Genomic DNA, 109,966 nt, shown 5'->3' with positions numbered 1-109,966 from the left:
CGTGACCCCAAGCATGTTGCCGACCATGGCCGTAATGCGCAGCGGAATCATGCGCTTGAAATAGGCGGCGCCGACGACCGCCGAGGCTTCCGCCCAGGCGAGCGCGGCGAGCGCCACGGCGCCGACGGTCTTTCCAGTCTCGGAAGTGATCCAGGTCGTCGCGGCGTCTATCAGGTCGGACATTGTCGCTCCTTGACGTTTCGGTCCGCGCTTAGCTGTTGCAGGCGGATTCGACAAGCGCAAGAAAAGCCGGTTCCGCTGGACTTTCCCGCTCGCCTGCGCACATTTCCGGCCATGCGACAGAGCACGAGAATTCTTCGGATCGAAACCGGCGGGCGGGGCTTCTACGAATTCACTGCGGCCCTTGCGGATTTCGTGCGCGGCCAGCGGATGAGCGAGGGGCTGCTCACCGTCTTCTGCCGGCACACCTCGGCCTCGCTCCTCATTCAGGAGAACGCCGACCCCTCCGTCTTGCAGGATCTGGAAGCTGTCTTCGCGCGGCTCGCGCCAGAGGGGGCGGGTTACGCCCATGATACCGAAGGCCCCGACGACATGCCGGCGCATATCCGGGCCGCGCTGACGCAGGTTCAACTTTCTATTCCCATCATTGGCGGGTCGCTGGCCTTGGGGACATGGCAGGGGGTCTATCTCTTCGAACACCGCCGCCGGCCGCACCGGCGGGAGATCGCACTGCATGTGATGGGGGAGTGAGGCCCCCTCCCTGTCCCTCCCCCGCTTTCGCGGGAGAGGGAACGCTCGCGAGCCGCATTCGCGATGAGGGCGACAATCTGCCCCCTCTCCCGCATAGCGGGGGAGGGTTGGGAAGGGGGCCTAACCCCGCCGCCTAAACGGATACATGAACTGCGCCCCGTACCCCTCCGGAACCTTCTCCGGCACGCCATAGGCATTCGGCCAGCGCGACGGCGGGAAGTGATAGGTGCCGAAGAGCCGGTCGAGCCAGGGGAAATGGATCGCGAAATTCACGTCGATCGCTTCCTCCTCCAGCCCGTGATGCCAGTGGTGAAAGCGCGGCGTCACGAGGAACTGGCCGAGCAGGTTGAAATCGCCCTTCAGATTGGCGTGCACCAGCGACGAATAGACATAGACGAGCCCGATATAGGTCTGCATCGCCGCGGGCGAGAAGCCGAGCGTCAGCAAGGGCAGGGCGGTCACGCCGCGCAGCAGGGCGATTTCGATGAAATGCATCCGCGCGCCGGCGAGCCAGTCCATCGACGGCGCCGAGTGATGCACCGCATGGAAGCCCCAGAGGAACGGAATGCGGTGGAACGCGCGGTGAAACCAGTATTGGACAAGGTCAGTGAGGAACATCGCCTCGATGAGTTGCAGCGCGAAGGGCTGCGCTCCGACCGCGGCGCGGAACTGGGCGAGCGCGCCGGTCGACGCGTTCACGACCTGCGAGGGCGCCAGCGCAAGGAAGGTCAATAGCTGCACCATCATCGAGCTGACGAGGAAGTAAAAAAGGTCCTCGCGCCATTCGACCCGAAACAGACGTTGTTCGCGCCGATGCGGGAAGAGCCGTTCCAGCGGCGCAAACATCAGTCCCGTCGCCATGAGATTCACGGCGAAGAAATCGACGCCGAAAAAGACGCCCATGCGCGCGGGCGATGGATCGAAGCTCGCAAGGAGGCTCGCCGCCAAAGCGACGACGAGGGCCGAGAAACCGATGGCCTTGCGCGGCCGCAGCATCAGGGAAAGTAGAGCGAGAGCGTAGCCGATGACCAGCAGGAGCTGAACCACGACGTTGAAGACGAGATTACCTTCCGTCGCAGCGAGTTCCGGCGTCGAGAACAACCCCGGCCATCGCGTCGCCACGACGAAGCAGAGCGCCACGCCGGAAAAGAGCAGGCCGAAAAAGCCAGCGAACCACCCCGTGCCAAATCCACGCGTCTCGATCGGCGCCTCGAGATCGCGCGTGAGATTTTTCATGAAGCTGCGCGCCATCGTCTGTCCCCTGGTTTGCTGCGCTTATCCTGGCTAGCTGAACTGCAAATGCCGGCGAGCCGCCGTGCGCGGCCGCACGCAACCAGCGCGGGCGCCTCATTCTGGCACGCCAGCAGCGCCGGCGCTGCAACAGTTCGGCAAGCCTAATGGGCTGATAATCACAATCACGAAATTGTCGCAGTCGGGAGCCGCCTCGGCCCCGCAAATGTCAGCGTGGGATCCAGGCAGGCTTATGCGTCGTCAGTCGAAAGCGCGTTCGGTTTTTGGAGTCAGGGCCCCTTGGGTCCTCAGCGTGATGGCTCCGTGGGCGCTCGGCGTCGGGGTTCTCGTCTCCTTCACCGCGAGCGCGGGGCAGGATGCGACCGGCGACTGGAACGTCTCGCCGCTCACCGCCCGCGCCCGCGCGACGGCGGCTCCCGCCACGTTGCAGCTCGCGTCCTTCGGCGAGATCGCCACCGGCGAGCTCGGCCTTTCCGGCCAGAGCCGGGCGCTGGTGCAAAGCGCGCGGCTGATGGTCGGCGCGCCTGACGATCTGCGCTCCATTCCCGACGAGCGCGAGCCGCATGTCGAACTGAAGCCCGACGTGAAGCACTTCCCGGAAGTGGACCGCACGCATAAGGGCGATCCCATCGTCGCGATGCGGCCGAGCTTCGAGACCCGCGTCATCAATCCGTCCGTCCTTGGCCTCGCAGAGCCCACGCGCCTGACCTTCCGAATTGACGGCAGGAGCGCGTCGCGCACGAGCGTAGCGCTCGCGCCGCGTGGCTCCGTGCCGGGCGACGAGGCCATTTATGAGGCGGAAGAGGCGCGCGCCGAGGCTTTGACGACGACGCAGACGCAGAAGGCGAAAGCCGTCGCCTCGCCGTCGCAAAGCGCGTCGAGCGCCACGACGCGGGCGAACGAGCCGTCGCGCGAACCGACCTATCAGGCGCTGGAAGAACGCGCGCTGCACGGCGCGACGCCGCAAGTGTCGCGCGCCATCGCGCTCGGCTCCTCGACGCCGGCGCAGCCCGACGCGATCCCGATTGAAGTCTCGTCTTTCCCGCGCGCGACGCTCGCCCTCGGCGCGCCCGACAAGAGCGCCCCGCGGCCCGATTACGCCGCGCTCATCGATCGCGACAATATGGATCGCGAGCGGCGTTGCCTCGCGGAGGCGGTCTATTTCGAATCGCGCAGCGAGCCGGAGGCGGGGCAGGCGGCGGTCGCGCAGGTCGTGCTCAATCGCGTGCAGAGCGGACTTTATCCGACGTCGATCTGCGGGGTCGTCTATCAGAACCGCAGCCACTACAAGGCCTGCCAGTTCTCCTTCGCCTGCGAGGGCAAGTCGCTCCGCATCACGGAGCAGGAGTCATGGGCGACGGCGGTGCGTATCGCAAACGAGGTGATGGACGGCCGCACCTATCTCACGGAAGTCGGCCGGTCGACCCACTATCACGCGACCTACGTCAAACCGCGCTGGGCCCGCGCGCTGACGCGCATGGACATGATCGGGCGGCACATTTTCTACCGGCTCAAGCCTGGTCAGACTTGATGTGGAAACGCGCGGCCCTGCGGCGCCGGCCGCCGCCCGTGCGCGCGTAGATTTCAATCCAAAGCCAGATGGCGAGGGCGACCCAGGCGGCTGCGAAGGGATGCGCCGCGGCCATTTGCGTCAAAGCGTGCATGTCGAATTCTCACGCGCTGAAGTTGCAGGCCTAGCTTTGGTCGCGCCCGGTTAAGGAGCGCGTTAAAGCAAAAGGTAAATTTCCAAAAAAATCCTCTACGTTGACGGCGTGGTTAAGGTGAGGCTAACCGATCATCCGCGCCGGCACGAGGCCCCGAACCGAATTGCCGAGATAAAAGTCGGGCGTGAGATCAGCAAAAGCTAATACCCTTTCTTTGGCGCGACCTTGGTGCAACAGCGCCGCACGCAGCGTTCCGGCCAGCAATCCGCAGGAAAGCGGCGGCGTCAGCAGGGTTCCTTCCGCTGGAACGAAGAGATTGCAGCGCGCGCTTTCGCAAAGCTCGCCACGCTCGTTAAGAAACAATACTTCATCTGCGCCTTGCCGCTGCACGGCGCGCGCGAGTTCGTCCTCATAGAGGGCGCGCCGGGTTGTCTTGTGACGCAGCAGGGGATCGGACGAGTTGAATCGACGCTCCGCGAGCGCGACGCGCCAGACGGTTTCGGGCGGAACGGGGTCGATCGGCGTCTTCGTCACGTCAATTGCGCCGTCGCGGGAGAGAACGAGGCGAACGCGCAGCCGCTCGGCGGGAGAGGGGGAAGCGTTCGCGATAGATTGTGAAACAGCGCCTTCGAGCGCCGCCTTCACCTTCCCGGCGTCATGACGAAAACCCAGCGCCGCGCTCGACGCGGCGAGGCGGGCGAGATGCTCGGGGAGCAGGGCGTAGCCCTCCTCCCGGGTCCAGAGCAGGGTCTCGATCAGCCCGAAGTCTTCGTCCCGGTCAGGAAGCGCGCTTTGATCAGACATTCCTCGTACTCTTGAGCGGCGCGCGAATCGGCGACGACGGCCGAGCCGACATTGCAGACGAGTTCGTTGTCGGGGAAGAGCGTCAGCGTGCGGATCGCGACGTTGAAGCGGATGTCGCCGTCAGGCGCGATGAGGCCGAGAGAGCCGCAATAAACGCCGCGCGCCGCGCATTCGAGATCGCGGATGATCTCCATGGCGCGGATCTTCGGGGCGCCCGTCACGGAGCCGCAGGGGAAGAGGCCGGTAAAAAGATCCGCGAGCGTCACGTCGTCCCGCAGCCGCGCCTCGATCCCCGAGGTCATCTGGTGCAGCGTCGGATAGGTCTGGATCGTGAAAAGGTCCGTGACCTTCACCGAGCCGACTTCCGCGAGCCGCGAGAGATCGTTGCGCAGCAGATCGACGATCATGAGATTCTCGGCGCGCGACTTCTCGTCCTCGACGAGATATTGCGCCCGGGCCATGTCCTCGGTCGGCATCACGCCCCGCTGCGCCGTTCCCTTCATCGGCCGCGCGCGAATGTGCCGACCATGCGCCTCGAAAAACACCTCCGGCGAGAGCGAGACGACCGTCTCCTCGCCAAGCGCCACGACGCCGCCATAGGCCACGGGCTGGCGCTTGCGCAGGCCCCGATAGAGAGCGAGCGGGTCGCCGTCGTAGCGGCCATACAGCGGGAAGGTCAGATTGATCTGATAGACGTCGCCCGCGAAGATATAGTCGATACAGGCCCGGAAACGCTCGGCGTATTCGGCTTCCGACCAGGCCGGGGTCAGCGGAATATAGGGCGCGGCGGCCTCCGCCGGGGGAAGGTTCCAGGGCTTGGGCGCCTGGAAGGCGCCGAAAAGCAATAGCGGCGTACGCGCGCGCGGCGTCGTCTGGGCCCAGAATTTCGGCTCGAGCGCATAGCCGAGTTCGTAGCTGGCGTAGCCGGCGAGGTAGAGCCCGCGCTTTGTCGCCGCCTCCATGCGGGCGAAGGCGTCCCGGGCCTCGCTTGGCTCGCGCGCGACGATGATCTCTTCCGGCTCGTCGAAGAGCAACGCCCGGCCGCCCTCGCGTCCGTCCTCGAACACGACATAAGGCCGCGCCGGCGCGTCTGGCCGCGTCGGGGCGAGAGGGCTGGCGTCAGCTTTGGACATGTCTCGGGAGGCTCGTTTCACGGATCCTGTTACATAAGACCAAGGCGCTCGGTTGAATAGCGATCTTGCATGTTCGGCGCCCGCGCCTGTAACGATTCGTTCATATGGGCGGGGCGAGGCTGGGCCGTCAACAGCGGGCGAAGGAAGGCCATTTGGAGCTTGGGCTTCGTCCAACCAACGAAAAAGCCCGGCCGTTCGGGCCGGGCTTCTTGATTTGAGACGATGAGTCCCGATTAGTACTTCGCGACGACCGGAGCCGGAGCGCCCCAGTTGAAGTGATAGTTCAGGCCCGCGCGGACAATGTTGCCGTCATAGCGATGCGACGTCTGGGCGGCGTAGCCGACGAATGGCACGCCCGCGCCATTGAGCTGAACCGCCGCCGAGTTTGTACTGACAGTGCCGAGATCGTAATACAGATACTCGACCTTGGCGGACCAGTTCGGCATGAACATCCATTCGACGCCGCCGCCTGCCGTCCAGCCTACCCGCGTATCGGAAAAGGCCGCGCCGCCGAAGAAAGGCACGAGCGTGAAGGCCACCGGGTCGCGCGTCGAGACATAGGCCGAGTTGAGACTCACACCGCCATAAGCGAGACCGCCCGTGCCGTAGATCAGCAAGGTCGGCATAGCGAGCCAGCCAAGGCGGCCGCGCACCGTGCCGAGATAGTCGAGGTTGCTGCGGACCTGCCCGAAGGTGAAGTAGGAACGCGTGCCGTCGCCCGCGGCGCCGAACGTATTCGACGAATTCGAGCTTCCGGCGATGCCCTGGATGTCGGCCTCAATGCCAACAACGAAGCTGTTGTAGAACTGGTAGTTGTAGCCGATCTGGCCGCCGCCGATGAAGCCGCTGGCGTTCGTGTTGCCAACCGAGTTGGCGGACAGCCCCGCCAGGAATGCGGACGGTTCGGACCCTCCCAGCGCCGGATTGGCGAAGAAGGGAGCGGCGGCGGTCGTGATCGCCGTGCTGTTGGCCCAGGTGCCACCAGCGTTCAGACCGACATAGAAGCCGGTCCACATCGGGGGCGGCGGGGGCGGCGGGGGAAGGACCGGCGGGCCCTTGCGCGAGGGAAGGTCGGCCGCGAGGGCGGCACCAGCGGACACCGCAAGCGCGGCGACCGAAAGAGCGAGTTTCTTCATTGGATAGCCCCTGATTTGAGCTGCGAAAAGTGATCAACAAATCACCCTCTGCGAAGAAACCGCAGTTGGAGTTGCATAGTCAACGCGAACGGGCATGAACAAAGCCGTTTCAAAACCAACTGTGACCTGGCGGCCACAGCTCTGTTAACTTGGGATGTTTCCGGGCCGGCCGGCGCCACGCAAGATGAAAAAGAGCGGGGTCGCCTCGAGGCTCAAAATTCGGCGTTTCCCTCAACCCGCTTTGTTTCCGGCCGCGCCGCGCGCTAATAAGGCGAATGTCCGCTTCTCTATCCACTCAGCAACCCCTGCGCATTCTCTTCATCGGCGACGTGCTCGGCCGCTCCGGCCGGGCGGCGGTGACCCGCTACGTCCCGCGCCTGCGCGAGAAATGGGCGCTCGATTTCATCGTCTGCAACGGCGAGAATTCCGCGGGGGGCTTCGGCATCACGGAGGCCATTTGCGAGGAGATGGTCAACGCGGGCGTCGATTGCGTGACTCTCGGAAATCACGCCTTCGACCAGCGCGAGACGCTCGTCTTCATCGAGCGACAGCCGCGCCTCCTGCGGCCGATCAACTATCCGCCCGGCACGCCGGGCAGGGGAGCCAATCTCTTCACCGCGGCGCGGGGCCAGCAGGTGCTGGTCGTCAATCCGATGGGCCGGGTCTTCATGGACGCGATCGACGATCCCTTCGCGGCGATGGAGAAGGAACTTGGCGCCTGTCCGCTGGGCGTCGCCTGCGACGCCGTCGTCGTCGACATGCATGCGGAAACCTCCAGCGAAAAGATGGCTATGGGCCATTTCGTCGACGGCCGCGCCTCGCTTGTCGTCGGCACGCACACCCATGTCCCCACCGCCGATGCACAGATCCTGCCCGGCGGCACGGCCTATCTCACCGACGCCGGGATGACCGGCGATTACGATTCCGTCATCGGCATGGAAAAGGAAGAGCCCCTGCGCCGCTTCATCCGCAAGACGCCGGGCTCTCGCTACGAGCCGGCCAATGGCGAGGCAACTTTGTGCGGCGTGGCGGTGGAGGTCGGCGGCGACGGGCTCGCGAGCATGATCGCGCCCGTGCGGCTCGGCGGGCGGCTGCGGCAGGAATGGCCGCAGGAATGGGGCGCGCCGTAACGCGCCCTCGCTTTCATCAGCGCAGAAGCACGTAGCCCCGGCGCTCCAGGCAGCGGTCGATGACCAGACGGTAGTCGGAAGCCGCCATCTCCGCCGTGGCCGCGCCCTGGGCGCCCTGCGCGGCGCCCGAAGCGCCCACCATATTGCCGGCGACGTCCGCCGCGCTGCCGCCCGCCCAAAGGCCGTTGGCCGCGCCGAGGCCGGGCACTGGCATGTAACGCGCGACGCTGCCCGCCGCGGCCAGGGCCGCCCCGGCCGCCGCCTGCTGGGCTCCCGCCTGCGCCTGAGCGGCGCCTGCGCGCGCGGCGCTTTCCTGCGGGGCCGCGCGATTCTGGCAGAAGGCGAGATCCTTGGCGTATTTCTTTTCCTTGAAGCCCCTGGCGTCGCGATCGACGAGCGGCTCGTAGATCGAGCCCTGCGCATCCTGCGCCCGGACGGGAGCGGCCGCGGCCAGCAAGAAGGCGAGCGCCAGAACTAAATGTAACGCTTTATCTTTTGAAACCATGTTTTCAGCCCCATGATCGGCCCGGAGCCGGGCCAGAACGGCCTAGCTTGTAAATCTTTTGTTAACGTCCCGGAAGCGCGAGGTTTGTCGCTTCGCCGTTGCGGCGGTTCGCCGGCCGCGTGCGGGCGCCTACACTTCGCGTGCAAGGTCGATTAAATATCGCAGATCAAGCCAAGCTACGGCGCGAGCGGAGCCAGCCAAAATGAAGTGGGAAGATCTACAAACGTCCGAAAACGTCGAGGACCGCCGCGGCGAAGAAGGCGGCGGCATGTTCGGCGGCGGTCCCAGCATGGGCGGCGGCGGCATCGGCCTCGGCACAATGGTGATTCTGGGCATCATCGGCTACGCGCTCGGCATCAATCCCGCTTTGCTTATCGGCGGCGCGGAAATGCTCGGCAAGATGCGCGGCGGCGGACAGGTGGTGCGCGAGGACCGGCCGCGCGAGACCACGCAGCCGACCGATCAGATGGGCCAGTTCGTGGCGAAGGTGCTCGGCTCCAACGAGGAGGTCTGGTCGGCGATTCTGCCGCAGCAGGAAGGCATCCAGTTCAAGGCGCCGCGCCTTGTCCTGTTCGACGGCGCGACTCAATCCCGCTGCGGCGCGGCGCAATCGGCGATGGGGCCGTTCTACTGCCCGCTCGATCAGCGCATCTATCTCGACACGTCCTTCTTCCGCGACATGAAGCAGCGCTTCGGCGGCGGCGGCGATTTCGCCTACGCCTATGTGATTTCGCACGAGATGGGACATCACATCGAGAACCTGCTCGGCATCCTGCCCAAGGTGCAGCGCGCGCAGGCCCGCGCCGGCAGCCGCGCCGAGGCGAACAATCTGTCGGTCCGCGTCGAGCTGATGGCCGACTGCCTCGCCGGCGTTTGGGCCAATAACGGTAACGCCCGCAGCCGCTTCCTCGAAGAAGGCGACATCGAGAAGGCCGTCGCCTCCGCGCAGGCCATCGGCGACGATCGTCTGCAAAAAGCGCAGCGCGGCTATGTCGTACCCGACAGCTTCACGCACGGGTCTTCGGCGCAGCGTACGGAATGGCTGCTGCGCGGCCTGAAGAGCGGCCGCATCGACGACTGCAATACCTTCAATCGGTGATTGACGGCCGTCATTACGAGCGTAGCGAAGCGATCCAGAGCGTCATACGACTCTGGATTGCTTCGTCGCTGCGCTCCTTGCCGTGACGGCTTCCCACCGTATCGAAATCAGAACGTCCGGCGCGCGCTGCTCTTCAACTCTGCGCAGCGCAGGCGCTTCGCCAGCTTCTTCAGATCGCCGCTTTGCGCCGCGCGTAGCGCGTTCTTGCGCGCGATGAGCCCGACCGGCTCGGCCAAATTCGGCGCGAGTCGCGTCACGAGGCTCGACGGCGCCGCGCGCAGGACGAATGCGCGTTCGGCTGCGCCATAGGCGAAGGCGTCGTCCACTTCCTCGATAAAGCCGCGCTCGATGGCGTTCCCGGCGAGCAGCAGCAAGGCCGTCTCCTGGCGCGCAATGTCGAGCGCCTGCGTCAGGCCCTCTTCCTTGCGCATCGCCTCGACGAGCATGCAGCCGGCTTCGTCGGCGATTCTCTCCAGGCCGCTCCCCGGCGCGCCGACGAGCACGGCGTCGGCCACGAGGCCCTGAACGCAGGCCTCGACCAGCGAGGCGAGGCTGCGCGTGATCGCGTCCCGGCGCAGCGGCCGGGCCGGGGCGTCGTAAGCGAGGAGAATGGCTGTCAGCATGTGACGATGCATAGCCGAAACGAATGCGCGACGGAATGCGGCGCCGAATAAACGCGCTTCTGCGCCAATCATAGGCGCCGCCCATTGCGCCAGCCGTCGCCTTCGGCCACCATCGCGCCCATGCCGCTCAGTCCTTTCCCGCTCGAAGTCCTCACCACCGACCAGATGGCCCGCGCCGATCGCATGACGATCGAGAGCGGCGTGCCCGGCATGGAGCTGATGGAAAACGCCGCCGTCGCCCTCGCCCGCGTCGTCAGCCGCATTCTGCAGCGCACGAGCGGGCGTCGCGTGCTCGTCCTTTGCGGACCGGGAAACAATGGCGGCGACGGTTATGTGGCCGCGCGGCTGCTCAGGGCCCAGCGCTACAAGGTTCGCGTCGCCTCGCTCACCCCGCCCGATCAGCTTCGCGGGGACGCGGCGCGCGCGGCGGCGGGCTGGACTGGGACGCTGATTTCCGCGCATGACTGCGACTTCCACGGCGTCGATCTCGTCATAGACGCGCTGTTCGGCACGGGCCTCGCGCGCGATCTCGATCCGGCCGCGCAGGCGCTGGTCAATCGCCTCAATCAATGGCGGCGCGAAACCAAGCAGAGCGTCGTCAGCGTCGATATTCCAAGCGGCGTCGACGGAACCACCGGCGCAATTCGCGGCGCTGCGGTCGAGGCGGACGAAACCGTCACCTTCTTTCGCGTGAAGACGGGCCATCTCCTGCTGCCCGGCCGCACGCGCTGCGGCAAGCTCACCTGCGCCCATATCGGCATCCGGCCGACGACGCTCGAGTCGATGGAGGTGAAGACCTTCGTCAATGCGCCGGAGCTGTGGCTCCCCGCGCTGCCGCGCCCCAAGGTCGAGGGCCACAAATATACGCGAGGTCATGCGCTCGTCGTTTCGGGCGAGGCCTCTTTCACCGGCGCTGCGCGGCTCTCCGCGGCCGCCGCCCTGCGCGCGGGGGCGGGGCTCGTGACGCTTGCGAGCCCCAGAGACGCGCTGCCGGTGAACGCCAGCGCGCTCACTTCCGTCATGGTGCGTCCCGCCGACGGGGCCGAGGGACTCGCCGTCGTGCTCGCCGACGAGCGCAAGAACGCCGTCGCGATCGGTCCCGGCCTCGGCGTTTCGGAACAAAGCTGCCGGCAGGTGGAGGTCGCGCTGACGCCGCAGGCCTATCGCCGCGCCGCCGTGCTCGACGCCGACGCCCTGACGAGTTTCGAGAGCGACCCCTTCCGGCTATGGCGCGCGACGCGCGCGGCGCCCGGGCCGGTGGTGATGACGCCGCACGCTGGAGAATTCGCCCGACTTTTCGCCGAATGCGATGGCGACCGCGCCTTGCGCTCGAAGCTCGACAAGGCCCGCGACGCCGCGCGGGTGAGCGGCGCCGTGGTTCTTTACAAGGGGCCGGACACGGTCGTCGCGGCGCCAGACGGCCGCGCGTCCATTGTGACATGGGCCAGCCCCTGGCTTGCGACCGCCGGGTCGGGCGACGTCCTGACCGGCATCGTCGCCGGCCTCCTCGCGCAGAGGATGGACGGATTTCTCGCCGCTTCCTGCGCCGCCTGGATGCATGCGCGGGCGGCGGAGCTGTTCGGCCCCGGACTGATCGCCGACGACGTTATTGCAACGCTGCCGCAGGTCTGGCGAGAGCTTTGCAGCAGCTGAAAAAACATTTCTGCTTTATGTCCATTTTTTTCCGCGCAATGTCGGATTCTTTGCAATCTGTCACGGTGGCGCCACGAACTTTGCTCCAAATGGATATTTGTGAGGGCCGGAAGGCCAGATAGCTTGTGACCGCTTGAGCTTTTTAGGGTAAGACGAGCGTCGCAGCGAAACACTCCAGAAACATTTTTTCGCTGCCCGCGTTCGAGCCCACGGGAACGCCCCCGCGGAAGCCAGGATGGATTTTGTCTGCGCCGCCCCTCGGTCGGGCAGTCGAATTCGCGCCGCGTTCCCCGACGGAAAGCTCGGAAAGTCCAATTCAAACAGGCGAGATGCTAAATGGACGTCGCTGAACTGAAGATTTCCGCACCGGCGCGGCCCGTGCCGCGGCCACCGTCGCAATCACCGTCGCAGCCCGACACCATCCGCGGCCGCTTCAAACTCTTCATGACTCTGTGGGACAGCCGGTTCGAAGATCTGAAGCCGGCGACATGGGTCCAGACGACCTATCGTGATTTCAGCGCCGGCCTGATCGTCGCGCTGACCGCCATCCCGATGGCCATGGGCTTCTCCATGGCGATGGGCCTGCGCCCTGAGCAGGGCATCATCGCCGGCGCGCTGGCCTGCGTGGTCGGCCGCACCTTCGGCGGCTCGAAGTACCAGGTCTACGGCCCGACCGCGGCCTTCATCCCGGTGATCGCCGGCCTTGTGAAGAAATATGGCGAAGCGGGCGGCGGCACCTTCTCGGAGGCGCACGGCTTCCTGGTGCTCGTTTCCATCATAGCCGGCGTGGTTCTGATGGGCATGGGCCTTTTCGGATTGGGCAAATACGCCAAGCTGGTGCCGAATTCGATCGTCGTCGGCTTCACCGCCGGCATCGCCGTCGCCATCGCCGCGTCCAACATCGAATCCGTGCTGGGTATCCGCGACTTCAGCGAACTCATCGGCGAAAACGCCAACTTCCTGGGCGGCCTGGGGGCGACTGTCTCCACCTTCGTCGACAACCTCCACAAGATCAACCTTTGGGCGGTCGTGCTCGGGCTAATGACTTTCGCCCTGACGAAGATCCTCCTGCGCATCTCGATCTTCATCCCCGCTCCCGCGCTCGCCATCGCCGCCTGCACGGCTCTGGCGGCGACGGTTTTGTCCGATAAGGGCATCGTCGTGGTGCGAGACATCTACGGCACGATCCCGAACAACTTCTTCGTGTTCACGCCGCCCGTCCTGCCGGCGATGAGCGGCGGGGTGCTGTTCGACATCTTCTACTATGTTCTCGCGATCGTCTTCGTGTCGGGCGTCGAGAGCCTTCTGTGCTCGTCGATGGCCGACCGTATGGCTGACAATCGCGGCACGCCCTTCAATCCCGACAAGGAGTTCTGGGGCCAGGGCCTGGTGCAGGTCATCACGCCGATGGTCAATGGCTTCCCCTGCACCGGCGCGCTGGCGCGCACCGCGACCAGCATCAAGGCGGGCGCCATCACGCCGCTCGCCGGCTATTTCAAGGGCTTCCTGAAGCTGTCGCTCGCCTATTTCATCGCCGACTATCTCGAAATGGTCCCGATGGCCTGCATTGGCGGCATCCTGCTCTGGGTCGCCTCCAACATGATCAAGGTCTCGGAGATCAAGGAAGTCCTGAACCATAATCGCTTCCATGCCGGCCTCATGGTCTTCACGGCGGTGATGGTTCCGATGACGGACTTTCTGACGGGCGTCCTGTCGGCGCTGGTCCTCTATTTCGTCGCGCGTCGCTTCCTAGATAAGCCCGTGGAGGCTCGCAAGCCGGTCCTCGCCGGCGCCGGTACGGCGACGCAAGGCGCCGAAATCTATCGGCCGGGCGTGTTCAACAATGTCGCCATTCCTCTGGCGCTCTCCGACGAGGACCAGGACCTTCTGAGCTATGCGGCTTACCTCGCCGATATCGGCGTGATCCGCGATCTGCACTTCGTGCATATTTCGCACGGGCGTCCGACTCCCGAGGTCACGCGCGCCATGGCCGAGAGGGTCGAGCCCTGGTTCCCCAAGGCGAATCGCAACCGCAAAGTCACCTTCGAGGCCGTGGACGACGGCAGCCGCCTCGACGCGCTGGTGCGCTTCACGCTGGCGAGGCATGCGGATCTGATCCTGCTGGGACATCGCAAGACTCGTTCGGGCCAGCGCTCGCTCGCGACGCGCCTCGCCTTGATCACGCATTGCTCGGTATGGATGGCCCCCGAGGGCGCCCGCTCGACGATCTCGAAAGTGTTGTCGCCCATCGACTTCTCTGATCGGTCGGCTGACGCCATCGCGCAGGCGGTCGCCGTCGCCCGCGCTGCGCGCGTTCCGCGCGTGACGGCGCTCCACGTCTATTTCGATCCGAACGTCCTGCGCTACGAAGAGCATGACGCCCTGGTTCGCGGCGAGGAGGAAAGCGTCTTCCGCAAGTTCATCGGCAAGGTCGACACGGATGGCGTCGCCGTCACGCCGAAATATGTCGAGAGCAGCCACGCGGCCGATGCGGTGCTGCGGCAGGCGGAAGAGGAGGGCGCCGATCTCATCGTGCTCGCCACCCGTGGACGCAGCAAGGCGGCCACCATCCTGCTCGGCAGCGTGGCGTCGGAGGTCATTCGCCGCTCTCCCATCCCCGTGCTGGCGGTCAAACACTATGGCGACCGGATGACGATCAAGGACGTCCTGCTCTCGGGCCAGTTCTGGCGGGCGCCCGAAATGCAGTCGAACTGAGTTCCGCTCGCAGGCGCGCCGCGAGGGATGCACCCCCTCGCGGCGCGATTGAGACCCCCCGCCGGGCCCGGCGAAGACGCGGCCTCACCGCCGCCGAGCGCCGGGCCCGGAAATCGTTTCTTCCGCCTCGGGCTTAGGGCGAAGCATCCCTTCGTCGACGGGCGTCGCCGGCCCCTGGCGCGTCATCCGCGGCGGGGAAGAAACTTTTCTCTCTGGCTGCTATGATCCCGCCCAAAATCGGGACGGTGAACGCGCCAATGACCAATCAGCGGGCTCAAATGAAAAGCTACGAAAAGCTCCTCCTCGAGAATAAAGCCTGGGCAGAAGAGAAAAAGCGGCTGGAGCCCGAATATTTCGAAAGCCTCGCCCGGGGCCAGCAGCCCGAATTCCTCTGGATCGGTTGCGCCGACAGCCGCGTCCCGGCGGACATCATCGTCAACGCCGAGCCTGGCTTGATCTTTGCGCACCGCAATATCGCCAATCAGGTGATCGCGACGGACTTCAACTGTCTCAGCGTCGTGCAATATGCCGTGCAAGTGCTGAAGGTGAAGCACATCATCGTCTGTGGTCATTACAACTGTGGTGGCGTGAAGGCCGCACTGTCGAATCAGCGTTCCGATTTCACGCTGCTCAACAAATGGCTGCTACATGTGAAGGACGTCTACCGTCTTCATCGCGAGGAGCTCGACGGCGTCAATTCCTTCGACGAAAAGGCGAATCGGCTCGTGGAGCTCAATGTGATCGAGCAGGTCAACCATCTCTCCTACACCTCGATCGTGCAAACGGCTTGGAAGAACGAGCAGCGGCCGATGGTGCATGGCTGGGTTTATGCGCTGGACGACGGCCTGCTGAAGCAACTCATCACCCTGGGGCCGGACAGCAAGATCGATCCTGTCTATCAACTGGTCGACCCCGCTTGACGAGAGAACGAAACGGACCGACTGAACAGGAGACTTCAGCCGTGCTGCGCAAGCATCTCGATTATTACATACGCCATCTCGATCACGACGTCCCCGCTGGCGTGGTCGTGTTCCTCGTGGCCCTGCCGCTCAGCCTCGGCATCGCCCACGCCTCCGGCGCGCCGCCTCTTTCGGGCATCATCGCCGGGATCGTCGCGGGCCTTGTCGTGTCGATCGTCAGCGGCTCGCAGCTCAGCGTCTCCGGCCCCGCTGCGAGCCTGACGATCATCGCGGGCGCGGTGGACAGGTTCGGGTTTGACGGCGTGCTGCTCGCCGTCACGCTCTCCGGCCTCATCCAGATCGGGCTGGGTTTTGTTCGCGCGGGCGTGATCGCCGCCTACTTCCCCTCGGCGGTCATCAAGGGCATGCTGGCGGCGATCGGCCTCCTGCTCATCATGAAACAACTGCCGCATGCGGTCGGCTACGACGCCGACGCGGACAGCGATCTCTCTTTCCTCGAAGACGACAGCAACACGAAGTTCAGCTTTCTGAGCTCTGCGTTCCAGTCGATCTCGCCCGGCGCCACCGTCGTCGCGCTTGCGTCGCTCGCAATCCTGCTTTTCTGGGAGACCCAGCGAATCCGCGAGCATCGCATCCTTTCGCTCGTGCCAGGTCCGCTCGTCGCGGTGGTTTTCGGCATTCTCTTCAACATTGTCGCCCAGTCCGTGCTCCCCTGGTTCGCCATCGCGCCGCAGCATCTGGTGGCGCTGCCGGAAATTGCGGGTCCCACGCAGTTTTTCGCTGAAATACACCGCCCGGATTTCAGCCTGCTGAGCGACTTCCATCTTTATGTGACGGCGGTGACGATCGCGCTCGTGGGCAGTCTGGAGACGCTGCTGAGCATCGAGGCGGTCGACAAGCTCGACCCTCTCAAGCGAACGGCGCCGACCAATCAGGAACTGAAGGCGCAGGGGCTCGGCAATTTCATCAGCGGCATGATCGGCGGTCTGCCCATCGCGGCGGCGATTGTCCGCAGTTCGGCCAATATCAACGCCGGCGCACATACCAAGGTCGCGAGCCTCGTGCATGGCGCGCTGCTCGTTCTGTCGGTGATGTTCCTGTCTACGATGCTCAACATGATCCCGCTGGCCTGCCTCGCGGCCGTGCTGCTCGTCACCGGCTACAAGCTCGCCCATCCGAAGCTCGTCATGGAGCAATATGAAAGAGGTTTCGCTCAGTTTGCGCCATTCGCCATCACCATCGCGGCCATTCTTCTGACCGATCTACTACGCGGAATGGCGATCGGCATGGCTGGCGGACTCTTCTTCGTCCTGCGCGGCAATTATCATTCAGCTTTCACGCTGACGCGCGACGGCAAGAACTATCTCCTGCGGATGCAGAAGGACGTTTCGTTCCTGCACAAGGCGCCGCTTCGCGACATTCTGGGAAGCGTTGAGGAGGGCAGTTTCCTCGTCATCGACGGCACGCGTGCGAGCTTCATGGACCAGGACATCATGGAGACGCTCGAGGACTTCATCAAAGCCGCGAGCGACAACAACATCCATGTCGAGTTGAAAAATGTGAAGGGCAGGGCGCCTGCGAACGGGAATCTCGTGCCCGCCTGATGCGAGTCGCGGCGGCGAGGCTTCCTTGCCGCCGCTTTTCATGCGTGTTAGCGTCAAGCTGTTGGCTTTCAACGAAATTTTTTTGGGAGCGTGGCCATGCGTGTCTCTCCTTTTCCGATCAAGGCAGGCGCCTTCGTCTCCTTTTTTCTTGCTGGAGCGAATGCCGCCTTTGCGCTTTGCGCGACCAGTCCCATGAGCGGCGATTGGGTCTCCGTCAACGGCGCGACGCGCGGCTTGACGCGGGCGGAAGTTGACGTTGGCTGCTGCGATCAGGTCCAGAACGGCCGTCCCGTCTGCTCGCCCCCGGACAGCGTGCGGCTCTTCGGCAAATGCCATCCAACCGACTGCGACTGGGGCGTGCGAACCGGCGCCTTTCAGACCGCCGACGGACTGCGGCTCACCTATCGCCAGAGCTTCGCGACGCGCACGGTTCGCATCAACTCTTTGGCGAACGGCAATCTGAGAGTGCGCGTCTTCACCGACTTCGCCGATCCTCGCCGCGCCGACTTCAATATGACGGAGATCATGCGGCCGGAGTGAGCGTCAAGACGGCGCGAAGCCTTCGAAGACGATCTGATCCGCCCATTGTCTCGCGGCAGCTTCTTGCGCCGCGCCCCGCACGGTCCAGACCGTGACGGGGATGCGCAGGCCCTCCCGTGCGAGGAAGGGAATGGCGTGCGGCAAATCGGCGACGCTCCACGATAGAAAATCGGGCCGCGTCGTCGGATAGTGCAGGAAATGCGTCATCTCGCTGCGCTGCGCGGGCGACAGCATCGACCAATAGGGATCGTCGTAGGTCGCTTCGCCCACCATGCCGAGCGGGAGATGCGCCACGCCAAGCGCCTGCGCCTCCGCGCGCAAATAGGCGATGGGCGCGGGATCGAAGCTCTCGATGACGACGGGGCCGTTATAGCGCGCGAGCGTTTCGGCCACGCGCCGCGCCGGCTTCAGGTCGCCGTCGAAACTGCTCTTGAGCTCCACGACCAGCGGCGTTCTTCCGTCGATGGCGGCGAGAAAGGCGTCGAATGTCGGGATGGTCTCGCCCGCGCCTTTCAGCCTGGTCGCAGCGAGCGTCGCGGCGTCGAAATCCGCCACCCTTCCTTGAATATGCGTCAATCTTTCGAGCGTCTCATCATGGAAAACGACGAGGTCGCCGTCGCGCGTCGCCTGCACGTCGCACTCGATGGCGTAACCCGCGGCGATGGCGGCATGGGCGGCGCCGATCGAGTTTTCGACGACGCCGCGCGAGACGTCATGCAGGCCGCGATGCGCGATCGGCCGCGCCGTCAGCCAATCGAGACTGCGCTCGTTCAATCGATAATCTCGAATATGCCCTCGACCTCCACGGCGGCGTCCAGCGGAAGCTGCGCGACGCCGACGGCGAAGCGCGCATGCTTGCCGTTCTCGCCGAGCACGGCGGCGAAGAGATCGGAGGCTCCGTTCACCACCTGCGGCACTGGTCCGAAATCGGGCGCGCAGTTCACATAGCCGCCGATGCGAACGGCTTTGAGCCTTGCAAGATCGCCGACTGCGGCGTTCGCCTGCGCCAGCACGTTCAGCGCCGCCTGGCGCGCCGCCGCCTGTCCATCCTCGAGCGACACGCCCGCGCCGAGCTTGCCCTTATGCGCCGCGTCGACGCCGCCGGGGCCGACCGGAAGCTGGCCGGAGACGAAAAGCAAATTGCCTGTCCGAACATAAGGCACGTAATTCGCGACCGGGGCGGCCGCCTGCGGCAGAGCGAGTCCAAGGGCCGCAAGCCGCGCCGCCGGCGTCTCATTCGTCGAATTGGACATATATTTTCCCTCTTGGGGCATTCCCGTGGCCTTGGCGCGGACTGCGCAGAAAACATTTGCCCCAGTGCGGAGCTGACCCTAATTTCAGCCCTCCCGCGACGCAATGGCGGCGCAGCTCCTTCCAGGTGATTCCGTCTCATGACTTTTACGCGCGCGCTCTTCGCCGTCGCTTTCGTCGCGAGCCTTCCGCTGACCCAGGCCAGGGCGGAGGCGCCGCCGCTGGCTTCCCACCGCGCCGTTTATGAACTCACGCTGGACAAGGCCACGGGCTCGAAGGCCCCGGCGCAGGCGCGGGGCCGCATCGTCTTCGACTTTTCCGCCTCCTGCGATGGCTATGTCCAGAATTTCCGCCAGATCACGGAGCTTCAGCCCGCCGAGGGCGCGACGAAGCTCTCGGACATGCTGTCCGCGACATTCGAAGCGCTGGACGCTTCGAATTATCGCTTCAAGGTCGAGACGAAGGTCGATAACGCCTCCGCCGAGGCTGTCGACGGTAAGGCGCAAAAGGCCAAGGACGGGCGCCTTGCGGTGGATCTGTCGCGCCCCAAGCGCACGCATCTCGACATTGACGGACCAGCGCTTTTTCCGAGCGAGCATCTTCGCCACATCGTCGAGGCCGCGCGCAAGGAGGAGGCCCTTCTGGAGGCCCGCGTCTATGACGGCACGGGCGAGGGCGACAAGGTTTTCGATACGCTGACGGTCATCGGCAAGGCGATCGAGACGCCTGCGACCGAGAAGGCTGCGCAGGCCGACGCGCTCAAGGGCGTGAAGCGCTGGCGGGTCGCCGTCTCCTATTTCGAGCCGGGCAAGCGCGACGGTCAGCCGATCTACATTCTGTCTTTCGACCTTTACGAAAACGGCGTCTCACGCGCGCTCAAGCTCGATTACGGCGATTTCGTCCTCAAGGGCGACATGAAGGAACTCACAATCCAGCCCGCCGCGTCCTGCAAGAAATAACTCCTTAATGTCGACGCGTGGATCGTTGCGCCTTCGGGGCGGCTCGCATGTAGCCTGCCCTTCCTTCGAGCGCATCGGCCAGAGGCAATGCGCTCCAGCTATCCGGGCGCCAGATGACGACGATCGGCTCTTATCTTTCGGTCGCGAACGACCTCGCCAGATGGCGCGCCATCGCCGCAAAGGCGCCCGACGTCTCGGCGGAGACAGCCTATTTTCGGGCGAAAATCTCGCAGGCGACGTCGGTCGACGCTCTCCTGAAGGACAGGCGCCTCTTCAACTACGCCATGAAAGCCTTCGGGCTGGGAGACAAGAGCTACGCGCTCGGGCTGATGCGCAAGGTCCTGGAACAGGGCGTCGACAATCCCAATGCGCTGGCGAATACGCTGCGCAATCCCAATATCCTCGCATTCGCCAGGGCCTTCGACTATGCGGGCAAGGGCGTGGCTGCCGTCTCGGCGAGCCTCGCGGAAACCGTCACGGGCAAATTTGTCGAGCAGGCCATGCAGGCGGCGCAGGGCAGGCAGAATCCGGGCGTCGAACTCGCGCTCTATTTTCGCGAACATGCGCCGCAACTCACCAGCATTTACGGCGTGCTCGCCGATAAGAAGCTGCTGGAGGTCGTTCAGACCGCACTCGACATTTCGCCAAAAACCTCGGCGCAACCCGTCGATACGCAAGCGCGCTTGTTGAAGGCCAAGCTGGATATCGACGGCTTCAAGGACGAAAAGAAGCTCTCCTCGTTCATCGCGCGTTTTTCGGCGATGTACGACATGCAGAACAACGGCGCGACGCCCGCCGCCGTCACGAACGCCAATGCCATTCTCTACGGCGCATCCCTCATCGGCTCGGATGGCCCGGTCGGCGTCGATCTGTCCTTGATCCTGCGACGGCAGGCGGCTCTACGGGGTTTTTAGAGACATCTCCTGACGAAATCGCGCAGGCGCGCGCGCAAGGATGCGTCTCGCCAGAAGATGACGCCGTGAATGGCCAGCGTCTGCGCTTCGAACGGCGCGCGGGCGGGCGCTTCGAGCACGCCCTTGTTCGCCGGCAGGCGCATCAGGTCGTCTTCGTTTTCCGGCATCGCGATTTCGACTTCGCCGTCCGCTGGAAGGTCGCCCACGACATAATGCAGCAGCATGAGATTGCGCACAATGTCCTGCATCTGCGAGCGCGGCGTCTTGCGCACTGAGCGGTCCGCCGCGCGGATGCTGTAGACGCCGCTCGCATCGGTCGATTGCAGCATCAGGGCGACCAGCGAGCCTTCGCCGGGCCAGAAGCTCGTTCCCCCGCGTGCGATCTCGAGAAACGGCCCGTCGAAGACGCGTGACGAGAGATCGCGCAGAACACAGGGGCCGAGGACGAAGGTTTGCGTCGCATCGACATAATCGAAACGCGGCGCCTGCTCCTGTCTTGGCTCAGGCGCGGGGACGCGAGCGTGAAGCTGGGTGAGCAGGGCGCGCGTCACGCGGCCCGCCGCCTCGGTGGAAAGATGGTTTTCATCCTGAAAGTGCGACGCCGCGAGACCTTCTGGAAAGATGTCGCGCAGCCACAGGCCCGCGACGCCTCGACGACGCGCGGCCGTCTCGTAGAGCTTCTTGATGCGCTCAATGGCTCTTTGCTGCTTGCGGCCGTCGCGAGGGCGCGGCTCGAGATTGAGGTAGAGGAGGCCGACACCCTTGCGCGCGCAGAAATCCGTCACCGCTTCGAGCGCGTCGGCGATAAGCGCGGGCCGCAAAACGCCGGCTTCGAGCAGCAGAATGTCATTGAGGCAGTATTCGAAGACGATGAGATCGGGCAGAGGCGCTGTTTCACGCTCCAGCTTCATCAGCGCCATCAGCCCGTAAAGCGACCCCACCGCGCCGAGAAACCGGTTGTCGACGCGATGCCCCGCCGCCAATTCAGCGAACTGCGCGGCCCAACCATCCCGCACGCCGGCGTTGGAGCCTCCCAGCAGGAGAATATGCAAGCCGGAAACCTCCGAGTCCAAGCAGTCAGGCGGCAATCTCTATCAGCAAGAAGTCAGCGATTGGTTTCGCTTCTGGCGGCGCCGGCGTTCACGCCAAAATAGAAACCGCTCCAACCCGTCGCGGGCGTCTTTTCGGGCGCCTCTATCGGTGCGATCGCCTTGCCGGGGAGCAGGGGATTTGCTGTCTTTTTCGGTGTTCTTGCAGCGGGCGCAAGGGGCCGGCTCGCTGCTTGCGTCACGAGCGGGCCGAAAGCCAGAGCGGCGACAGCGAGGCGAATGAGCGAAATGCTTCCCATGTGCAACCGTAAATCCATGATCGGACGCTTCTAGCCGAAGCGGTAGCTCGATGCGGTCACGCCGCCGAACAGGCCCGCGTCATGATAGACGCGCGTCGCCGGCGCGTCCTCGGCGGCGCCAAGGGCGACGAAGAGCGGCGCGAGATGGTCTTCTCTAGGATGACAGAGGCGCGCATATGGCGCCGCCTCCCAGCCGATCACCTTCTCCCGGCGTCGCTCCGGCGCGTCCGCCATGGCTTCCGCCAGCCATTGGTCGAAGGCCTCGGAGGGCTCCCGCGCGGCCGGACCGAAGCGCTGCAGATTGTGGTAGCTGAGCCCGGACCCGACGATGAGGATCCCCTCGTCGCGTAGGGGCGCGAGCGCTCGGCCTGCGGCCATATGGGTGGCGGGATCATAGCCCGACTGAAGCGAGAGCTGGAAGACGGGGACATCGGCCGCCGGATAGATGACGAACAGCGGCGCGAAGGCGCCGTGATCGAAGCCGCGGGTCTCGTCGAGGCGCGTCGGGAGGCCGGCCTCGCGGATCAGCGCCGCCGCGCGGGCGGCGAGTTCCGGCGCGCCGGGGGCGGGGTAGACGATCTCGTAGGTCTCCGGCGGAAAGCCGAAATAGTCATAGACCATGGGCGGGCGCGGGGCCGACATTGCGGCGAATGACGCGTCTTCCCAATGGCCGGAGACCACCAGCACGGCTCGCGGCGTTTCGCCGATCTCGTCCGGCATGCGCGCGAGCGACGCTTCGAGATTGACGAAGCGGCGACGCCAGTCGGGGAGCCAGGGCCAGGGCCCGCCGCCATGGGAGATGAAGTAGGTCGGCAGACGCAAGCGCTTCCCTTTGATTTTCGGCTTACGTCTTTCCTATCACGATGCGCCGTAAGTTTCCGCTCTCTGCGCGCGCCCGCCGATCAGGCTCGCAAGCAGCACGGAGAGAACCCCGGTCATGAAGATGCCGTCGAACGTGCCGGCCCCGCCGATGGAGAGCACCGGCGTGCCGAGGCCCCGCAATTTGTCGAAATTCATGAGGTCGGCGCCGATGAGCACGCCCAAACTCCCGCCCGCATAGGCGAGGGGGGCGAGGTTTCGCCACGAAATGACGGCGGCGATGATTGTCGCCGCAAGCGGACCGACGAAAATCGGCACGGCGATGCCGATGCCGCGCACGGGCTCGGCGAAGGCGTAGGTGATCGCGGCGACGCAGGCGGCCGCGATCAGGCCGCGCAGCCAGAGGGCGTTTCTCGACAGAAGGAAGAAAGAAAGCAGCGTCGGGATCACGGCGCCGCCGACATTCACGGCGAGGACAACCTCGGGCTGCGACAATTGCGGAACGACATAGGGAATGCCGAAATAGACGATCTCGCGTTCGCTGACGAAGGGCTCGCTCCCGAGCGTCGCAATCGGAATATTCACATAGCTGCCGAGCAGCGACGCGATGAGCAGGAAAACTGCGGTCTGCGAGCTGACGCCAAGCTGCGTATAGGCGTATTGCAGAATGCGAAGCTGGATGAGAAGCACCAGAAGCGCGAGGGCGCCAGCGAGCAGAAAAAAGATCGGCGGAGCCACCGGCAGATATTGCGCGTCGCCCAGGTGCATCCTGCTCTCCTCTCCGGCCTTCGGCTGGAAGATGGAGCGGCCGACGCGACTTTCCACGAGGCGGGCTCGGGCGGTTGGCTGGAAACAACTTTAATTCCGCGAGGGGAAGATTCCCTGCAGAGCGATGCACGAGACGAGGACGGCGCCTGTCGTCAGGGTCGTCTTGGCTTTCAGGTTCGGCAACGCGAAGGTTGTCTGGCCGTTGCCGCCATAGGTCGTGCCCAGCAGCGCAAAAAGCGCGGTGTTCTGACTGATCGGCATCAGCTGGCCGTCCGTCGCCGCCCAGCCCCGCGGGCAGAAATTATAAGGGAAGGTCGCGATTTGTCCGAGAAAGGGCTCGCTCTGCCCCAGCGCGAGCGGCGCCGGGAAGCTGGCGGCGCCGGAGAGGACAAGGAAGACCGTCAGATATTTGCGCATGATTTTCGCATTCCTTGTCGCGCGCTAGAAGCGCGATGGAAAGACGCCTTGCAGCGAGACGCATTGGATAAGCGTCGCGCCGGTCGTGAGCGTCACGGCGGTTTTGGCGTTTGGCAGCGCAAATGTCGTGACGCCGTCGCCGCCATATTGCGTGCCGAGAAGATTGAAGAGCGCGTCGTTTTGCGCGATCGGCAGGAGTTGCCCATTGGCTTCCGCCCAACCCAGCGGGCAGAAATTAAAGGCGAAGGTCGCGACGTCGCCCAAGAACAACTGTGCTTGCGCCCCGGTCGTCGTCTGCGCCAGGACGCCGCCGGAAACAGCGAGCGCGATCAGAGATTTCCGCGTGGTCTGCTTCATATCCCAACTCAGTTGTTTCAGGTCACGGCGTCGAGGATGAGGACGATCGGAAGCGAGCAATTCGGAAAACCGATTGTGAAGCTGACCGTCAGTTGCTTCGCCGTCGCGTTGTAGGACTCGGCATAATTGCTGAATGCGGGATTCTTGATCGTGTCATTGACATTGGGGAGTTGCTTGAAGCGGATGTTGCCGGAGGTCGCGGTTGAAAAATTCAGAACCGCCTGGCCGCTGACGTCATAGGCGACATTCAGCGTGGCGGTTTTGACGATGACTTCCGGGAGAGAGACCACCGCTTTCGTTCCGGCGGCGGGCGCCGAGGCGAAATTGCGCTGGAACGTCGCGAAGCCGCGGTCGGCGTAGCAGGATGCGCCCAAGGAGCGCTGAGCTTGCCCGCCGATGAGCTGGTTCGGCAGCGTCTGCGCGGCCGCGCCTGCGGGAAGCGCACAGACGGCAAGGCCCGCGAAGGCGGCCAGAACGCAATGTTTGAGCATAGCAATTTTTCCAAAATGCCGAGACCCGACTGAACGCCCGCGCGCCTTTCCGGTCAAGTAGCCGCCCGCGCCAACAACCGGTCGATGCGATGCAATTGCGAATGATGCAATAGAAGAACATTGTTCGACGCCGCGAGCGCTTCGGCGGCGGGCGTGTAGCCGACAGTCGTCACCACGACGCCGCGCTGCGCGTCGACATGCGCGATGCCGGCGACGATCTCCTGAACGGCGCGGTTGCCGACGGGCTTTGAATACATCTTGCACTGGACGACGATGCGCAGGCCGCGCTTCTCGGCCACGATGTCGACGCCCTGGTCGCCGCTCGCGGGCGTGACGTTCGCGCGCCACTTCGCCTGGCGAAGCAGGGCCGCGCAATAATGCTCGAACTCCTCCGGGCTCATGTCGTCCCGAAATTGCGGCTCCGCGATCTGCTCATAGACGAGCACGGCGAGATGGAGAACGCCGAAGAACGCCAGGCCCATGAAGAAGAGGCCCGCCATGCGCGGCCAGAAGAACCCGGCGAGGGCGGTGAAGGCGAAAATCGCGACGACCCAGCCTGCGACGCCGCGATTGCTCTGTTGCGTCATTGTTTGAAAGACGACAGTTTCGACTCAGCGCCAGTTTGCGAAGGAGAAGGGCTCGATGCCCTCATTCTCCATCTCGATGGCGAAGGCGACGCCACGCGCGACGAGCTTGTTACGGCTGCTGACGCCGGCGACGCAAGCGGCTGAATCCAGCGCGATCTCGGCGAGGGGCGAGCCGACGACCACGGCCTGCTCCTTGCGGGCGAGCCCCCTGACGCGGCCGGCTGCGGCGGTCACGACGGCGGCTTCGCCGACGAAGCCTAAAGTTGCGCCCGCCTCGACTACTGCGCCGATCGACAAATCCGTCCGGAAAAGGCCAGCGGCGGGAGCGCAGGCGAGCGTATGGTCGGCCGCGATCGGCCGCGCCCGGCTGGCGGACGGTTTTTCGTGGGGGCCAAGGATGGCGCCGGGATCGTGCCCTTCCGTGTCGACCGCGAGGTCGCAATCCACGCCGGGCGTGAAACCCCGGCCCAGACCAATGCTCAGCTCGACGAGGTCGCGCAGCGCGGTCGGCTCCGGCTCCTTGTCCTCCCTGGCGATGACGATCACATGCCAGGGCCAGCGGTCGATCGCTTCGTCCAGGCTGCCGCGCAGGAGCGGGATGAAATCGCGCGTCTGAAACGCCAGCATGAACTCGGCGTTGACGTCGGCGCGCCGGGCTTCGATCCCGTCGAGCAGGGCGTAGCCGTCATACCAGGCGTCCGCGAAGCACATGCGCCGGCGCAGCATGAGCGGCGCCGTGGAGCGGTAGAGCGCCACGGCGTAGCCCTCGGCAAACAGCGCCCGCGCCGCCGCCGAGGCTTCCTCGCCAATCCCGCAAACCAGCACGCTCAGCTCTTCGGACATCGCCAACCCTTTTTGGCGCGATTAAGCCCCCGGGGCGCGAGGAAAGCAAGAATCGGGCGACCACGTTCCGCAAATCGAATTGCAAACGCCGAATGGACGTATTAACAGCGGCGACGAGGCCTTCTGACCTAAAAGTGTACAATTGTGCAAAGATTGAATTTTTTCATCGTCGGCGCTCAGAAGGCTGGGACGACGGCGCTCAGCGTCTATTTGCGGCGGGCGCCGCAGGTCCAGATCCCTGCTTTGAAGGAAATCCATTTCTTCAACGACGACGCGCGGGACTGGGACAATCCTGATTACAATGACTTGACGCGCCATTTTTCCTGGGCGCCCGACGCCCCTCCAATCCGGGGCGAGGCGACGCCGGCCTATATTTACTGGCCAAACGCGCTTGAGCGGCTCCGGCGATATAACGCCGACGCCAAGCTCATCGTTTGCCTGAGGCACCCCGCCTTTCGCGCATATTCCCACTGGCGGATGGAGACGAAGCGGGGTGACGAGTCTCTGCCCTTCGAAATCGCAATTTCGGAGATCGGGCGGCGCCGCCTGAATGAGACGGGTAATCGCGCGCATCTCCACTATTCCTATGTCGAGAGGGGCTTCTATGGCCGGCAGATCGCCAGGCTGCTCGAGCTCTTTCCGCGCGAGCGCCTGCTGTTTCTCGAAACCGACGAGATGTGGAGCGAGCCCGACCGCGTGATGCGGCGGGTCCACGATTTCCTTGGGCTCGCGCCTCCGGACCCTGTCGAGAAGGAATATATCGTCCCGGTTGAGACGCGGGATGTCGGCCCCATGTCGGACGCGACGCGCGACGCCCTCACCGATCTTTACAGGGAGGACATCCTTCAGGCGGCGCAACTGACGGGGCTCCCCCTGGAACGCTGGCTGTCTCCGGCCTATGTCGAGACGACGCCCAGGCCTTTCGGCGTCGAGCCCGGGGCGTTCCCGGTCGAGATGGATCCCTTGGCCGAGGAACGCGCATTCGAGGCGCTCGACAAAACGCTGGTTGCAGCCGCGGAGCGGGCTGAAAAGCAAGAAGAATGGGTGAAGGCGGCGTTCTTCGCGTCTGACCTGCGCAAATATTTTCCCGACCTCGAGACAGGCTACCGCGTCGGCGCCGCAAGCGCCCGGAACCTCGGGCGTTGGGACGAAGCGATCGCGATTTTGGACGAGGGCGAGCAGCGTTTTCCCGACCAGGCCTGGGTGAGCGTCGAGCGCGCGCGTCTTGCCCGTTCGCGGGGCGATCTCGCCGAAGCGGATCGGCTCGCGGGCGCGTTGCGCGCGTATTATCCAGACCTTGCGGCGGGTTACGAGATTGGCGCGGCGACGGTCCGGGAATTGGGGCGGATCGAGGAGGCGATCTCCATTTTGGGCGTGGCGAGCGACCGATTTCCCGGCGCGCCCTGGTTGAAGACGCAGCTTGCCTGGACTGCAAGGGCGCAAGGCGCTCTCGATGCAGCGATTTCCTACGCGGAGGAAGTCCGCGCCGAATTCCCGGATGATTCGGACGGTTATTACAGCGTGGCGGTCTTCCTGCGCGCGCAAAACCGGCTTTGCGAAGCGCTCGATATTTTGCGCGAGGCCGCTTCGCGCTTTCCCGCCAAAACCTGGTTTGCCGAAGAGGCGACGCGACTGGCTGCGTTGATCGACAACCGTGAAGCGACCGCGCGTCTCGCCGGGCGTCTCGCCGACGCGAGCGGGCGGCTGATCGAACATGCCCGGCGGCCGCTCTTTGGCCCGAAGGTCGTCGTCGTTCTTGGCATGCACCGGGCCGGCACCTCGCTTTGCGCCAAGGTGGCGGAGGGACTGGGCGTGGGTCTCGGCGGGCCGCTCTTCGCGGCGGATTTCGCCAACAGCGATGGCTATCGCGAGCACAAGGCGATTGTCGCCTGCCATGAAGAATTGCTCGCCCTGAGCGGCGTCCAATGGGACGCGGTGCGCTTCTCGGGGATCGACGAGGCCTTTTTCAGGCGCCCCGATGTCCGCGCGGTCCGTGAGCGGCTGACGCGGATCGTGAGCGACGAACTGGCGGCGAACGGCGACGCCTGGGCTTTCAAGGATCCGCGCACAGCCCGTTTCATTCCCTTGTGGCGCGAGATTTTCGACGAAGTGGGCGTCGCGCCGGTCTGGCTGTTGTCCGTCCGCGACCCCGGCGCCGTGGCGGCGTCGCTCGCCAAGCGCGACGGCCTGCCGCGGACCATGGGCGAAATGCTTTGGCTTGAGCATTATCTCGAAGTGTTGCGGCTTCTCGGCCCGCAACTCGACGCCGTTCTGCATTACGAGCGCTGGTTTTCGCCGGCGGGCGAGGGCCAACTCGCCAGACTTGCAGCTCTGGTGGACGCGCCCGCCGCGGCCCTGGAGACGGCGCGCGGCGCGATCCACGCGAAGCTGCGGCATCAGGCGCCGGGGGAGACGCGCGGACTCGATCTCGCCCAGCAGGTGCACGCTTGGTTGGCGCCGGCAAATCCAGACCTGCGCCTATTGCAGCGGGAGGCCGAAATCCTTTGGAAGGACATCGGTAAAATCAAGACTTCCCTCTCGTAAGCTTCTGGGACGCAGCGCAGTCCGCCTCCGACCGCCCTCCGTCCCGCAGCCTCAGAGTTTGGAAAGCGTCGCGCGAACCCGGTACCGCTGGTTCGGCCGCAAGCCGAACTGCGCTGCTCGTGGGGCGGCGCCATCGCTTCACGCCGCCAGCCGGATGATGGCGCCAAGACGCCGGCGTGGGTTTCGCACCGCCGGCGGCTCAGTCGACCAGGCTGGGCTCCACCGGGGCCGGAGGTTCGTTCGCCGGCTCTTTGCGACCCTTCCGCGCTTCGTCGATTTGCTGCAGCACAACGAAGAACGCCGGCACGAGAACCACGGCGAGAAGCGTCGAGGACAACATGCCGGTCAGCACGCTGATGCCGAGCGAGCGGCGCGCATTCGCCCCGGCGCCGGTCGCGATCGCCAATGGCACGACGCCGAGGATGAAGGCGAAGGACGTCATCAGAATGGGGCGGAAGCGGATGCGCGCCGCGTCGATCGCTGCCTCCATGATCGGTTTCCCGCCGAAGATGCGATGTTCGCGCGCGACTTCGACAATGAGAATGCCGTTCTTCGCGGAGAGGGCGATCAGCAGCATGAGGCCGATCTGCACATAGAGATTGTTGTCGACGCCGAGCGCCGTCAGCGTGAGCATCGGCCCGATGAGCGCGAGGGGCACGGCGGCGATGACCGCGAGCGGGAGAATCCAGCTCTCATATTGGCCCGCCAGCACGAGATAGACGAGCAGGACCGAGAGCGCGAAGCCCCAATAGAGCAGATCGCCCGTGATCTTCTCCTGGTAAGAGATGGCGCTCCACTCGAAGGCGATGTCCTTCGGCAGGAGCTTTCGCGCGAGCGCCTCCATCTCCGTCATCGCCTGACCGGAGCTGTATCCGCTCATGGGCGAGCCGACGATCGTGGCGGATGGATAAAGATTGTAGAGCGTGATCAAGGGCGGCGCGCTCGTCTCCGACAGGCGCGCAAGCGTGCCGAGCGGCACCATATTGCCGTCCTGACTGCGGACATACATGCCGAGGAGATCGTCGGGCTGGAGGCGATAGCGCGAGTCGGCCTGCACATAGACCTGAAGCGGCAGGCCATATTTCACGAACTGATTGACGTAGCTCGAGCCCACATAGGAGGTCAGCGTCGAGAAGACGTCGCCAACCGAGACGCGGAGCGTTTCCGCCTGCACGCGGTCGACGGTCATTTCGACATGGGGCGCGGATTCGCGGAACGTGGTCAGCACGCGCTGCACGACGGGGCTCTCCTTTGCCGCGCCGACGACGCCGTTGGCCCCTTCGGCGAGCCTCGGATAGCTGAAGCTGCCGCCGAGCAGTTCGAGCTGCATCTGGAAGCCGCCGGCGTTGCCGATGCCCTGAATGGGCGGCGGCACGAGCATGAAGGCGCGTTCCGGCAATTGCTCCATTTTCTTCTGGAGGCCCATGACGAGCGAGACGAGATCCTCGCCCTTATGCTTCTCGCGCTCCTCCCAGGCGTCGAACATCACGTAGTTCACGCCGGCGTTGGCGAGCGTCGCGCTATTGTCGAGAACCGAGATGCCTGCGATCGTGATCACGTGTTTGACGCCCGGCGTGGCGAGCGCGATCTTGCCGGCCTCCTGAAGGGCGTTGATCGTGCGCCCGAGCGCGGCGCCCTCGGGCAGCTGCACCGCCGTCATGGCGTAGCCCTGATCCTCATTGGGGATGAAGGCGGTCGGCAGCCGAGCGACGCCGACAAGGCCGATGATCGAGATGGCGAGGCCCACGAGCACGACGGTCTTGCTGCGCGCGACGAGGCGGGTGACAAGCCGCGTATAGGCGCGCTCGAGCGGATCGTAGATGGCGTTGAAGGTGCGATAAACGGCGTTGCGTTCTTCCGGCGGCACGGCGGGACGCAGCCAGAGGGCGCATTGCGTCGGCTTCAGCGTCGCGGCGTTGAGGGCGCTGATGAGCGCCGTCGCCGCGATCACGACGGCGAATTGCGCCAGCATCCTGCCGGTCAGACCCGGAAGGAACGCCGCAGGCAGGAACACGGCCATCAAGACGAGCGTGATGCCGATGATGGGCCCCATGAGCTCCGACATGGCCTTGATGGCCGCGTCGTGGCTGGACATGCCTTTCTCGATGTCGGCCGAGACCGCTTCCGTGATGACGATGGCGTCGTCGACGACGATGCCGATGGCGAGAACGATGCCGAAGAGCGTCGAGAGATTGACCGTGTAGCCGAGGCCATACATGGCCGCGAAGGCGCCGATGATCGTGATCGGCACGGTCGTCGCGGGCACGAGCGTCGCCCGAAAATTCTGCAGGAAGAAGAGAATGACGACGAGGACGAGGAAGCCCGCTTCGTAAAGCGTGTGATAGACCTCGTCGATCGACGCCTTCACGAAGATGGTCGTGTTATAGGGAATGTCGTAGACGAGGTCGGATGGAAAGCGCTTGGCGAGCTCGTCCATCTTGGCGCCGACTTCCTTGCCGACCTGAAGCGAATTGGCGTCCGGCGTCTGGTAGATGGCGATCAACGCCGCCGGCTTGCCGTCGACAAAGGTCTGCTGGGAATAGTTCTGCGAGCCGAGCTCGATGCGTCCGATATCCTTCACGCGGACGAGCCGGCCGCCCTGAGCCGTCTGCGCCTTGACGATGATGTTGGCGAACTCGCCCGGATCGTCGAGCCTCGACTGGATGTCGATCGTATATTGGAAGTCCTGCGACGCCGGCGCCGGCGGCATGCCGGTCTGTCCCGCGGCGACGATCTGACTCTGTTGCTGGATGGCCTTGACGACGTCGGACGGCTGCAATCCGAAGGAATGGAGCTTCTCCGGATCCATCCAGATACGCATGGCGTATTTGCCGGAGCCGAACACATTGACGTTTCCGACGCCGGGAAGGCGCGCAAGCTCGTTGACGAGATTGATCGTCGCGTAATTGCTCAAATACAGCGCGTCATGCGTGCCCTGGGGCGAGGTCAGCGTCACGATCTGCAAAATCGCGGTCGATTTCTTGTTGACCGTGACGCCCTGCGCCTGAACGGCCGCGGGCAGCGAGGCGAGCGCATTGGAGACGCGGTTCTGCACCAGCACCTGCGCCGTATCGGGATTCATGCCGATCTTGAAGGTGACCGTCAGCGAATAGGTGCCGTCGGAGGCGCTCGTCGACTGCATATAGAGCATGCCATCGACGCCATTGACCTGCAGCTCGATCGGCAGGGCGACCGTGTCGATCACCGTCTGCGGGCTCGCGCCGGGATAGCGCGCCGTCACCTGCACGGTCGGCGGCACGATGTTCGGGTATTGCGAAATCGGCAGAGCAAACAGCGCGACGGCGCCGAGGACGACGAGAAGAATCGCGATGACGTTGGCGAGGACCGGACGCTCGATGAAGAATTTCGACATCATGGGCGGTCGCCCTCGTCGGACGGCGTCGCGGGCGTCAGGCGCGGCGAAATCTTCGTTCCCGGCGTCGCGCGCCACAGATCCGCGACGACGACGCGGTCCTCCGGGCTCAGGCCGGAAAGAATGACCCGCATGTCGCCTTGCAGATCGCCCATGTCGACATAGCGCTTCTCGAGCAGGTCGTCCTTATTGGCGACGGTGACGTAACGCCCGCCCTGATCGGTCTGAATGGCGCGATTGGGGACGAGCAGCGCGTTGGGGATCACCTTGCCGGCGGGGAGGCGAATGCGGACGAAGTAGCCGGGAAGCAGCCGGTGATTGGGATTCTCCAGCAGGCCGCGCACCAGCATCGTGCCCGTCTTCGGGTCGATCGCGGGGGCGACATACTGAATGTGGCCGTGGAACGGATAATCCTGCCCCGCCTCGAGCCCCACATCGATCGGAACGTCATGGAGTTCCGTGAGCGTGAGCCGGTGGTCGCCGAGCGCCTTTCTCACGCGCTGGACTTCCTGCTCGCTCAGATTGGCGACGACGTAAATCGGATCGAGCTGGATAATCTCGGCCAGAGTCGTTGGCTGGCCCGCGCCGCCCACGGTGTTGCCGGGATCGATCTGATGCTTGCCCATCTGGCCGTCGAAGGGGGCGCGCACCTGGGTATAATCGACATTGAGGCGCGCGATCTCGACCTGAGCTTTTGCGGAGGCGACCTCCGCTTCCGCCTTCTTGGCCTGGAAATTCCAGTTGTCGACGACGACCTGAGCGGCGGCGCCCTTGCGGCGCAGCCCGGTATATCTCTCCACCTCGATGCGCGCATAAGCGAGCGCCGCCTGCTGGGCGCGAAGCTGGGCTTCGGCCTGGACGAGTTGCGACTTGTATTGATCCTGCTGGACCGTGAACAGCAAATCGCCCTTCTTGACGATCTGGCCGTCCTGGAAATGGATTTTTTCGAGATAGCCTTCGACGCGCGCGATCAGATTCACCGTATTGGTCGAGGCGGCGTTGCCGGTGAGCTCGATATATTCGGTGACTTTCTGTCGGATGGGCGACGCAACGGGAATCGAAAGGGCGCCGGCCTCCGCGACCTGCGTCGGGGCTTTTTGAGCCCCCGGCGAATTTTCGCCTGCAATCGCGGCGGGCTTTTCGGCCTTGCCGCCGAAAAGCTTCCCCCAGAAGGATTCGGCGAGCCCTGCTTGCGGAAACGCGATGAGGGCCGCTACGAGCGCGCCTGGCAGGAGTTTCGGCGAGAAGAATTCCTTCCACATGTCACGACGCCTTTTTGCTCATGAGCGGGCCGCGCTCCTTCGCCTCACCATTCGGGTAGCCTGATGCTCGAATCAACGTCCTGCGCGGATGGCAGTACAGGCGTCTCCGGGCCGGGTTGGGCCGCCTCGGGCAGAAGATTTCCCCAATTCGTGCGGTTGCGCATTTCCTGCACGGTCGCTGCGTTGACGAAGGGCTTGCCTTCGCGAAGCTGCCAGCCGCCGCCCAGCGCGCGGTAGAGGGAGACGAGACCGGTCGAGATATTGCCGGTCGCCACGGCGAGATTGTTCTGCGCCTGGAGGAGATTCTGCTCAGCCGTGAGGACGGTGGTGAAGTCGCGCGTGCCCTGCTGGTATTCGAGCGTCGCAATCTCCAGCGCGCCTTCCGCCTCTTTTACGCTCTTGCGCAGATAGGCGGCTTCGGACGACGACAGGAGAAATGTCGCGACGCCGTTCTCGACTTCCTGCTGGGCCTTCAGAACCTGATTTTGATAATCGATCAGATATTGCTGCAGCGTCGCGTCTTCGAGACGCACATGGTTCGTGATCTGCCCGTAATTCAGCAAATTCCACTTGAAGGACGGGCCGATCGAAAACATGCGCCCGACCGGATGAAACATCTGAGCGAGGTTGTGGCTGCCGACATTGCTCGCCTGGCCCCCGAAGACGCCTGTGATGCTGATGGCGGGATAGAGTTCCGCCTGCGCCACGCCGATCAGCGCGCTTTGCGAGGCCGCGCGCAGTTCCGCCACTCGAATGTCCGGCCGCCGCCGCAGGAGGTCGGCGGGGATGCCCACAGCCGCGCGCGGCGGCGCGAGGGGAATTTTCCCCGTCCCGCGCGCGAGCAGGAAGCCGAGCGGTTCGGGCGCCATGCCGAGCAGCACGCGCAGCGCGTTGTAGCCGTGCTGGAGCTGGATGCCGAGCCGTGGAATCGTCGCCTCTGTCGAGGCCAGGACGTTTTGCGCCTGATGGACGTCGAGCAGCGTGGACGCGCCGCCTTCGAAGCGCGCTCGCGCGATTCGCACGGATTCGCGCTGCCGCGCCACGTTCTCGCGCGCGATGACGATCTGACGCTCGAGCGTGCGGATGCCGATATAGGTGTTGGCGACGTCGGCGAGCAACGTGACGAGCACATCGTCGTAGAGCGCGATCGAGCCGAGATAGGCGGCGTCGGCCGATTCGATTCCGCGCCGGAATTTGCCCCAGAGATCGATCTCCCACGAGGATTGCACGAGCCATCGATCCGCCCAGAAATTCCCCAGGCTCGCCGAATTGCCGCCCTGCGACGCCGGCGTCGCATTGCTCGCGCGGTCGTAATTCACCGCTGCCGAAGCTGTCTGCGCCTGCGGATAGAACTCGCCGATGACGACGCCGAGCTCGGCGCGCGCCTGCAGCACCTTCGTGCCGGCGCTCAGCAAGGTAAGGTTTTGAGAATAAGCGGTTTCGATCAGGCGGTTCAGAACCGGATCACGAAAGACGCGCCACCAATCCGCGGGCGACTCCGAAGGCTTCAGGCTCTTGCTTCGCCACTCGAGCCACTTGTCGGCCACGGGCGCTTCGGGCGCCACGAAATCCGGACCGGTCATGCATCCGCTGAGAGCCGCTCCCATCGCGCCAAGTAAAACGTCGCGCCGGGTGCATCGCGCAAATAATCCTGGAGGCATTGGGGGTCCAATTTCGACGGGCCGGCAAAATCAATGCTTAACCGAGGCTTAACGGCCAAACTCAAGCGTCGCAACCCGAATTGGACAATTGTCACAGCTTTAATCGTTGCGATCCGGCCTCGCCAACTGCACCGCCGCGAAGAGAAAAGCGGTCGTGAGCCCAAATAGGATCACGCCATTCATCGCCTCCATCGCGCCGAGCAATTGCCAGCGCTTGTCGAGAAAAAGCGGCGCATGGCCGAAAGCCGTTATCGAGCTGAGAGAGTAGAGAACGGCGTCGCGGGGGTCCGGCAGAGCCTTCACGAAAACGAAAAGAACCGCCCAGATGAGCGCCTCGAAGGCGTGCAGCGCAATGGCGATAAGGGCGACAAGAGTGATCGACGCGATTCGATAGGCGGCATGACGTTCTCTTGTCTTCAGGCTGCGAGCGAGCATTCTTTCAACGAAAACAAAAACGCAGATATGGAGTGTGATCGTCAGCACGATGACTGGCAGGCCCCAAAGCCAATCGCCGCCCCAATACATGTCGCCTCCGCCGCTGCGCGCCTCGCATTGCGAGCGCTCATCAGATGAGTCGGAGGGTAATCGAATGCTCGCGGCGAGCAATGGGCCTAAGCTGAGGCGGTGATTTGTGGTGGTAGGCCGGGAGGGACTCGAACCCCCAACCAGACCGTTATGAGCGGTCGGCTCTAACCATTGAGCTACCGGCCCCTGTCGCCTCGGGGACGCTATGTCCTATACAGCAAACTTTCCGGCGGGCAATATCGCGGCGCAAGGGGTGTGGCGATGACGGAGGCGGAGGCGCGCTCGGCCATTGTGGCCGGGGCTCTGGAGCTGGAGCGGCTCGGGCTCAATCACGGCTCGGCGGGGAATCTCTCGCTTCGGCTCGGCGAGTCGGCGCTCGTCACGCCGAGCGGCGTTCCGGCCCGCGAACTCGCGCCCGAGATGATCGCGCGGATGCGGATCGACGAAAAGAGCGGCGCGTTCGAGGGGCCCCTCCCGCCGTCGAGCGAATGGCGGTTTCATCTCGACGTTTATCGCGCGCGGCTCGACGTCAACGCGGTCGCGCATATGCATTCCACCTACGCCACGACGCTCGCCTGTCTGCGCCGGGAGATTCCCGCCGTGCATTACATGATCGCGGCCTTTGGCGGTCCGACCGTGCCCTGCGTCGGCTACGCCTCTTATGGCACGCCGGAACTGTCAGCGCTCGTCGTCGAGGGGCTGAAGGATCGCGACGCTGTGCTCCTCGCCAATCACGGCGCCATCGTCACCGGCGAGGACATGCGCAAGGCGCTGTGGCGCGCGGTGGAGCTGGAGGCGCTTGCGCAGGTTTATTATTTGGCCGCGACGGCGGGGGAGCCGGTCGTGCTGCCGGACGATGAGATTTGGCGGACGGTGGAGCGGTTCAGGAATTACGGGCCGCGGGTCAAGGTGGCGACTCCGTCTGGCCCTGCTTGAGACCAAGACAGGCATCGGATACGCGGCATTTCTGTTGTCGCCGAACAGCAGCGCAACAGCGTGGCCGTGAGCGTCAAGAGGCGAATGTTCCTGTCTATACTTACGGTTGAACTCGATAAAGCGAAGACTGTGCTTTAAAATTGGGAGATTAGACTGGGTTCGAGTGCGACAAAAGGACGAATTGCTTCAGAGGCAGAACTGTTTTGCAATTTATACGCGAGTTTTTTCGAAGATTGAGTGGAGGGAGCCATGAAAAAATTTCGAGGTCAGGCCAAGCGGATGGTCAACGGCACGTTCCTGGGCGCCGGTTTGATACTTTCCTGTGCGACGCAACCCGCACACGCAGTACCGCCTACGAAAGTCGAAAGCCCATTCACGGCGCCATTCACGATCGACTGGATATGCGCGTTCCCTGTCACTTTTTCGCCGGTGGGGACGAACCCGGCTTCCAACAATCAAAAACTGATCACCTTTTACAACAAGCAAGGACAGCCGACGCTGCAGGCTATGAATGGGAGCCTGACAGTGAAAGCGACAAACGCCAACACGGGCAAATCAGTTTATCTGAATGCTTCCGGTCCCGCGAAATTCACGCCGCAACCGGACGGAACCACGCTCTGGACGACGACGGGACCCTGGGTATGGTATTTTCCTCCGCCGCCTCAAGGAAAAACATTCCCTTTGCCGTTGTTCTCTTACGTCAACGGTCGGATGGAATCGATTTTCGATGCCTCCGGTAATTTTTCCGGCTTGAAGAGCATTGTCGGCACCGTGGAGGATGCCTGCACGCTTCTCGAATAGGAGACGGCAGGTTTTCCCATTGAAGCGAACCGCGAACGTTCTCCAGCTCGGAGGCGTTCGCGGCGAGCGAACAGGCTCTGGACTATTTCAACCGGGCCGGAAGGCGATCGCCGCACGGACTTTCTAACGCCAAATCGGGATACAATTCCTGCAACCCCGCCTCCGTCGCGGCGCAAACACCGCGTTCGGTAATCAATCCCGTAACATACCGCGCCGGCGTCACGTCGAACGCCCAGTTGCGGGCGGGCGAGCCTTCGGGCGTCAGCAGCACTTCCGTTACGGCGCCGTCGGGCGCGCGCCCGGAAATATGCGTCACTTCGCGCGCGCTGCGCTCCTCGATGGGGATGTCGGCGACGCCGTCGTCGATGCGCCAGTCGATGGTGGAGCTGGGCAGGGCGACGTAAAAAGGCACGCCATTGGCATGGGCGGCGAGCGCCTTGAGATAGGTGCCGATCTTGTTGCACACGTCGCCTGCGCGCGTCGTGCGGTCCGTGCCGACGATGCAGAGATCGACCATGCCGTGCTGCATCAGATGCCCGCCGGCATTGTCGGCGATCACCGTATGATTGATCCCCTCGGACAAAAGTTCGAAGGCCGTGAGGCTGGCGCCCTGATTGCGCGGGCGCGTCTCGTCGACCCACACATGGAGGTCGATTCCCGCTCGCGCCGCCTTGTAGATGGGCGCCAGCGCCGTGCCCCAATCGACGGTCGCGAGCCAGCCCGCGTTGCAATGGGTGAGCACATTCACCGGCCGGCCGGGATTTTTCTCGGCCGCCGCGCAAATGAGCGCCGCGCCGTGATCGCCAATGGCCGCGCAGCAGGCGACGTCTTCCTCGGCGATGCGCCCGGCCTCGGCGAAAGCGAGGGCGGGGCGGTCGGCCGCGGGCGCCGCGAGGAGGAGCGCCTTCACCCGGTCGAGCGCCCAGCGCAGATTGACGGCGGTGGGGCGCGTCGCGAGCAGCCTTGCGTAGGCCGCTTCGAGCGCCGCGTCGCTCGCATCCTCCTGCGCGGCCAAAGCGAGGCCATAGGCGCCCGTGACGCCGATGAGCGGCGCCCCGCGCACGGTCATGTCGCTGATGGCGCGGGCGGCCTCGTCGCTATTGGCGAGGGTCCGCGTCTCGAAACAGTGGGGCAGGCGGGTCTGGTCGATGACCGCCACGCTGCGCCCTTGGCCGGCGTCCTCGCCGAGCCATATCGTCCTGTAGTCGCGGCCGTTGATGCGCATCCTGGCTTGCCTTTGGAGTGGCTTTCGGCCCTTGTGCCCTCTGGCCCGGAACTTGTAAACCGAGGGCGGCTCGCGACCGGAGGCGTTGCGGCGGGCGGGGAGACTGCATGACCTATTGCTGCGGCATTCTGGTGCGCGACGGCTTGGTGATGATCGCGGATACGCGCACCAATGCCGGCCTCGACAATATCTCCACCTTCCGCAAGCTGCATGTTTTCGAGCAGCCGGGCGAGCGCGTCCTGATGCTCGCCTCGGCGGGCAATCTCTCCGTGACGCAGGGCGTGATCAATTTCCTGAAAGAGGGGTTCGAGAACCCCGACACCAAGGAAATCGAAAGCGCGATGACGGCGCCGACGATGTTGAAGGCGGCGCAACTCGTCGGACGCGCCGTGCGGCGCGCGCGCGCCGAGGCCTTCGATCCCGCCGACCAGACCAACGGCGTCAGCTTCGACATCACCCTGCTGCTCGGCGGGCAGATCAAGGGCAGCGAACCCCGCTTGTTCATGATCTACACGGCAGGCAACAGCATCGAATGCTCGCAGGATACGAACTATCTGCAGATCGGCGAGCACAAATACGGCAAGCCGATTCTCGACCGCGCGGCGAACTACGACAGTGACATTTACGACGCGCTGAAAATCGGCCTGATCTCCATGGATTCGACGATCAAGTCGAATCTCTCCGTCGGGCTGCCCATCGACATCGCGCTGCTGCGCCGGGACGCCATGGAACTCGAAGTCTCGACGCGCATCGACGCAAGCGACGAATATTTCCGTGACCTGCGCGAGCAATGGTCGAAAGCGCTGCGCGCGGCGCATATCGCGATTCCCGCGCCGCCCTATCGCGGTCGCGAGCGGTGACGATCCTGGCGTCGGCCGATAGCGGCTCGATTGCGCGGGCGGCGGAGATTCTGCGGGAGGGCGGCCTCGTCGCCTTCCCGACCGAGACGGTCTATGGGCTGGGCGCCGACGCAACGAGCGCTTGGGCCGTCGCGCGCATCTATGACGCCAAGGGGCGGCCCTCCTTCAATCCGCTAATCGCCCATGTCGCGAATATCGCGGCGGCGCGGCGCGAGGCGGAATTGCCGGAGGCGGCGATAAAACTGGCCGAGGCTTTCTGGCCCGGGCCGCTGACCATCGTCGCGCCCGCTGCGCCGGGGGGCTCGGTCTGCGAATTGGCGCGAGCGGGGCTGCCGAGCGTCGCGCTGCGTATTCCAGACCATCCCGTGGCGCGCGCGCTGATCGAGGCGCTGGGCCGGCCCGTCGCGGCCCCCTCGGCCAATCGCTCCGGCCATGTGAGTCCGGTGACCGCGGCGCATGTAGCGGAGGATTTATCGGGCCGGGTGGACATGATCCTCGACGGCGGCCGCACGACGGCGGGGCTCGAATCGACCATCGTCTCCTTCTGCGACGCCGAGCCGACGCTGCTTCGGCCGGGCGCCGTGGCGCGGGAGAAGATCGAGAAGGTTCTGGGCGCCAGGCTCGCCGCGCCTGAGCGGGCCGAGATCATGGCGCCGGGCATGACCGCTTCCCATTACGCGCCGAACGCCCGATTGCGTCTCGAGGCGCATGAAGTCGGGGCAGGGGAGGCGGCGCTCGATTTTGGCGGGCGCCTGACGGCGCTCGCGGCGCCGGGCGCAATCGCGCTCGACCTCTCGCCGAAGGGCGATCTGGTCGAGGCTGCCGCCAATCTCTTCGCCTATTTGCGCGAACTCGATGCGCGCGGCGCAGACAAGGTCGCCGTCGCGCATATCCCCGAACGGGGCCTCGGCGAGGCGATCAACGACCGGCTGAGACGGGCGGCGGCCCCGAAAGTCTAGCGCGATAGAAACCGCACGTTCCCGCTGGCGAGCTCATAGACGGCGCCGACGAGCGTCACTTTCCCGTCCCGGATCGCGCGCTCGCCCTCCGGCACGGCGACAAGCTGCTTCATGGACCAGCGGACATTGGCCTCGACGGCCGCCTTCAGCAAGGCGTCGCGCTCCTGCTTCAGATCGACCTTGGCGAGGCCGGGCTCGATCAGGCGCAGCAGCGCTTCGATATGCGAGGGCTCGTGATTGGCGTGCAGCATGTCGTCCACGGCGGCGGTGACCGCGCCGCAGCCCTCATGGCCGAGCACGACGACGAGAGGCGTATGGAGATGCGCGATGGCGTATTGCAGCGTGCCGACGACGTCCTCGGCGATGATGTTGCCCGCCAGCCTCGCGATGAACAGTTCGCCGAGCCCAACGTCGAAGACCAACTCGGGCGGAACGCGGGAGTCGCTGCATCCGAGAATGGTCGCAAAGGGCCTTTGGCCCTCGACCAGCATATGCCGCCACGATGCATTCTCATGCGTATGTTTCGCGCGGCCTTCCATGAAGCGGCGATTGCCCGCCTTCAGTCTGGAAAGCGCCTCGTCGGCGCTGGCTGGGGGCGGCTCGGCGGCGTGGATATTCACGCGGGGAGCCGCGGCGGCCTCGCCCGCGGCCAGGCCGAGACCCGCGGAGGCGTTCAGCCATTGTCGTCTCGTGAGGCCCTTTGAGCAACATTCGTCAGCCATGGATTCCTCGAAACGAGCGCCGCCGTCGAAAAACGCGCAGCCGTCCTCGGCCCGGACGAACCTGCGCCGTTCGGCATCCTAATATGAAAAATCCGAGGCTGTCTCGCTTACGCCGCGAGCGCCGTCGGCGTCGCCGCCCGTAGGTGGAAATCGGTCGTTACGGCGCGCGGCTCGCCTCTGACGAGCGAGGCGCATTCATAGCCGCGCGCGACGAAATCGCCGGCGCCGCTCGAACTCATCTCGACAGCGAGCCTCGTGAGGCGATTGAGCACAGGCTCCGTCACCCAGGAAAAGCGCGGCGCGTCGGGCGCGATGGTTTGCATCAGCGCAACGCGTGCGTCGTTGTTTTCCTGACTCATGCGGGCGCACCAGCCGTGCCGCGGCTCCTGCCAGTCATTGGCGACGATGACGGGCCGGCGATAAATGCGCGCCTCCCGCTCCATGCGCTCGATCAGCGCGATCTCCCCGCGCTTGACGCCTGCGAGCGTGAACAGCGTCGGCCGCGCGAGCGGCTCGCGGGCGATGAGCGCCACCGCGTCCTCGAAGGACTCGCAGGTCTCGAAGGCGTAGCGCAGCAAATGGTCCGGCGGCCAGCCGTCCTCGCGCGCCAGCGCGTTGCGCAGATTGATCGCCGCATCGACCGCGAAACCGAGCCTGCCCTTCGTGCGGCGAAGCATGGGCGCCTGGTTGATGACCGCGCAGAAACGGCCCGGCGCCATGGCCGAGAGTACGCCGACCGCGCCCGGCCAGGTGGCGTTGTAGAAATCGCCGGCAGGCCCGGATTGCCAGGCCATTTCCACGGCCTCGCCGAGGCCCTTGAAGGGCCAGTCCAGCGTGCGGCGAATGCGCGGCAGACCGTCAGGCCCCTCATAGGCCTGCGTCGTGCAGGCGAAGAGATAGGACATGTTGAGCGTCATCGCGCCGGGAAATCCCAGGATCAAGACGACATGCTCAAGCTCGGCCCGATAGGCGGAAGCCGATTTCTTCAGCCAGTTCGAGGCCATGCGGTCGATCGGCGACAGGCAGTAGCGCCCGAGCGGCGCGATGGCGCCGAGGCAGGCGTCGCGCAGGGCCGCAGCGGCGTCGACCCGCGCCCTGGCATGGGCCACGGGACCGCCGTCGCGCACGTCTAGGAAGGGAATCGGGTTCATCGTCGTCCTGCCGTCAAAGATGCGTCATCAACTGTTCAAGAAACCCACATCCTTCTGTCATAAACCAGTGAATTCTCGTTCATCATGCGCGCGGGCGGGCCCGCCGCCCGTCTGGCCCTCAAATCGGCGGCCGGGCTATAAGTTCTCACGTCGACAGACAGACGATTCGCTGCACTGCAATAACGAGCGCCATCATGTCCCACACCGTCGCCGCCGCCTTTCTCGCGCTCGATACGCATGCGCCCACGCTGAGCAATCTGCGCACCGTCGATCTTTTCGCCGCGGACGCGGCGCGGTTCGCCAATTTCAGCGTCGCGCTCGACGAGAATTTTCTCTTCGACTTCTCCAAGCACAAGGCGACGCGGGAGACGATCGATCTCCTCGTCGCGCTCGCCAAGGCGCGCAAGCTCGAGGCGTGGCGCAACGCGCTGTTCGGCGGCGAGACGGTGAACAACACCGAGAATCGCGCCGCCATGCATATGGCGCTGCGCGATCTCTCGACGCGACCGCTCATGGTCGGCGGCGAGAATGTGCGAGCGTTGATCGAAGCGGAGCGCGAGAAGGTCTACGCCTTTGCGCGCGCCATCCGCAGCGGCGAGGCGAAGGGCGCGACGGGCCTGACCTTCACGGACGTCGTGAATATCGGCATTGGCGGCTCCGACCTCGGTCCGGCGATGGCCGCGCGCGCTTTGTCGCCCTATGCCGGGGAAGGGCCGCGCGCGCATTTCGTCTCCAATGTCGACGGCGCCGATCTCGCCGACACGCTTGCGGGTCTTGATCTTGCGCGCACGCTCTTCATCGTGTCGTCCAAGACCTTCACCACGCAGGAGACGATGGCCAACGCCGCGAGCGCCCGCGCGCGTCTTGTGGCCGCGCTCGGCGAAGCGGCCGTGTCGAAGCACTTCGCCGCCGTGTCGACCAAGCTCGACAAGGTCGCGGCCTTCGGCATCGACGCGTCGCGGGTCTTCGGCTTCTGGGATTGGGTCGGCGGGCGTTATTCAATGTGGTCGTCGATCGGGCTAGCGCTCGCCATCGCCGTCGGGCCGGAGAATTTCACGGAGTTCCTGCGCGGCGGCTTCGACATCGACGAGCATTTCCGCTCCGCGCCGCTCGACAAGAACATTCCCGTGCTGATGGGCCTGCTCGGCGTCTGGCATCGCAATGTGATGAAGCGCGGCGCGCACGCCGTCATTCCCTATGACCAGCGTCTCGCGCGCTTCCCCGCTTATTTGCAGCAGCTCGACATGGAGTCGAACGGCAAGTCTGTGACGCGCGACGGCGGGCTTGTGACGCATGCGACCGGGCCGGTGATTTTCGGCGAACCCGGCACCAACGGCCAGCACGCCTTCTTCCAGCTTCTGCATCAGGGCACGGACGTCACGCCGATCGACTTCCTCGTCGCCGCCGAGCCGACCGCCGCCGACGCGCATCATCACGCGCTTTTGTTCTCCAACTGCCTCGCGCAGGCGGAGGCGTTCATGCGCGGCCGCACGATGGACGAGGCGAAGACGCAATTGCGCGGGCAGGGGCTCGATGAGGCGGAAGTCGAGCGCCTCGCGCCGCATAAGGTCTTCTCCGGCGACCGGCCCTCGAGCGTGTTTCTCTACAAACGCCTCGATCCGCGCACGCTCGGCCGCCTCGTCGCGCTCTATGAGCACAAGGTCTTCGTTCAATCGGTGATATGGGACATCAATCCCTTCGATCAATGGGGCGTCGAGCTCGGCAAGGAGCTTGCGAACCGGCTGGCGCCGATCGTGGAGAATGCGAGCGCGTCGACGGACGGGCTGGATGGTTCGACCGCGGGATTGATCGCGTGGCGGCGGGGGCGCGCGTGATCTGATCGCGCCCTCAAACCGCCTTCGACACCAAAATGCTCGTCAGCGTCGGCAACGCATTGGCGAGCAATTTGAACTCGCCAAATCCCGCCTGCCTCAGCAGCGCCTCGATCTCCTCCACGCGGCGCGGCTCGCCGCGGCCCATGGCGAGCGTGTAGAAGCCGTAATAGGCGTCGAGCGGCTCGGCGCCCTTCACGCCGGACATGGCCTCGATAATGAGCAGCGTCGCGCCGGGCTCCACCGCGCGGCGAATGTTCTTCAACAAGGCCAAGGCGCGCGCATCGTCCTGATCGTGCACGATGCGGATGAGCGTGACGACGTCCGCGCCTTTCGGCAGTTCGTCTCGTAGAAAGTCGCGCCCATGGATTTCCGCGCGCGCCGTGACGCCCGCCGCTTCGAAGCGCGCCCGCGCGCGCTCCGCCACGGCCGGTAGATCGACGAGCATGAGCTGCAAATCCTTCGCGCGCTCGGACGCGGCGCAGAGAAACACGCCCTCGCCGCCGCCAACGTCCATAAGCCGCTTGTGCTGCGACATGTCATAGGCGTCGAGCGCCTCCTGCGCGACCATGGGCTGCGAGGCGGCCATCAGCGCGCTGTAGGGCGCGACCTGTTCCGCCCCGAGCGCCTTGGGCTGTTCGAGATCGGAATAGGGCCAGTAATCGGCGAGCGCGGCCCGCTTCTCGCCGCGCAGCAGCGCCATGGGGTCGGCGAGGTCATTGTAAAGCGCCGGCTGGTGCTCGACGAGCGAGAGCGCCGCCCGATTGCCTAAGAAAGCCGCACCGAGCTGGCCGAGCCCGTAGCGCCCGCCGGCGCGCCGTTCCGCGAGGTCGAGCGAGGCCGCCGCGTCGAGGAGCCGCCGCGCCGCCTCCTCGGACAGGTCGAGGCGGGCGGCGATGTCGGCGACGGTCAGCGGCCCGCCCGCGAGGGCCTCGAACAGCTTGAGCCGCGCGCAGGCGAAGAGGACCTGCGAATAGACGAAGCCGGCGGTGAGATCTAGCGCGGCCCGCGCCCGCCGCCGGGCGATGGGGCGGGTGAGGGGATTGGCGAGCGACCAGCGCTGGAAATTCGGGTCGGCGATGAGCCGGTCCCGGCGCGCCCGCAAACGGTCCAGCCAGTCTTCGACAAAACCCAGCATTCGAGCCTCCCGCAGAAAACGGCCGCCCGGATAGCACGAGCTTGTGAAGCCGCGAAGGGGAGGCGAAGATTGCAGGCGCGCCCGGCTTCCTGTAGAAGGAGGGGGCGTCGACTCGCGTTAAGCGCCCGTAGCTCAGCTGGATAGAGTGTTGCCCTCCGAAGGCAAAGGTCGCACGTTCGAATCGTGCCGGGCGCGCCAATAAAAATAAAACGGACCATACCTAGCCAACGCCCGCCGACAGGACGAGCGCTTCATTGCGAGGAGCATGGGCGTCGCCTCGGCCTTCCAGCGATCGTTTACAGGTCGGCTTGCTCAGAGAGGACGACTGCGTCGTCGACCGAAAGCCAGGAAAAGCCAACGTTCTTTAGAGTCCCTAAAGCAAGTGCTGACAATTTCAGCTCGCCAAGGGCGTTCCGCGAGGCTATGCCCGAGTATATTCTGGTCGGGCGACAGGACATGAGGAACTCCACAATCGTGATGACGGACGACGCAATTGCCGATGCCGGCGAGAGAAATGAGGCAGTTCGGATCGGGCGTCAGGCGGGGCGTCTGAACCGCCGGTCGTTTCTGCTCGGCTCAGCCGCCGGTCTCGGCGCGGCCGGGCTCGCGGGTTGCGTCTCCGACGACATGGGCCGCGCCGAGGCGGCGAAGTTTTACGCAGCCGTGCCCAACGAGAAATTCCCGATCCCGGCGGTCGATATCGGTAAACTCGATCCGAAATATTTTCGCCGGCTCGTGCGCTACGAGACCAGGGAAGCGCCCGGGACGATCATCATCGATCCGAAGAACTACTATCTTTACCGCATCGAAGGCGACGGAATGGCCACCCGCTACGGCGCCAATGTCAGCCGCCCCGGCTTCCTGTGGAGCGGCGAAGTTTATGTCGGCCGCAAAGCCGAATGGCCCACCTGGACGCCGCCCAAGGAGATGATCGCGCGCCAGCCGGAGGCGCGCCAATATGCCCGCGGCATGCCGGGAGGCCTGGACAATCCGCTCGGCGCCCGCGTCCTCTATCTCTACAAGAACGGCGCCTACACGGTTTTCACGATCTACAGCACCAGCGATCCCGAGACGATCGGAAACGGCATTACGAGCGGGTGTACCGGCCTCTTGAGCCAGGACATGCTCGACCTGTATTCGCGGACGCCGATCAAGACGAAGGTAATCATGCTGCCGGCATAGCCGGCGGCGATTTTCTATCCCTACCGCCACGGTCAACAGCGGACCGACTGGAAGCGGTCCGTGGGCCGTTGTTCGCGCGCGACTGCCCTCAAACTTTGGCTTGGATGTCACCAACACAAGCGGCTAAGCCATCGGTGCGCTGGACGCTATTCTAGGAGTCGTGGGAGCGCAGCCTCCGATGTACGACAGATATTCGGCGAGACTTCCAGAACGCCGCCGATAGCGGGTGGCTCGCAATCGCTGATTTACCACGCCCCGAGGCATGGGGCGGAAGCAGGAAGCTATCGCCGACTACAGACATGCATTGTCGGTAAATCCCAATTGCAGGAAAGCAGGGACGGCCTCAAGCGTATAGGAAACTAGAGCCCTCGACGGGCCCGGCCCTCAACGCCAAGCCCGCGAAGCTCAGAAAATTACGCCCATCAGCTTTGATGCGGGCCGGTCATCTCTTTCAGCGTCGCTTCTATTCTGCGCCAGGTTTCCGCTTCTTCTCGCTTTCCCGCTTCCTCCAGCTTGGTCGCCTTTTGAGCTGCTTCGGCGATGGCCTTGGGGCCTAAAGACTCAAGCATCTGCCTCGCATAGTCTCTGAGTTCGACGCTCTGCATTGTTCAATCCCCTCTCGCGTTCCCCTCCCGGCCTCAGGGAAAGTGTTGCAGAGGTTGATGTCGGCAACCCCGCATGAATGCGGCCGGGGGATCACGCGAAGATCAGACGCTGGCGTGGCGGCATGAATTTGAAAGAAGGCCCGATGCGAGGCCCCCGCCTGACGATGACGTTGCCGGGTTTCCACAAATGGATTGGCTTGGTGGCTTTTCGGCGCGCTCGCTGCATCGATACGCGCCTACCGTAGCGCGCGCCGCTCGCGCTACCATGCAGAGTGCGGCTCAATCCCAGCGCTTTGCCGCCCGCCCCAAAGCCAACAACCGCGCAAGCGCCGCCATGGCAAGAGTTTTGGCCTCCTCGTCATCCGCGAGGGAGATGACCGACCACAATTTTTCTATCGCTTCCGCCTTGCGCTCACGGCGTCGGACAGCTTCAGGCTTTGCTTTCTTCATTGCGTCGCTTGCCATTTCACTGCCATAACGCTTCAAAATAAGCTGTTTCTAATGCCGAGACCGCTAGTAATGCTTAGCGCCGCGACTTAAATTTTATATATCGCGCCACGTCCGGACGCTGCTCCTGATCGCGTCGAATGTTTCCGGCGCTGTCATTTTGAGCGTTCAGCGGAGTTGGGCGGATGATGAGACTCTGGGCCTCTCTCATTTTTGCGTTTGCCGCCGGATGCTCTTATTCCACCGCCGCGCTCGCCGGCGTGGAGCTGACGGGGGGCGGCTATCCGAGCAGCCGCTTGTATCGCGGCGGCGCGGGGCTTGTCCGCGGGCCGGATGGCGTCTGGCGCTATTACGGCCCCAGCGATTTCGGGCCGTCGTCGCCCGATGACCCCTCCTTTTGGGATTGCTACGTCTACGACAATTACTCGAGGCAGTGGGTTTGGAAATGCAATTGACTGGTCCCGAGGAGTCGGCCGTCCGATCTACGGTGGCGAAATGCACGGAAATTGGCGGGAATCGGAGTAGTCGCCGGCCCGCCTTGCCCGCACCCTTTTTACAATCTCGGGCGAAACGTCACGCTCCCGGGAACGCCCGACGGTTAGGAGGGCCGCTCCTACGCCCTAGGCGGGGCGGCCCTCTTTGTCAGGCGTAAGGATCAGCGCGAGGAGGGCGCCATGGCGGGATATGGACTGGCTGTTCTGGTTTTCGCAGTGGCCACGGCCACGCTCGGCTACATGTGGCTGCGTAACGATTAACAGGCTAAAAGCAAAACGCCCCGCGCTTACATCCGGCGTCTCCGCTAGCTTGATTTACAGACTACGAAACTGATTCGGCGGAAACAAGGCGGTTTTGGTTTTTTTGTTTTCGTTCGGGTAATGGGCGGCTACCGCGCAGGCGAGGAGGCGGCGCGCGCCCCGCGCCGATTCGACCATTTTATCGCCGATTCCGAAGGGTTCCGTGCCCGCGAGGATGGCGGCCGCTTCTTGCTCGGGGTGAAGATCGGGCATCTCGACATAAGCGAGACCGCTCTTGGGGCAAAGCGGCCGTCATGGGTAGCGCCGCTTTTGAGGGATATTTAGGATGCGGATTGCGCTCCTTCACTTGTCGCCCGCGCCGGGCGCAGTGGAAGAAAACCGGCAACTTGTCGGCGCGGCGATACGATCGGCGGCGGACGCGGGCGCGGAATGGATCCTCACGCCGGAGCTTGTGACGACCGGATATGAGTTCGTCGAGCGCATAGGCTCCAACTGGATCGAACCGCAGCCGGATCCATGGGTCCGACGTGTAATGGAACTCGCGCGCCAGCGCGGACTGACCATCTTTCTTTCCGTTCCGGAGCGCGTCGGCGACAAACTCCATAACACTATGATTGCGATCGACCGGACCGGGCAGATCGCCGGGCGTCATCGGAAGATCAACGCCCTGCGCGTCGGCCCCGAAGCCTGGTCCACACCGGGGCAGGACATGGACGCCGTCCCCATCGATGGCTTCGGCCCGGTCGGCATGCTGATCTGCGCGGACGCCTACACGCCCAATATCGCCGAGGCATTGGCGCGCAAAGGCGCGCGGGCGCTGGTGTCATCCGCGGCCTGGAGGCCGGGCCTGCACGGCCCGAACGGCGAGTGGGAAGCCGTCAGCGCGTCGACGTCGCTGCCGATCTTCGTCTGTAACCGCACCGGCCAGGAGCGGCATATCGACTTCACCATCGCCCAGAGCGTCGTCGCGAGCCGGGGCAAGCGCATTGTCAGTTTCACGGCGCCGCGCAGCGCAATCTTTCTGGTCGACTGGAGCTTCGAAGAGGATCGGCTCGTCCGTTACTCGACGATAGCCCCTTTTCTCTAGTCGAGAGGTGGCGATGAACCGGTTGTGGCGTTCGACGTCCAGCCCGTTCGCCGCCTTGGTGCAAAATGCAATGCTTGGGGAGGCCCGTCGAGCCTCCGGGGTCAATCCGCTTGACTCATGACAATTAATCCCGGCTTTATGAGCGCGATGGTTCCCTTCGGGGATCAAAAGGGAACTCGGTGCGCGCATCCGCGTCATGCCGAGGCTGCCCCCGCAACTGTAAGCGGCGAGCCTTAGAGCCATAAAGCCACTGGGGGCATCCCTGGGAAGGCGGCTCAAGGCGGCGACCCGCGAGCCAGGAGACCTGCCATCGTTCGTGGTCACGCGCGAGAGCGTCGGGCGGGGTGCACCGAGGCGGTCGAAACTGTCATGGCGCCATAGGCGCGAACGGGCAGGTGAGACCTTTCGCAGTGACGGCCCACGTTGCTGCGAGTCCCTGACTCATGAATTCCCACATCGCGTCGCTCAAGAAAGGCGAGTTGCGCCTCGTTCCACGTTCGAGCGCGACCATTCTGGTCTGCGTCCTGTCCGCCGCACTTTCGACGCCGGCTTTCAGCCAGCAAATGCTTCCGACGATCGATGTGACGGCGCCGAAGCCGAGGATCGGCAGGACCGGCGAACGCCCCGCCGCGCCTTCCGCCGGCCAACCGGCCCCGGACGACGGCGGCGTAAGAGCCGTCGGAAACAATGGGACAGATATCGGCCCTGGCAATAACGGGCAAATCTGCGCCAAAGGCGTCTGCAACGATCCCAAATCCTACGCCGCGCCCATCCAGTCGCTCGGCACGAAGGTCAATACGCCGGTCATGGAGACGCCGGTCACGACCAAAATGGTCACGCGCCAGATGCTCGAAGACCAGCAGGCGATCACGATCGATCAGGCGTTGAAGAACGTCAGCGGCGTCGCCTTCGCTGGCGGCGGCGACGCGGCGGTGGGCAACGTGTTCACTCAACTCCTGCTCCGCGGCTTTCCGACCCAAAGCTATTTCCGAGACGGTTTCCGCGTCGACAGCTTCGGCCTGAATTTCGCGGGCGCGAGCGCCATCCAGTTGGCCAATGTCGAGAGCATCGAGGTTCTCAAAGGCCCCGCCGCCATTCTCTATGGCGCCGTGGAGCCGGGCGGCATCGTCAACCTCAACACCAAGCAGCCGCTGGATCGGCCCGGCTTCTCCGTGCAGCAGCAATTCGGCAGCTACGCCGCCTTCCGCACGACGCTCGACGCCACGGGACCGGTGACGCCGAACAAGGATGTGCTCGCGCGCTTCATCATGTCCTATGAAAACGACGGATCGTTCCGGGCGCTGGATTACAATCGGAACATCATGATCAACCCAGTGGTGAGATGGAACATCGATTCCAACACCTGGGTGAGGGCGTCGGCTCAGTTCCAACGAAACAGCTTCAATCAGGACATGTATTTCACGCCGTATTTCGGCATGTTCAATCCGCTTTGGCTCGGGCGCAGTTTCAACTGGGGGCCGGCGTCTCCCTATAATCAACAGCAGAACTTCACCGAGTTCACCTGGCATCACGACTTCAACAAGGATTGGTCGATCCAGCAGACGGCTTTCATGCAGTTGCTGCGCAACGATTGGGCGAACAACGGCGGCTTCGGCTTCATCTCCGATTGCCTGACGCCCGGAAGCACGTCCTGCTTCTCCTTTCCTTCGCCGAACAACGTCACGCTCAACTGGGGCGCCTTCCCGACTGACAACCGGCAGGCGGAATATGCGACGAACGCCAATCTCGTCGGCCACTTCTACACCGGCGAGCATTTCGCTCACACGTTGCTCTCTGGCGTGGATTATTACCGCTACAATTTCAGAAGCCAGAACCTGAATGCGCTGAATTTCAGCTCGACGACTCTATTCGGCGCGCCACAACCCGCGACGCCGGCCTCCGTTTTTTATCCCTTCAACGCGACCGAGCAATACGCCGATAATCTGGGCGTCTATCTGCAAGACCAGATCAAGCTGCCCTACGGCGTCACCGTCCTCGGCGGCGCGCGCTATCAATATATCAACAGCAGAACGGGAGCCTCGGACAACACGAAGTTCTGCGGACCGTTCTCGGACAACGCGTTTGCCGGCCTGATGATCCCGTGCAATTTCGACACGATCACGAACAGGGCGCAGCTCGTCAATCAGCGCGTCACGCCGCGCGTCGGGCTCCTGTGGCGACCGCTCGAATGGATCAGCCTTTACGGGAACTACGCGGAATCCTACAGCCCCAACTACAACGGCAAGCTCGTCCTGAACACGAACGACCCCACGCCACCGAGCGCCGGAACGCAGGTGGAAGGCGGCGTCAAGCTGTCCCTGTTCGACGGGAGACTCCAGGCCACCGCCGCCTATTACCACCTGGTCAAGACGAACATTCCGATCGGGATCCCCAACGACATCACCCATGTCATGGTGATCGGCGAAGGTCGTTCGCAAGGGCCTGAACTCGACATCCAGGGCGAGTTGCTTCCCGGCTGGAACGTGAATCTCGCCTATGCCAACACCGACGCGATCACCACCAAAACCAATCCGGCGGCACTCGGGGTTCCGGCCGCGGGCGCGCCGATCCCCTTCGTCCCGCGCAATGTCGGCTCGCTCTCGACCAGCTATGAATTCAGGACCGGCGAATTGAAGGGACTCAAGGTGGGCGGGCGCTACGATTACACCGGCTACCTTCCCTTTTCTCATACGGTCAACGACGGCACTTACATCTATGGCCGGTCGACGCCTGGCTACGGGCTGGTCGGCGTCTTCGGCGCCTATGAGTTCAGCGTCGACAGGTTCAAGGTGACCGCGCAGCTCAATGTGAGCAATCTCTTCGACAAGACATACTTCGTCACCGGCGGCCTAGGGCCGGAGGCGTTTGACGCCTTCCATCCCGGAGGTTTCGTCGTGCCCAACACCAATCCGATTCAGGTGGGATGGAACCTGCCGAGTTACAATTTCAACGTGATCGGCGCCCCGCGGATTTTCCGCGGATCGATCAAGGTGTCGTTCTGAGCCGCCGGCCCGGAAGAAAGGAAAGCGCATCGCCATGACACAAGTCATCGACATAGCTCCCAAGCGGATCATTGAACCGGACGCCACGCCACTCGACGTGTTCTCGCTGCCGACGGATACGGCAAGCCTTGAGGAACTTTTGCGCGATCTTTTCGAGAACCACTGGCGCGAGATCACTTTCGGCATCCTTATCCAGGGCGCCGCCTGGGAGATGAAGGCCGATCGGGCGCCGACCCGGATCGGCATGCTCGACGGCTATCTGACGGTCGCCTTCGGCGTTCCGCATTTCCACATCTGTATCGGCGAGACCAAAGGAACTCGCGCGCGACCGACGTCGCCGGAGGTCGCGCGCCACCGGCGCACGTCGCGGGCGGAGATCTACCGGCGCATCGGTCGCTCCTGCGTGCCGATGTCGTGGGGCGTCCAGCTCTTCAACGGCGCCAATGAGCAACAGATCACAGTGCTTCTGCCGAACCCCTTCCTCCATCCTCAGACCGACAAGATCCTCAAGGAACCCGACTGGTCGCGCCTCGCTTTGTGGGACAGGCTCCGGGCGAGGTGGTTTGGCCTCACCGACCCTGATCCGTTCGATCGCTCGGCCAGTCTATTCGTGCATGCCTGAACATCACAACCGATCCCGGCGCCGGCGACGCCGGTCCGGACTTTCCCCCGTCGTCCAAACAAGGAGACAAACATGACCGAATCCCTGCCTTCCTTCCTCTCGCGTCCGGCAACCGGCGTCGTCGCGCTCGCCGTCGGGAGCGTGCTGTTCACCCTGGGCTTCGCCTGCGCCGTTCCGCTCGCCGCCTTCGCCGCAATCGCCGCCATGTCCTTCGACCGGCGCGCGGCGCTGTGGGCGATCGGCGGCGTGTGGCTCGCCAATCAGGCATGGGGCTTCGCCTTCATGCATTATCCGATGGATAGCGAGACCTTCGCATGGGGCGGCGCGCTCGGTGTCATCGCCTTCCTGTCCTGCGCGGCCGCAGGACTGGCGACACGGCGCTTCTCCGCCGCCGCCGCCGCCCTCGTCGCCTTCCTTTCCGCTTTCGTCGTCTATGAGGGCGCGCTGATCGCCATCGATCTCGTCACCAACCAGAGCGCCGACGACTTCGCGCCGGCGACCGTCGCGCGGATCTTCCTTATCAACGCCTGCGCCTTCGGTGGATTGTGGGCGCTGAAGACGGTCCTGGCGAACGCCGTGATCGGTCGCATGCCGTCATCGGCGTTCGCGCCGCGCCACGTCTGAATCTTTGACGGAGCGGCGGTTGAAAGCCGCCGCTTCGCTTTCTGTACCTTGGTGATTACATGAAATTGCCTTTCCGGCTCGACCTGCGTCATCCAATGCTCACCGTTCGCTTCGAGGTCGAACAAAGGATGTTAGGATGGTCGCTTACCAAGCCCGGCTTCGCGACGACGCGAGACGTCGTCTGGCTCGAAGTGCGTGACGCGGACCTCGGACCGCATGTCGACCCTCTCGACTTCGTGCGCACGAAGCTGTCGGCGCAGGGGCTCGACGACGCGGCAGCCTTCATGACTGCAAGAGAGATCGCTCGCCATCATGTCGCTCAGTCGCAAGTGGGCTGCGCCATTGTCACCTGCGTGACCACCGTAGGCTTGACCAATGGGGAAAAGGTTGGCGAGCGGCGGGGGGCACATGACTGCGTGGCGGGAACGATCAACACGCTCGTCCACGTCTCCCATGCGCTTTCCCAGGGCGCTTTCGTCGAATCCGTCTCCATCGCGACGCAGGCGCGCACGGCGGCCATCATGGATACGAACAAGCTGCGCGATGGTCCGGCCATCACCGGCACGGGCACGGATTGCATCATCGTCGCGGCGCCGGAAATTGACGCTGCCGCAACCTGCGCGGGCCTCCACACCGAACTTGGAGAGGCCATCGGCGCCGCCGTCTATGAGGCGACATACGCAGGCGCCGCGGAGTGGAGCGCGGAAACTGCATAACCGCGAAACCACGATGAGCATGGTGCCAGTCGCAACGCGGTGTTCGCTCATGGCGCTTCGAAGACATCTGACGACGGTGGACGGTGACCCGTTGCAAACTTTCTCTGGGTTGCTAATCCTACGCTCATAGGGACGTAAATCGCTGCAGCGGTTAACGGCGGCCGATATCGCCCACACGGTGCGGAGTTCATCATTGCGCGTATGCCTGGTTGGCGCCACCGGAACGATAGGCCGAGCGACGTTGCGCGCGCTCCTGACCCGCGGACATAGCGTGGTTTGCTTAATTCGCCCGGCCGCGGACGGTTTCTGGTCCCCGTCGTCGGGGAGCAATAAGTCACTGTTCGATGGCGCTGCCGTGAGGTTCGTCGATGTTTCGAAACCCGCATCGTTTGTGAAAGACGGATTTCGGGGCGAGCGGTTCGACGCCGTCATATCCTGCATGGCCTCCCGAACGGGGACGCCGAAGGACGCCTGGGCGATCGACCATCAGGCGCACTTAAATTTGCTTGCTGCAGCGCAGGAAGCGGGCGTCTCCCATTTCGTGCAGCTCTCCGCGATCTGTGTGCAAAAGCCCGTCCTTGAATTTCAGCATGCCAAACTCGCGTTCGAAAGGGCGCTCATGGCGTCAGGCGTCAGCTATTCGATCGTAAGGCCGACGGCGTTTTTCAAGTCACTCTCGGGACAGATTGGGCGTGTGCAGCGCGGCAAGCCCTTCCTGATTTTCGGCGACGGCACGCTGACCTCCTGTAAACCGATCAGCGACAGCGATCTCGCCGTCTATCTCGCCGAGTGTCTGGAGGACGAGCGTCGCTGGAACCGGGTGCTTCCCATCGGCGGCCCGGGGGAAGCGATCACGCCAAGGCAGCAGGGAGAGTTCCTTTTTGCGCTCCTGCGCCGCCCGCCTCTGTTTCGCAGCGTGCCGCTCGTATTGCTCGACGGCGTTGTCGGCGCCCTCGGCATCGCCGCCCGCATCGCGCCTCGTCTTGCCGAAAAGGCTGAACTCGCGCGGATCGGCCGCTATTACGCGACCGAATCCATGCTTTGGCTGAACCCTGAAAACGGTCGCTATGACTCGGCCGCCACGCCGTCGACAGGCGTGGAGACGCTCTTCGACTTTTACAGATCGGTGCTTGCCGGCGACCAAGCGCCCGAGCGGGGAGACCACGCCGTTTTCTGACCCAGAGCGGACGCCCTTACAAGCCTGATTCAGGAAGCTCCTTCAGGATCGGCCAGCCGCGCCAACTGCGCCGGATTGCGAACAGTCACCTTCCGCCTGGCTGAAACGATTAGGCCGCGCTCTTGCCATGTGCTCAGAATGCGGCTGACCGTATGCAAGGTCGTCCCCGTCATTTGCGCGATGTCCTCGCGCGAGATCGGAAAATCGACCAAAATGCCTTCCGGCGTGCGCCTTCCGCCCTGTTTCAAAAGTCGCAGCAGCGCATGCGCGATCCGTCGCTCGACCTCTTGCGTTGATATTTCCATAAGCCGCGTCTGCGCCTCCTGCAGGCGCGCGCCGAGAGCCTGCATGGTCTGCACGCCGAGGCTCGGATGCCGCGCCAACAGTCCCTGCCAGGCGCTGCTTGGCCAAGCGAGCGCGACGCTGTCGACGACCGCGATCGCTGTGGCGGGATAGGCGCTCTGGCCGATCGCCATGGCGACGCCGAACAATTCTCCCGGCGCGATAAAGCGGATCACGACCTGCTCGCCGGCCGGCGCGAGCTTATGGGCGCGCACCCGTCCATGAAGCAGCAGGAAAAAGCTTCCTGCTTCCTGACCCTGTTCAAAGACAACCGCATTTTTCGCGAAGCGCAAGGGGCGCGCTTCTCGCAAAGCGTCATCGATCCCGTCGGGAGGAATGTCCGCAAAAAGGGATAGCCCCGCGACAAGCGATCGATCAACAGCCGACATCTGCGCAACCCTATCTGGTCGGCGCTGCGCGCCTCCGCCGCATATACATCGCCCATTTGTTTGTTCCAGCGCAAATTCGCGTCCTCCCGGTCCCGCTAAAAGACCTGGAATCAAGGAGAGACCGAATATGACCGAGATTCTGACGAAGACGGCGGCTCGTAACGTCTTCTATGGCGGGACCGCCTTTTTCTTCGCCATTTTCGCCGCCCTCGTCGCGCAAAGCTACATGTTTGCGCGTGAGATCGAGGCTGCTCACCCCATCAGCGACGCGGTTGCGCAGGGCAAGCGCGTGTGGGAAAAGCATGCCTGCTTCGACTGCCATACGCTTTACGGCGAGGGCGCGCGCTATGCGCCGGAAGTCGGGACGGTCTGGCCGAAATATGGGGGCGACAAAGACCCCAACGGCGCCCGTGAGGCGCTGAAAGCCTGGTTCAAGGCCCAGCCGACTGGCGTCGCCGACCGTCACCAGATGCCGAACTTCAAGCTGAGCGAGCAGGATCTCGACAATGTGATCGAGTTCATGCGCTGGTCGAGTGAGATCGACCTGCAGGGCTGGCCGCCGAAAAGGCCGAAATAATCCCGTCAGCATCCATCCGAAACACGCGCGCCGCCAGGAGCCGACGCATGAAAGAGCCGACGCCATGAAATATGAATCGCAACAGGTCGCAAAGCTCTACTTCTACGGAGCACTGCTCGTCTTCGCCTTGCAGATCGCCTTCGGCATGCTTGGCGCCGTGAACTATGTCGCGCCGACACTGATCCCGGTCGACATTCTGCCGTTCAGCGTGGCCCGCATGGTGCACACGAACGCCGCCATTGTGTGGATGCTGATGGGCTTCTTCGGTTCAGCCTTCTTCCTGATCCCGGAGGAGACCGAAAATGAACTCTACAGCCCGATGCTGGCGAAGATTCAGTTCTGGATCTTCCTTGTCGCGGCGGTGGTGATCGTCGTCGGCTATCTCTTCGGAAATTACGACGGGCGCTCCTATCTCGAACAGCCCTGGTATCTGAAAGTCGGTATCGTCATCGTCGCGCTGATGTTCCTCTTCAACGTTTCGATGACGGTGCTGAAGGGACGGCGCACGGTCATCACCAACATCCTTCTGCTGGGGCTGTGGGGCATCGCCGTCTTTTTTCTCTTCGCTTTCTATCAGCCGGCCAACCTCGTCATCGACAAGGTGTTCTGGTGGTGGGTGGTGCATCTCTGGGTCGAGGGCGTATGGGAGCTGGTGCTCGCCGCCATTCTCGCCTTCCTGATGATCAAGCTCACAGGAATCGATCGCGAGATCGTCGAGAAGTGGGTCTACATCATCGCCGGCACGGCGCTCTTCACCGGCATTTTGGGCACCGGACATCACTATTACTGGATCGGCACGCCGGGCTACTGGCAGTGGATCGGCAGCATCTTCTCGGCGCTCGAGCCGCTACCCTTCTTCGCCATGGTGGTCTTCGCATTCATGATGGTGTGGAAGGGCGGCCGGAATCACCCGAACAAGGCGGCGCTGCTGTGGTCGCTCGGCTGTGCGGTGCTGGCCTTCTTCGGCGCGGGCGTCTGGGGCTTCCTGCACACGCTGTCCTTCGTGAACTACTACACGCATGGCACGCAGGTCACGGCGGCGCATGGCCATCTCGCATTCTACGGCGCCTACGCCATGATCAATCTCGCCATGATCAGCTACGCCATGCCGATTCTGCGCGGAACGGCGCCCTATAACCAGCTGCTCAACATGTGGAGCTTCTGGACGCTGTCGGGCGGCGTCGTCTTCATGAGCGTCGTGCTGACCTTCGCCGGCGTGCTGCAGACGCATCTCGAACATGTGATGGGCATGGACTTCATGGAAGTGCAGCAGCAATTGCTGCTGTTCTACTGGATGCGCCTCATCGGCGGCGTCGTCACCGCGATCGGCGCCGTAATGTTCATCGCCGCCATCGTCATGCGGCCGCGCGAAGAAACGGCCCCGCGCGCCCGTCTCGCGCCGGCCGAATAAGGGAGCGACAGGGCCGGCTCGAAAGGGGCGGCCCTTCTGCCAGAGGGACAAGCAATGAACATGTCTTCGCCCGCCCTGCTGAACGCTAAGGCCGTTCCCTATTATCTGCCCCTCAGCAATGAGTGCGAGCTGTTCGAGTTTGCCTGGCGGCGGCAGTTGCCGCTGCTGCTCAAGGGGCCAACGGGCTGCGGCAAGACGCGCTTCGTCGCGCATATGACGGCGCGCCTCGGACGGCCGCTGCATACGGTGCCCTGTCACGATGATCTCACAGCCGCCGATCTCACGGGGCGTTATCTGTTGCGCGGCGGCGACACGGTCTGGGTCGACGGCCCGCTCACGCGTGCGGTGCGCGATGGCGGCGTCTGCTATCTCGACGAGGTGGTGGAGGCGCGCAAGGACGTCACCGTCGTGCTGCATCCGCTGACGGACCACCGGCGCATTCTGCCGCTCGACCGCACGGGCGAAACGCTGCAGGCGCCGCCGGAATTCATGCTGATCGCCTCCTACAATCCCGGCTATCAGAATGTGCTGAAGTCCTTGAAGCCCAGCACACGCCAGCGCTTTATCGCCATCGAATTCGACTTTCCGCCGCCCGCCGCGGAGCTCGATATCGTCGCGACGGAGTCGGGGCTACCGCGCGAGCGCTGCCAGCCGCTCGTCACGCTCGCCGGACGGCTACGCGCGCTCAAGGGCGTCGATATCGAAGAAGGGTGCTCTACGCGGCTGCTCGTCTATTGCGCCACGCTGATGGCCGCTGGCGTCAAGCTGGAGGACGCAGTGATGGCGGCCATCATCGAGCCGCTGACGGATGACCCCGATGTGAAGAAGGGGCTTGTCGAAGTGGCGCGGGCGATATTGGGATAGGCGCATGTCCGGCTTTCTGAATCTGTTCGAGCCGGAGGAAACAATCGGCCGCGCCTGGCATCGCCTTGTCGGCGCCGCCGCCTCCATGCCGCGCTTTCCGCAAGCCGGCGTCGATCTCGCTTCGCTGAAGGCGCCGCTCTCCGTCTACTTTCGCGGCCTCGGCGGGCCGGCGGGCCTTGCTGTGGCGCCGGCGGTCGCGCAGACATCGCGCCATCGGTTGTCGCAGAGGCTCAAGCTTGCGCTCGGTGAAGAAAAGATCGACGCAGCGCGGCGCGATCGCAATGCGCTTTATCTGCCGGCGCGCATCGAGGCTTTCGAAGATCCCGCGCTCAACCGCGCGCTCTATTTCTGGCTCGCCGCCTTCTTCTCGCATCTTCCGCTCACCGCGAATGACGCCGATCCACTGCGGCGCGATCTCGTGTTTCTGCGCGCCGCGCGCCGCGCCAGCGGCGCTGCGCGCGCCGCCAATCCAGGCCTCGCGCCGATGCATGCGCAGCTTTGCGCCCAGCTTTTGCGCATGCGTCCGGCGCGCCGCCTGCCGCCGGAAGAGTTGGCTGTCGAACAGGCGGTGTGCGCGCTGCTCGGCGCGCAGACGGAGCCGGGCAAATACTGGGCGTTCATCTGCGGCGACGCCGATCTTGCCCTGCCTGCCGCGCCTGCAAATTATCGTCCCTTCCTTCCCGTGCCGCTATGGGGCGAGGCGCTGGATGATGGCGTCGCCGAGAGCGCGACGCCGGAAAGCGCGCCGGCGCCCCAGGGCGCGGCTGATGAGTCGCGCGATGAACGCGTGCGCAAGGCGCGGAGACGCGCCGACGATCAGATACAGCGCCGGGACTCGCTCATCCTCAATCGCTTCGAAAAGGCGCTCACGCTGATCGAGGCGCTCAACATAAACCGCGCCGTCGATGACGATGACGAAGCGGGCGCAAAAAAAGCGCTGGAGGGCGCGGAGGAGATCGGCCTCTCGACCATTTCGAAACGCCCCTCGACGCGTCTTCGCGTCGATCTCGACCTGCCGTCTCCGGAGGCGGGCGGCGCGGCCCTCTCGGGGGAATTCACCTATCCCGAATGGGATTATGCAAAACGCGCCTATCACGAAGCGCATTGCCGCGTTATCGCGGGCATTGCGCCCGAAACGGGCGAAGACTGGCGGCCCGACGGCGCCGCGAAGGCGCGCATTAGCCGTGTGCGCCGCCAATTCGAGGCGCTGAGGCCGCGGCCCGTCATCGAACGCGGGGCGATCGATGGCGCGGAACTCGATCTTGAAGCGCTGGTGCGCGCGCGCGCCGATTTTCGCGCGAGCGGCGCCGGTTCCGATCGCATTTACTGCGCGCGGCGGCGGGCGGCGCGCGATCTTTCGGTCGCCTTCCTGGTCGATGTATCGCTCTCGACCGACAGCTGGATCGCCAATCGCCGGGTGCTCGATATCGAGAAGGAAGCGGTGCTTACGCTCGCGCATGGCCTTTCGGCCTGCGGCGACGATCACGGCATTTTCACCTTCTCTTCAAAGACGCGCAGGGACGTGCGCGTTGACGCCGTGAAGGATTTCGATGAAGCGTTCGGCCCTCGTGTCGCAAAGCGCGTCGCCTCGTTGAAGCCGCAGCATTACACGCGCCTCGGCGCCGCCATGCGCCATATGCTGATGCGTCTCGAGGAGCGGCCGAACGCGCACCGCCTTCTGCTGGTGCTGACGGACGGCAAGCCCAATGATGTCGATCACTACGAAGGTCGCTATGGGGTCGAAGATGCGCGGCGGGTTGTTCTCGAGGCGCATCGTGGGGGTGTCGTCGTCTTCGGTATCACCGTCGACATGAAGGCGCGGGACTATTTTCCGGCGATCTTTGGCAGGGGCGGCTACGCAATTATGGGCGACGCGACACGTCTGGCATCGGCGTTGCCGGCAATTTATCGAAGGCTCGTAGCGAGCTGATCTCACTGTTTCCGAGAGACGCTGAAGTTCAGGCGCCAAGCCGCGTCGATTATCCGCTTGGCGCTAAGCCGCCCACGTTGAAAGGCTGCTATTGACACGAAGCGGCGAGCCTTTTCGCACGCGGAAAATCACCTCGAATGAAGTTGCAAGAGCCTTGCCTTTTTACATCCGCAAAGGACGGCGCGGGCCGCTTCCACGCCTTCTGGGGATCGATTTCATGCTCGCGCATCCGATCCTCATCAACCGGCCGATCGTCGTGACGCCGAAAGGCGCGCGCCTCTGCCGCCCTTCTGAAGCCGGGGGCCCGGCATTCGCGACAAGGTGACGGCGATTGGCGTCGTCACGGGCATCCGACCCCGCCGCGCATCTCGCCGAGACGCTGCGCGGCTCCATGGCGCATCTGACGGTCAGCCGCATCGACCCTCACGCCGGGACGGAGCGCTACCGGCAGGGCGTGCTGCGGACGAGGGGCGAGCCTCGACGCGCGGGGACGCGCGCTCCTCGATGAGGATTTGCGCTCGCCCTGCACCGAGGAAATCAGGCCTTCTCCCGCATCATCCGCGAGGCGGGCGAGAAGTTGGCTGGAAAAGCCCGAAACTGCGCGACGGGTGAGGCAGAGGATTGGCACGGTTTTGAACTGGGCGAAGGCGGCCGGCTATCGCACTGGCGACAATCCGGTTGAAGGGATTGAAAAGGGGCTGCCAAAACAGCGAGACCGCGACGCTCACCATTCGGCGATGGCTTTTCCGGAGGTTCCAAACTTCATCCAGTGCCTTCAAGACGATTCGGGGCAGGGAGAGGTCGCGCGGCTCGCCTTCGAGTTTCTGATTCTGACCGCCACACGAACGAGCGAGGTTTTGGGAACGAAATGGTCAGAGATAGACAGGTCTGAGCGACTTTGGACAATCCCGGAAACCCGGATGAAGGCTGGGCGCGCGCACCGAGTTCCCCTTTGCAAGCGAGCGTTGGCGATCCTCGACCGAGCCAAGCTCCTTGGGGGAGGCAGCGATTTCATTTTCCGGGACGATCTAATGCCCGGCCTTTGTCGAACATGGTCTTCTTGATGTCCCTGAGGAGGCTCAATTTACCAGTAACCGTTCACGGCTTCCGGTCCTCATTCAGGGATTGGGCCGCCGAGACTACAAATTTTCAGCGAGAAATATGCGAAATGGCGCTGGCGCACACCATTAACAACAAAGTGGAAGCAGCTTACCGCCGAGGCGACCTCCTTGAACGCCGCCGTGAGTTAATGGAAAATTGGTCCAAATTCCTACAGAGGGATCCATGTTCGACTTAAATAGTGCGGCTGCAATATTGCTCGACGAAAATGCCGACCCCGATATTGCCGCATTGACCCTAATGGAGCTTCAGTGCTGGATATATGGTCCGAAGAAGATTTTGCTTTTAGAGGCTGGTCGCGCGCTAGCCGCAATCGCATTGCTGTCGGATCTGAGCGAAAAGAGATCAACTGCAAAATTGCAATCCGAGCGGCAAGCTTCGACGCAGAGGATGTTACGCCTCATAGAATACTACAGGAAAGGGTGTGGGCCGAAGTCGCTATTCGGTATGAGCAACGCGTGCTTTGGACAGGAGATGGCAAAGGCAAAAGAAGCATCCAGAGTTGCGAGCCAAGTGATATGGTTTTCTTATGTATTTTCCTTAGGCGAATATAAATCGAAGGGAGGCGGCGGGAGCACGATGGCGCGAAGCATCCTACGCCGCTGCAAGAAGGTCGACGTCGAGCCCACTCAAACGAAGCTTCTCTGGTCACAGTTCAAGGAAAGCGCGATATTCATTTACCTCATAAATAACGAGGGGTATGAGCAATGTTTTTCCTCGGCCAAGCGAGCGTTTTGCTGAGCTAATGCGAATTAGCGCGCGGCGCGAGGAAATGATTGAGTTTTTCAGTCACTACAACAAAATTGCTTCGAGCCTCCAGCGCTGTGGATACAAATACAAGCCGCTCGATATCGACTGCATTCCAGTGGATGATAAAAAGCTGCGAGCATTCGACCAAGCTCTCCTCGACGCAATCGCTGACTACGAGCTGTATGACGACGGAACCTAACGAACCGAGGGTCCGCAAATCGTCAAACGGCGTGATCGAGTTCGCCTCTGCGGCGCTGCCTGCCAGACAAATTTCGAGGGAGATTGTCACGGGGTCGGACCTCCTTGATCACTCGCCGCCGCGTGCCGCATTCGCTTCGTCGCTCCGGCATCGCTCCGCAGAGCAGTCAACAAGCAGCTAAGCTAGACTAAATGCTTTAGTAGCGAGACCTGAAAGCCGCCGATAAGTAGGTCGGTTTGAACCCGACCTAGCCGATCCAATCCCGCCTCTAAGCAAAGACCGCCTTTGTGCGATTTTCGCCGCATGGTCGCTGAAGAGGAGGCTGTGATGCCTGAAGATGGATTGCCCGCTTTCGGGTTCGTCAAACTGAAGCAAATTTTGGCACCGCACGGGCCTATACCGGTGAGCAAGTCGACTTGGTGGGCTGGCGTCGGGTCAGGTCGCTTCCCGAAACCCGTCAAGATCGGCCCGCGTTCGACTGCGTGGGACGTTAATGACATTCGCGCACTCGTCGCTTCGTTAGCGAGTCAGCAATGCAACGCGTCGCGGTCGACCGGCGAGTCCGCGTCTAAGGCGGAATGATCACCGCGAAGCGCGGTCAATAAACAAGCTACCCCAAAACACCGTTCCGATAACGCCCCCGAAAGGGGTCGATGGCGAACCTTTGCAGGAATCTAGCAATCAGGGCAAATCATATGCGAACCACCATTCCCCTCAAAACATCCGACCTCTCGCAGGGCCGCCGAACAGGGGCCAGTGAAGCTTGGGCCGAAAACCACTGTCTGGTCGGACGAGGCTATCCCGGCAAAATCAGCGGCGGGGAGGGCTGACACCATGATCAAGCCCCAAGCGAAAAAGAAGAAAGCCACTGGACAGTCGGCGAAGCCCAGTCTTCCAAAGACTGTCGCCAATCGAAAATCGCTTAAAGAGAAAATGCGTATACAGACGCGGGTCGCGGCCCCGACCGTACCGGAGATACCGAACGAGAGCACAGTCAAAACAAATTTGTTGAGGGTGATGGGTGACCTGAGACACGAAGTGAGCAAGAGTGACGAAAGTTATCGTGGCGCTATAAGATCTTGGATTGCTCGTGGTTGCGCGGTGGCTTCCTTCCTTGAGAAAAATGAACGCCACTGGGAACGTTTCTGTAATTCGGGCATCCGGAAATATCGAAGCAGAACGCCAAAGCCCAAAAAGCCCGATGAGGCATTGCGCTTCGTCTTTTTATGGATATTGGGCCCCGGAAAGCTCAACGAGAAAAGAGCGAGCAAGTGGTACCGCGCAGTTGGCCCCTTGCTGAAAACAGGCGTGCTACCTGCAGAGATTGCTGATGCGATCGAAGAGGCTGGGGGTATTGAAGCGCTTGCGCAGAAGCACGCCAAACATCAGGAGAAGGTTACGAGCAAGGGGGAAACTACACCGCCAAAGAGGCATTCTCTCAGTAAGGAGGTGGACAAAGGCGATGCGAAACACGGCGAGGTTGCTAATAAAAACTCGACCCTTCTCCTTGAAGCTACCCTGAAAGGGAGAGGGACGAGATTCAAGTCGCTGCCTGCCTCTTCCATTGCTCGCCTTAGTGTCAAAATCGTCGCAGTTGGCGACACCACGCGCATCACAATTTTGGATGCAAAACTCGTCACGACGCCAACGTAGGAACTATCAAAACTGTCCTGGGTGGGGTGCTTATAATACACCTCACCCCCCACAAGCACCTCAACATGGGCGTAAAACCCCTCGAGTAAGCCCCACAGGCCGTCACCTACGGTGACTTGGCGTGAAAGGCCGAAACAACCCTTTCCTCAAGCCGAGATATCACATGAGCCACCCCATCACGTCGCTGGAAGCATTCGTACGCGCTCATATGAGTGCAAACGACGCCATCAGCCTCTATCTGGAGGCCAACAAAGCAAACTACCAGCCGCTCGATATGGAAACGCAGCAACAGCTTGACCGAAGGTCAGCTGTTTTTATGCACGCGAACAACGCTTACTCGAGGATCGCGCTAGTGAAGACCGTTCTCGAACAGACAGCCGACTTGCTCGACCCGGCTACACAGCAGTCGCCAATTTTCATGGTGTCGGTGGCCCCAGCGCATTTCGCGGTCGAACTCGAAGCGGCTAACGGATTTGACGTAGAAAGAGTGCGGCGGTGGACTAAGCGTGCCCTTGAGAGCCGTGATGCGTTGAGCATCGTCGAAGCTGCGCTCTATACTAATGCCAATGTCGCGGGCCATCCTGCCCGGATGGTTTCCTGGCATAGTCATTCTCCCGTATGGAACAGGACGAGGAAGCAATTGGACGCGCAGCTTAAACCTCTGCGGAACAGGCACACTTCATTTGTGCCCGGCATAGAGGCTGTGCATGTGGCGGACGTGTCCGCAAGCGCTGTGGAGAAAGCAATTTACATTTGTAAGGCTCCTTTGAAGGAATATCGGCTTATTCGTCGGGAGAGCGTCAATCAGGAGACCGGCGAAGTTATTCAACGGTTCGATCAGAAGAAGCGCGACATGCGAACGGGTGATCGGGTTAGGATGTGCAAGGTCATGTCGGATCACTACCTCAACAACCTTCTGTTTGGGACGGGGAAGGAAGTGTTGTTTGCCGCAGAATTACCGACGACCTTTTAAGGCCGTATCGGGCATCTTTGCGCACGAAGCGATGATATTGGCGCCTTTGAGCGATGGAGTAGGCGAGCACATGCAGTGCAGGCGTCACCTCCTGCATTGCTCCGCTATGGACGGTTGACGGCCCGTATTGTTGGTGGGCCATCACGCTGGCTCGAACAATATCGGGCCTCGAAATGGTCGCTGATCAGCATCATTGGCAATTTGTCTTATGCGTAACGCGCCCCGCGCTGCGGCTCGCGCCCCGAAGTTATCTCGACGAGATCGCCGCAGGTCTGCGCGGAGCAGGCGTTCAGGCTGCTGCGAAGCTGCGAGATTCCAAAGCTATCTTCGACTGGCTTGCAGCCCTGATCTCGTTGCAGGGGATCAACGACGCGGTTGCTTTGAACTACGACGCCCGGAACGGCGGCGTCCGATTTGCCGAAATCGCAGACAGCTTGAAGCGTCCCCCCGATTTGCCATCGCCTACGCTGCTACTGGGCGTTTGATTCCTGCGGCTATCGGAAGAACGCCGAAACCTGCGCCGAGCCGGGCCTTCTGCCTTTTTGCCCGCTACCGAAGCATCCGCTCAGGAAAGGCGCGCTCAACATCGCCGCCTACAGCCTGTTCCTTTTCATCCGAGAAGTTTGCGACGGTGATTTCGTTGGTTGGATTGACGCGCGGCTAGAGGCAGCTGAACCGGGTGTCGGCGTGTCAGGGCGGGCTGCGCTTATGCACGCTTCCTTGCTCGATCCGCTTCGCCAAATCGACGGCGTCGGGCCGAAGCTATGGAATATGATGCTGGCTGACCTGCTGCTCGTGGGCGACCCCGAACGCGAACGGTGGACGACCACTGGCGCCAGCATGATCGCCATCGACACGCTCGTTCACAACTTCCTGCACCGGACAGGGGTGCTGCGGCGGTTCAATTCCGACCACGCTTATGGACCCGCCTGCTATGCGACGAACGGCTGCGCAGAGATCATATCGGGACTGGCCGAGCGTATCGACGCGCGCGAGTTCAACCCGGCGAACCCGGCCTTCTTTCCGCGCTTCGTCCAACACGCGCTTTGGGGATTCTGCGCAGCGTCGGCCTGGGACATTTGCAATGGCAATCGCATCGATGACCGGTGGGCCTGCGAGAACAGGTATTGCCCGGCTTTTGCCGATTGCGACCGCTTGCCCCTCAAAAACAACCCCGCCGGTTAGGCGCTGTACCCGGGGGTAGGTGAGGGCGATAATGATCAAAGCGCCGCGCTACTGCATTGGACCTCGTCTGAGGCTTCTCTCGAGGGTCAGAGCAGTAAGGCGTTCATCCCTTGTAGTACCCTACGCCGCAAATCTGACCGGTCACTTTTGTGTAGAAGGAGGTCTTCTCCATCGGCGTCTCTGCACCAGGGCGCGGCCACCAATAGGTAACCTCTCTAATTGTCCCCTCTGTCGCCTTCTGCATCATCTCTTGGCCAAGCGGGAACCTTTTCTTACCCTTGATATCCTGAAGGTGCTCGCCCTTCATTGTTGGATGAGCCGTCAAAGCGCCATTCGAGGCATCTGCGCAAAAAACATATAGATCGCGATCCCTAAAGCCGCCCTCGCCTTTGTTGAACATCTCCAGCGCTTTCGCCTTGTTGGTTTTCAAGGCGGCGACTGCTTCCTGCAGCATCGCCTTTGCTTCCTCTGCGGTGCCGTATTGAGCGGCCAGGCCAGAGGCTGTGAAAAGCGTCAATCCTGCACAACAAGCTATGGAGGCGAGGGGGCGTGACATCATGGTCTCTCCTCGATGCGTTCACGGAGGCAACTAACGAATGAGGGAGATCCTTCAAGCCGGTCTGCCTAGGCCCGCCTGAGGGCCATTCAAGGGCCGGGGGCGGGGGTGGGCTGCCCGAAGCGGCCGAGGCGAAGCCTGCCAAGGGCTGGGGTGAATCGGGGCGGGCTGCCTCGTGCTCGCGACGACCGGCCCGAACGAAGGCTGGTTCGAGGCGGTCGTCACCGAGGCCCATGACGACCTGCTGAAACTGAGGTGGCTGGCTTGGCCCGACGAACCGCTGTTTGTGCGGAAGATCACGCAGGTCGGGCTTTTGCCGCACGGCATGAAATAGGCCAGTGGCTCGGGCGCTTCGTTTGCGCCCGAGCCTCCTTCCCAACCGCTCAAGACAACATTTCATCGAGGGCCTGAGATGGGCGTCGTCAAGAAAGTTCTGTTCGCGTTCGTCGGGGTTCTGCTGCTCACGATTTTGATCGCATCACTCAGCAGAGAAAGAGTCGGTTGCACCCACCCGATCATCGTCGCCCGGGTTGAAAACAGCCTTCGCGCGCTTCCTTTCGTCACCGAAATGTTCGGGAGCGAAATCAAAGCGCGGGAAATCACGACCCTGAACGAAATGGGAAATCGGTCCTGGTGCCAATGCAGCATTGGCTCGTCTAGTCAGGGGGCCTTTACCCTCCCTGTCCGTTACCTGGTGACGCGTTCGGACGAAGAGAAAACCGTCCGAGTGGAAGTTACCCAAATCGGCCGGTGACACCCGCCGTGCGCTATTCGCCAAGCAACCTCACCATCCTCCGTTCCCGAATCCTGACACAGGCAATCGGCCGCGCTCGCGCAGGCCGATCCACGAGGGAGACTCGCCTTGCCGACCCTAGCTGATGAGCCGCAGGCCGATCGCATTCGCCGCCTCAACGACGCATTCCGGCGTCAGGGAAGCGGCGGGGGCAATCTACTGATGACCGCAGGCGTCGCCTGCCTGCCTTTGGCGGACCAAGCGGCGATCCTTCGCAAGGCGAGGAGCTTCGACGCTTTCACGCCCGACAATGACCCTTATGGAGAGCACGACTTTGGAGCCTTTGAGCACAAGGCCCAGAAGCTCTTCTGGAAAATCGACTATTTCGCGCCCGAGATGGCGCATGGCTCGCACGATCCCGCCGACCCGGCTCAGACGGTGCGGGTCCTAACCATCATGTTTGCGGACGAGTACTAACCGCCTCGCTGGCGGCGTCAGGTTGCCGCATGTCGCCAATAATCAGCCCTTGTTCCCTGGTCGCAAAAACGAAGCGCCGAAGCCAGCACGTCGCATGTGTCGCTTGCAGAGGCCGACAACGCACCCAGTTCGCACATTTCTGGTTTGCCGTAATTCGTGAGATGCGCGGCGTGGCCCCAATCGATAGCGGCGCTGCCAGCACGGCTTCAGCTCGCAATAGGCAAGCTATGCCGTTTCGGAGATTCCCGCACGGCTTAGACGCGACGGCTGGAGGTGCCAGTTCCGTTTCCGCCGCAGATAGGGTAGGAGAGCGCTAACTCCCTCTAAGACACAGGAAATCGATAAAGATGAAGTGTCCAAAATGCGGTTCGGAATATGCTTATCAGGACGGCTCTTTGTGGATTTGTCCAGAATGCGCGCATGAATGGAGCGAAGCGGCGGCTACGCTTGAAGGTCCAGCGCAAGATGTGGGTGTGCGCGATGCCAATGGCAATCCGCTGGCGACAGGCGATGCAGTCACCTTAGTCAAGGATCTGAAGGTTAAAGGATCTTCCTCAACTGTTAAGAGCGGGACCAAGGTCAAGAACATCCGGTTGGTCGACGATGCTGTGGACGGTCACAATATCGCGTGTAAAATCGATGGTATTGGAGCGATGTATCTTAAATCGGAGTTTGTCAGGAAAGCTTGAGTGCCTGGTGCTGCTGCGCGCCTTTTGTCATGTTCTGGATCAAACTCGCGGCGTGTCCATATCTTTCTTATGGTCCGACTCGAGGGAGCTTGCTTGTTACGGGCCAAGCCTGAGCAACATCCCTCGGCGCGTCCGTGCTCGGTGGCCTCCTGAACTGGTGGGCACGGCACGTCGCCATAGGAACAAAAGACGCAACAATCGCCAGCCTTTGGCTTAAGCAACGCGCCGTGGACCCTGCATTCGTAAAAGAACTGGCAGGAGCCAGTCGGCATGTCTCAGCCGATTGATGGCCACATGATGGGCAGTTGATCATCGAGACGAGTTACATCACCGGCCTCGCAGCAACTTGAGCATTAAAGGGTCGATGTAGCCCCAGCTTGCCGTCGCCAGCGCGGTTATTGAGGCGCAGAGTGAGGTCCAGGAAGATGTCTGCCGGCAGCAGGCTGTCCATTCCCCGATCGAGAAGCAAGCCCTGAATGACGCGCAATGCCGACGAGGCGGCGATGGCTCCATATGCAAACACAAGCCCTCATCGAGATGGAAGCCGCTCCCGCTCCAGTCCAAGCGACGCCATGATCGCGATGATCTGAGCCGCGATGATGGCGTTGGTCAGGCCAAAAATCAGGCCTTTGCCGAGGAGGGGCGAAAGCAAAAGCGCCCCGACCATGACGAAGGTCAGCGCCAGGAACCATGCGTAGGACGAGGGAGGCCCGAAGAAGATCCTGATGGCCTGCCATCGCAAGCCCAGGCCGATCACCAGAAGAGCGTTGGGTAGCAGGAGGGCTTCGGGCGTTCCGTTGATCTGACGCGATAAGATGACGAACGCAATGGCGAAGATAATCTTCGACGCCACCAGCGAGGCCCAATAGCGGCTGTCCTTGTGACTCGAAGCTGCGAATCCAAATGCGACTGCGAATACGATCAGCAGCAGCGCGTTCACCATGAACATGGTTTGCTAGTCGAGACTGAGCGGTGATCCCATCCGGAACGCCAACGATCGTTGCTGCCCCGAACGCATTAATTTGGAATATTTAAAACGCAGCTTTTCGTTTCGACAGGTTTCGCGGTTTTGGCTACATTCAAAGACTGTAGAACGCACGCTTTCGGATACTCTCTTGGTACTACATTTTGACGATCGGGAATCAGACTCGCCCTTGATCGAGCGGGTCTGGCGAAGCCGGAGCAGGACCGGCGGCCCATTCCTCTCGATGGCCGAGGGGAACATCGAGCTCGTCATAACCCGGTTGCCTGGCTTTTCAGCGGTCACTCTACGAGGTCCGGTCTCGCGCGGATCGATCGTCGAGTGCCCGGCGAACGGCGAGTGGCTCGCCATTCGCTTCCGGTTGGGGACGTATCTGCCGCGCATTTCTACAGCGGCGCTGGTTGATCATCAGGACGTTCATTTGCCCGTAATTTCCGATAGCCGCTTCTGGCTTGCGGATATGGCCTGGGAGATTCCAACCTATGATAACGCTGAGGTTTTCGTTGCTCGACTGTCGCGCGCCGGCGTCATCGCGCGCAGCCATGCGACCGACGCGGCTGTTGAGGGCGATGTCGACTGGATGAGCCGACGTTCGGTCCAGCGGCACTTCCGCCGTGCCACCGGCATGACGTTCAGCAGCTATCAGCAGATCCAACGGGCACGCCATGCCGCAGCCCTGCTGATCGGAGGAAGCTCCGTTCTCGATGTGACTTTCGACGCTGGCTATTTCGATCAAGCGCACCTCACTCGCGCGGTCAAACACTTTATCGGGATGACGCCGGCGCGGCTCCTGCGTGAGCAGCCGCAATTGTCGTTTTCATACAAAACATCGGCTGGCCGACCGGATACTCGTTTGCCCTGCGCATAAGCGGTGATGACGAGGAGCGAGGGGAGCCAGATCGTGAGTTTTCAGGCCTATCTCGACAATATCGAAGCCAAGACCGGCAAGAACCCAGGCCAGTTCCGGCAATGGGGGCGAGACAAGGGCTTCTCCACGACAACAGGGCTGGCGCCCGGTGTGAAAGCAGGCGCCGTCGTCGCCGCGCTGAAGGAGGAGTTCGGCCTTGGTCACGGCCATGCCATGGCGATCGTCGCCCTTTTGAAAGGATCGAAGCAGGAGGGAGCCAAGCAATGAGGGCAGCCCCGGCATCCATTTCGCGCCAGCCTGCCGATCGCGACGATCAGAAGAACGAGCAGCATCGACCCGTTAGGTTGAACAAGAAATAGCGACGAGATGGGAGAATCTGTATGTCCGACGATGTAATTCCGACAACGGGTGGCAAGTCCCGTATCGCCGGCTACGTCCTGAGTGGGCTTGCCATCGCGTTCATGATCTTCGATGGCGGCATCAAGCTCGTTCCGATCCAGGCGGTAACGGATTCGATGCTGGAATACGGCTTCCCGACAGGCGATGGTTTCGCGAGGGGGCTTGGTAGCCTGCTGCTCGTCTGTACCGCGCTTTATGCCTACCGCCGCACCTCGGTGCTCGGCGCCATTCTTTTGACCGCGTATCTCGGCGGCGCGGTCGTCACCCAGTTGCGGGCCGGAACCCCGCTCTTCTCCCATCTTTTGTTCGGCGTCTATCTCGGCCTCTTCGTGTGGGGCGGGCTCTACCTGCGCGACGACCGCATTCGCGCACTGATCCCCCTCGCTACCGCAAGCCGTTGACCAATCGGCGCCGACGATCGCGCCAAACGACAAGGAGAATCTCATGAAACAGATCAGTCCCTATCTGAAATTCAACGGCAATTGCCGCGCGGCCATGATTTTCTACAAGGACTGTCTCGGCGGAGAACTGACGCTCAACACCATCGCGGGATCGCCGATGGAACCAGCCATGCCGGCCGCGATGAAAGACCTCATCCTGCATGCGGCGCTGAACACGGGCGCGGCCACGGTGATGGGCTCCGATATGGCCGGCCCGAATGGCGTTTCGGCAGGCAACAACGTGACGACCTGCGTCGTCTGCGAAAGCCAGGAGGAGATTGAAACCGTTTTCGCCAGGATGGCGGCCGGCGGGACGGTCAAGCAGCCGCTCAGCCAGCAGCCGTTTGGCATGTATGGCGATTTGGTCGACAAATTCGGCCACGCATGGATGTTTCAGTTCACAGGCGGTTGAGGGCTTCTATAGGCGAGAAGCGGCCTGCCTGAGGACATCGCGCCGTGCGGGCCGCCGAAGGCGTCAACCTTCCAGCCAGGTCGTCGCGAAACGGTCGCTGGCGTGAATGTCCATCATTTCGAGCACGTCCGTCCCGGGATTGGCGAAGCAATGCGGTGCCCTGCTTGATGTCGTTCGACTGGAGCAGGATCGCAAAGCCGGTGATGGTGCGTTCCTCGATCGGGGCTGAGGCGAGCGAGATCAGCCCGGTCCAGATATGCTCCTTCACCTCCGGGGTAACGGGCACGCCCTCGCGCGTCAGGATCGCGACGATCCAGCCGGCCGCCCAGGCGCGTTCGTAGCTGCCGTGGATACGGGCGAGCGGCTGGAGCGAAACGGAATTATCTGCGCCGTCCGTCACGCCGCCGAGGTCGTGCCAGTCACCGCCCTTGGCGAGCGCGGCGGCCCGGATCGAACCACCGAGGTCGAAGGCGAAGACCTGGGAGCGCTCGTAGCGCCGGAACTGCTAGGCCATGAGCGCGAGCAGCACGGATTTGCCCGCGCCCGTCGTGCGGTCATTCTCATATCGTCCGGAAGAGGCTTTACGTGGACCGTCCCGTAGGGTGTCGCATCGCGCCATTCGCAGACCTTCATCGCGCTCTGTCTCAGGAGACTTGTCTATCGTAAGCGCACAAAACGAAAAGCCCGAACGCACGGTCCGGGCTTTTTGGCGGTCCCTAAGGCTGGACGTCTTTACGCCAACCGCTCCACCAGCACCGCTTTTGCGCTCTGCCGGACCCGGAACGTCATGCCGTGGCGTTGGCCAAACATTTGGGCGGCGCTGCGGATACGCGCCAGCGGAACATTGTAGTAACGCCACGCATCGCCCCGGTTGAATTCGCCGAAACCATATTTGAGACGCTTGTCGGTGGATTTATCGCTCATAGTGGCTTGTGTGCCTTTCCTGTTTGAGATCGTAGAACCGATATGAGAATTGCATTTAATATGCGCAAGGGTGACTATAAGTAGTAAATTACAATGCCGATCTGTTCTTCGAATTCGCTCATAGCGCACTAGGGAAATGAGACCGACCGTGCGCCTTCTGCTTTGCGCCAAAAAGCGGTCGTAACGCCTTGCTGTCCGATTGGTGATGTGGACAACCATCTACCCAATTCAAAATTGCGCGATTGCTGGCGAAGCGAAGTCTAAGCGAATCCTTCGCGGCGACGCCCGAACGAAACTTAAATAATTCCTCGATCGGCATGTTTGGTTGCCGATATGATAGCGACAAATTTTGCGCGGCGAGAAAAGATCACGTCTCGCCGAGAAAGCTCACCTTGAAAGTCGCGCCTCCGCCCGGCGTTTCCTCCACCCAGACGCGCCCACTGTGCGCCTCGATGATTTCTCTCGAGATGGCGAGGCCAAGGCCTGAGCCCGAAGTAGCTTCGCTTTTCCGCCAGAATGGTTCGAAGACCATCTCCCGGTGGCTCGGCGAAACGCCGTCGCCGTGGTCGACGATCGAAATGAGCGGCCCCGCCTCGACCCGAACCATGATTGCGCCGTTGGCCGGTTCCGAGCGCAGCGCATTGTCTATGAGATTTGTGAGGACACATTCAATGGCGCGCTGATTGCCAAGCACAAACGCGGCCTCGACGCGGGACTCGAAGTCGATGAATCGCTCTCGGTCCAAGGCCAGAGGAATGAGCATCGAGACGACGGTTCCTGTCGTCTTGACGATTTCTACCTTTTGATCAATTGGCGCCTGACCGTCCGTCAATCGCGCGGCGACCAGCATTTGTTCTACAATCGACCGCAGTTGGCTGGCGTCGCCGAGCAATTCCGATTTGAGATCCGAGGCCTGCGCGTTTTCGAGGCGAGCGCGCATGACCGCGAGAGGCGTCCGCAATTCATGCGCGGCGTTAGCGGTAAAACGCCGCTGGCGCGCAGCCCATGCGTCCAGACGGATCAACGCCTCATTGACGGCTTCGACAAAGGGACTGACCTCGATGGGCACGTCAACCGGCAGTAGCTGCTGGTCCAATCGATCCAGGTCGATTTGCTGAACATGCCGCGCCGCCTGGCTTAAAGGCAGGAGGCCTTTCCGAACGGCGAACCACGCGGTCGCGCCCGAGAGGAGTGCTGGCAAGATGAAATACGCGGCATAGGTGAGCAGATCTTCACGCATCGAAACGAATATGTCGTCCCAGCGAAACTTTGGATGATAGGTCGCGATTTGGAAGCGTCCAAAGGGCGTGCGCTGAGGCCCCATGAAGCCGTTAGCGGGACCGGGCCGCTCGCTGGGCAGGACGAAATGCGTATGGGAGGAATTCACCTCGATCACGTTTCTGAGGAGCGCCACCAATTCAGGCGACGAGCCGTCGACCGCCTTCTTCGTCCAGAATTCGAATGCAGCGTATTTGAGTTCGGGAACCCGCTTCACTTCAGCAATGAGGTCCGGAGACGGTACGAAGCGAATCTCGCCTGAATCGCCGCGCTGCAATGAGTTGATGACGAGGGCTGTGGTTCGCGTCGTCGCGAGTTCGTCCCATGATTGCGTAAATTGCTCCACGCCGGCAAGGCCGAGAAACAGTTCCACGATCCAAGCCAGGACGAACGCCGTGACCTGCGCAAGGATCAAATAGCCGACTGTGCGCCGCGCGAGCGAGGTTCGGGTCATTCCCTCGCCTTCGAATTCTTGACCTCCCGAAGGATGTAGCCAAGCGCCCGGGCCGATCGGATTTCCGCGCCTGCTCCCAGCGTATCGAGGCGAGCGCGTAGCCTGGAGACCAGCGAGGTCAATGCATGATCCTGGACTTCTTCGCCATACCCATAGAGTTCCGAGTGAAGCACTTCACGGGACACGACACAGTTTGCTCGCCTTACGAGCGCTTCCAAGAGAATGAGCTCCCGCCTCGAAAACACAACCTGGTTTCCTGAGACGCGAACAACGCGCTGATCGAGATCGAAGGTGAGTGCGCCGATCTGGGCCGGTGGAGTTGCCTCTGAACCGCGCTTTCGTAAATTCGCGCGAATTCGGGCGACCATCTCGTCGAGATTGAACGGCTTGGTCAGATAATCGTCGGCGCCCGCCTCCAGCCCTTCGATGCGGTCGTCGACAGCGTCCAACGCCGTCAGCATGAGGATGCGGATCTCGGGGTGCTTTTGACGCAAGCGTGGGACAAGGGAGATGCCGTCGCCGTCTGGGAGACGGCGATCGATCAGGGCTAGCCTGTAGGCGAAGCGATCGACCGCATGGGCCGCGTCCTCGATCAGTTCGAAAGCGTCGACCGAATATCCAGCGCGGCGGAGTCTTTCCTCGACTTGCCTCGCCAGGCTTTCATGATCTTCAACCAGTAAAATTCGCATGGGCGCCGCTCCCAAGCAGATATCACGCCGTGCGGCGCGTCATATTAATGGGGGAAGGCGACGGTTGCGCCAAGCCTCCTCTGCCGCGTTTGGCCGGGCCTCTGCTCAATGTGGCGTTTTCGCAACAGTCTCCGACTCTTTTCTGCCGAGCCGGTCCCGCGAGGTTCTCGCGACATTTCCTCTTTATCCAAGGCTTTGCGGCACGAAGACGCGGTCAGAGCCGGGCGAGATAAACGATGTGGATGGGCGGGCGAAAAGCAAGAAGAGCGGGCGGGCAAGCCCGTATCCTCTTCGCGAGCCTGCTGACGTTCCTGGCGCTTGCGCATGCGATAATGGGGTCGGGAGCGTGGCGCCCGCACAAGGCGAGCATATCACCCAGCGGCTCTTTCCAACTCTATCAGGTACCGTGCAGCGCCGACGCTTTGCCTGATCAGCCCGAACCCAGCGGAGGCCAGGGGGCTCTCTCCTGTTGCGTTGCCTGCATCGCCTCCGCCGCCGACGCACCCCCTTTGCGTCTTCCGGAGTTGATCAAGGACGGACTGGCGCGCGTTGAGGCAACCGCGCGCCCGCCGGCCACGACGCGTGACCGGCAAGCAAAGCGGCCTTCGGGATGGGGGAGCGCCTGGTCCGCGCAGGCCCCGCCCACTTTCTCCTAATCGATCCAGCCAAGATTCCGGACGATCGGCACGCTAGGCGCGCCGCAGGAGACCCCTAACCATGTTCCGCACTTCTTTTATGCGCGGCGTTTCCGCCGGCGCGCTGACTCTCGCCGTCTCGACCGCCGCCTTTGCGCAGCAAACCCTGCCGACCATCGATGTCGGGGGTGGGCGAGGGAGGGCCAAACCCGCCGTAAGCCGGGGCGGCTTTGGCCACGCCGGCGCGGGGCCGACGACCGCCCCGACGGCTTCGAACCCCGGCGCGCCCGCACCAGCGACATCGGAGATCGATCCGACAAAGGAAACCGGCTATGCGCGCTCCACATCCTTCGGGGCGACGAAGACCAACGCCAAGATTCTCAACACGCCGCAAAACATCCAGATCGTACCCAAAGACGTGATCCAGGACAGGCAGATCCTTAGCATCGTGGAGGCCACGCAGAACGTCTCCGGCGTTCAGGCGCAAAGCGGGTCGTTTTACGATCAGTATCTTATCCGAGGCTTCCAGAGCGGATATGGCGCGACCTACCGAAACTCGCTGAAGATGGAGGGCATCGCCGGCTCGGAAGAGGTCGCGTTCACGGAGCGGGTTGAGATCATCAAGGGGCCGGCGTCAATGCTCTATGGCCGAATCGAGCCAGGCGGCCTCGTCAATGTCGTGACGAAACGGCCTCAGGAGGAATTCAAGGCTACGCTAGAACAACAGGCCGGCAGTTGGGGGCTTGCCCGCACCGTGGCGGACATAACCGGGGCTGTCGACCCTGCGAAGACTGTCCTCGTGCGATTGATGGGAGTCTACGACCACGCCGACTCCTTCACCAACTACGACCACCGCGACAACGGCGCGGCGGCGCTGTTCCTCACTTTCAAGCCGACCCATAATTTCGAATTCAACGTAGATTTCGAGCACTATCAGAAGAAACAGACGCAACCCGACGGATCGGGCACGATACCGGTCAACCGGATTTTCGACGAGAACGGTAAGCCTATCGTGCTGCCTGGGGTAAACGACAGACCCTACAATCTGCCGCGATATTTTTCGATCAGCGACCCCGGTCTTTGGAACGACTTTCCCTATGTCGTACACCGCACGCTCTACGGGTACAACTGGACCTACCGTTTCGACGACAAGTGGCGAATTACCAATCGCTTCCATTATGTCGACGTTAACGAGAACCAGAACGGCATGGGTAATTTTGGCGGCTTCGACGGCGTCTATCTGACGCGCAATTTCGTCATGAACCCGCTCAAGCGTAGCATCCTCTCGACAAATCTCGATCTCGCCGGCGAATTTGCCACGGGACCGCTCAACCACAAAATCCTCGTCGGCCTGGACTGGTATAAATATCAGGACGATTGGGTCGGCGACTACGGATTCGCTCTGCCAATTGCGCCCATAAATGTATTTGCGCCCCATCCCGTCGGCTATTTCACCGGCTTATTGCATTACCTCGCGGACTCGGCGCGCGGAAATACGCTGTGGCGCAGCCGGTGGCAGGATTTCGGCGTTTACGCACAGGATGACATTTCGTTTTGGGACGACCGCGTTCACCTTCTTGTCGGCGGCAGATATGACAAGGCCCAGGAAGCCTATCCCGAGACATATGGCTCGACCTTTGCAGACTGCTTCCCGGTTTGTACCGGATACCCCCTCAAGACATTCAAGGACAACACGCCCATCTCGCCGAGAGTCGGTCTCCTGTTCAAACTTGACCCGGAGACCTCGGTTTACGGCAGCTATGTTCGTTCGTCCGGCGTGAATAACGCAGCGCTGACTGCGGACGGAGCGCACATCGCCCCGGAGCAGGCGCTTCAATGGGAGACCGGAATCAAGCGCACTTGGTTCGATGGCAAGGTCATGACCACTCTCGCGCTGTTCGACTTGCGAAAGAAAAACGTTCTTCAGCCGGACCCATTCAATCCAGGCCTCAGCATCGCCGTCGGCGAGGTGGTTAGCCGCGGCGTCGAGTTCGATATTTCGGGCCAGATCACGGAAAATCTCAGCGTGATCGGGAGCTACACATTCGACTCGGTCAAAATCACCAACGACAACAATAACGGCAATGTCGGCAAATGGTACAACGGTGCCGCGCCGAATGTCGGGAACATTTGGGCGAAATGGGACACGGCGCCTGGTTTGCCCGAAGGCTTCGAGTTTGGCGGCGGCGTCTATGCGATGGATAAGCGATACGGCAGCAACGACAACGCCTGGTATATGCCGGGTTATGTGAAGTTCGACACGATGGCGGCCTATCGGACTCCTATCGCCGGACACGAAGTCGTGTTCCGCTTCAACATCAAGAACCTGACCGACCGACGCTACTTCGAACGAAGCGACAATTATGGTTTCGCCTATTACGGCGCGCCAAGGACGTTCATGGCGTCGGCGAATTTCAAATGGTGATCAGAAAATGAGTTGGCGCCGTCGCCTGACGGCGGCGGCCTTATATCGGAGGCGGCGATGTCCGACAAGCTTTTTGCGCCCAACCCGAAGCTGCGCGACGCCGGCGATCTGAATCGCAACCGGCGCGATCGCCTAAAAGCGCGCCGCAAATTTTGGCTGGATATTCATCTTTATATCGGTCTCGTCGCCGGCGCGATGCTGACGGTGATCGGCGTCACCGGCGCGATAATGGTTTTTTACCAGGAGATCGATGAAATCCTCGATCCGGCGATGTTCGTCTCAAAGGCGCCCCCACAGGGCGAAGTCGCCTTCCTGCCGCTTCGCGACATCAGACTGTCGCTCGAGGCGGCCGTCCCGCAGGGCGCCAAGCTGGGCGGGATTCGCGCTCCGCGCAACGAGAGAGGCTGCTACAAAGCCTATTACGAACCTGTTCCGGAACGCGACACGTGGCGACTGTGCATCGATCCCTATACAGCCAAAGTACTCGGCAATAAAATTTATTGGTCGAAAAGCGGCTTTCTCCATCACTCGTTCATGTCCTTCCTGTTTCAGCTTCACTGGTCGTTGCTCTTTTACGACTCTTTCGGCGAACCTGGCGTTGTTGTGGGGATCACCGCCATCCTCCTCGTCGTCTCAGTCTTGTCCGGTTTGTATTTGTGGTGGCCGACGCCAGGTAAATGGGTCTCCTCCTTCACCCTCAAGCGCGGCGCGCGTGGCGAAAGACTGAATTACGACCTCCACAAGCTCGGCGGCCTATATACCGCCGTCGTCATGCTGTCGGTGCTCATCTCCGGCGTCTCGATGAATCTGCACGATCAATTCGTCTGGGTCGTCGATCATGTCGCACCGCTGAGCGCCGCAGAGCGCGGCCTCATCAAATCGTCGGAACCGCGGGGGCGCGCGCGTATGCCTTTCGAGGAGGCCGAGGCGTATGCGCGCGCGCGCTATCCGCAAGGAAGGCTCGATGAGATCGTCTTTCCGGAGGACGAACGCGGCGTCTATCAAGTCGTTCGCAAAGGCGTTGACGAGGTCAGCCGCTTTGTTGGAACGCGTGTCGTGCTGGTCGATCAGTATTCCGGAGAAACGCTTGGCGTGAAGGATCCGCAAACCGGCACGGCCGGCGACGTCTTCATGCAATGGCAGTGGCCGCTGCATTCCGGGCAAGCCTTTGGGTGGACCGGGCGCATTCTTGTGATGATCACCGGCCTGATCTGCCCGCTTCTCTTTGTGACTGGAGTCATACGCTGGCTGCAAAAGCGCGCGGCGCGAAGGACTCACGCGGAGCGACGGGCGCGGTCACGCGCGCCCACGTCGGGGGCAATCTGACGAACTTGATTTTTCAAGGAGAGACTCATGAAATTTGATCATCAAAGCCTTTGCCGGCAAATCGATCGTCTGCGTCGCGCCCTGCCAGCTTACGGTCATCCCAAGACCGCGTTGCTCGCCGAACTGCCTATGCGGGGCGTCACAGGCCGCGCCGCGCCGCGGCTCAGCGTGATTGACATCTTCGACGCCTCGGGGGTCGGCGTGTTGTGCCGCTTTCTAGTGGCGGGTCAGGGTCAGCGCAGTTTCATCGCCCCATTGTCGCAGATCTTTCTGGATCGCCGCCATCCTCTAGGGCCGGCCGTCGCCGCGTGTGGTTGCGCGCCGCGCCCCAGGGCGTCATGAGGATTTGTCTTCTCGTAGCTCTCCTCGCATTTTCGGCGCCGGCGGTCGGCGAAGAGGCGCCGGAAACCGGGCTAGAGGAGAAGGCGGCGCCGGACAGCCGAGCTCGTAACGCAAGGGATCGGACGAAGGGGCGACGGCCGATTGAACGCCCTCTCGAACAAGCCGACGCCAGGCGCGAGCCCGCCCGCGAGGCGACGCCGGGCCAGCCGCCCCGCGCACAGACGCTCGGACGAGACCAAAGCGGCGTCTTCGTCAACGCCCCGGCGGCGAATTCGGGTTTCTCCCCGGAATTCGTCATGCGCGGCTTTCCCTCGGGTATCACCCTATACGACGGCTCCGCCCATGGCTTCACAGCGCAGGGCGTGAATCTTACCACTGTCGATCATGTCGAGTTCTACAAGGGACCGAGCGCCATGTTGTTCGGTAAGGCACTCGGCGGCTATGGCGGCGCGGCGAATTACATCCGCAAGGCGCCGACGCAGTCGACTTCCGCCGAAGCGCGCGCGACAAGCGGCGCCTTCGGCCTGAACCGGTTCGCCATCGATCTCAACGCGCCGCTCAACGCCGACAAGAGCCTGCTGTTTCGGCTCACTGGCGCGGCGCAGACGGTCGGAAGTTTCGTGAACTTCGCGCGCGCCCGCGATGTTGACATCGCGCCAATGCTGGCCTTCACGGCGGACAATGGCGATCTGTGGACCCTGCGCGCCGAACATAGCGGCGCGCGCTCAGTCTGGCGAGACGGCGTGCCGGCTGATCCGGTGTTCTTCCATATCCCGCGCGAATTCTACGCCGGGCAGCCTGCCAATGAACATGAGAGTCCGATTTCGGACGATCTTACCTTCACCTACGATCATGCGTTCAACAAGGATTGGAAACTTTCGGCGATTGTCGATGAATATCTCTACGCCAGCCGTTGGGGCTGGTTCACAGGCTGGGGCTATGACGGATTCCGGTCCATCGTCTTCGGCAATCCGGCGCGCACACGCAACGCGATCCGCAGTTTCAGCGCGCAATTGCGGTTAAATGGCAGGTTCGACACCGGCTTTCTGGCTCACAATGTATTTCTCGGCCTTGAGCAATGGGACTATTTCTACGGCTATTCCAACACGATTTCCCGTTTCGACGCCGCGCCGCTCAACATCTTTTTTCCCGTCTATCAGACGGGTGTCAATTACTCCGACGCCTACTGGTCGAACGGCTTCGCTCGCGCGATCGGGCGCTCGGTATACGGTCAAGACCTTATCGACATCAGCGATAAAGTCCGCATCCTCATCGGCGGGCGCTATGACGTGCTGGCCCAGCGCGAGCGCGTCTTCGATCCCTTTGGTTCTCTTGCGGGGGAACCCACGGCGAGTCTGAGCAAGGGAACGCAGGGCTATTTCAATCCACGCGCGGGAGTTCTCTTCCGGCCGGACGACGTCCACGAGCTCTTCTTCGCCTTTGGCCAGTCGCTCATTCCCAACACGGGGGTGCGGCTACAAGGCGGCGAGGCCCCGGCGCCTCAGCAGGATACGCAATATGAGGTCGGCGCGAGGCGGCGCTTCCTCGACAACAAGATGACCTTTGAGCTGGGGCTCTTCGATATCACGCGCGATAATGTCGCGATTCCCAACCCCGCAAACCCGTCGGGATTTTATTCGCTGGTGACCGGTCAGCAGCACAGCCATGGGATCGAGGTCAATCTTTCCGGCGAGGCGCTCCCGAATCTCAAGGTCAATGCGACGGCGACTTTCCTGCACGCCGTCGTCTCGAAGGACGACAACGTCCCTTCCCAGGCTGGCAGCGACCTCCTCGGCGCGCCGCGCCGGGTCTATAATTTCTCGGCCAATTACAGTTTCGATAGCGGGGATCTAAAGGGCCTAGAGCTAGGCCTGAGCTACTATTTCGCCAGCCGCGCCGAGGCGACCTTGCCCAATACGCAAGGCTTCATCCTCCCGCCCCAGCAAATGCTCGGCGCGACGCTCGGCTACAGCGTAAACGATAATCTGAAACTCGACGTCAGCCTCACCAATCTCACCGACGAACCGAACTGGACTTCCAATGGCGCTATGTTCCACGGAGAGCCGCGGGCCATATCAGCGAGCGTGAGCTTTAAATATTGAGGGAGCTTCTTTAGTCTGCGTTGGGTCATTTCGGACTTCGCGCTGTACTCAGGGTGCGATGTGAGACTATGAGCGCTTGACTATAAGTGGTTGTGGACGACCATTCGCCATAGGCGGGCCCATTGGAGGGCGTCGGCGTGGGCGCGGTGTTGGCGATTTTGCTCGGCCTGGCTTAATGCATGGAGGTATCGATGACTTTCAAATTTGTGCGCTAAGACGGCTTGTTCAAGCAAACGATCGGCACTCGTTCTGCGTATTGTGACTGAAGGGTCGCTCCCCGCAGCTTCGAAAAGCTGCGCTAGCCACGCCTCATCAAATGGACTGTCGGAAAAAAGCTCGCGCCCAGCGAGCGCATCATTCATGGATTTGGCTATCGCTTCGACTGAAACGCCTTTCGCGTAAAGGTCGAAGAAAGAAATCCCATGCAACGCCTCGGCGCTTTCATCCCCGTTTGCCTCGATTTCCCATTCCGGAACCGGTCGCACGAGAAAAGATCGCGATTCGATGTGTAAATCGCTTGGGTCGACGTACGCCCAGGCGACCTCAATTATGCATCCATCTAGATCAGAAGCCTCACAATCATAAAGCACCGGCTCGAATGCCTCTTTCATCAACTTCTCCCCGAAGAAATGGCTTCATCATGGGCGGCCTGGGTTCTACTCTGAGCGCTCCTCGGCGAGGACCCGATACACATGCATGCGCGAACACCCTAGCGCCTTTGCAATAGCGCCGGCCCCGTGCCCAGCGCCGGCCAAATGCAGAAGCTGCTTCCGATCAATGCGCCGTTTGCCTCCGCGGTAGACGCCCTCGGCTTTTGCCTTCTCGATTCCTTCGCGCTGGCGCGCCTTGATGAAGCGCCGTTCCAACTGGGCCACCATGCCAAGGACGGTCATGACGATCCGGCCGGTTTCGCCTCGCGTCGTCACGTGAGGATCGAGAACTGTGACATAGGCTTGTCGCTGGTCGCACTCGTGGACGATATTGAGTACGTCGCGGGTGTCGCGCCCCAGCCGGTCAAGGCGGGTGACAACTAGTTCGTCACCCGGGCGCAGGAACTCGATGATCGTCATAAGTTCGGGGCGGCCTTCCCGGCTGCCGCCCGACGCCTTCTCGGAGCGAATAACCCCGCAGCCTTCGGCTTTGAGCCTCGCAAGCTGGGTGTCGAGATCTTGATCAATCGTGCTGACGCGGGCGTAACCAATTCGGGCCATGGCTTGTCACCTCAGGGTCTAGGCCTGACCCTACAGTGTCACAAATAGTCGCTGTCAACCCAGATGTTACATGGGGGCGGCGGGGCTCGGTTACGTCGCATCAGGGCATACCCTGATATTGCAAATTCCTTAGGCGGTTTATGGACGCACTGCGAAGGCAGGAAAAAGTAATGCAACAAATGCCGTTGCTCCCTAATTAAAACAAGCGATAAATATCAGTCTCTGCTCCGCACCTCAATGCGATCACCGATTTCATCATATGGCTGCCTAACGAACGATAGCTCTCAAACTGTGATTCAGTAAACCATTGGTTCGCGGTTCCCTCGTGCGGAAAATCAAGGTGCGCTAGAGCGTACCCCACAACATCAGAAGGCTCATTCCAGTGCACTGAAGGTTTTATGTATATTATTTTGCCATTTTTCGCATCCGAACCGTCTACGCTCCTGTAATCAATTGTTCCCATCACATATATCGGGCCGCTATCCTTCTCAGCGGAATTCGATCTCAGCCGTATGGCTGATAAATCTTCGAAAATGATTGGAATACCAAAATCGATGTATATCTTCCTAGTTGCGTTTGCCAGATCCTCGAATTCGCAAAGTGGGTCTGCTCCGGCATCTGAAACAATTATAAAATGACATCTCCGCCTCACCATTTCATAGAGGCCAAGATTTTCGAAATGACCGCCGTCCGATAGATGTATGAAGCCGGTGTCGTTTCGCGTCCAGCCGAATAATTCAGCTATTAAAGGGCCGGTGGCAGAATCCGGTCCCTCTTTTTTGAAGGTTTTGTTATCGTTTGGATTTCCTAGCCACCAGCCTAAACGTACATTGAAAAGGGTCATGATGAGCGTGACTAGCGGCGAAGAATGGTAACCCATATTAGGACTTAACGCAGCGCCCGAGATAGCCATGGCCGTACCAAGAGTGATTGGGGATTTTTCTCCCCCTCCATACTGTCTCGACGACCTATAGGCGCCCTCAGTCTTAAAGGTCGGCCGCTGAGAAGGCTGCAGGGCCTTAGATCTAATAGCGTCTGCCCCGCAGTGATATGGAGTGAACACAAAGGACTGGGCTTTTCTCTCTTGCCAAGCCAGATTTGACGTGGCGACCTCATTCAGTGTGGCGTTTACGACAAGGTATGGATGCCAATCACCAGCTGAAATTTGTTGTAAATCGCACATTTTTAGGTTGTCGTTGTTATCAAACCACGTGAATAAATTTCTATCTTCGGCAGAATTACTGGCGCCTAAAAAAGTTCGGACAAGTCTATTTCTATACATGGCATGTAACGAAAACCTGTTTACGTTTATCAATCTGCCAAAAGTAAAAATAAAAATCACAAGGATAGCAAAGGTTGTAAGGAGTTTATTTATGTTCGCGGCATCCCCTGAAAATAGAAAGTCTAAATACATTCGGCCTGGCCCGCTAAATTGGAATAGTCTTCCCTCGTTCATTGTTATAACATTAAATGTGACATAAACTAACAAAATGCTCAGTGCGGAAAGAATGGACGCGAGGAAGCCGATGGCGCTTGAATATACCGCAATTTTTCTTAAGGGAGTATCAATATCGAATTCAAGTGCGCCTGTCTTCGAGCTTCGGCCAAGCATTGCCGATGCGGCTCCGAAAATCAGACTTGCAAAAAGGAGGGCGTGCATAAGGAAAAACAGCTTATCCTCATCTGATGGAGTTCCGTGGCTTGCTGATGCGGTTGTGCTTCCTTGAGCGCTCTCCATAAGCTCTAGCCCAATCACGGGTACATACAAACTAATGCAGGAAAGTGCGGTCCACAGCACGCACGCCATGAGAACATAGCCGGAACTGCGAGCGAGCCATTCACGGTCATCCTCGGATCCTATCCGCCTGCTTGTTATTCCTATGAATGCCAGTTCACCGCAGATATGGGCAACTGCGGCCAGGAAAATTCCAAATGATAGAAGAGCCACGCGGCCAGCGCCGTTTTCTAAATGATTGACGCTTCCACGCCCTGCCACGTCGATCCAGGCCAAAACTGCTGAAGTGCATCCGCCCCAAAATAGGAAGGCAATAAAATCCCAGAGCCAGTCAGTGAGCCTTGAGGGGGAGCGATCAACCGTTTGAACAGCTGGTAGCTTGCTAAAAATACGAGGGAACTTCTGCTTGGCACCTTCTAAGATTTTGGAAACGATATCGCGCTTATAGAACAGCAATGCGGCAATGATCCACGAAATGCAAAAAACAATTTCCAAGTAGAAAAAATACAATTTGAACGTATGAGAGTAGGAGAAGTCGTGATATGGCTTAATCCCGCATAGCCACACAACAAAAATTCCCCAAGATGCGAGTTTTGGAATCAGGCAAAAATAAATAAAAGACTTATTTCCTGTGTTGAAGATTTGCTGCTTAGATCACGATGTCAGCATAAATAAAAAAGAAAATCCATATAATACAAGTGCGGGCCAAATGGGCACCGGGAAAAACAGTGGCATTTGGCAGCCAAAGCACTGGCTATTCGAGCATGTAAATTCTACCTTTGTAATGTAAAGCATTAGCCTTGGTATTGAAAGAAAAAATAGAAGCATTGGCAAAAATATCAGCCAATTTAATAGCATGTTTCTAAAAAATATCACGGCGATAGCCCAGGTATCTGGCGACAATAATCCGGCGCGTGGAGTTAGGTATTTCGTATTTTCTCTAAGATGTCGAATTTCAGGGGTCTCTTTTGTGCCTGAAGATATTAACCCGTTCAAAACGTTTGTGCTATCTTTTCGCTTGAGCCAAGAGAATAACCATGCGCCTGTATAGCCTCCTCCTGAGACGGTAGAAATATAATGAAATCTCTTGAGTAGGCCGTGTTGTGCCAACGCCTGTATAATACCGAGGCCGAAGGCGGCGCTTCGTATTCCGCCGCCTGACAAGCACAGTGCTGTCCGTGGATAAGCGTCATGCAAGCTCGAATAAACATCCCCGTTTGATCGGCGATTGTTTATCGTTTCGAGCTCGTGCTTGAGAATGTCTTCGGTTGTGAGAATTTTCTCTTGAGAGGACATCTGTCACCATAAACTTTGAAGAGTAAAGAACGAAGTATGGCTGAACGAGACGCGTTAGTCTAGGAGATGCGAGGAGGGCAAGATTAAGTTGTTGGGGATTGCTGCGGGTTTTGCGCTAAGGTGATGGCGTGACCGCCAGCGGTCGAACTAGGACGTAGACTCATTCCCGCATAACCAGACGCACACAGCGACGAGTTTGAGAGCGGCGAGGAAGTTCCCTGCGGGCTTGTCGTAGCGGGTCGCGAAGTGGCGTTAATGTTTGATCTTGTTTGAGAGGCCGCCTCGGGAGCGACCCAGGCAGCGATCTCGATCCCCTTTTTGCTGTCGCGCGTTCCCGTAGTCTCGCCGATACCGGGAATCCCCTCCAGACCCTCCCCGCTGGGGCGCTCGAAGCAGCGCGGCCCTATGGGTCTCGCTAGGAGTTCTGCGAGCTGGGGGACAGTTCGGAGGGTTGCTCAATTCGGGCCGGTGGCGGCCAGTGTAGTCCAACGAAAAATGTGGGGCGGAGTGTTGGTTGTCGAGGCATGCCAATAAATATTCTCAACTAAACCATATACTTAAGTGAGCAATTGGCGGAAGAGGTGGGATTCGAACCCACGGTGGAGTTGCCCCCACGGCGGTTTTCAAGACCGCTGCCTTAAACCACTCGGCCACCCTTCCCTTGGCCGTGATATAGCACGGTCGCGCCGTTGCGCGAGAGGGTTCCGACCGTGCCGTTGCACTTCGCTTTTGGCTCCAATATGGACGCGACCGCCATGGCGCGGCGTTGCCCGCATTCGCGGCTGCTGGGGCGAGCGCGGCTGGCGCGGTGGCGTTTTGTCGTCATGCCGTCCGGCTTCGCAAGCGTGGTCCCGGACCCGCGGGCGAACGTCCACGGCGCCTTGTGGGATGTCCCGGTCGTCGACGTAAAGGCGCTCGACCGTTATGAGCAGGTGGGGCAGGGGCTTTACGCCAAGCGGATGATCCCCGTTCTCAAGGAGCCCTTCGGGGCTTCCCCGGCGCTGGTCTATGTCGGCGCCGCCCCGGATCAGGGCGCCGCCTGGCGCGGCTATCTCTCCGATATCGTCGCCGCGGCGGAAAAGCTCGAGCTGCCGGCCGCCTATATCGGCTATCTCTCCTATCTCTCGGCGGAACAGAAGAAAGGCCCGCGCGGATGAGTTTCGATGTCCCGGTTGTCCATACGGTGGAGGAAATGCGCGCCTTCGTGCGGGCGCGGCGTCAGGCGGGCGAGCGCATCGGGCTCGTGCCCACCATGGGCGCGCTGCATGCCGGGCATATTTCGCTCGTCGAAGAGGCCCGCCGCCATGCCGAGCGGGTGATCGCGACTGTCTTCGTCAATCCCACGCAATTTGCGCCGGGAGAAGATTTCTCGCGCTATCCGCGCACGCTTGCGGCCGATTGCGAGAAACTCGCGACGGTCGCCGCGGACCTCGTCTTCGCGCCGGCGGTCGAGGAGATGTATCCGTCGGGCTTCTGCACCACGGTGACGCTCGAAGGCCCGGCGAAGGCCGATCTCGAAGATCATTTCCGCCCGACGCATTTCGCAGGCGTCGCTACTGTGGTGGCGAAGCTGCTCAATCAGGCGCAGGCGGATATCGCTGTGTTCGGCGAGAAGGACTACCAGCAGTTGCTCGTCATCCGCACCATGGCGCGCGATCTCGACATTCCGACTCAAATTCTCGCGGGGCCGACTTTGCGCGATCGCGATGGGCTCGCGATGTCCTCGCGCAATGTCTACCTCTCGGCCGAAGACCGCGCCCGCGCGCCGGCGCTGCATCGCGCGCTCGCTGACGCCGCGCGGCGCATCGCCGAGGGCGAGGTTATCGGTCATGTGATGGGCGAGGCCCGCGAGGCCATCGTGAGCGCGGGTTTCGAAATCGATTATGTCGAAGCGCGCCACGCGGAGACGCTCGCCCGAATCGCCCGCCGTCACGAAGGGCCGATTCGCATTCTCGCCGCCGCGCGGCTCGGGGCGACGCGTCTCATCGACAATGTTGCGGTCCCTGCCGCATGAGCCGCCGCGTCGTTCGTTTCTTCGTTACGGGGCGCGTGCAGGGCGTGGGCTTCCGCAATTTTCTGCTCTTCGAAGGGAATGCGCTCGCGCTCGACGGCTGGACGCGCAATCGCGCCGATGGTTCGGTCGAGGCTTTGGCCGCCGGGCCGGAGGCGGCGGTCGCGGCGTTCATCGAGGCGGCGCGGCGCGGGCCGTCGGCCTCGCGGGTGGATGATCTTCGCGAGGCGCCGGCCGATGAAGCCGAGCTTGCGGGTGTGCAGGGATTCCGGACGGCGGAGACGGTCTAGCCGTCACGGTTCATGCGGGCGCAACGGCTTCTGACGGTCGAAGGCGAGATCCTCGCACGCCTTCAGTTCCGTGCGGGTGAGACGGAAGGCGCGAAGGCACAAGCGGAACCGCTTGAAGAAAACGGCGTCACGCGCATTCGACGGGTCCGAATAAGGATGCAAAATTCCGCTTCAGCGCCGCGTCCACATCCGCCATATTGGCGCCGACGCCCAGATCCTTCAGACTCGTAACGCCGAGATGCGCCTCGCGCACGCCGCAGGGCGTGATGCCGGAGAAATGCGACAGCTCCGGCGCGACGTTCAGCGCTATTCCGTGGAAGCTCACCCATTGCCGCAGGCGCACGCCGATTGCGGCGATCTTGTCTTCAGCCGTTTCGCCATTGCGCGCGCGCGGCTTGTCGGGCCGCTTCACCCACACGCCGACGCGCGCCTCGCGGCGTTCGCCCGCGACGCCGAAATCGGCAAGCGTCGTGATGAGCCAAGATTCGAGGCCGCAGACATAAGCGCGCGCATCGCGCCGGCGCCGCGCGAGGTCGAGCATGACATACGCGACGCGCTGGCCGGGGCCGTGATAGGTGAACTGCCCGCCCCGTCCCGTACGATGCACGGGAAAGCGGGGATCGAGCAGGTCGGCGTCCTTCGCCGACGTGCCCGCCGTGTAGATCGGCGGGTGCTCGAGCAGCCAGACGCATTCGGGCGCGTCGCCTGCCGCGATTCGCGCGACGCGATCCTCCATGACGGCGACCGCCGCTTCATAATCCACAAGCCCGCCGCTCACGCGCCATTCGACCGGGGGCGTTCCCTCCGGCGACGCGAGGACGGGGTCGAGCGAATCGCGGGTCACTGGGCAGGGGGCGCTCATACGATTGATTCGTCCTTGGCTGGCGCACGGCCCTCGGCGTGCTTGATGTCGTCGATCTCGTCGAGCATGGCCTGGAGGGCGCGGATCGCCTTCTTTTCCTTGCGGGACAGGGGCTTTTCCGGTTCGAAATGGTCGAGCAGGACGCGCAGCGCGTCGCCCATGCGGCCGAGTTGCTTGCCGTAGCTGCCGACATTCTCCAGCACCTTCGCCTCGACCTCCGGCGCGCTCGAGTGCCCAACCTCTACATTTAGGAAGGAAAAGTGGTTTCCGACAGCGCCGAAATTTGTCCAGGGCGCGACGCTGAAAGGCACGTCGCCGGAGAGGGGAAGCTTGAAAATCGCCAAGAGAACCTCCCAATTTCAAAGGCAATGGCGCTTCTCTACAGCATTTTCGGCGCCGCGGGGGCGTTTCTCCGAAGCGCCCTTGTCATCGCCCGGTCAATTTGTTACAGGCTGCGCGCCGGCGCTTCACAGCTATGCGGTGAGCGCCCCTTGCGGTCGTGGCGGAATTGGTAGACGCGCTAGCTTGAGGTGCTAGTTGGGCAACCAGTGGAGGTTCGAGTCCTCTCGACCGCACCAAGCCTTCCGGGCTTGAAGCGCCTTTTAAGGCGCTCTTCAGCGCGAGGATTCCACGAAGAGCCGCGTTGGCCTTCCCCTTCATGGCTCTCCCCAGCACGCGCAGCCGTCCGGTTTTCCCGGGACTGTCCGGAACCAGCAATACCCTTGACCTAGGCGAAACCTGCCCGAAATCCACGCCTGGCCGCGGGGAATGCGCAGGGAGTTCGCCCGATGGAACTAAAGACCTCCATCCGCCAACGCATCGAGGCGATCAACGGAGTAACGCGCACCTGGTTCGAATGGACCAGCGCCGAAAGGACGGATCCCAAGCTGCTGGTGGTCGAGGTCGATTTCGACACGGACCCCAATTCCCCAAACTACAGCGACAGGGCCATTGAAGCGATCGGACGCGTCTTTGACGATGTGCTACTGGAGGGGCTGCACCCGGAAGACAACAGGCCGGTTCTTGTGGCGGGAATACGGATAATCCCTGTGCACTGACCTGCGACGGTCTTCGGCTCTGCTCGGGCCAAGCCTTCAACAGACTGTTTTTTAAAAATATTTTTCCGCCAAGGGGCTCGGTTTGCGCCTGGACTTGGTAAGGCCACATTTACCATTCGAAATCGCAAGTCGGACAGGCGCAGCGAGAGAGCCTTGAGCGGCTCCCGCGCCCGTCGCGCCTGGGGGGCGATCGCCGGGGAAAGACCCGGCAATAAACGGTTTCGCGGCGTATGGCGCCGGTTGGCGCCTGAAGGGCTGCGCCTGTGCGCGCCTTCGTAGCTGCGAGCCCCTGCCCGGAGTGAGGAGTATGAGCGTATTTTTCGATCACCGCCGTCGCTATGGCGACGACGAGCAGGGAGCGATCCAGGACCGTCGGGACGACGGGACCCTGTGGGGCTTCGCCTATGACCGCATCGAGGGCGTCGTCCATCTGACCCTCGCCTTCACCATCGTCGGCGGCGCCGCCGTCGTCCTCAGCTCGGCGCTCTTCAGCCCCGGCGCGCCGCTCGGCGGGCCAGTTGAAAAGCCCGCCGTCGCGAGGCAGGCGCCGACGGTCGCGAGCGCCGCTAGGGAGGCCGCCGCGCCCAAAGAGGCGCCGGCCCCTGTTCCCGTGAATGCGGCGCCGGCCCCGGTCGCGCCCGTCCAGCAGGCGGAGCCCGTTCCCGAGGCGCCCGCAGCCAATCCCTATCTGGACGCGCGCCCGATGACCGATAGCGCGGCCCCGGCGACAGCGGCGAGCGCGCCGGAGCCGCTCGCGCCCCCTTCCGCCGATATCCGTGAAAAGCTCGTCGCGAGTCAGGACGTTGCCCCCGCGCTTGCGGCGCCGCCTGTCCAGGAAACCGCCGCGCCGCCGGCGGAAGCCAACGCCTATCAGGCGCCGGCCGCCCCTGCGGTCGCGAATCTCGACGACGCGAAGGTGGAGCCGCCGCCCGCCGGCGCGAAGCCTGCCGCCGACGACTCCAAGGCCGATGCGGGCGGGCGGATGGCCAAATGCTACCTCAAGCTCTCCGGCAAGGTGCAGAACAGCGGCGCCTGCCGGGTCAATCACGCTGGCGAAAGCGTGATCTTCCATCTGCCCGGCAAGCCGTTGGAGCTCGCCCATGATCGCGGGCGCGTCTGGACGGCGACGCTCGGCGGCCGCAATCTCGGCAAGGTCTACAAGAACAAGGACGCGCCGTGCTGGGGCGCCAAGGGCTTCTATGCCTGCGAGAACGGCTGAGGCTTAATTACTGATCGGTCGCCGGGGGATGGGCGTGATCCTCTCCCCCGGCGTCGCCGTGCGAGTGCCCGGGCTCCGCGCGCTTGGCCCCGAGCGTCTTGGCGATGATGGGCTCGGTCGTCGAGGTCCAGCCGGGACCGGCCGCCGCGACCGGCGTCTCGCCCTCTCCCTGAACGACGTGGACGAGCTTATAGCCGCGCGCCTTCAGCTCGCGCAGGAAATCCGGCAGCATCGCCGCCGTCTGCGCCTTCGAATCGTGGAAGAGCACGATTCCCTTTCCCTCCTTCTCCAGCCGCTTCATCACGAGCTCCAGCTCGCCCTTTGGCGACATGGGCGACCAGTCTGACGCCCACAGATCCGACCCGAAAATCGTGAAGCCCTTGCTTTCGAGGTAAGCGACGAGCGACGGCGTGTCGGCGAATCCCGGGAAGCGGAAGAAGGGCGCGGCCTTGCCGCCCGAGGCCTTGTCGACGGCCTTGATCCCCCTCTCGATGTCGGCCTTGGCGGCGCCGTCCTCCATCAACCGGAGAGTTTTCTCGGGGTGGCTGTAGGAATGATAGCCGATGCTGTGGCCTTCATCGGCCGCGCGCTTCACGAGGCCCGGGGCGCTTTCGGCGTTGGCGCCGATGACGAAGAAGGTCGCCAGCGCGCATTCCTTCGCCAGCGCGTCGAGCACTTTCGCGGTCGGGCCCGCCGGGCCGTCGTCAAACGTCAGCACGACTTCATGATCCTGGAGATCGAGCGTGCGCGGATAGCTCTGCAGCCCCACCGCGGTCCCTCTCGGCCCGATTGTCACGGTGCGCGAGACGCCCAGCGCGTCAGGCCCGCAATCGCGCGCGAGGGCGGGCGCCCCCGCGCAGGCGAGGGAAAGCAGGGCGTAGAGCGGAACGCGGGAAAATTGGGTCATGTGGGTTTTGCCGGTTTGCATCCGCGCTTGCGCGGGTTAAGGAGCCTGAAGCCTTGTAGCGGGAATCGGCATGCCACTCGACCAAGATGAAACGGCGGCGGGCGCCGAGTCCTTTCGCGACGAGAGCGGCGGTTTCGACGCCGATTTCGTCTTCGAGGTCGAAGCGGCCGTCGCCCTTGGCGACTCGGCCCGAGTCCACGAACTTGTCGGCGATCTTCACGAGGCCGATCTCGGCGCGCTTCTCGAACAGTTGAGCCACGAAGCGCGCCCGCGCCTCGTCGAGCTGATGGGCGCTGATTTCGATTTTACCGCGCTCATGGAGGTGGGTGAAGCCACCCGCGAAGATATTCTCGAAGAGCTGCCGGTCGAGACGCTGGTCGAGGGCGTGCGTGATCTCGAAAGCGACGACGCCGTCGCCATTCTGGAGACGCTGGAGCCCGAGGAGCAGGCCGAGGTTCTCGAGGCGCTGCCTGCGCAGGACCGCATCGTCCTGCGCCGCTCGCTGGATTATCCCGACGACTCCGCAGGCCGTCTGATGCAGACGACGCTCATCGCCGTGCCGCCTTTCTGGACGGCGGGCCGCGTGCTGGATTTCTTTCGCGAGACGGATGGCGACGTTCTGCCGGATAATTTCTTCGAGGTCTTCGTCGTCGATCCCGGCTATCACCTGCTGGGCACGGTCTTTCTCGACGCGCTGGTGCGCGCCAAGCCCGGCGCGCGGCTCGAGGAGATCATGCAGGAAGACCGTCGCCGCGTGAAGGCGACCGAGGACGGCGCCGAGGCGGCGCGCCTCTTCGAGCGCTACAATCTCGTCTCGGTTCCGGTCGTCGACGAATCCGAGCGCCTCGTCGGCGTGCTCACCATCGACGACATCGTCGACGTCATGCAGGAGCAGGCCTCCGAGGAGATCAAGGCGCTCGGCGGCGTGAACCCGGAAGAAGAGCTGACCGACGATTTCTGGTGGATCGCGAAAAGCCGCTTCACCTGGCTCTTCATCAACATGCTGACCGCCTTCATCACCTCGACCGTGCTCAAGACGTTTCAGTCGCAATTGGAGCAGATGGTCGCGCTCGCCGTGCTCGGCCCGATCGTCGCGGGGCAGGGGGGCAATTCGGCGACGCAGACCATGACGGTCGCGGTGCGCGCTCTCGCCACGCGCGAACTGAATCGCAGCAATGCCGTGAAAATTATTTTTCGCGAACTCGCCATCGGCGCCGTCAATGGCGCGGCCTTTGGTCTCGTGACCGGGCTTGTCGCGGCCAACTGGTTTCAGAATGTCGGGCTCATGCCGGTCATGGCGCTCGCCATGTTTACGAATCTGGTGGCCGGCGCCTTTGGCGGCATCATCGTCCCGCTCGTCTTCGACCGTTTCAAATTCGATCCTGCGGTGTCCTCGGGGCCTTTCGTGACGACTATCACCGACGTCGTCGGCTATGGCGCGTTCCTCACCATCGCCAGCATATGGTTCCATCTAAACTAGTGTATTGTATTTGTTGATACTTGGTCGATAATATAGTTTAGTCTATTGAATTAGTATGCAAGCGTGCTAGCATGCCCTCGTTCTGACGGCTCCCGGCCGCGGGCGCCTTGGGTGGATGGGGGCAAGCCAATGTTTTCACAATCGAGTTTCGTGCCGCTCGCTTTCTGGGTCGGCTTTCTTGCGCTTGGTTTCGTCACCAGTTTCGGCGGTCCCGCGAAAACGCATCAGACTAAGAGCGCCGTCGCGCTCGCCGCCGACCACGGCCTGTCCCGGCAGGCGGCGCGGGACTGAATCCCCCGCCGCCAACACATTTCCGCTGCAAACCGGTCGCAAAAAGAATCGCAGCGTCTTGCTTTCCCGGCGCGGCGCGTTAACGCTTCGTTACCGCCTGTGGGGATAATTTGACGAAATGCGCTCGTTAAATATTTCTGTGTCGCGTTCCCTCGCGCTCGCCTGTGTTGTTGCGGCCAGCGCGGCGACTCTTGCCGGCTGCGGCAGCAGCTACGATCCCAGCTACGCCAAGCGTCCCCGTTTCGCCACCAGCGCGCCGCTGGTGAACGCGAAGAAGGACCCCAGTTTCCTCGCCTATGCGGTGCCGGAGACGGAGCTCCATCTCTTCCCCGCAACCCGCAGCGCGGAATTCGCCGTGCACGGCATCGACGTCTCCAAATATCAGGGCGACATCGACTGGGAGCAGGTGAAGGAATCGGGCGTCGCCTTCGCCTTCATCAAGGCGACCGAGGGCGGCGACAAGGCCGATTCCAAATTCCAGTATAACTGGGCGGCCGCCAAGGCCGCGGGCGTGCCGCGCGGCGCCTATCACTTCGTCTATTGGTGCCGCCAACCGCACGAAGAGATCGCGAATTTCGCCTCCGTCGTGCCGAACGAGCCCGACGCGCTTCCCCCGGTTCTGGACGTGGAGCCGACGCCGGAATCCAAGAGCTGCAAGCGCACGCTCTACCGGGAAGAGGCCATCCGCGACATGCGGGCCATGCTGGAGGCGATGGAGCGCCACTACGGCAAGAAGCCGATCATCTACTCCTCGGTCGACTTCTATCAGGCGATTCTCCAGCCGGACGCGCTGTCGGAATATCCGATCTGGGTCCGCTCGACGAAATATCACCCGAAGGTCCGTTACGGCGACCGCAAATGGACGTTCTGGCAGTATCGCTCGGACGGCCGCGTGCCCGGCATTGTCGGCGCGGTGGACCAGAACACCTTCAATGGCAGCTTCGAGCACTGGAAGAGCTGGCTTGCGTCGACTACCGGCATGCATGCGCATCCCGTGGCGGCGGCGCCCAAGCCCGTGATGGACGAGCGCGCGGCCAACAAGCTGATCGAGGACGATCCGGCCATGCTCCAGGGCGCCGAAAAGGGCGCCTATGAGAAGGACGCGCCGGCCGCCGGCGCGCCTGGCGCCCCGGTCCCGCCAGCGGGTATCGACAATCCGCCTAACAAGGGTTGAGGGAAGGGGTAGCCATCGGGCGCGTTTTCGCGTATACGCCCCGCACCAGTTTCCGCCGCGCGAAGAACCCGCGCGGCCTTCGCTGTTTAGAGAGACAAGAAAATGGCCGTTCCGAAGAGAAAAACCTCCCCGATGAAGCGGGGCTTCCGCCGTTCCGCCGACGCTCTCAAGGCGCCGACCTATGTCGAGGACAAGGACTCGGGCGAGCTGCGCCGTCCGCACCATGTCGACCTGAAGACCGGCATGTATCGCGGCCGTCAGATCCTCAAGGTCAAGTCGGCCGAGGAATAAGCGGTTTCATCCGCGCATGAAAAAAGCGGGCCCTGGGGCCCGCTTTTTTGTTTTGGGCGACGCCTAGGCCCGCTTCATCTGCGCTGTGCCGAGCAGCGGCAGCAGAATCGCGCGGGGCGACAGGCGCGCGCTCCAGACCATGAGCTTGTTGACGCTCCCAGGCACCACGACGCGTTGGCCCGCCATCAGGCCGTCATAGCCCTGCCGCGCGACCTCTTCGGCCGGCACCAGAGCCGGCTTCATCGCGCCCATCAGCCCCTCGAAGCTCATGCCCGCACGCGCCTGGAAGCCCGTGATGACAGGGCCGGGGCAGAGGCAGGAGACCTTCACGCCGGCCGGCTTCAATTCATAGGAAATCGCCTCGCTGAAGGAGCGCACGAAGGCCTTGGTCGCGTAATAGACGGCGAAGCCCGGGCCCGGCATGAAGGAGGCGATGGAGGCGACGTTCATCACGCCGCCCTTGGTCTGCGAGAGCTCGGGGATGAATCGCAGGGTCAAGGCGGTCAGCGCCCGGACATTGAGGTCGATCATGGCGAGCTGCTCCGCCTGATCGAGTTCCGCGGCCGCGCCGATGAGCCCGAAGCCCGCATTGTTCACGAGATATTGCGGCGTGAGGCTGGCCTCGGCGAGGCGGGCGGCCAGCGTCTCGACCGCGCCGTCGGCCAGAAGATCGAGTTCGATCACGGTCGGGCGGCTCCTGCCGCTCGCGGCGATCTCGTCGGCCAGCGCCGCGAGCCGATCGCCGCGCCGTGCGACGATCGCGACCTCGTGGCCCTTTTCGGCGAAGACGCGGGCGAGCTCCGCGCCGATTCCCTCCGACGCGCCGGTGACGACTGCCGCCGGGCGGGCGTTGGAAACGTCAGACATGAAAGGTCACTCCTTGGGGCGATACCAGGGATTTTCGAGCGGCTGCGCGAGGCTCTCGCGCACTTCGCGGCGCAGCTCGACGCGCTCGCGGGTGGAGACGCCGAGAAGCTCGGCGACGCGCCAGACGACATTCTCCTCGAACTCGTGCACGGAACCGTCGGCATGGGCCATGTCCCAGAGCATGCCGATCACCTGCTTGCGACCGTCCTCGTCCAGGCGGCGCTTCAGGACGCTTGTGAAACGGTAGAGATCGACGGCCTCGCGCTCGCTCTCGAAAGCGTCGTCGATCAGCGCGCGGGCCGCATCGGGCGCCAGACCGAAGCGCGCTTCGACGAGCTGCTGGATGCGCGCCCGCTCGCTTTCGTCGAAATCGCCATCGATCGACGCAATGTGCACCAGCAGGGCGGCGGCCGCGAGCTGGTAATCGACGGCCTCGAAAGGCCTTGGCTGGGCGGCCTCGCCGGTGAGCTCGGCGATGAGGGATTTGAGCGCGTCGAACATGGGAATTGGCCTGCCGCAGGGTATGGCGTTCTCCTTGCTATAGAGCAGGGTGGAACGAAAGGGTAGCTGCCCCAGGCGCCCGCCAAGCGGGCGGGGGATCGGATCGGCGCTGGTTTTCGCCTATTTTTTAGGCGGCATGACCTGCAAATAGGCGCCTTCTCGGTCCGGCGATTGATTAAGACAGCGAGGTGACGGTGGCGGCCGAGATCCACTCTTTCCGCGCCAAAGCGTCCGAAGCCCCGAGCCGCCCCTGGAGGAATCATTCAGCCGATATGACGAGCGCGACGATCAAATCCGACCTGCCGCTGACCGGCCTCGCCGGCTTGAAGCAAAACTGGCGCGAGGATGCTCTCGCCGGTTTCCTCGTCTTCCTCATCGCGCTGCCGCTCTGTCTCGGCATCGCCATGGCTTCCGGCTTTCCGCCCCAGGCCGGCCTGATCACGGCGATCGTGGGCGGCGTGCTCGTGTCGCGCTTCAACGGCTCCTTCGTCACCATCAACGGCCCGGCGGCCGGCCTCATCGTCGTTGTGCTCGCCTCCGTGCAGGAACTGGGCGGAGGCGACGCGATGGCCGGCTATCGCTACACGCTCGCGGCGATCGTCTGCGCCAGCGTCCTGCAGGCGCTTATGGGCGTGATGCGCGCCGGCAAGCTCTCGGCCTTCTTCCCGTCTTCCGCCGTGCACGGCATGCTCGCCGCCATCGGCATCATCATCATGGCGAAGCAGCTTCACGTCATGCTCGGTGTGAAGCCGGACGCCGACACGCTGTTCCAGACGATTGGCGCGATCCCGGCGAGCCTCAGGGAGATGAACCCCGAGGTCGCGACGATCGGCTTCGTCGGCCTCGCCATCCTCATCGGGTGGACCCTCGTTCAAAACCGCTATCTGAAGATGATCCCCGCGCCGCTGATCGTCGTCCTGGTCGGCATGGCGCTGGGCCAATATTTTGATCTCGACGACGAGCACATCTATCTGTTGATGCCCGAGGCGCCGGTCCTGCCGCATACGGAATATTCGATCGGCCCGAAATTCCTCGTCGAGATCCCGCAAAACTTCATGGCGGGCTTCGCCTTTCCGGATTTCAAGCCGATCTTCTCCCTCGTCTTCTGGCAGCAGGTCGTCGCCATCTGCCTCGTCGGCAGCCTCGAGACGCTGCTCAGCGCCGCCGCCGTCGACAAGCTGGACCCCTATAAGCGGACCTCGGACCTCAACCGCGACCTCGCGGCGGTGGGCGTAGGCAATATCGTCTGCGGCTTCATCGGCGGACTGCCGATGATCGCGGAGATCGTTCGCAGTTCCGCGAACTGCAACAATGGCGCGCGCACGGGCTGGTCGAATTTCTTCCACGGCCTCTTCGTGCTCATCTTCGTGGCGCTGTTCCCCAAGCTCATCCGCGAAATCCCGCTGGCCTCGCTCGCGGCGCTGCTGGTCTTCACGGGCTTCAGGCTGGCGTCGCCGAGCGTCTTCAAAAAGACGCTCGCCATCGGCTGGGACCAGCTCGGCGTCTTCTGCATCACCATCGTCGGCGTGCTCGCGACGGACCTGCTCATCGGCGTCGCCATCGGCGTCTTCGCGGAGCTCGCCTTCCATCTCTATCGCAGCGTGCCCTGGAGCGAGGTGCTGCGCCTGCGCCTCGAAATCGAAGAGACGGAGGAGGGCGTCTATCATGTGCGCATGGGGGCGCGGCCTTCTTCGCGAATGTCCTCGGCCTGAAGAAGGATCTGGCCCTTATTCCCAAGGGCAAGACGCTGATCTTCGACCTCTCCGAAACCGCCACCATCGACCATACGGTGATGGAGTTCCTGCACCATTATTGCGAGGACTATGAGCGGACGGGAGGCAGCGCGGAGTTGTTCGGGCTGGACAATCACGCCTCCACGTCGGCACATCCGCTGGCGCCGAGGAAGCGGACGGCCGCGTAGAGGGCCATAGGCCCACATCACGTCGCCGCCCCCCACCCTTGATCCCTCCCCGCCGCACGCGGGGGGAGGGAGGGAGCCATCCTCCCGAGACGGTGGAGGCTGCTCGGTCGTGATCCGCACGGCGCCGTGATTTCCCTCCCCCACGGAGTGGCGGGGAGGGGCAGGGGTGGGGGGCGATGCAGCCATCTCAATTCCTCAAAACAAACGCCAATCCTCCCGCCGCCGAAATCCAGCGCGAGGCATTGAGGGAAGTCCGGAACGCCCCGGCCCCGTTCGGCCGAGATGTGTTTGTTTAATGCGCACCGGAGCCAAAGCGTCCCGGACACGGTCTTTATGACGCGCACCTTTCCCCGCCGGAGTACCTCGCTCCCGGGCACGACCCCCTGACAGGACCGCTTCTTTCCCGTCCGACTTACGTCAGACGAGCGCGCGCTCGAACGCCGCGAGACTCGCCCGCCCGCCAAGCGGAACGCTTGGCGGGCTCTGCATTAATTCCGCAGCGATGCTATAAGGCCGTCCTCAATCACAGGAAGTTTCTGAAGCAACTCGCCGGCGTTCTTCTTGGCGTCTTCTAGCCATGAACCCTCTTCGATTGATGCGAATTTATTATCCCGTGCAATGGATATGCATTCTTGGATGAGCTGACGCGACAGAGGCGATATAAACGGGCCGTGAGAAATCATAAAAACTTCTAGCCTCGCTTCCATTTCTGGAAAATGTTCTACGACTTCTGTGCAAGCCTCGTCGAAATCCATATTCGGGTGAGAGAATGTTGGTCGTGTATTCCTCTGTAACTTCATGAATGCGTTGGCAGCCTCTATTTCTTTATTGAAAATAATTTCTTCCTTTTTAAGCGAGAGCTTATGTTTTTCTGCCTCCTTTGATAGTTCGCTTTTGAAGCGTTCTAGCTCTTGATTTAGGCTAGATTTCTGCCTTTCGAGGGCTTTATTTACAAAGAAGTTAGCAAAAAAACCTATCCCTGCGGTTGCGGCGACACTGCCGCCAAAGAAAGCGAAAATATTTGTGATAATCGTCCAAGCGTCTTGCATTAATGTCGCCTTTTTAGAGTGATACTAAATACGTTGATTATCCTCGTATAGTTATTTCAACGGCATCCGGACTTACACCGAAGGTGAGTGCCAATGCTTTTTTGGCTTCTGCGATCGTCATCATACCCGGGGTTGCCAGAGTGGTCGGTAAAGACGATCCAGCGACACACCCAGCTTCTCCATTTTGCTTTTGTATTGGCTCGAATTGCAGGCTGTTCACGTCAATTCCAAGCTCATCGAGTGACATGTAACGGACTGGATTTCTCCAAGCCTTCCAAACATCTGGAATATTGACCAAGGCGTATTCGCTGATTTCGATTATCCACCGATCTTCCGCCCCTTCCTCGGCGGATTGGCGGACCCCCGAAACCTTTCCGACCAGAAAGGCCGAGCCGTGCGGCTCGGTCGCGTCGGAGAACTCGTGATCGGGGTTGTGGCGGTTCTGAGTGCATACCAGCCATTTGCAGAGCTTCGCGCGGGCGGGTTCAACGATTACGCCATCGCCGATATTTCGCTGGCCGACTGGGGCCGCAAGGAACTCAACATCGCCGAGACCGAGATGCCGGGCCTATGGCTACGCGCGCCGAATACGGCCCGTCGCAGCCGCTCAAGGGCGCCCGCATCGCCGGCTCGCTGCACATGACGATCCAGACCGCGGTCCTCATCGAGACGCTGAAGGCGCTGGGCGCGGACGTGCGCTGGGCCTCCTGCAACATCTATTCGACGCAGGACCACGCCGCCGCCGCCATCGCGGCCACCGGCACGCCGGTCTTCGCCATCAAGGGCGAGAGCCTCGAGGACTACTGGGACTACACCCACAAGATCTTCGAATGGGGCGACGGCGGCTGCCCGAACATGATCCTCGACGACGGCGGCGACGCCACGCTCCTCATCCATCTCGGCCTGCGCGCCGAGGGCGGCGACACGGCTTTCCTCGACAAGGCCACCAATGAGGAAGAGGAAGTCCTCTTCGCCTCGATCAAGAAGCGCCTGAAGGCCAATCCGGGCTGGTACGCGCAACGCCGAGGCGATCAAGGGCGTCACCGAAGAGACGACTACGGGCGTGCATCGTCTCTACGTGATGCACAAGGAGGGCAAGCTCCTCTGGCCGGCGATCAACGTCAACGACTCGGTGACGAAGTCGAAGTTCGACAATCTCTATGGCTGCCGCGAGTCGCTGGTCGACGGCATCCGCCGCGCCACCGACGTGATGATGGCCGGCAAGGTCGCCGTCATCGCCGGCTTCGGCGACGTGGGCAAGGGCTCGGCCGCTTCGCTGCGCAACGCCGGCTGCCGCGTGCTCGTCACCGAAATCGACCCGATCTGCGCGCTGCAGGCGTCGATGGAAGGCTATGAAGTCACGACGATGGAAGACGCCGCCCCGCGCGGCGACATCTTCTGCACGGCGACGGGCAACATGGACGTCATCACCGTCGATCACATGCGCGTCATGAAGGACCGCGCCATCGTCTGCAACATCGGCCACTTCGACAACGAGATCCAGGTCGCTGGCCTGAAGAACCTCAAGTGGCACAATGTGAAGCCGCAGGTCGACGAGATCGAATTCGCCGACGGCAAGCGCATCATCCTGCTCGCCGAGGCCGCCTGTGAACCTTGGCTGCGCGACGGGCCATCCGTCCTTCGTCATGTCGGCGTCCTTCACCAACCAGACGCTGGCGCAGATCGAGCTGTGGACGAAGCAGGGCCAGTATCCGGTCGGCGTCTACACGCTGCCCAAGCAGCTGGACGAGAAGGTCGCGGCGCTTCATCTCGACAAGATCGGCGTGAAGCTCACCCAGATGACCGACGAGCAGGCCAAATATCTCAACCTGCCGAAGAGCGGCCCGTTCAAGCCGGAGCACTACCGCTACTGAGCGGCGTTCCTGCGGGCGGGGCCGTTTTTGGCCCCGCCCGTCGGCTTCTTTCGTTTTCCCAGATACGACTTTACGGCCCCCTTCCTCGAGCGGGGCCGTTTTTTATGTCGCGCGATCAGAAACACGATTCCGTTTTCGATGAACGCGTTCTAGATTGGGGCGATTCGTACCGAGCGTCGTCGGCGAAGCTGGGCGGTCCCGCCGCCGCAAGCCGATTTGTTCCCGTCCCCGCCCTGGGGGCGGAGGGCGTCCCGCGCGCGGCCTTGCAGGAGCGCCGCGTCGGCGTGGCCCTGGCGGCGTTGTTGTGATGAGCACCCCAAAATCGTCCCTCTGGAGCCCGGTCCGTATGAGGCCTAAGCTGGTTTGCGCGCGAAAGGAAACGTCTCGCTCATGATGCGATGCGGCCGAAAGCATTCCGGCGTTGATTTGCCGCGCAGCGCGCGGCGCCTTCGCGCGCGGCTGGCGCTGGGCGCGGCCGCGCTTGGCGGCGCCCTCTTTTCTCCGCCCGCCTTCGCGGAAATCCTCGGCGTCGCGGCGGAGCTTCCCATCGATTCCGACGTCGTCGGCTTCGCTTTCAGCGGCGGGCTCGCGCTCTTTTCCGCGGTTGTTGCGTTGACCTATGTCAATGAACGCAAGCAGTGGCGCCGCCGCGAAGCCGAGCTCGTCGCCGATCTCGAAGAAGTGCGCGCCAAATTCGATCGCGCCAGGATTTTCCTCTCCAGCGAGCCGCAGGCGTTCATCGCCTGGACTGGGCCGGATGGCGAGCCCGACATCAGCGCCTCGACGCTTCTCGTGCTGGAGGCGGCCGCCGCGCCGCGCCGCATTCTGGCTTTCGGCACATGGCTCACGCCGGCGGACGCTCAGGCTCTCGAGGCCGCCGTCGATCGCCTGCGCCAGCATGGCGAGGCTTTCCGTCTCCCTCTCGCGGGCGCCGCAGGGCGCCACTTCGACGCCGAGGGCCGGGCCGTCGGCGGCAGCGCCGTGTTGCGCATTCGCGAAGTTTCCGGCGACCGGCTGGAGCTCATCGGTCTGCGCGAGCGCCATGCCGAAGCGGAGCGCCAGCTTGCGGGTCTTCACGCGCTCCTGGACGTGTCGCCGACGCCCGTCTGGGTGCGGGACGCCAGCGGCAAGCTCGCTTATGTGAACAGCGCCTATGCTTCGGCCGTGGAAGCGAAGGACGCCGCCGACGCCATTTCTCGCAGGCTCGAGCTTCTCGATCAGTCCGCGCGCGCCGAGGCCGCGCAGGCCCTCGCAAAGGGTTCCGTCTGGCGCGCCCGGCTGCCGGCCATCGTCGCGGGCGCGCGCCACATGCTCGACGTCACGCAGACCGCCTTGCCGGAAATGGCGGCCGCGATGGCCGTCGACCGCAACGAGGTCGAGACCGTCCGGGCCGATCTCGAGCAGCAGATGCAATCGCATAAGCGCACGCTCGATCAATTGCCGACGGCGGTCGCCATTTTCGATCGCGCGCGCCGTCTCGCCTATCACAACGACGCCTACGCCAAGCTCTGGCAGCTTGGGCCGGCCTTTCTCGATCAAAAGCCGACCGACGGCGAAATCCTCGACCGCATCCGCGCCGATGGCCGCCTGCCGGCGGAGTCCGATTACAAGGCCTGGAAGGAGCGGCTGTTCGAGGCCTACCGTTCGAACGATCCGATGCGCCACACCTGGCATCTGCCGGACGGGCGCATCGTCGACGTCGTCGCCCATCCCAATCCGCAAGGCGGCGTCACCTATCTCTACGACGACACGACAGAAGCGGTCGATCTCGCGACCCGCTTCAACGCATTGAACCGCACGCAAAGCGAGACGCTGGAGACCCTGCACGAGGGCGTGGCCGTGTTCGGCGCCGATGGCCGGCTGGGCTTCTGCAATCCCGCCTTCGTTAGAATGTGGCGTCTCGACCCGGACGAGCTCACCGAGAGGCCGCGTTTCGAGTCGATCGTCGCGCAGTGCAAGACGCTGCATGAGGACGAAGAGACCTGGGCGCAGTTGCAGGGCTTCGTCACGAGCTTCAACGATATGCGCGAGGGCTTCACGCGCCGCATCGAGCGCAGCGACGGCGTTGTGCTCGACTGCACGGCGCAGTCGTTGCTCGACGGCGCCGCGCTTCTGACTTTCGTGGACGTGACCGCCGACGTGAACGCCGAGCGCGCGCTCTCCGACCGCAACAAGGCGTTGATGGCGGCGGAGAAGCTTCGCAACGACTTCATCCATCACGTCAGTTACGAGCTGCGCTCGCCGCTGAACAACATCAACGGTTTTGTCCATCTGCTCGGCGAGGACTCGACGGGCCCGCTCAATCCGCGCCAGCACGAATATCTGGGCTATGTCAGCAAGTCGTCCGCAGCGCTGCTCGCTATCATCGACGACATTCTCGATCTCGCGACGATCGACGAAGACGCGATGGAGCTGGAATTCTCGGACGTCGACGTCATGGCCACGATGCGCGCCGCCATCGAAGGCGTGCAGGATCGGCTCGCGGAAAATTCGATCGACGTTCAGATCGTCGCGCTCGACAATGTCGGCGCCTTCCGGGGCGACGCCAAGCGCGTGCGGCAGATTCTCTTCAATCTTCTCTCCAACGCCATCGGCTTTTCGAGCCCCGGCCAGACCGTCACGCTCGCGGCCATGCGGCGCGACGACGAGATCGTCTTCAAGGTCACGGATCGCGGCCGCGGCATTCCGCCCGATGTGCTGGAGCGCGTCTTCGAGCGTTTCGAGTCGCACACGGCGGGTTCGCGCCATCGCGGCGTTGGACTTGGCCTTTCCATCGTACGCGCCTTCATGGAGCTGCATGGCGGCAAGGTCTTCATTGACTCCGCCCCCGGCGAAGGCACAACGGTCACCTGCGTTTTCCCCGCCCGCGCGGCGAAGGATCTGACGCTGACGGCCGCGAGCGAAGGAAGCGCCTAATGACCGAGGAAACGGCGGGCAAATGCGTCTGGCGCGTCGAGGTCGCGGACGAGACGGCGACCGCCGCGCTTGCGGCTGATCTGGCCACGCTGCTCAGGAACGGCGACACTGTGACGCTCGCGGGGGATCTGGGCGCGGGAAAGACGACATTCGCTCGCGCATTGATCCGCACCCTGCTCGAAGATCCGACGGTCGAAGCGCCGAGCCCGACCTTCACGCTGATGCAGATCTACGAGGGCGGCGCCACGCGGATCGTCCATGCCGATTTCTACCGCATCGGTTCCGCCGCCGAGCTTTCCGGCCTCGGCTGGGAAGAGGCGGTCGAGGACGCGATCGTGCTCGCCGAATGGGCCGAGCGCGCGCCCGAAGTCTTGCCGCAGGATCGGCTCGACGTGCGGCTCAGCTTCGCCGACGCGGACAATCGCGATGCGCGGCGCGTGACGATCTCCGGCTATGGCGCCTTCGCGCCGCGGCTCAAATCCTTCAAGGCGTTGCGCGAGCTGTTGCGGCGCGAGGGCTGGGCCGACGCGCGGCGCAGCTTCCTTATGGGCGACGCCTCGTCGCGCGCGTATGAAACCCTCGTGAAGCCGAACGGCCAGCGCGCGATCCTCATGATCTCGCCGCCGCGCCCCGACGGCCCCCCGATCCGCTATGGCAAGTCCTACAGCGCCATCGCGCGTCTCGCCGAGAATGTGAAGCCGTTCGTCGCGATCGCTCATGGCCTCGTGGCGCATGGTCTCTCGGCACCGGAAATTTACGGGCAGGATCTCGACGCTGGGCTGCTGATCGTCGAGGATCTCGGCCGCGAAGGCGTCGTTGATGAAAATGGCCCCATCCCGGAGCGTTACCTCGAAGCCGCTGGAGCGCTCGCGCATCTTCATTCGCAGGGACTCCCCGACGCGCTGCCGATTGACGGCGCCAGCAACTATCACATACCGCCCTACGATCTTGATGCGCTGCTCATCGAGGTCGACCTGCTGCTTGAATGGTATGTTCCGCACAGGAAGGCGGTCGTCGCGTCCGGCGCGCGCGCGGTCTTTTCAAACATATGGCGGCAGGCGCTGATTGACATCGCCAGCGCGCCGCCGACCTGGACGCTGCGGGACTATCACTCGCCGAACCTCATCTGGCTCGAAAATCGCGATGGAATTCGGCGCGTCGGCATCATCGATTTTCAGGATTGCGTCCTCGGGCATCCCGCCTACGACATGGCGTCGCTCGGCCAGGACGCGCGCGTTACCGTGCCGAACGATCTGGAGCTAAGACTGCTGGCGCATTACGCCAAGCTTCGCAAGGACGCGGACGAGTCCTTCGACATGGCGTCCTTCGCCAAGGCTTATATGACCCTCGCCGCGCAACGCGCGACAAAGGTGCTCGGCATTTTCGCGCGGCTCAATCGGCGGGACGGCAAGCCGCAATATCTCGCGCATATGCCGCGCGTCGAAGCCTATTTAAAGAAGAGCTTGCGACATCCGGCTCTGGCTGAGATAAAATCGTGGTATGAAGCCAATCTCCCCGGACTGTTCGACGGCGGCTGACCGTGCGGCCTCCGTGCCGAAGACCGCCATGGTGTTCGCGGCGGGTCTCGGCACGCGAATGCGCCCCTTGACCAACACAACGCCGAAGCCGCTCGTTTCGGTCGCCGGCCGCACGCTCATCGATTATGCGCTCGATGACTTCGCGCGCGCCGGCGTCGAAACGGCGATCGTGAATGTTCATCACCTCGCCGATCAGATCGAGACGCATCTCGCCGCACGCACCGAGCCGCGCGTCGTCATTTCCGACGAGCGCGATCTGCTTCTCGATCAGGGCGGCGGCATCAAGAAGGTTCTGCCGCTCATCGGCGACGCGCCCTTCTTCATCTGCAATACCGACGCCTTCTGGTTCGGCGCGCCGCGCTCCAACCTTCTCACGCTCGCGCAAGCATGGGACGCGGAGAAAATGGACGCCGCCTTGCTGCTCTCGCCGACGCAGGGGAGTGTCGGCGTCGACTGGGACGGCGACTTCGATCTGTCGCCCGAGGGCCGCATCATCCGGCGCGCGGGCTCAAAGCCTTACGTCTATTCCGGCGTCGGCCTCATCAAGCCCGAGCTTTTCGCGCACGAGACGCAGGACGTCTTCAAGCTCGCGCCCTTCCTTTTCTCCGCGGCTGAAAAGGGGCGTCTGTTCGGCATCGTCTCCAGCGGGCTCTGGCTCCATGTCGGAACGGTCGCCGCGATTGGAGAGGCAGAGAAAGCGATCGCCGCGCTGAAGGAGTGACACTCGTGAGGCGCAACGTGTTCACGATCGCGCCGGGCGCGCCCTTTCTCGAGACGTTTGTCGACGCATTTCTCGCGGGCAAGATCGCCCCGTCGCTCTCGCGCGAGACGCCGCCGCTCGATTTGGCGCGCGCGACGATCTATGTGCCGACGCAACGCGCCGGACGCGCGCTCGCCGCGCAATTCGCGCGCGCTTTCGACAAGGGCGCGACGTTCCTACCCCGCATCCTTCCGCTCGGCGGACTGGACGAGCGCGAGACCTCCGCGCTTTTCGGCGATTGGGGGCATGACTTCGATGAAGCCGCGCGGCCGCAGATCGAAGAACTCGAACGCCGGCTTCTGCTTGCGCAACTCGTCGTGAAATGGTCGGAGGCGATCAGCAACGCGATCGTCTTGGCCGAAGACGATGGTCGCTTTGTCTATGACGAGAGCGAGCCCTTCCTCGTCGCCGCCTCTCCCGCCGGCGCCTATGCGCTCGCCGCCGATCTCGCTGCGCTGATCGACGAGTTCATCATCGAGGGCGTCGATGCGGAAGCCGTGAAGAACGCCATCGACGACAGCGCCTTCGACCAGTATTGGTCGATCACCACGACCTTCCTGCGCATCGCCCTGGAGCAATGGCCGGAAATTCTGGAAGAACGCGGCCTCGTCGACGCGTCCATGCGCCAGAAACGCCTCGTCGAGGCTCAGATCTCCCGCCTGTCCAGCGCGACGGACCACGCGCCCGTCATCGCCATCGGCTCGACCGGCGCGCAGCCGACGACCGCGCGGCTTCTCGCGGCCATCGCCGCGCTGGAGAATGGCGCGGTTGTGCTTCCGGGTCTCGATCAGGAAATGGACGACGCGGCCTGGTCGCAGGTCGGGGAGGGGGAAAGCGAGCCGGCCTTCACCCATCCGCAGACCATGCTCAAGCGCCTGCTCGCCATCATGAAGATCGAGCGCGCCGACGTGCGCGAGCTGGCGCTCCTTCCCGACAAGATCGCGCAAAGGCGCAGGCTCGTCTCTCAAGCCATGCTTCCCGCGGCCGCGACGGCGGCGTGGCGCGATTTCGGCGCATCTCATCACCAGTCGTTTCACGACGCGCTCGAGGGCGTATCCTTGCTGGAGGCTCCGGACGAGCAGATGGAGGCGCTCGCGCTCGCTCTGTTTCTGCGCGAGGCGCTGGAGACGCCGGGTCGCACGGCGGCGCTCGTTACGCCGGATCGAAATATCGCTCGCCGCGTCGCCGCGGAACTGCGCCGCTTCGCCATCGACATCGACGACTCCGGCGGCGCTTCGCTCGCGTCAACGCCGGCCGGCGCGCTCGCGCGTCATGTCGCGGCTGTCGGGGCGAACGGGCTCGACGCCGTCGCCATCGCCGCGCTGCTCGCGCATCCGCTGGCCTTGTTCGGGCGAAAGCGTGAGGAGATCGAGGCGCTTGCGCCGCTGCTCGAGATCGGCGTGCTGCGCGCCGTGGCGCCAAAAGACGCAAGCTACGCCGCGACGGTCGCCATTGCGCGCAAAAATGCGGCGGACGGTCATGCTTACCCCGCCGCGCGGCGCATCGAGCCGGCGCAATGGGCGAGCATCGAAGCCTTGCTGCAGGAGATCGAAGCCGCCTTCGCGCCGTTTCGCGGCCTGGAGGGCGCTGACGATCTGCGGAGCTTTGCGCTCGCGCATCGGGTGGCTTTCGAAGCGGCGACGCAAGGGGCGGAAGAGGACGACGGCGAAGAGCCGCTTGCGCTGTTCGATCTTCTGGACAGGCTCTCGCGCGCCAGCGCGCCAGCGGGCTTCAACGCTTCATCCTATGCGGCGCTCTTCGATCGCATCGCCTTCGAGACGACATTGCGCGGCCCGCGCCGCGCCCATCCGCGCCTCAAAATTCTCGGTCCGCTCGAAGCGCGACTGATAGAGGCCGACCTCATGCTGCTCGCGGGTCTCGATGAGGGCGTGTGGCCGCCGCAGACCGAAACGGGCGCCTTTCTCAATCGCTCGATGCGCGCGCAACTGAAGCTTTCGCCGCCCGAGCGCCGCATCGGCCAGAGCGCGCATGACATCGTGATGGCGATCGGCGCGAAGAATGTCGTGCTCAGCCGCGCCGCGAAGCGCGACGGATCGCCGACTGTCGCATCGCGTTTTCTCACGCGCCTCGAAGCGCTTGCCGGCGAGGCCGTTGAAGCCTGCCGCGCGCGGGGCCGTAAGTCG

The 109,966-nt window shown here is 62.7% G+C and carries 109 protein-coding genes, 4 tRNA genes, 5 pseudogenes and 1 riboswitch (2 of these 119 running past the window's edge); of the genes and pseudogenes, 66 read left to right on the top strand and 52 right to left on the bottom strand.

The window, feature by feature from the left end:
• Positions 1–183, bottom strand: partial view of a Crp/Fnr family transcriptional regulator gene (locus tag ACPFMJ_RS07585; protein ID WP_424363207.1) — the 5' end (the start) only. Its footprint begins 489 nt before the window's first position; the window shows 183 of its 672 coding nt (coding positions 1–183); it begins with the start codon at positions 181–183; its stop codon lies off the left edge, out of view.
• Positions 184–294: 111 nt separating this feature from the next.
• Here ACPFMJ_RS07585 and ACPFMJ_RS07580 point away from each other — a divergent pair, with 111 nt between their 5' ends.
• Positions 295–711 carry a secondary thiamine-phosphate synthase enzyme YjbQ gene (locus ACPFMJ_RS07580; protein WP_424363206.1) on the top strand — a complete coding sequence of 139 codons (417 nt, stop codon included), beginning with the start codon at positions 295–297 and terminating at the stop codon, positions 709–711.
• 120 nt (positions 712–831) lie between these two features.
• On the opposite strand, the gene ACPFMJ_RS07575 is transcribed toward ACPFMJ_RS07580, so the two are convergent.
• Positions 832–1,947, bottom strand: coding sequence for a sterol desaturase family protein (locus ACPFMJ_RS07575; protein WP_424363205.1), 1,116 nt, complete (start codon positions 1,945–1,947; stop codon positions 832–834).
• Positions 1,948–2,257: 310 nt separating this feature from the next.
• Here ACPFMJ_RS07575 and ACPFMJ_RS07570 point away from each other — a divergent pair, with 310 nt between their 5' ends.
• Positions 2,258–3,493, top strand: coding sequence for a cell wall hydrolase (locus tag ACPFMJ_RS07570; RefSeq protein ID WP_424363813.1), 1,236 nt, complete (start codon positions 2,258–2,260; stop codon positions 3,491–3,493).
• Here the strand turns inward: ACPFMJ_RS07570 and ACPFMJ_RS07565 are convergent.
• The 4 genes from ACPFMJ_RS07565 to ACPFMJ_RS07550 form a co-directional block, all read right to left on the bottom strand.
• Positions 3,474–3,626, bottom strand: a complete 153-nt coding sequence (locus tag ACPFMJ_RS07565) for a hypothetical protein (protein WP_424363204.1) — start codon at positions 3,624–3,626, stop codon at positions 3,474–3,476. The two genes, ACPFMJ_RS07570 and ACPFMJ_RS07565, sit on opposite strands and share 20 nt — an antisense overlap.
• A gap of 123 nt (positions 3,627–3,749) precedes the next feature.
• Positions 3,750–4,430: an aminotransferase class IV gene (locus ACPFMJ_RS07560; protein WP_424363203.1), complete on the bottom strand. Its 681-nt coding sequence runs from the start codon at positions 4,428–4,430 to the stop codon at positions 3,750–3,752.
• Entirely contained in the window at positions 4,382–5,563 is a 1,182-nt protein-coding gene (locus ACPFMJ_RS07555; protein WP_424363202.1) for an aminodeoxychorismate synthase component I, read from the bottom strand. The genes ACPFMJ_RS07560 and ACPFMJ_RS07555 overlap by 49 nt, the downstream gene beginning before the upstream one ends.
• 233 nt (positions 5,564–5,796) lie before the next feature.
• Positions 5,797–6,699 (bottom strand): outer membrane protein, encoded by a 903-nt coding sequence (locus tag ACPFMJ_RS07550; protein ID WP_424363201.1) that lies wholly within the window; start codon positions 6,697–6,699, stop codon positions 5,797–5,799.
• 305 nt (positions 6,700–7,004) lie between these two features.
• On the opposite strand from ACPFMJ_RS07550, the gene ACPFMJ_RS07545 reads away from it, so the two are divergent.
• A complete protein-coding gene (locus tag ACPFMJ_RS07545) occupies positions 7,005–7,829 on the top strand; it encodes a TIGR00282 family metallophosphoesterase (RefSeq protein WP_424363812.1) in 825 nt (274 codons plus the stop codon).
• 16 nt (positions 7,830–7,845) lie between these two features.
• On the opposite strand, the gene ACPFMJ_RS07540 is transcribed toward ACPFMJ_RS07545, so the two are convergent.
• Positions 7,846–8,286 (bottom strand): hypothetical protein, encoded by a 441-nt coding sequence (locus tag ACPFMJ_RS07540; protein WP_424363200.1) that lies wholly within the window; start codon positions 8,284–8,286, stop codon positions 7,846–7,848.
• Positions 8,287–8,536: 250 nt separating this feature from the next.
• Between ACPFMJ_RS07540 and ypfJ the strand changes: the two genes are divergently transcribed.
• Positions 8,537–9,433, top strand: a complete 897-nt coding sequence (gene ypfJ / locus ACPFMJ_RS07535) for a KPN_02809 family neutral zinc metallopeptidase (protein ID WP_424363199.1) — start codon at positions 8,537–8,539, stop codon at positions 9,431–9,433.
• A gap of 107 nt (positions 9,434–9,540) precedes the next feature.
• On the opposite strand, the gene ACPFMJ_RS07530 is transcribed toward ypfJ, so the two are convergent.
• Complete coding sequence (locus ACPFMJ_RS07530; protein ID WP_424363198.1) at positions 9,541–10,056, bottom strand: transposase; 516 nt, start codon at positions 10,054–10,056, stop codon at positions 9,541–9,543.
• Between the two features lie 120 nt (positions 10,057–10,176).
• Between ACPFMJ_RS07530 and ACPFMJ_RS07525 the strand changes: the two genes are divergently transcribed.
• The 5 genes from ACPFMJ_RS07525 to ACPFMJ_RS07505 all read left to right on the top strand — a co-directional run bounded on the left by ACPFMJ_RS07525 (position 10,177) and on the right by ACPFMJ_RS07505 (position 17,488).
• On the top strand, positions 10,177–11,709 hold the full coding sequence (locus ACPFMJ_RS07525) for an NAD(P)H-hydrate dehydratase (protein ID WP_424363811.1): 1,533 nt from the start codon (positions 10,177–10,179) through the stop codon (positions 11,707–11,709).
• A gap of 336 nt (positions 11,710–12,045) precedes the next feature.
• Entirely contained in the window at positions 12,046–14,424 is a 2,379-nt protein-coding gene (locus ACPFMJ_RS07520) for a SulP family inorganic anion transporter (protein ID WP_424363197.1), read from the top strand.
• Positions 14,425–14,702: 278 nt separating this feature from the next.
• On the top strand, positions 14,703–15,344 hold the full coding sequence (locus ACPFMJ_RS07515; protein ID WP_424363196.1) for a carbonic anhydrase: 642 nt from the start codon (positions 14,703–14,705) through the stop codon (positions 15,342–15,344).
• A 41-nt stretch (positions 15,345–15,385) separates the two neighbouring features.
• Positions 15,386–16,948: a SulP family inorganic anion transporter gene (locus tag ACPFMJ_RS07510; protein ID WP_424363195.1), complete on the top strand. Its 1,563-nt coding sequence runs from the start codon at positions 15,386–15,388 to the stop codon at positions 16,946–16,948.
• A 96-nt stretch (positions 16,949–17,044) separates the two neighbouring features.
• The gene (locus ACPFMJ_RS07505) at positions 17,045–17,488 is read left to right on the top strand and encodes a hypothetical protein (protein ID WP_424363194.1); all 444 of its coding nucleotides are present in this window, start codon (positions 17,045–17,047) and stop codon (positions 17,486–17,488) included.
• 3 nt (positions 17,489–17,491) lie between these two features.
• Here ACPFMJ_RS07505 and ACPFMJ_RS07500 read toward each other — a convergent pair whose 3' ends face one another.
• Together ACPFMJ_RS07500 and ACPFMJ_RS07495 are read right to left on the bottom strand one after the other, a co-directional pair.
• A complete protein-coding gene (locus ACPFMJ_RS07500) occupies positions 17,492–18,262 on the bottom strand; it encodes a glycerophosphodiester phosphodiesterase family protein (RefSeq protein ID WP_424363193.1) in 771 nt (256 codons plus the stop codon).
• On the bottom strand, positions 18,259–18,741 hold the full coding sequence (locus tag ACPFMJ_RS07495; RefSeq protein ID WP_424363192.1) for a RidA family protein: 483 nt from the start codon (positions 18,739–18,741) through the stop codon (positions 18,259–18,261). Before ACPFMJ_RS07495 ends, ACPFMJ_RS07500 begins: the two co-directional genes overlap by 4 nt.
• Before the next feature lie 138 nt (positions 18,742–18,879).
• Here ACPFMJ_RS07495 and ACPFMJ_RS07490 point away from each other — a divergent pair, with 138 nt between their 5' ends.
• Both ACPFMJ_RS07490 and ACPFMJ_RS07485 read left to right on the top strand, forming a co-directional pair.
• Positions 18,880–19,698, top strand: a complete 819-nt coding sequence (locus tag ACPFMJ_RS07490) for a cell envelope integrity EipB family protein (protein ID WP_424363191.1) — start codon at positions 18,880–18,882, stop codon at positions 19,696–19,698.
• A 113-nt stretch (positions 19,699–19,811) separates the two neighbouring features.
• The gene (locus ACPFMJ_RS07485; RefSeq protein WP_424363190.1) at positions 19,812–20,612 is read left to right on the top strand and encodes a DUF1217 domain-containing protein; all 801 of its coding nucleotides are present in this window, start codon (positions 19,812–19,814) and stop codon (positions 20,610–20,612) included.
• On the opposite strand, the gene ACPFMJ_RS07480 is transcribed toward ACPFMJ_RS07485, so the two are convergent.
• The 9 genes from ACPFMJ_RS07480 to ACPFMJ_RS07440 are packed head-to-tail and all read right to left on the bottom strand — an operon-like array spanning position 20,609 to position 26,242.
• Complete coding sequence (locus ACPFMJ_RS07480; RefSeq protein ID WP_424363189.1) at positions 20,609–21,664, bottom strand: hypothetical protein; 1,056 nt, start codon at positions 21,662–21,664, stop codon at positions 20,609–20,611. The two genes, ACPFMJ_RS07485 and ACPFMJ_RS07480, sit on opposite strands and share 4 nt — an antisense overlap.
• A 53-nt stretch (positions 21,665–21,717) precedes the next feature.
• Positions 21,718–21,978, bottom strand: a complete 261-nt coding sequence (locus tag ACPFMJ_RS07475; protein ID WP_424363188.1) for a hypothetical protein — start codon at positions 21,976–21,978, stop codon at positions 21,718–21,720.
• Positions 21,979–21,990: 12 nt separating this feature from the next.
• Positions 21,991–22,782 carry a DODA-type extradiol aromatic ring-opening family dioxygenase gene (locus ACPFMJ_RS07470; protein ID WP_424363187.1) on the bottom strand — a complete coding sequence of 264 codons (792 nt, stop codon included), beginning with the start codon at positions 22,780–22,782 and terminating at the stop codon, positions 21,991–21,993.
• Between the two features lie 36 nt (positions 22,783–22,818).
• A complete protein-coding gene (locus tag ACPFMJ_RS07465) occupies positions 22,819–23,604 on the bottom strand; it encodes a DUF1614 domain-containing protein (protein ID WP_424363186.1) in 786 nt (261 codons plus the stop codon).
• Positions 23,605–23,637: 33 nt separating this feature from the next.
• Entirely contained in the window at positions 23,638–23,964 is a 327-nt protein-coding gene (locus ACPFMJ_RS07460; protein WP_424363185.1) for a phage tail protein, read from the bottom strand.
• 24 nt (positions 23,965–23,988) lie between these two features.
• Entirely contained in the window at positions 23,989–24,321 is a 333-nt protein-coding gene (locus ACPFMJ_RS07455; RefSeq protein WP_424363184.1) for a phage tail protein, read from the bottom strand.
• A 17-nt stretch (positions 24,322–24,338) separates the two neighbouring features.
• Positions 24,339–24,812 carry a hypothetical protein gene (locus tag ACPFMJ_RS07450; RefSeq protein WP_424363183.1) on the bottom strand — a complete coding sequence of 158 codons (474 nt, stop codon included), beginning with the start codon at positions 24,810–24,812 and terminating at the stop codon, positions 24,339–24,341.
• A 53-nt stretch (positions 24,813–24,865) separates the two neighbouring features.
• The gene (locus ACPFMJ_RS07445; protein WP_424363182.1) at positions 24,866–25,399 is read right to left on the bottom strand and encodes a restriction endonuclease; all 534 of its coding nucleotides are present in this window, start codon (positions 25,397–25,399) and stop codon (positions 24,866–24,868) included.
• A gap of 24 nt (positions 25,400–25,423) precedes the next feature.
• Entirely contained in the window at positions 25,424–26,242 is an 819-nt protein-coding gene (locus tag ACPFMJ_RS07440; protein ID WP_424363181.1) for a hypothetical protein, read from the bottom strand.
• 144 nt (positions 26,243–26,386) lie between these two features.
• On the opposite strand from ACPFMJ_RS07440, the gene ACPFMJ_RS07435 reads away from it, so the two are divergent.
• Positions 26,387–28,786 (top strand): tetratricopeptide repeat protein, encoded by a 2,400-nt coding sequence (locus ACPFMJ_RS07435; RefSeq protein ID WP_424363180.1) that lies wholly within the window; start codon positions 26,387–26,389, stop codon positions 28,784–28,786.
• Positions 28,787–28,985: 199 nt separating this feature from the next.
• Here ACPFMJ_RS07435 and ACPFMJ_RS07430 read toward each other — a convergent pair whose 3' ends face one another.
• From ACPFMJ_RS07430 to ACPFMJ_RS07410, 5 genes are all read right to left on the bottom strand, one after another.
• Positions 28,986–32,162: an efflux RND transporter permease subunit gene (locus tag ACPFMJ_RS07430; protein WP_424363179.1), complete on the bottom strand. Its 3,177-nt coding sequence runs from the start codon at positions 32,160–32,162 to the stop codon at positions 28,986–28,988.
• Positions 32,159–33,421 (bottom strand): efflux RND transporter periplasmic adaptor subunit, encoded by a 1,263-nt coding sequence (locus ACPFMJ_RS07425; protein WP_424363178.1) that lies wholly within the window; start codon positions 33,419–33,421, stop codon positions 32,159–32,161. The genes ACPFMJ_RS07430 and ACPFMJ_RS07425 overlap by 4 nt, the downstream gene beginning before the upstream one ends.
• Positions 33,422–33,465: 44 nt before the next feature.
• The gene (locus ACPFMJ_RS07420; RefSeq protein ID WP_424363177.1) at positions 33,466–35,004 is read right to left on the bottom strand and encodes an efflux transporter outer membrane subunit; all 1,539 of its coding nucleotides are present in this window, start codon (positions 35,002–35,004) and stop codon (positions 33,466–33,468) included.
• Positions 35,005–35,181: 177 nt separating this feature from the next.
• A complete protein-coding gene (locus ACPFMJ_RS07415; RefSeq protein WP_424363176.1) occupies positions 35,182–35,607 on the bottom strand; it encodes a hypothetical protein in 426 nt (141 codons plus the stop codon).
• A 110-nt stretch (positions 35,608–35,717) separates the two neighbouring features.
• Positions 35,718–35,793: transfer RNA gene (locus ACPFMJ_RS07410), tRNA-Ile, on the bottom strand.
• Between the two features lie 75 nt (positions 35,794–35,868).
• Here ACPFMJ_RS07410 and ACPFMJ_RS07405 point away from each other — a divergent pair.
• A complete protein-coding gene (locus ACPFMJ_RS07405) occupies positions 35,869–36,543 on the top strand; it encodes a class II aldolase/adducin family protein (RefSeq protein ID WP_424363175.1) in 675 nt (224 codons plus the stop codon).
• Positions 36,544–36,792: 249 nt separating this feature from the next.
• Positions 36,793–37,344, top strand: a complete 552-nt coding sequence (locus ACPFMJ_RS07400; RefSeq protein ID WP_424363174.1) for a hypothetical protein — start codon at positions 36,793–36,795, stop codon at positions 37,342–37,344.
• Between the two features lie 82 nt (positions 37,345–37,426).
• Here the strand turns inward: ACPFMJ_RS07400 and mtnA are convergent, their stop codons facing one another.
• Positions 37,427–38,569: an S-methyl-5-thioribose-1-phosphate isomerase gene (gene mtnA, locus ACPFMJ_RS07395; protein WP_424363173.1), complete on the bottom strand. Its 1,143-nt coding sequence runs from the start codon at positions 38,567–38,569 to the stop codon at positions 37,427–37,429.
• A gap of 107 nt (positions 38,570–38,676) precedes the next feature.
• Here mtnA and ACPFMJ_RS07390 point away from each other — a divergent pair, with 107 nt between their 5' ends.
• A complete protein-coding gene (locus tag ACPFMJ_RS07390; protein WP_424363172.1) occupies positions 38,677–39,429 on the top strand; it encodes a peptidase in 753 nt (250 codons plus the stop codon).
• Complete coding sequence (locus ACPFMJ_RS07385) at positions 39,426–40,388, top strand: L-threonylcarbamoyladenylate synthase (RefSeq protein WP_424363171.1); 963 nt, start codon at positions 39,426–39,428, stop codon at positions 40,386–40,388. Before ACPFMJ_RS07390 ends, ACPFMJ_RS07385 begins: the two co-directional genes overlap by 4 nt.
• On the opposite strand, the gene ACPFMJ_RS07380 is transcribed toward ACPFMJ_RS07385, so the two are convergent.
• The gene (locus ACPFMJ_RS07380; protein WP_424363170.1) at positions 40,385–41,110 is read right to left on the bottom strand and encodes a carbonic anhydrase; all 726 of its coding nucleotides are present in this window, start codon (positions 41,108–41,110) and stop codon (positions 40,385–40,387) included. The two genes, ACPFMJ_RS07385 and ACPFMJ_RS07380, sit on opposite strands and share 4 nt — an antisense overlap.
• A 107-nt stretch (positions 41,111–41,217) precedes the next feature.
• A complete protein-coding gene (locus ACPFMJ_RS07375) occupies positions 41,218–42,261 on the bottom strand; it encodes a hypothetical protein (protein WP_424363169.1) in 1,044 nt (347 codons plus the stop codon).
• A 194-nt stretch (positions 42,262–42,455) separates the two neighbouring features.
• Here ACPFMJ_RS07375 and pgi point away from each other — a divergent pair, with 194 nt between their 5' ends.
• Positions 42,456–44,096 (top strand): glucose-6-phosphate isomerase, encoded by a 1,641-nt coding sequence (gene pgi / locus ACPFMJ_RS07370; protein ID WP_424363168.1) that lies wholly within the window; start codon positions 42,456–42,458, stop codon positions 44,094–44,096.
• A 13-nt stretch (positions 44,097–44,109) separates the two neighbouring features.
• Here the strand turns inward: pgi and ACPFMJ_RS07365 are convergent, their stop codons facing one another.
• Entirely contained in the window at positions 44,110–45,231 is a 1,122-nt protein-coding gene (locus ACPFMJ_RS07365; protein WP_424363167.1) for a methyltransferase, read from the bottom strand.
• A gap of 121 nt (positions 45,232–45,352) precedes the next feature.
• Between ACPFMJ_RS07365 and ACPFMJ_RS07360 the strand changes: the two genes are divergently transcribed.
• Positions 45,353–45,429: transfer RNA gene (locus ACPFMJ_RS07360), tRNA-Arg, on the top strand.
• A gap of 258 nt (positions 45,430–45,687) precedes the next feature.
• Positions 45,688–46,413 (top strand): L,D-transpeptidase, encoded by a 726-nt coding sequence (locus ACPFMJ_RS07355; protein WP_424363166.1) that lies wholly within the window; start codon positions 45,688–45,690, stop codon positions 46,411–46,413.
• Between the two features lie 422 nt (positions 46,414–46,835).
• Here the strand turns inward: ACPFMJ_RS07355 and ACPFMJ_RS07350 are convergent, their stop codons facing one another.
• The gene (locus ACPFMJ_RS07350; protein ID WP_424363165.1) at positions 46,836–47,018 is read right to left on the bottom strand and encodes a hypothetical protein; all 183 of its coding nucleotides are present in this window, start codon (positions 47,016–47,018) and stop codon (positions 46,836–46,838) included.
• 279 nt (positions 47,019–47,297) lie between these two features.
• Positions 47,298–47,504, bottom strand: a complete 207-nt coding sequence (locus tag ACPFMJ_RS07345; protein ID WP_424363164.1) for a hypothetical protein — start codon at positions 47,502–47,504, stop codon at positions 47,298–47,300.
• A 146-nt stretch (positions 47,505–47,650) separates the two neighbouring features.
• Between ACPFMJ_RS07345 and ACPFMJ_RS07340 the strand changes: the two genes are divergently transcribed.
• Positions 47,651–47,920 carry a hypothetical protein gene (locus ACPFMJ_RS07340; protein WP_424363163.1) on the top strand — a complete coding sequence of 90 codons (270 nt, stop codon included), beginning with the start codon at positions 47,651–47,653 and terminating at the stop codon, positions 47,918–47,920.
• A 354-nt stretch (positions 47,921–48,274) separates the two neighbouring features.
• Here the strand turns inward: ACPFMJ_RS07340 and ACPFMJ_RS07335 are convergent, their stop codons facing one another.
• Complete coding sequence (locus ACPFMJ_RS07335) at positions 48,275–48,472, bottom strand: hypothetical protein (RefSeq protein WP_424363162.1); 198 nt, start codon at positions 48,470–48,472, stop codon at positions 48,275–48,277.
• Positions 48,473–48,545: 73 nt separating this feature from the next.
• On the opposite strand from ACPFMJ_RS07335, the gene ACPFMJ_RS07330 reads away from it, so the two are divergent.
• The 6 genes from ACPFMJ_RS07330 to ACPFMJ_RS07305 all read left to right on the top strand — a co-directional run bounded on the left by ACPFMJ_RS07330 (position 48,546) and on the right by ACPFMJ_RS07305 (position 55,448).
• Positions 48,546–49,307: a carbon-nitrogen hydrolase family protein gene (locus ACPFMJ_RS07330; RefSeq protein WP_424363161.1), complete on the top strand. Its 762-nt coding sequence runs from the start codon at positions 48,546–48,548 to the stop codon at positions 49,305–49,307.
• A 131-nt stretch (positions 49,308–49,438) separates the two neighbouring features.
• A riboswitch (cobalamin riboswitch) is annotated at positions 49,439–49,633 on the top strand.
• A gap of 117 nt (positions 49,634–49,750) precedes the next feature.
• On the top strand, positions 49,751–52,309 hold the full coding sequence (locus tag ACPFMJ_RS07325) for a TonB-dependent siderophore receptor (protein ID WP_424363160.1): 2,559 nt from the start codon (positions 49,751–49,753) through the stop codon (positions 52,307–52,309).
• A gap of 34 nt (positions 52,310–52,343) precedes the next feature.
• On the top strand, positions 52,344–52,931 hold the full coding sequence (locus ACPFMJ_RS07320) for a DUF7676 family protein (protein ID WP_424363159.1): 588 nt from the start codon (positions 52,344–52,346) through the stop codon (positions 52,929–52,931).
• Positions 52,932–53,003: 72 nt separating this feature from the next.
• Positions 53,004–53,555 (top strand): hypothetical protein, encoded by a 552-nt coding sequence (locus tag ACPFMJ_RS07315; protein WP_424363158.1) that lies wholly within the window; start codon positions 53,004–53,006, stop codon positions 53,553–53,555.
• A 59-nt stretch (positions 53,556–53,614) separates the two neighbouring features.
• Entirely contained in the window at positions 53,615–54,271 is a 657-nt protein-coding gene (locus tag ACPFMJ_RS07310; protein WP_424363157.1) for an adenosylcobinamide amidohydrolase, read from the top strand.
• A gap of 205 nt (positions 54,272–54,476) precedes the next feature.
• Entirely contained in the window at positions 54,477–55,448 is a 972-nt protein-coding gene (locus ACPFMJ_RS07305; protein ID WP_424363810.1) for an NAD(P)H-binding protein, read from the top strand.
• 29 nt (positions 55,449–55,477) lie between these two features.
• On the opposite strand, the gene ACPFMJ_RS07300 is transcribed toward ACPFMJ_RS07305, so the two are convergent.
• On the bottom strand, positions 55,478–56,179 hold the full coding sequence (locus ACPFMJ_RS07300) for a Crp/Fnr family transcriptional regulator (RefSeq protein ID WP_424363809.1): 702 nt from the start codon (positions 56,177–56,179) through the stop codon (positions 55,478–55,480).
• Positions 56,180–56,306: 127 nt separating this feature from the next.
• Here ACPFMJ_RS07300 and ACPFMJ_RS07295 point away from each other — a divergent pair, with 127 nt between their 5' ends.
• From ACPFMJ_RS07295 to ACPFMJ_RS07260, 8 genes and pseudogenes are all read left to right on the top strand, one after another.
• Entirely contained in the window at positions 56,307–56,756 is a 450-nt protein-coding gene (locus tag ACPFMJ_RS07295; protein ID WP_424363156.1) for a c-type cytochrome, read from the top strand.
• A 64-nt stretch (positions 56,757–56,820) separates the two neighbouring features.
• Entirely contained in the window at positions 56,821–58,167 is a 1,347-nt protein-coding gene (locus ACPFMJ_RS07290) for a cbb3-type cytochrome c oxidase subunit I (RefSeq protein WP_424363155.1), read from the top strand.
• A 54-nt stretch (positions 58,168–58,221) separates the two neighbouring features.
• Positions 58,222–59,031 (top strand): CbbQ/NirQ/NorQ/GpvN family protein, encoded by an 810-nt coding sequence (locus tag ACPFMJ_RS07285; RefSeq protein ID WP_424363154.1) that lies wholly within the window; start codon positions 58,222–58,224, stop codon positions 59,029–59,031.
• 4 nt (positions 59,032–59,035) lie between these two features.
• On the top strand, positions 59,036–60,961 hold the full coding sequence (locus ACPFMJ_RS07280; protein ID WP_424363153.1) for a nitric oxide reductase activation protein NorD: 1,926 nt from the start codon (positions 59,036–59,038) through the stop codon (positions 60,959–60,961).
• Between the two features lie 208 nt (positions 60,962–61,169).
• Positions 61,170–61,259 (top strand): annotated as a pseudogene (locus ACPFMJ_RS07275) (ArsC/Spx/MgsR family protein); the annotation flags it as partial.
• A 51-nt stretch (positions 61,260–61,310) separates the two neighbouring features.
• A pseudogene (locus tag ACPFMJ_RS07270) lies at positions 61,311–61,538 on the top strand (arsenical pump-driving ATPase); the annotation flags it as partial.
• Between the two features lie 55 nt (positions 61,539–61,593).
• A complete protein-coding gene (locus tag ACPFMJ_RS07265) occupies positions 61,594–62,025 on the top strand; it encodes a tyrosine-type recombinase/integrase (protein WP_424363808.1) in 432 nt (143 codons plus the stop codon).
• Positions 62,026–62,245: 220 nt separating this feature from the next.
• Entirely contained in the window at positions 62,246–62,821 is a 576-nt protein-coding gene (locus ACPFMJ_RS07260; protein ID WP_424363152.1) for a hypothetical protein, read from the top strand.
• A gap of 1 nt (position 62,822) precedes the next feature.
• Here ACPFMJ_RS07260 and ACPFMJ_RS07255 read toward each other — a convergent pair whose 3' ends face one another.
• Entirely contained in the window at positions 62,823–63,119 is a 297-nt protein-coding gene (locus tag ACPFMJ_RS07255; protein ID WP_424363151.1) for a hypothetical protein, read from the bottom strand.
• 213 nt (positions 63,120–63,332) lie between these two features.
• Here ACPFMJ_RS07255 and ACPFMJ_RS07250 point away from each other — a divergent pair, with 213 nt between their 5' ends.
• From ACPFMJ_RS07250 to ACPFMJ_RS07230, 5 genes are all read left to right on the top strand, one after another.
• The gene (locus ACPFMJ_RS07250) at positions 63,333–63,611 is read left to right on the top strand and encodes a helix-turn-helix transcriptional regulator (RefSeq protein WP_424363150.1); all 279 of its coding nucleotides are present in this window, start codon (positions 63,333–63,335) and stop codon (positions 63,609–63,611) included.
• A gap of 252 nt (positions 63,612–63,863) precedes the next feature.
• Positions 63,864–64,682, top strand: a complete 819-nt coding sequence (locus ACPFMJ_RS07245; protein WP_424363149.1) for a hypothetical protein — start codon at positions 63,864–63,866, stop codon at positions 64,680–64,682.
• Positions 64,683–64,845: 163 nt separating this feature from the next.
• A complete protein-coding gene (locus ACPFMJ_RS07240; protein ID WP_424363148.1) occupies positions 64,846–65,655 on the top strand; it encodes a hypothetical protein in 810 nt (269 codons plus the stop codon).
• A gap of 173 nt (positions 65,656–65,828) precedes the next feature.
• Positions 65,829–66,140, top strand: coding sequence for a hypothetical protein (locus ACPFMJ_RS07235; protein WP_424363147.1), 312 nt, complete (start codon positions 65,829–65,831; stop codon positions 66,138–66,140).
• A 235-nt stretch (positions 66,141–66,375) separates the two neighbouring features.
• Positions 66,376–66,840, top strand: a complete 465-nt coding sequence (locus ACPFMJ_RS07230) for a hypothetical protein (RefSeq protein ID WP_424363146.1) — start codon at positions 66,376–66,378, stop codon at positions 66,838–66,840.
• A gap of 103 nt (positions 66,841–66,943) precedes the next feature.
• On the opposite strand, the gene ACPFMJ_RS07225 is transcribed toward ACPFMJ_RS07230, so the two are convergent.
• The gene (locus ACPFMJ_RS07225) at positions 66,944–67,399 is read right to left on the bottom strand and encodes a cache domain-containing protein (protein WP_424363145.1); all 456 of its coding nucleotides are present in this window, start codon (positions 67,397–67,399) and stop codon (positions 66,944–66,946) included.
• A 172-nt stretch (positions 67,400–67,571) separates the two neighbouring features.
• On the opposite strand from ACPFMJ_RS07225, the gene ACPFMJ_RS07220 reads away from it, so the two are divergent.
• The 4 genes from ACPFMJ_RS07220 (at position 67,572) to ACPFMJ_RS07205 (ending at position 69,295) form a co-directional block, all read left to right on the top strand.
• Complete coding sequence (locus tag ACPFMJ_RS07220; protein WP_424363144.1) at positions 67,572–67,730, top strand: hypothetical protein; 159 nt, start codon at positions 67,572–67,574, stop codon at positions 67,728–67,730.
• Between the two features lie 78 nt (positions 67,731–67,808).
• Positions 67,809–68,150: a hypothetical protein gene (locus ACPFMJ_RS07215; protein WP_424363143.1), complete on the top strand. Its 342-nt coding sequence runs from the start codon at positions 67,809–67,811 to the stop codon at positions 68,148–68,150.
• Positions 68,151–68,258: 108 nt separating this feature from the next.
• On the top strand, positions 68,259–68,606 hold the full coding sequence (locus ACPFMJ_RS07210) for a DUF3768 domain-containing protein (RefSeq protein WP_424363142.1): 348 nt from the start codon (positions 68,259–68,261) through the stop codon (positions 68,604–68,606).
• A 347-nt stretch (positions 68,607–68,953) separates the two neighbouring features.
• Positions 68,954–69,295 carry a zinc ribbon domain-containing protein YjdM gene (locus tag ACPFMJ_RS07205; RefSeq protein ID WP_424363141.1) on the top strand — a complete coding sequence of 114 codons (342 nt, stop codon included), beginning with the start codon at positions 68,954–68,956 and terminating at the stop codon, positions 69,293–69,295.
• Between the two features lie 110 nt (positions 69,296–69,405).
• On the opposite strand, the pseudogene ACPFMJ_RS07200 reads toward ACPFMJ_RS07205, so the two are convergent.
• Together ACPFMJ_RS07200 and ACPFMJ_RS07195 are read right to left on the bottom strand one after the other, a co-directional pair.
• Positions 69,406–69,608: pseudogene (locus ACPFMJ_RS07200) on the bottom strand (GDCCVxC domain-containing (seleno)protein); the annotation flags it as partial.
• Between the two features lie 216 nt (positions 69,609–69,824).
• Positions 69,825–70,238 carry a hypothetical protein gene (locus tag ACPFMJ_RS07195; RefSeq protein ID WP_424363140.1) on the bottom strand — a complete coding sequence of 138 codons (414 nt, stop codon included), beginning with the start codon at positions 70,236–70,238 and terminating at the stop codon, positions 69,825–69,827.
• A gap of 211 nt (positions 70,239–70,449) precedes the next feature.
• Here ACPFMJ_RS07195 and ACPFMJ_RS07190 point away from each other — a divergent pair, with 211 nt between their 5' ends.
• The 4 genes from ACPFMJ_RS07190 (at position 70,450) to ACPFMJ_RS07175 (ending at position 72,396) form a co-directional block, all read left to right on the top strand.
• Positions 70,450–71,145: a helix-turn-helix domain-containing protein gene (locus tag ACPFMJ_RS07190; RefSeq protein ID WP_424363139.1), complete on the top strand. Its 696-nt coding sequence runs from the start codon at positions 70,450–70,452 to the stop codon at positions 71,143–71,145.
• 33 nt (positions 71,146–71,178) lie between these two features.
• Positions 71,179–71,412: a DUF4287 domain-containing protein gene (locus ACPFMJ_RS07185; RefSeq protein ID WP_424363138.1), complete on the top strand. Its 234-nt coding sequence runs from the start codon at positions 71,179–71,181 to the stop codon at positions 71,410–71,412.
• A gap of 113 nt (positions 71,413–71,525) precedes the next feature.
• A complete protein-coding gene (locus ACPFMJ_RS07180) occupies positions 71,526–71,945 on the top strand; it encodes a DoxX family protein (protein ID WP_424363137.1) in 420 nt (139 codons plus the stop codon).
• 43 nt (positions 71,946–71,988) lie between these two features.
• Positions 71,989–72,396 carry a VOC family protein gene (locus tag ACPFMJ_RS07175; RefSeq protein ID WP_424363136.1) on the top strand — a complete coding sequence of 136 codons (408 nt, stop codon included), beginning with the start codon at positions 71,989–71,991 and terminating at the stop codon, positions 72,394–72,396.
• A 160-nt stretch (positions 72,397–72,556) separates the two neighbouring features.
• On the opposite strand, the pseudogene ACPFMJ_RS07170 reads toward ACPFMJ_RS07175, so the two are convergent.
• The 4 genes and pseudogenes from ACPFMJ_RS07170 to ACPFMJ_RS07155 all read right to left on the bottom strand — a co-directional run.
• Positions 72,557–72,943, bottom strand: a pseudogene (locus ACPFMJ_RS07170) (conjugal transfer protein TrbE); the annotation flags it as partial.
• A 185-nt stretch (positions 72,944–73,128) separates the two neighbouring features.
• A complete protein-coding gene (locus ACPFMJ_RS07165; protein WP_424363135.1) occupies positions 73,129–73,320 on the bottom strand; it encodes a hypothetical protein in 192 nt (63 codons plus the stop codon).
• A 367-nt stretch (positions 73,321–73,687) separates the two neighbouring features.
• Positions 73,688–74,971 carry a sensor histidine kinase gene (locus ACPFMJ_RS07160; RefSeq protein ID WP_424363134.1) on the bottom strand — a complete coding sequence of 428 codons (1,284 nt, stop codon included), beginning with the start codon at positions 74,969–74,971 and terminating at the stop codon, positions 73,688–73,690.
• Positions 74,972–75,048: 77 nt separating this feature from the next.
• The gene (locus tag ACPFMJ_RS07155; RefSeq protein WP_424363133.1) at positions 75,049–75,741 is read right to left on the bottom strand and encodes a response regulator transcription factor; all 693 of its coding nucleotides are present in this window, start codon (positions 75,739–75,741) and stop codon (positions 75,049–75,051) included.
• Between the two features lie 717 nt (positions 75,742–76,458).
• On the opposite strand from ACPFMJ_RS07155, the gene ACPFMJ_RS07150 reads away from it, so the two are divergent.
• The 3 genes from ACPFMJ_RS07150 (at position 76,459) to ACPFMJ_RS07140 (ending at position 82,571) form a co-directional block, all read left to right on the top strand.
• A complete protein-coding gene (locus ACPFMJ_RS07150; RefSeq protein ID WP_424363132.1) occupies positions 76,459–78,801 on the top strand; it encodes a TonB-dependent siderophore receptor in 2,343 nt (780 codons plus the stop codon).
• Positions 78,802–78,858: 57 nt separating this feature from the next.
• Positions 78,859–80,127, top strand: coding sequence for a PepSY-associated TM helix domain-containing protein (locus ACPFMJ_RS07145; RefSeq protein WP_424363131.1), 1,269 nt, complete (start codon positions 78,859–78,861; stop codon positions 80,125–80,127).
• 206 nt (positions 80,128–80,333) lie between these two features.
• A complete protein-coding gene (locus ACPFMJ_RS07140) occupies positions 80,334–82,571 on the top strand; it encodes a TonB-dependent siderophore receptor (RefSeq protein ID WP_424363130.1) in 2,238 nt (745 codons plus the stop codon).
• 80 nt (positions 82,572–82,651) lie between these two features.
• Here the strand turns inward: ACPFMJ_RS07140 and ACPFMJ_RS07135 are convergent, their stop codons facing one another.
• The 5 genes from ACPFMJ_RS07135 to ACPFMJ_RS07115 form a co-directional block, all read right to left on the bottom strand.
• Complete coding sequence (locus tag ACPFMJ_RS07135) at positions 82,652–83,182, bottom strand: hypothetical protein (protein ID WP_424363129.1); 531 nt, start codon at positions 83,180–83,182, stop codon at positions 82,652–82,654.
• A 45-nt stretch (positions 83,183–83,227) separates the two neighbouring features.
• Positions 83,228–83,782 carry a recombinase family protein gene (locus ACPFMJ_RS07130; protein WP_424363128.1) on the bottom strand — a complete coding sequence of 185 codons (555 nt, stop codon included), beginning with the start codon at positions 83,780–83,782 and terminating at the stop codon, positions 83,228–83,230.
• A gap of 196 nt (positions 83,783–83,978) precedes the next feature.
• The gene (locus tag ACPFMJ_RS07125; RefSeq protein WP_424363127.1) at positions 83,979–86,027 is read right to left on the bottom strand and encodes a hypothetical protein; all 2,049 of its coding nucleotides are present in this window, start codon (positions 86,025–86,027) and stop codon (positions 83,979–83,981) included.
• Between the two features lie 144 nt (positions 86,028–86,171).
• Positions 86,172–86,813: a patatin-like phospholipase family protein gene (locus ACPFMJ_RS07120; protein ID WP_424363126.1), complete on the bottom strand. Its 642-nt coding sequence runs from the start codon at positions 86,811–86,813 to the stop codon at positions 86,172–86,174.
• A 570-nt stretch (positions 86,814–87,383) separates the two neighbouring features.
• Positions 87,384–87,473: transfer RNA gene (locus ACPFMJ_RS07115), tRNA-Ser, on the bottom strand.
• Between the two features lie 50 nt (positions 87,474–87,523).
• On the opposite strand from ACPFMJ_RS07115, the gene ACPFMJ_RS07110 reads away from it, so the two are divergent.
• Genes ACPFMJ_RS07110 through ACPFMJ_RS07100 form a run of 3 tightly spaced genes read left to right on the top strand, consistent with a single transcriptional unit; the run spans position 87,524 to position 89,114 of the window.
• Positions 87,524–87,970 (top strand): gamma-glutamylcyclotransferase family protein, encoded by a 447-nt coding sequence (locus ACPFMJ_RS07110; RefSeq protein WP_424363125.1) that lies wholly within the window; start codon positions 87,524–87,526, stop codon positions 87,968–87,970.
• Complete coding sequence (gene panC / locus ACPFMJ_RS07105) at positions 87,967–88,827, top strand: pantoate--beta-alanine ligase (RefSeq protein WP_424363124.1); 861 nt, start codon at positions 87,967–87,969, stop codon at positions 88,825–88,827. Before ACPFMJ_RS07110 ends, panC begins: the two co-directional genes overlap by 4 nt.
• On the top strand, positions 88,824–89,114 hold the full coding sequence (locus ACPFMJ_RS07100) for an acylphosphatase (RefSeq protein WP_424363123.1): 291 nt from the start codon (positions 88,824–88,826) through the stop codon (positions 89,112–89,114). Before panC ends, ACPFMJ_RS07100 begins: the two co-directional genes overlap by 4 nt.
• 127 nt (positions 89,115–89,241) lie before the next feature.
• Here the strand turns inward: ACPFMJ_RS07100 and lipB are convergent, their stop codons facing one another.
• Positions 89,242–89,976, bottom strand: a complete 735-nt coding sequence (gene lipB / locus ACPFMJ_RS07095) for a lipoyl(octanoyl) transferase LipB (RefSeq protein ID WP_424363122.1) — start codon at positions 89,974–89,976, stop codon at positions 89,242–89,244.
• Complete coding sequence (locus ACPFMJ_RS07090) at positions 89,973–90,320, bottom strand: hypothetical protein (protein WP_424363121.1); 348 nt, start codon at positions 90,318–90,320, stop codon at positions 89,973–89,975. The genes lipB and ACPFMJ_RS07090 overlap by 4 nt, the downstream gene beginning before the upstream one ends.
• Before the next feature lie 149 nt (positions 90,321–90,469).
• Here ACPFMJ_RS07090 and ACPFMJ_RS07085 point away from each other — a divergent pair.
• From ACPFMJ_RS07085 to ACPFMJ_RS07075, 3 genes are all read left to right on the top strand, one after another.
• Positions 90,470–90,554, top strand: a tRNA-Leu gene (locus ACPFMJ_RS07085).
• 210 nt (positions 90,555–90,764) lie between these two features.
• A complete protein-coding gene (locus ACPFMJ_RS07080) occupies positions 90,765–91,034 on the top strand; it encodes a hypothetical protein (RefSeq protein WP_424363120.1) in 270 nt (89 codons plus the stop codon).
• 307 nt (positions 91,035–91,341) lie between these two features.
• Positions 91,342–92,253 carry a hypothetical protein gene (locus ACPFMJ_RS07075; protein WP_424363119.1) on the top strand — a complete coding sequence of 304 codons (912 nt, stop codon included), beginning with the start codon at positions 91,342–91,344 and terminating at the stop codon, positions 92,251–92,253.
• Between the two features lie 7 nt (positions 92,254–92,260).
• On the opposite strand, the gene ACPFMJ_RS07070 is transcribed toward ACPFMJ_RS07075, so the two are convergent.
• The gene (locus tag ACPFMJ_RS07070; protein ID WP_424363118.1) at positions 92,261–93,160 is read right to left on the bottom strand and encodes a polysaccharide deacetylase family protein; all 900 of its coding nucleotides are present in this window, start codon (positions 93,158–93,160) and stop codon (positions 92,261–92,263) included.
• A gap of 70 nt (positions 93,161–93,230) precedes the next feature.
• Here ACPFMJ_RS07070 and mgtE point away from each other — a divergent pair, with 70 nt between their 5' ends.
• From mgtE to rpmF, 4 genes are all read left to right on the top strand, one after another.
• Positions 93,231–94,640: a magnesium transporter gene (mgtE, locus tag ACPFMJ_RS07065; RefSeq protein WP_424363117.1), complete on the top strand. Its 1,410-nt coding sequence runs from the start codon at positions 93,231–93,233 to the stop codon at positions 94,638–94,640.
• A 129-nt stretch (positions 94,641–94,769) separates the two neighbouring features.
• Positions 94,770–94,931, top strand: coding sequence for a hypothetical protein (locus ACPFMJ_RS07060; RefSeq protein ID WP_424363116.1), 162 nt, complete (start codon positions 94,770–94,772; stop codon positions 94,929–94,931).
• 139 nt (positions 94,932–95,070) lie between these two features.
• Complete coding sequence (locus ACPFMJ_RS07055) at positions 95,071–96,105, top strand: GH25 family lysozyme (protein ID WP_424363115.1); 1,035 nt, start codon at positions 95,071–95,073, stop codon at positions 96,103–96,105.
• 102 nt (positions 96,106–96,207) lie between these two features.
• Entirely contained in the window at positions 96,208–96,396 is a 189-nt protein-coding gene (gene rpmF / locus ACPFMJ_RS07050) for a 50S ribosomal protein L32 (protein ID WP_424363114.1), read from the top strand.
• 63 nt (positions 96,397–96,459) lie between these two features.
• Here rpmF and ACPFMJ_RS07045 read toward each other — a convergent pair whose 3' ends face one another.
• Positions 96,460–97,263, bottom strand: a complete 804-nt coding sequence (locus ACPFMJ_RS07045) for an SDR family NAD(P)-dependent oxidoreductase (RefSeq protein ID WP_424363113.1) — start codon at positions 97,261–97,263, stop codon at positions 96,460–96,462.
• 6 nt (positions 97,264–97,269) lie between these two features.
• Positions 97,270–97,764: a TerB family tellurite resistance protein gene (locus tag ACPFMJ_RS07040; RefSeq protein WP_424363112.1), complete on the bottom strand. Its 495-nt coding sequence runs from the start codon at positions 97,762–97,764 to the stop codon at positions 97,270–97,272.
• Positions 97,765–98,036: 272 nt separating this feature from the next.
• Here ACPFMJ_RS07040 and ACPFMJ_RS07035 point away from each other — a divergent pair, with 272 nt between their 5' ends.
• The gene (locus ACPFMJ_RS07035; protein ID WP_424363111.1) at positions 98,037–99,476 is read left to right on the top strand and encodes a SulP family inorganic anion transporter; all 1,440 of its coding nucleotides are present in this window, start codon (positions 98,037–98,039) and stop codon (positions 99,474–99,476) included.
• A 697-nt stretch (positions 99,477–100,173) separates the two neighbouring features.
• Here the strand turns inward: ACPFMJ_RS07035 and ACPFMJ_RS07030 are convergent.
• Together ACPFMJ_RS07030 and ACPFMJ_RS07025 are read right to left on the bottom strand one after the other, a co-directional pair.
• Complete coding sequence (locus ACPFMJ_RS07030) at positions 100,174–100,734, bottom strand: hypothetical protein (RefSeq protein ID WP_424363110.1); 561 nt, start codon at positions 100,732–100,734, stop codon at positions 100,174–100,176.
• Positions 100,735–100,771: 37 nt separating this feature from the next.
• Positions 100,772–101,032, bottom strand: a complete 261-nt coding sequence (locus ACPFMJ_RS07025; protein ID WP_424363109.1) for a hypothetical protein — start codon at positions 101,030–101,032, stop codon at positions 100,772–100,774.
• A 144-nt stretch (positions 101,033–101,176) separates the two neighbouring features.
• On the opposite strand from ACPFMJ_RS07025, the pseudogene ahcY reads away from it, so the two are divergent.
• The 5 genes and pseudogenes from ahcY to addB all read left to right on the top strand — a co-directional run.
• Positions 101,177–102,608 (top strand): annotated as a pseudogene (ahcY, locus tag ACPFMJ_RS07020) (adenosylhomocysteinase).
• Between the two features lie 390 nt (positions 102,609–102,998).
• Positions 102,999–105,524: an ATP-binding protein gene (locus tag ACPFMJ_RS07015; RefSeq protein WP_424363108.1), complete on the top strand. Its 2,526-nt coding sequence runs from the start codon at positions 102,999–103,001 to the stop codon at positions 105,522–105,524.
• A complete protein-coding gene (gene tsaE / locus ACPFMJ_RS07010) occupies positions 105,524–107,062 on the top strand; it encodes a tRNA (adenosine(37)-N6)-threonylcarbamoyltransferase complex ATPase subunit type 1 TsaE (RefSeq protein ID WP_424363107.1) in 1,539 nt (512 codons plus the stop codon). The genes ACPFMJ_RS07015 and tsaE overlap by 1 nt, the downstream gene beginning before the upstream one ends.
• A gap of 28 nt (positions 107,063–107,090) precedes the next feature.
• On the top strand, positions 107,091–107,783 hold the full coding sequence (locus ACPFMJ_RS07005; RefSeq protein ID WP_424363807.1) for a nucleotidyltransferase family protein: 693 nt from the start codon (positions 107,091–107,093) through the stop codon (positions 107,781–107,783).
• Between the two features lie 5 nt (positions 107,784–107,788).
• Positions 107,789–109,966, top strand: partial view of a double-strand break repair protein AddB gene (gene addB, locus ACPFMJ_RS07000; protein WP_424363106.1) — the 5' portion only. 918 nt of this gene lie beyond the right edge of the window; only the first 2,178 of its 3,096 coding nucleotides appear in the window; it begins with the start codon at positions 107,789–107,791; the stop codon falls past the right edge of the window.

Origin of the sequence: Methylocystis parvus (assembly GCF_049675845.1) — a bacterium.
GTDB classification, from domain to species: Bacteria; Pseudomonadota; Alphaproteobacteria; order Rhizobiales; family Beijerinckiaceae; genus Methylocystis; species Methylocystis parvus_A.
The sequence above is the reverse complement of the archived record's forward strand: the minus strand, read 5'-3'. Positions and strand labels throughout refer to the sequence as shown.

What these genes read in the sequence shown, in the direction of transcription:
- ACPFMJ_RS07580 (WP_424363206.1), top strand. Translation starts at nt 295, where the DNA reads ATGCGACAGAGCACGAGAATTCTTCGGATCGAAACCGGCGGGCGGGGC.
- ACPFMJ_RS07575 (WP_424363205.1), bottom strand. Translation starts at nt 1,947, where the DNA reads ATGAAAAATCTCACGCGCGATCTCGAGGCGCCGATCGAGACGCGTGGA.
- ACPFMJ_RS07570 (WP_424363813.1), top strand. Translation starts at nt 2,258, where the DNA reads ATGGCTCCGTGGGCGCTCGGCGTCGGGGTTCTCGTCTCCTTCACCGCG.
- ACPFMJ_RS07565 (WP_424363204.1), bottom strand. Translation starts at nt 3,626, where the DNA reads ATGCACGCTTTGACGCAAATGGCCGCGGCGCATCCCTTCGCAGCCGCC.
- ACPFMJ_RS07560 (WP_424363203.1), bottom strand. Translation starts at nt 4,430, where the DNA reads ATGTCTGATCAAAGCGCGCTTCCTGACCGGGACGAAGACTTCGGGCTG.
- ACPFMJ_RS07555 (WP_424363202.1), bottom strand. Translation starts at nt 5,563, where the DNA reads ATGTCCAAAGCTGACGCCAGCCCTCTCGCCCCGACGCGGCCAGACGCG.
- ACPFMJ_RS07550 (WP_424363201.1), bottom strand. Translation starts at nt 6,699, where the DNA reads ATGAAGAAACTCGCTCTTTCGGTCGCCGCGCTTGCGGTGTCCGCTGGT.
- ypfJ (WP_424363199.1), top strand. Translation starts at nt 8,537, where the DNA reads ATGAAGTGGGAAGATCTACAAACGTCCGAAAACGTCGAGGACCGCCGC.
- ACPFMJ_RS07530 (WP_424363198.1), bottom strand. Translation starts at nt 10,056, where the DNA reads ATGCTGACAGCCATTCTCCTCGCTTACGACGCCCCGGCCCGGCCGCTG.
- ACPFMJ_RS07525 (WP_424363811.1), top strand. Translation starts at nt 10,177, where the DNA reads ATGCCGCTCAGTCCTTTCCCGCTCGAAGTCCTCACCACCGACCAGATG.
- ACPFMJ_RS07520 (WP_424363197.1), top strand. Translation starts at nt 12,046, where the DNA reads ATGGACGTCGCTGAACTGAAGATTTCCGCACCGGCGCGGCCCGTGCCG.
- ACPFMJ_RS07515 (WP_424363196.1), top strand. Translation starts at nt 14,703, where the DNA reads ATGAAAAGCTACGAAAAGCTCCTCCTCGAGAATAAAGCCTGGGCAGAA.
- ACPFMJ_RS07505 (WP_424363194.1), top strand. Translation starts at nt 17,045, where the DNA reads ATGCGTGTCTCTCCTTTTCCGATCAAGGCAGGCGCCTTCGTCTCCTTT.
- ACPFMJ_RS07495 (WP_424363192.1), bottom strand. Translation starts at nt 18,741, where the DNA reads ATGTCCAATTCGACGAATGAGACGCCGGCGGCGCGGCTTGCGGCCCTT.
- ACPFMJ_RS07490 (WP_424363191.1), top strand. Translation starts at nt 18,880, where the DNA reads ATGACTTTTACGCGCGCGCTCTTCGCCGTCGCTTTCGTCGCGAGCCTT.
- ACPFMJ_RS07485 (WP_424363190.1), top strand. Translation starts at nt 19,812, where the DNA reads ATGACGACGATCGGCTCTTATCTTTCGGTCGCGAACGACCTCGCCAGA.
- ACPFMJ_RS07475 (WP_424363188.1), bottom strand. Translation starts at nt 21,978, where the DNA reads ATGGATTTACGGTTGCACATGGGAAGCATTTCGCTCATTCGCCTCGCT.
- ACPFMJ_RS07460 (WP_424363185.1), bottom strand. Translation starts at nt 23,964, where the DNA reads ATGCGCAAATATCTGACGGTCTTCCTTGTCCTCTCCGGCGCCGCCAGC.
- ACPFMJ_RS07455 (WP_424363184.1), bottom strand. Translation starts at nt 24,321, where the DNA reads ATGAAGCAGACCACGCGGAAATCTCTGATCGCGCTCGCTGTTTCCGGC.
- ACPFMJ_RS07450 (WP_424363183.1), bottom strand. Translation starts at nt 24,812, where the DNA reads ATGCTCAAACATTGCGTTCTGGCCGCCTTCGCGGGCCTTGCCGTCTGT.
- ACPFMJ_RS07445 (WP_424363182.1), bottom strand. Translation starts at nt 25,399, where the DNA reads ATGACGCAACAGAGCAATCGCGGCGTCGCAGGCTGGGTCGTCGCGATT.
- ACPFMJ_RS07440 (WP_424363181.1), bottom strand. Translation starts at nt 26,242, where the DNA reads ATGTCCGAAGAGCTGAGCGTGCTGGTTTGCGGGATTGGCGAGGAAGCC.
- ACPFMJ_RS07430 (WP_424363179.1), bottom strand. Translation starts at nt 32,162, where the DNA reads ATGATGTCGAAATTCTTCATCGAGCGTCCGGTCCTCGCCAACGTCATC.
- ACPFMJ_RS07425 (WP_424363178.1), bottom strand. Translation starts at nt 33,421, where the DNA reads ATGTGGAAGGAATTCTTCTCGCCGAAACTCCTGCCAGGCGCGCTCGTA.
- ACPFMJ_RS07420 (WP_424363177.1), bottom strand. Translation starts at nt 35,004, where the DNA reads ATGACCGGTCCGGATTTCGTGGCGCCCGAAGCGCCCGTGGCCGACAAG.
- ACPFMJ_RS07415 (WP_424363176.1), bottom strand. Translation starts at nt 35,607, where the DNA reads ATGTATTGGGGCGGCGATTGGCTTTGGGGCCTGCCAGTCATCGTGCTG.
- ACPFMJ_RS07405 (WP_424363175.1), top strand. Translation starts at nt 35,869, where the DNA reads ATGACGGAGGCGGAGGCGCGCTCGGCCATTGTGGCCGGGGCTCTGGAG.
- ACPFMJ_RS07400 (WP_424363174.1), top strand. Translation starts at nt 36,793, where the DNA reads ATGAAAAAATTTCGAGGTCAGGCCAAGCGGATGGTCAACGGCACGTTC.
- mtnA (WP_424363173.1), bottom strand. Translation starts at nt 38,569, where the DNA reads ATGCGCATCAACGGCCGCGACTACAGGACGATATGGCTCGGCGAGGAC.
- ACPFMJ_RS07390 (WP_424363172.1), top strand. Translation starts at nt 38,677, where the DNA reads ATGACCTATTGCTGCGGCATTCTGGTGCGCGACGGCTTGGTGATGATC.
- ACPFMJ_RS07380 (WP_424363170.1), bottom strand. Translation starts at nt 41,110, where the DNA reads ATGGCTGACGAATGTTGCTCAAAGGGCCTCACGAGACGACAATGGCTG.
- ACPFMJ_RS07375 (WP_424363169.1), bottom strand. Translation starts at nt 42,261, where the DNA reads ATGAACCCGATTCCCTTCCTAGACGTGCGCGACGGCGGTCCCGTGGCC.
- pgi (WP_424363168.1), top strand. Translation starts at nt 42,456, where the DNA reads ATGTCCCACACCGTCGCCGCCGCCTTTCTCGCGCTCGATACGCATGCG.
- ACPFMJ_RS07365 (WP_424363167.1), bottom strand. Translation starts at nt 45,231, where the DNA reads ATGCTGGGTTTTGTCGAAGACTGGCTGGACCGTTTGCGGGCGCGCCGG.
- ACPFMJ_RS07355 (WP_424363166.1), top strand. Translation starts at nt 45,688, where the DNA reads ATGAGGAACTCCACAATCGTGATGACGGACGACGCAATTGCCGATGCC.
- ACPFMJ_RS07350 (WP_424363165.1), bottom strand. Translation starts at nt 47,018, where the DNA reads ATGCAGAGCGTCGAACTCAGAGACTATGCGAGGCAGATGCTTGAGTCT.
- ACPFMJ_RS07340 (WP_424363163.1), top strand. Translation starts at nt 47,651, where the DNA reads ATGATGAGACTCTGGGCCTCTCTCATTTTTGCGTTTGCCGCCGGATGC.
- ACPFMJ_RS07335 (WP_424363162.1), bottom strand. Translation starts at nt 48,472, where the DNA reads ATGCCCGATCTTCACCCCGAGCAAGAAGCGGCCGCCATCCTCGCGGGC.
- ACPFMJ_RS07330 (WP_424363161.1), top strand. Translation starts at nt 48,546, where the DNA reads ATGCGGATTGCGCTCCTTCACTTGTCGCCCGCGCCGGGCGCAGTGGAA.
- ACPFMJ_RS07325 (WP_424363160.1), top strand. Translation starts at nt 49,751, where the DNA reads ATGAATTCCCACATCGCGTCGCTCAAGAAAGGCGAGTTGCGCCTCGTT.
- ACPFMJ_RS07320 (WP_424363159.1), top strand. Translation starts at nt 52,344, where the DNA reads ATGACACAAGTCATCGACATAGCTCCCAAGCGGATCATTGAACCGGAC.
- ACPFMJ_RS07315 (WP_424363158.1), top strand. Translation starts at nt 53,004, where the DNA reads ATGACCGAATCCCTGCCTTCCTTCCTCTCGCGTCCGGCAACCGGCGTC.
- ACPFMJ_RS07310 (WP_424363157.1), top strand. Translation starts at nt 53,615, where the DNA reads ATGAAATTGCCTTTCCGGCTCGACCTGCGTCATCCAATGCTCACCGTT.
- ACPFMJ_RS07300 (WP_424363809.1), bottom strand. Translation starts at nt 56,179, where the DNA reads ATGTCGGCTGTTGATCGATCGCTTGTCGCGGGGCTATCCCTTTTTGCG.
- ACPFMJ_RS07295 (WP_424363156.1), top strand. Translation starts at nt 56,307, where the DNA reads ATGACCGAGATTCTGACGAAGACGGCGGCTCGTAACGTCTTCTATGGC.
- ACPFMJ_RS07290 (WP_424363155.1), top strand. Translation starts at nt 56,821, where the DNA reads ATGAAATATGAATCGCAACAGGTCGCAAAGCTCTACTTCTACGGAGCA.
- ACPFMJ_RS07285 (WP_424363154.1), top strand. Translation starts at nt 58,222, where the DNA reads ATGAACATGTCTTCGCCCGCCCTGCTGAACGCTAAGGCCGTTCCCTAT.
- ACPFMJ_RS07280 (WP_424363153.1), top strand. Translation starts at nt 59,036, where the DNA reads ATGTCCGGCTTTCTGAATCTGTTCGAGCCGGAGGAAACAATCGGCCGC.
- ACPFMJ_RS07260 (WP_424363152.1), top strand. Translation starts at nt 62,246, where the DNA reads ATGTTCGACTTAAATAGTGCGGCTGCAATATTGCTCGACGAAAATGCC.
- ACPFMJ_RS07250 (WP_424363150.1), top strand. Translation starts at nt 63,333, where the DNA reads ATGGTCGCTGAAGAGGAGGCTGTGATGCCTGAAGATGGATTGCCCGCT.
- ACPFMJ_RS07245 (WP_424363149.1), top strand. Translation starts at nt 63,864, where the DNA reads ATGATCAAGCCCCAAGCGAAAAAGAAGAAAGCCACTGGACAGTCGGCG.
- ACPFMJ_RS07240 (WP_424363148.1), top strand. Translation starts at nt 64,846, where the DNA reads ATGAGCCACCCCATCACGTCGCTGGAAGCATTCGTACGCGCTCATATG.
- ACPFMJ_RS07235 (WP_424363147.1), top strand. Translation starts at nt 65,829, where the DNA reads ATGGTCGCTGATCAGCATCATTGGCAATTTGTCTTATGCGTAACGCGC.
- ACPFMJ_RS07225 (WP_424363145.1), bottom strand. Translation starts at nt 67,399, where the DNA reads ATGATGTCACGCCCCCTCGCCTCCATAGCTTGTTGTGCAGGATTGACG.
- ACPFMJ_RS07215 (WP_424363143.1), top strand. Translation starts at nt 67,809, where the DNA reads ATGGGCGTCGTCAAGAAAGTTCTGTTCGCGTTCGTCGGGGTTCTGCTG.
- ACPFMJ_RS07205 (WP_424363141.1), top strand. Translation starts at nt 68,954, where the DNA reads ATGAAGTGTCCAAAATGCGGTTCGGAATATGCTTATCAGGACGGCTCT.
- ACPFMJ_RS07195 (WP_424363140.1), bottom strand. Translation starts at nt 70,238, where the DNA reads ATGGTGAACGCGCTGCTGCTGATCGTATTCGCAGTCGCATTTGGATTC.
- ACPFMJ_RS07180 (WP_424363137.1), top strand. Translation starts at nt 71,526, where the DNA reads ATGTCCGACGATGTAATTCCGACAACGGGTGGCAAGTCCCGTATCGCC.
- ACPFMJ_RS07175 (WP_424363136.1), top strand. Translation starts at nt 71,989, where the DNA reads ATGAAACAGATCAGTCCCTATCTGAAATTCAACGGCAATTGCCGCGCG.
- ACPFMJ_RS07165 (WP_424363135.1), bottom strand. Translation starts at nt 73,320, where the DNA reads ATGAGCGATAAATCCACCGACAAGCGTCTCAAATATGGTTTCGGCGAA.
- ACPFMJ_RS07155 (WP_424363133.1), bottom strand. Translation starts at nt 75,741, where the DNA reads ATGCGAATTTTACTGGTTGAAGATCATGAAAGCCTGGCGAGGCAAGTC.
- ACPFMJ_RS07150 (WP_424363132.1), top strand. Translation starts at nt 76,459, where the DNA reads ATGTTCCGCACTTCTTTTATGCGCGGCGTTTCCGCCGGCGCGCTGACT.
- ACPFMJ_RS07145 (WP_424363131.1), top strand. Translation starts at nt 78,859, where the DNA reads ATGTCCGACAAGCTTTTTGCGCCCAACCCGAAGCTGCGCGACGCCGGC.
- ACPFMJ_RS07135 (WP_424363129.1), bottom strand. Translation starts at nt 83,182, where the DNA reads ATGAAAGAGGCATTCGAGCCGGTGCTTTATGATTGTGAGGCTTCTGAT.
- ACPFMJ_RS07130 (WP_424363128.1), bottom strand. Translation starts at nt 83,782, where the DNA reads ATGGCCCGAATTGGTTACGCCCGCGTCAGCACGATTGATCAAGATCTC.
- ACPFMJ_RS07120 (WP_424363126.1), bottom strand. Translation starts at nt 86,813, where the DNA reads ATGTCCTCTCAAGAGAAAATTCTCACAACCGAAGACATTCTCAAGCAC.
- panC (WP_424363124.1), top strand. Translation starts at nt 87,967, where the DNA reads ATGAGTTTCGATGTCCCGGTTGTCCATACGGTGGAGGAAATGCGCGCC.
- ACPFMJ_RS07100 (WP_424363123.1), top strand. Translation starts at nt 88,824, where the DNA reads ATGAGCCGCCGCGTCGTTCGTTTCTTCGTTACGGGGCGCGTGCAGGGC.
- lipB (WP_424363122.1), bottom strand. Translation starts at nt 89,976, where the DNA reads ATGAGCGCCCCCTGCCCAGTGACCCGCGATTCGCTCGACCCCGTCCTC.
- ACPFMJ_RS07080 (WP_424363120.1), top strand. Translation starts at nt 90,765, where the DNA reads ATGGAACTAAAGACCTCCATCCGCCAACGCATCGAGGCGATCAACGGA.
- ACPFMJ_RS07075 (WP_424363119.1), top strand. Translation starts at nt 91,342, where the DNA reads ATGAGCGTATTTTTCGATCACCGCCGTCGCTATGGCGACGACGAGCAG.
- ACPFMJ_RS07070 (WP_424363118.1), bottom strand. Translation starts at nt 93,160, where the DNA reads ATGACCCAATTTTCCCGCGTTCCGCTCTACGCCCTGCTTTCCCTCGCC.
- mgtE (WP_424363117.1), top strand. Translation starts at nt 93,231, where the DNA reads ATGCCACTCGACCAAGATGAAACGGCGGCGGGCGCCGAGTCCTTTCGC.
- ACPFMJ_RS07060 (WP_424363116.1), top strand. Translation starts at nt 94,770, where the DNA reads ATGTTTTCACAATCGAGTTTCGTGCCGCTCGCTTTCTGGGTCGGCTTT.
- rpmF (WP_424363114.1), top strand. Translation starts at nt 96,208, where the DNA reads ATGGCCGTTCCGAAGAGAAAAACCTCCCCGATGAAGCGGGGCTTCCGC.
- ACPFMJ_RS07045 (WP_424363113.1), bottom strand. Translation starts at nt 97,263, where the DNA reads ATGTCTGACGTTTCCAACGCCCGCCCGGCGGCAGTCGTCACCGGCGCG.
- ACPFMJ_RS07040 (WP_424363112.1), bottom strand. Translation starts at nt 97,764, where the DNA reads ATGTTCGACGCGCTCAAATCCCTCATCGCCGAGCTCACCGGCGAGGCC.
- ACPFMJ_RS07035 (WP_424363111.1), top strand. Translation starts at nt 98,037, where the DNA reads ATGACGAGCGCGACGATCAAATCCGACCTGCCGCTGACCGGCCTCGCC.
- ACPFMJ_RS07030 (WP_424363110.1), bottom strand. Translation starts at nt 100,734, where the DNA reads ATGCAAGACGCTTGGACGATTATCACAAATATTTTCGCTTTCTTTGGC.
- ACPFMJ_RS07015 (WP_424363108.1), top strand. Translation starts at nt 102,999, where the DNA reads ATGATGCGATGCGGCCGAAAGCATTCCGGCGTTGATTTGCCGCGCAGC.
- tsaE (WP_424363107.1), top strand. Translation starts at nt 105,524, where the DNA reads ATGACCGAGGAAACGGCGGGCAAATGCGTCTGGCGCGTCGAGGTCGCG.
- ACPFMJ_RS07005 (WP_424363807.1), top strand. Translation starts at nt 107,091, where the DNA reads ATGGTGTTCGCGGCGGGTCTCGGCACGCGAATGCGCCCCTTGACCAAC.